This window comes from Paenibacillus sp. 7541 (assembly GCF_002276395.1).
Classification (GTDB): Bacteria; Bacillota; Bacilli; order Paenibacillales; family Paenibacillaceae; genus Paenibacillus_AQ; species Paenibacillus_AQ campinasensis.
This window is the reverse complement of sequence record NZ_NQLZ01000001.1, coordinates 115343-230685: the sequence shown is the minus strand read 5'-3', so window position 1 is coordinate 230685 and position 115343 is coordinate 115343. Positions and strand designations below refer to the sequence as shown.

The following is a 115343-nucleotide window of genomic DNA, read 5'->3' as shown; positions in this document are numbered from 1 at the left end:
AGAACGAGCATCTGATCTTATATGTTCATCCACAGTCACTGGCCATCAAGGTGAAGAATAAACACACCGGCTATGTGTGGAGCTCCACGATTGATCAGATGGAGAATTACAGGTTGAACCAGAGCTGGAAGGACTTCGTCGATTCGGCGATAACGATCGATTATTTGAATCGTCAAGGAAAGCAAATGAGAGAAAGCCTGATCTCCAATGGTTCCGATGTGAAGATCGAACCGCAGCCGAACGGATTTATCGCCGATATCGAATTCATGCAGGCGAATATCAAGATGCGGCTATCGGTTGAACTGACCGAGTCAGATGTTGTAGTCAAAATTCCGGCAGCGCATATCCAGGAGTCCAAGCATACGAAACTGGTATCGTTGCAAATTTACCCTTTTCTAGGAGCGACCTTTGAAGATGCGGTGCCGGGCTACATGTTCATTCCGGACGGCTCCGGCGCATTGATCCGTTACGACTATGAAGTGGCTATGGAATCTCCATATACGGCCTCCGTATACGGACATGATGCCGGCTATGTCGCACCGCCGAACGAAACAGATTTGAATCCGGAATTCTCCGCTTCGATGCCTGTTTATGGTGTTGTTCATGGCGTGAAACAGGACGCATTTCTAGCCATCATTGAATCAGGGGATATGTATAGCCAAATTATGGCCTATAAAGCCGGACTTTCCACTGACTTCAACTGGATCACGACCAAATTCAATTACCGGTATGCATACAAGCAGCCGACCAGCCGCAGCAATCAGAGCGGAACCGCGATTGATGCCTATCAGGCGGAAGCCAACCGGTTCGATATCGGGCTGCAATTTAAAGTGGTTCACGGGGATGATGCCGATTATGTCGGACTTGCTCACTCTTATCAAGCCTATTTGAAAGATCGTGGGGTGCTGACGGAGAAGCAGGGAACGAATCCACTTCTGCGGCTGGAGTTTCTGGGCGCGGAGATGAAGGAAGGGCTGCTCTGGAATTCCGTCGTTAGCATGACGCCGTTTGATGCGCTGCCGGGTTTTGCCGATGAGCTGAAGCAGGAAGGCGTCGAGGATTTCTTCTTTATTTATAAAGGATGGTACAAGAATGGCCTAAATGGCTCCTTGCTCAAGAAGTTTCCGTTCGAGAAAAAGCTGGGGGGCAAGTCCGAGATCCGGGATATGACCGAAGACTTGGAACAGCAAGCGGTGCAGGTATATTTTCATACGGATTATTTGAAATCCTTGCAGGGGTCGGCCGGGTTATTCAACAGCATTGAATACGCAAAACAAATCAATTCGAGAACGATTCAAGCGATGCGGAATGAACTGGGCTACTACTATGTCCCGCCGAAAGATGCCTTGGAGCTTGCCAAGCAGCACGCCGATAAATACAAGGATTACGGGATGGAACGATTGGCGGTGGATTCGATCAGCAGTCAGGTGTTCTCCGTATTCAACAAAGGCAAGCAAGCCACCCGCGAGCAAAATAAAGACTTGAGTTTGGAAACGATCAACGTGCTTGGCGGCGGCCATGCAGATAAAGTGGCGCTGTATCAACCCAATGCCTACGCCTGGGGAACAACGGATAAATACCTTGATGCGCCTTTATCCTCGTCAGGCTATCTGTATGTTTCGGACACCGTTCCTTTTTTACAGATCGTTTTGAAGGGGTATGTGGATTTATACTCGCCGTTTATGAACTTCTCGTCCAATCAGAAGGAAGAATTGTTAAAGCTGATCGATTACGGGACCTACCCGTCCTTCTATTTAACTAAGGAATCTTCCCATCTTCTTGCGAAAACGCCATCCCGCCATATTTATACGTCGGAGTTTTCGACTTGGAAGAACGAGATCGTTCATCAATACGGCGTCATTCAGGACAGCCTGGGGCAGGTGAGGGATGCCTCCATCGTCAGCCGGGACGTGCTGAGTCCGGGCGTCGTTGCGATTACGTATTCGAATCAGACGACCTTCATCGTCAATTATACGGATTATCCTTTTACGCATCACAACATCACGGTAGAAGCGAAAGATTTTGCAATCTTGAAAGGAGATCAATATCGTGATCCGGTCAATCAGTAAGTTTTTTAATAAAAAGGGTCGCGTCGGATATGTATTTATCTTGCCTTGGCTGATCGGATTTGTCGTTTTTACGGCGTATCCCATTCTGTATTCCTTATATTTAAGTTTTTTCAGCGTCAAGATTACGTCGGAAGGCATTGTGACATCTTTCGTTAAATTCGAAAATTTCCAACGCGCGTTTTCGGTAGATGTGACCTTCCTGAAAAAACTGGGCGATTATTTTGTACAAACGGTCGTTTCTGTTCCTTTGATCGTGATTCTGGCGCTGATTATCGCATTGCTCTTAAATCATCCGATCCGGTTTCGAGGATTCTTTCGAACGATATTTTTCCTGCCGGTCATTATTAGCAGCGGGCCCGTGCTTGTCAAATTAATGGATCAAGGCGTTACCGCGATTCCGTCCATTCAGGAGAATATTTTCTATAAGCTCGCAGGTGATTATTCCGGATTGATTGTCACGGACTTGTTCCTGTTCATCATGGATAACATGGTCGTGCTGTTATGGTTCTCGGGCGTACAGATTCTGATCTTTATCGCGGCGCTGCAGAAGGTGGATAAACTTATCTATGAAGCAGCTAAAATCGACGGGGCATCGACATGGGAGATGTTCTGGAAGGTGACGCTGCCCAGTCTGCTGCCGATGATTCTGATCAACATCATATATACGACCGTCATGTATTCCGTATCGACGATGAACCCGATTATTGAGCATATCAAGAGCAACATGTTCAGGATTGAAACGGGATTTGGTTATGCCTCTGCCATGTCCTGGATCTATTTCGTAGCCATTGCGGTCCTGCTGCTCATCATGGCCGGTACGATAGCTGCGTTCCAAAAGAGACAATAATTGAAGATAAGGGAGGTGAACGCATCGTGGAGAAGCATGCGTATGATTCGAGTAAAATGAAGCGTTTCTTCTTGGGCATGAACGGTACGGATGGGCTGCTGCTTAAAATTGTGATCTACGCCTTGTTGATCAGCATCGGCTTTGTCTTCTTGTATCCGCTTCTCTATATGATCGCTACAAGCTTTAAAAGTCTCGACGATCTGTTGAACTCCATGGTCAACTGGATCCCGAGCCAGCTGTATACGGAGAACTATACTCGAGCTTTAGAGGTGCTTCATTACGGCCCGGTTTTGCTTCAGACGCTGCTGGTAACCGTGTTGCCATCCATCATTCAGACGATGATGGCGGCAGTCGTCGGTTATGGATTTGCCAGATTCAAGTTCTGGGGGCGAAACGTGTTGCTGTTACTGGTGCTTGCGACATTCGTTATCCCGCCGCAGGTTATGGTGATTCCCCGGTATATCCTGTTTAACAATCTGAATATTCTGGACAGCATCTCAGCTTACTTGTATCCCGCCTTTTTTGGACAAGGGATCAATAGTGCGATCTTCATTCTGATCTTTTACCAGACGTTCAGACAAATTCCGGATGCGCTCGAGGAAGCGGCTCAGCTTGACGGTGCAGGTCATCTGAAAATATTTTATAAAATTGCGATTCCTATGGCGTCGGCAGCCTTTATCATCTCATTTCTTTTCTCGCTGGTATGGTACTGGAACGAGACATATCTGGCCTCCATTTATTTTGGCGAGAGCTTGACGACCTTGCCGCTGCAGCTGCAGAAATTTACGGCGACTTACCAGACGATGTTCCCTGCCCAGGCAGGCGGCGAATCGGGAACCAACATTAATGAAGGCATCGAGCTTGCGGGAACGTTGTTGACCATTTTACCCTTGCTGCTCATCTATTTTATCGCCCAGCGCTGGTTCGTCGAGAGCATCGATCGTTCCGGCATAACGGGAGAATAGGCAAGTACATCCTAACTATATCAAAAGAGGTGTATCCAATGATGGAACAAAATAAAGAAGCGATTTTGGATCTGGAATTGAAGGGTTGCTTTGATTTCTTCTGGAAAGAAGCGAACACGGACAAGAATAGCCCGGGCTATGGGCTGATCCGCGACAATACAGCTCCAGCCAACAAAAATATGGCGAGCATCGCCTCGGTCGGATTCGGGCTCAGCACGATTATTATCGGTATTGAACGCGGATGGATCAGCAAGGAAGAAGGCTATGAGCGCACAAGAGGGACACTGCATACGTTCTTGCATCATGTCGAGCATAGCGAAGGGTTCTTTTTTCACTTTCTCGATATGAACACGGCTAAGAAATACGAGGCAAGCTATGACTGCGCCTCTATTATCGACACCTCCATCTTCCTGAACGGGGCGATCACCTCAGCTGAATATTTCGGAGGCGAAGTGAAGGAGCTGTTCGAGCAAATTTACGCGCGCGTCGATTGGCAAAAATATTATGATGAATCCCGCAATGTGTTCTATATGGGGTACACGCCAGAGAAGGGCGGATTCGGGCAATGGGATATGTATGCGGAGCAGCTGATGCAGTATATTCTGGGCGTGGCCTCACCGTCCTATCCCGTGCCGGTCAAAATCTATAAAGGCTTTGCCCGCGACCTGGTCCAATACGGTGAGTATGAGTTCTACCATTCTCCAGGAGGCTCCTTGTTTACACACCAATTTTCCCATGCCTGGTTTAATTTCAAAGATATCGTTGATGAGGACGGTATTAACTGGTTCGACAATTCCGTGAAGGCAACCCTGGCTGCACGGCAATACTGCATCGATAATCCACAAGGCTTCCGCACATTCGGCGAACATTCCTGGGGATTGACAGCCTGCGAAGGCCCTAACGGTTATCGCGGTTACGGGGCAGCGCCATTTCATCCCAATTGTGATGCTCTGATCAATGACGGCACGGTTGCGCCGACAGCTGCCTCGGGGTCGATCGTATTTGCCCCGGACGAAGTCATCGACGCGATGAATTATTTCTATAAGGAAGTGCCGCAGCTATGGTCGGAGTACGGATTCCTGGACGCCTACAATCTGGATGTGACGCCTCCTTGGGTTGCCGATCGCGTCATCGGCATCGATAAAGGCATTACTGCGCTGATGATTGAGAACTACAAGACAGGATTAATTTGGGATTTATATATGAGCAATGAGCATGTGAAAAAGGCGCAGAAAATGCTGAACTGGAACCAACAATGAGATGGCTTTCGATGAGGTGGGATCCATGATCGAGATCAAAAATAAACAGATTATCATTAACGGTAAGCCGGAGCTGATCATGTGCGGCGAAATTCACTATTTCCGGCTGGATCGCAAGGACTGGCAGGACCGCATCGACAAGCTGAAGCTGTCGGGCTGCAATGCAGTGGCCTCCTATGTCCCATGGCTGTGCCATGAACCCGTAGAAGGCGAGATGGATCTGACCGGGGCTGACCGTCCCGAATTGGATTTGGGAGGATTTATTGATTTGTGCCGTGATAACGGGCTCTATTTCTTCGTCCGACCAGGTCCGTTCATTATGGCCGAGATGAAAAACGAGGGCATTCCCTATTGGGTGTACGATAAACATCCGGAAATCGTGCCTGTTGGCTGGGATGGCCGTCCGGCGCCAACGCCGACAATCGATTATTTAGCGCCGAACTTTTTGCGAGAAGTAAAAAAATGGTATACTTCGGTTATGAAGGTGATTCAGCCGCGCCTGCATCAACACGGCGGGAATATCATTGCTGTTCAGCTGGATAATGAAATCGGCATGCTGTCATGGGTATCCAACACCCCCGACCTGACAGATTTAGTCCTGGCTGATTTCTCTGACTGGTTAGCTCGCAAGTACGAAAGAAGCGTGCTTGAGCAGCGCTATCCATTCAATCTGGCGGAGGTCTCTGCCCGAAGCGCCTATATTCGCTCTCCTGACGAGTCGTATTCTGCTGAGCTGCACACGGACCTAGGGTATTACATGAGAGATCGATTCGCCAGATATATTCATGAGCTGCGCGCCTATGCGGAAGAGTGCGGCGTCAGGGATATCCCCTTTGTCGTAAATATTCACGGAACGGGTGGCGGGCGCGGGTTTACATTTCCGATCGGAATCAGCCAATTATATGAATCGTATACTCAAGCACCAGGTTACATATCCGGCTCCGATATTTATTTCGGCGATCTGAACATGGAGAGTTTTCAAGATTTGTATATCATTAATGGCTTTATGGATGCTGTTCACGATAAGGATCAGCCGATCACTTCCGTGGAGTTCAACTGTGGGGACGGCAATTTCGGGGAGACCTTCGGCGGGCGTATGGATGTGTCAGCAGCCGACTTGAAGACCAGAATGTGCATTGCCCAAGGAAGCCGGCTATTGAATTATTATCTGATGGCAGGCGGACGAAACTATCGATTCGATGAGCTTGGCAGGGATGGCAACGATCGGATCGCGGCAACGGGAGAACGGCACGGATTCGCGGCTCCCATCGGTCCGGAAGTCGATCTGAACTATACTTTCCCGCGCATGGCCCAGGCGATTCAGGCGATGACGGCTGTGTCAGGAAAAGTTGCGGCTATGGACGAAGAGCGTGACGCGGTCTCCTTTGCTTTCGTTCCGGATTATTACATGACCGAATACGGTTATCCCGCTAGCGAGAGGCAGCAAGCAATACGGCGCAACCTCGAAGCCAACCGCGCCCACGGGGGCTGGGAGATCATGGGCAGGGCCATGCTTCTGGCCGGATATCGCTTCGGTTCGATAGATATTCAGAACCGACCGCTTGACCCTGAGCGCACACCTGTTATCGCTTTGCCTTCCGCTAAATATTTGCACCGTCATGTACAAACGAAGCTTGTGCAATATATCGATGATGGCGGATCAATGCTCATCTATGGGGAGATGCCATTGTTTGATATGGAAGGGCATCCGTGCACAATATTAGCTGACGCATTAGGCGTAAAGGCCCTGGGGAATCTCTCTGATCAAACAAGACGAAGCTTATCGCTCTATGCGGATGGCTGGGCGGCGCCTCGGCCGGAAGTGCGCACGCATCATGCCCAGTTGTTCGGACTTTCCCAAGGGGAGGCTTTGTTCCGCGCGTATGGCTCCGACGAAGCCTGTGCCTTTGAAGTTTCGCTCGGCAGAGGCAAAGTGATTGCATTTACCATGGCATATCGCTGTGACATTCCGCTGTTTCAAACGGCATTGGAGCGACTGGGTGCGAACGCGGCCTTAACCCACGATCATCCGTCTCATGGCATCTTTATGACTTCTGTCCGCAATTCGGAGGAAGAGCGATTTATTCATATCATAAACCTAGATGGCTTCGATAAAGCATTCAACGTTTATGATACGGGCAACCCTCTATTCGACGGGCATCAAATCACGCTCGGAAGCCGGGACGGTGTCATGCTGCCGATCCAGGTTTCACTGGGGAACGGAGTTCGGATTCTGTATTCGACGGCCGAGCTGATGAGGGTAGAGGAGAGCCGGGCAGTGTTCAGATTAACGCAAGCCGAGGATGTGATCAGGCTGGAGACGGATAGAGAGCTGTTGGAGAGTGAGCATTATGCTGTGATAAAGGAAGGACGTACTTATACCCTGTTGTCGCGAAAGCATGCAAAAGTCGACCCTTATCTGGAGATCGGTTTCAAATGACGCTGAAAGGATCGCGGCAGGTCCGTGACGAATTATAAAGCGATTGAACTGGGGAGATGTCAGGCGATCTTTAACTTAACAGGTCGTCTATCCATATACTGCCTGCAGGAAACAGGCTGATCAAGCTAAGGGGGAGGAATAACGAATGAAAGAGCGCGGAAAAGCGGTCAGCATTAAGGATATCGCCAAAAAGGCCGGAGTTTCCATTTCAACCGTATCCTATGCTCTGAACGGCAACGGGAAAGTAACGGATGAAACGAGCGCGAGAATATTGGCCATTGCTAGAGAATTGAATTACACGCCGAATGCTGCGGCAAGAACATTAAAGAAGAAAGAGTCCAAGATTCTCGGCGTGTTTCTGACGGATTTTCAGGGGGATGTATACGGCGAGCTTTTGGACGGCATGAAGGAGGTATGCTCCTCCCAAGGGTATGATCTGGTCGTGTGCAGCGGAAAGCAGTCGCATCGATTGTTGCCGGAGCGTATGATCGACGGTGCCGTCATTCTGGATCAGACGTTTACAAGCGACGAGTTGCTAGGCTATGCCGTGCAGAATCACAAAATCGTTGTGCTCGACCGCGAGCTGGAGCATCCCAACATTAATCAGGTGCTTCTGGACAACAAGGCCGGGGCAACGCTGGCGACGGAGTATTTGGTTGAGCAAGGCCATAAGAAGATTTATATCGTGACAGGCCCGGAGGGCTCCTTCGACTCCATGCAGCGGATGAAGGCCGTTCGAATGGTAGCAGAGCGCACCGAGGACGTAGAATGGATCGAAATTCCCGGGGATTTCAAAAAAAGCGGGGGCGAGCATGCGGCTGAACGGATTATGAAGGAATATACGGAGCCGGTGGCCGTTTTCTGTCTGAATGATGAAATGGCGATCGGATTTTGCAACCGAATGGCGGAAACAAATCTGCTCATCGGGGAGCATATCCATCTGATCGGATTTGATAATATTGAGCTTGCCCGTTACATGCAGCCAAGGCTCGCTACGATCGATTATTCCAAACGCAAATGGGGGGCGCTGGCCGCCGAGCAGCTCATCAAGCTGATTCATGGCAAGAAGGTGGAGCATGAGCGAATCTATGTCACTTTGGTAGAAGGCGATTCGGTGGGAAAAGCTGAAAGTCATACATTGCAATTGCCGTAACGTCTTGGCAATGAATATAATTTGGCGGGAAAAACGCAGCCTTTTTAAGGGCTGCGTTTTATCGTTTGGGATGGTGATTCACATGTTGTGGACCGGCTTCTATTGCCGGAAAAATTCCACCTGATCAATGTCCGCCCATTGGGAAGGGGAGGAATTGGACACATAGAATCCGATGGTCGCCTGCCCATTCGTCACTTGAACGTTGGAAATAGTGACCGGCGTCCACGAAGTGGTAACCGGACAGCCAGCCTGGCGCATGCTGCCGCCATAATCCTTAACCTCCATGACACAGCTGTTCTGACCGCCGCTGCTGCGCATTCGGGCACGCATCGTATAGGTGCCGTTATCCAGTCCGGTAATCGTTTGACCGATATAGGCAGTGGCCGGCCCGCTGGTTCCGGCGAGGCCGACAAAGTACAAGCCTTCTGCGGCCGGCAAGCCGACACCGTCATTCGCACCGTGGATCAGAATGCGCTGCGGGTAGTCATCCCCGTATGTGGTCCAGCCTGCTACGTTTGCTGTCTCAAACCCGGGATTGTTCACGAGATTCGTCTGAAACGGTGTTACCGTGTAACCAAACCGCAGATAGATGCCGTTTGCGGGATAAGTCGCGCTGGTCACCGCTGCAACTTTCGTAGCGTCAACGGTCATAAGCGCATTCCAATTCGAGGAGCGCGTATCGGATACCGGGAACACATTATACTTGTGCTGCCAGGTGGCCCCGTTATCGGCGCTGATCATCGTATGCATGGAGGTGTACGGGTCCCCTGTGTTGGCGCTGCTATCATCCGTCTGAAATGCGGTCATCAGGCGACCGTCCTCAAGCCTGACGACAAAAGGAGCGCCGGCTTTCTTGCCGTTTCCGTTGGGCACATAGAGCGTCTGACGCGGCACAGACCAGTTAAAGCCGTCCGGCGAGATTTTGTATTTGATGACAAAAGGATGTCCGGGCACGTCAGACGCTTCAAATACGGTGATATACCGACCATCGCTCATTCGCGTAATGACCGGCATGCCTTCGCGGGAGCCGACCGCGACACCGTCGCTGATCGTGATTCGGTTGCCCCAGCTGTTTCCGTTCCAAGTCTTCATATACAGATTCTGCTGACCTGTCGTTCCGACCGCTGCCGGGCTATCATCTGCATAGAGCACTGCAATGGTGTTGCCGATCATTTCCAGATGCGGCTCCCAGAGCCCCTTGAAGGAGGAGGCGGTTGAACTGCCGATAAGTCCGCCCGGCAAGTCGCTCCATGTATAACCGCCATCGAAGCTTCGCCGGACATTCAGCTGGATGTCGTACGTAGAGCCATTCTGGACGACATGCCGATACGCCAGCCAGATTTCCCCGTTCGGCAACCTCATCATCTGTCCGTTGCCTACGTTGCCGGTAGGGCTGGAGACAGCCGTAACCGGAGCACTCCAGGAATAGCCGCCATTCTGTGTTCTGGACACCACGATTCTTGTATTTCCTCCGCCGGCATTCGTGTCGAACGAGACGAGCCACTCCTGCGGGGTCAGCTTGAGCAGCCTCGGATACCACACTCCGCCTGAAGGCGGGGTATAGATCGGAATCTGCTGTGTAGCCCAAGCCATGCCGGTTGAAGCGGCATAAGCCGGGGTCATCGGCATGGATGCAGCTGCCAGCACCAGCATTAAGATGAAGGCCAGTGGACGCTTCCAGCGGCCTTGTTGTTTCCGTATCATGATCATCATCAGCCTCCCAACATTGTCATTAGATGGTAGAAAGCGCTTTCTAAAAAGGATTGTATCGCAGTTGATATCCATATAGATATACTAAATTGATATTAAAATTAACTGGCGGGCCGGCCACGGTACCCCTTGCCGTCAGTCTTGCATGGTTATCCCTTTCATTCAGGGGGCAGAGGTTAGAGGCTTGGAGCGGAAGGGATGAAAAGGGATAAAAAAGGAGTGGATGAGAAACCGTGGGAAGTATGTGGATCTTCACGGTCTTTTGTTCTTCATCCTGACCTGGCGGGATAATTTTGCTAAGTGTGCGGAACATGAGTGAGAATAGGAATTATTTCCTTTAAATCTTCCTGTTTTCGCTTTATTATTAATTATGTAGTAATAAGCATTTTTGTATGTTTCTGGTTTATATAAGCTATATTCGCATATTCACGATTTCAATATCGAAGTACAGGAGGAACCAAATGAAACTAGGAAAGATAATAGGTATCACATTATCCATCATTATTGGGCTTTTAGTGATGATGTACCTCTTTGTAATACTCATAACTCCGTCCTCCAAGGGATTGAGATTATCCAAAGAGATGATACAATATATGAATATGAATGCTTTGCTGCGGATGTATCTTTAATATACTAACTATATACTATTTTTCAAATCTGCAACGATAGGAATGGATAAATAAAGAGAGGTATGACATGGAACATCCGTTGTATAAACAGATTCAGAACGATATAAGGAGCCGCATTCAGAGCGGCGAGCTACCGTCGGGGGCGCTGGTACCGTCGGAGAAGGAGCTGGCCCAGCAATATGGCGTCAGCCAGATCACATCGAAAAATGCGCTGAACGGTCTGGTGGAAGAAGGACTGCTCGTTCGTTACCGGGGGAGGGGGACCTTCGTGCGGGAGCTCCTCAGCTCCGAGCGCGGGCATCCGCACCAGCATCAGCCCCAACCAAGCGCCAAAAATCGATTGCCATGATCCTGCCGACGATGAAAACGAGAATTGACCAGCAGTTGCTCGATGGCCTGGAGCGGTATTGCTCAGAGAGGGATTATGATCTGTTAATACGCATTACCCGCGAATCGCCGGAGGAGGAAGCCTTCGCGATCGAGCATTTCAGGGAACGGGGCGTGGACGGCTACATTATTTTTCCGGTGGAGCAGGAAAGCTACAACAATGCGATTCTTCGCTTGACGCTGGATCGGGTGCCGCTGGTGCTGGTCGATCGTTTCCTGAAGGAGATCAAAACGTATAGCGTGAGCGCTGACAATTATGGCGGCGTGCGGACAGCCGTCTCCGATATGCTTGCTGCGGGGCATGAGCATGTGGCCCTTCTGTCGCCGGAAATCACCAATACGGTCACGGATGAAAGAGCGAAAGGGTTCGAGGCGGCCTTTATGGAGCGAGGCCTGCCGATTGACAAGACGCTGTGGTGCCTGCTTGATCTGGACACCTTAGGCAAGGGACTTGGCCAGCAGGAGATCAGCCGCTTCTTACGTGAAAAGAGCGAGGTTACCGCGTTGTTTGCCGTGAATGCGGAGCTGGCTCGCTATGCGTTTTATGCCCTTCGGGACATCTGGCCACAGGCGGAGAACAGACCGCTGCTGGCGGCTTTTGACGATCCGGATCTCGAAGGTGTTCCTTATGTTCGTCAGCATCTGGATGAGATGTGCCGCAGCGCGGTGGAACTGTTGGCTGAGCAGCTGGAGGGCAAGTATGACCCGCGCAGAGAGGTCGTGCCGGTAGCGTGGGTGCAGACTGGATAATGCTGGGAAAACGATAGGTTTCAATTCGATAGTGATAGTGCGGCTATAGCGGGGATCGGCCCGGGCAGAGGAAGGAATCCTCATTGTCCGGGCCGATTTTTATTTGCACAAAAAAGCGTTTTCATATTTACAAGTATCGAGAAATATTATATTAATATACTTAATATAATATTCGAAACGCGAAGGTTGTGATATACATTGAAATCGTTGCCGCTGTACAAACAGATCCAGGAGGACATCAAGCGACTGATTGCGATCGGCAAGCTAAGGGAAGGGGATCGCGTCCCTTCCGAGAAGGAGCTGTCCGAGCGTTACCGCGTCAGCCAGATTACAAGCAAGAATGCGCTGGTCGGGCTGATGGAGGAAGGTTTGCTTGTGCGGATTCAGGGCAAAGGCACCTTTGTGATGAGCAGGCCGGAGGAGGCCTCCGCGCTCGAGACGCTCGGCGAATGGACGGCTGGGCCGAGCCGGAGCGGGCGCATCGGACTCGTGCTGCCGGCGATGAAGACAAAAGTCGATCAGCGATTTCTGGACGGTCTGGAGAGGTATGCCACAGAGGCGGGTTATGAGGTTATGGTCAGAATTACGCGTGAATCCCAGGTGGAGGAGTCGCGGGTGATCGCGTCATTTTTGAAGCAGGGTGTAGATGGGATGATCATATTCCCAGTGGAGAACGAGACCTATAACGATTCGATCCTTCGATTGTCGCTGGACCGGTTTCCGTTTGTGCTGATCGATCGTTTTCTGAAGGAGGTCAAAACATACAGCGTCAGCTCGGACAACGTGAACGGCACCAAGGAAGCGGTCAACTATTTGCTGGACCAGGCACATAGCTCCATCGCCTTCATATCGCCTGAGATTACGAACACGGTGACGGACGAGCGGGCGCACGGGTTTGAGCAGGCGTTCCTGGAGCACGGCTTGTCCATCGACAAAAATTTATGGTGCCTCCTGCCGCTGGATGCGATTGCTTCCGGGCAATCGGTTGAAATCATCCGCATGTTTTTGACCGCCAATCGCGGAATAACCGGTGCGGTGACCGTCAATACCGAGCTGTGCAGAAATACGTACAAAGCCGCATTGTCCGCCTCGTTACGGGTGCCCGAAGATTTGGAACTCGTGACATTCGACCCTCCGGAGCTGCCGCATATTCCATACATTCGCCAAAACGAGGAGGAGATGTGCCGCCTGACCGTAGAGCTCCTGATTGAGCAGATCAAGGGGGGTTATGATGCGCGGCGGATTGTCGTTCCTGTCCGTCTTGTACACGATAATTGAATGGAATGATTCATCCTGATTTTATATTGAATTTAGTATATAAATTTATATTGTTATAATATATCATCACATTGTAAAGCGCTTACAAATAAATATTTTGAAAAGAAGAGGGGAATCGCATGAAATCGAAGAGCAAATTTGCAGGCATGTTGGTTTTGCTGTTGATGTTCGCGTTATCCGCTTGCAGCGGGGGCGGTCCAAGCGGTGATTCTTCGACAGGCAGCCCGAGCTCGCCACAGCCAGGTCAAGAGGGGAGTGGGGAAACGGGGGAGAAGGCGCCGGTCACCATCGAGTTTATGGGCCATGGCAACCCGAATGAGAAGAAAATATTCGAGAAGCTGATCGCGTCCTTTGAGGACAAATACCCGCATGTGACCGTGAAATATACATCGGTTCCGCCTGGCGAGTATTCGCAGAAGATGACAACGCTCATCAGCTCAGGCAAGGTGCCGGACGTCTTCTACGTCGGCGGCCCTGAATTTTACCGGTTCGCAGAAGCCGGGACTCTGCTGAATATTCAGTCTTACCTTGATCAGACAACGCTGTTCAATCCAGACAATGTATGGAAAGAGGCGCTGGACCGCTACCGCTTTGATGGCAGCAAGGTAGGAGCAGGCGACTTGTACGGCTTGCCGAAGGATGTCGGCCCGTGGGCGTTTGTGTACAACAAGGATTTGTTTGATGAAGCAGGTGTGCCGTATCCTTCCGCCACAGCCGGGGAATGGACTTGGGAGGACATGCTGGAAGCGGCCCAGAAGCTGACCGTGGACCGCAACGGAGATGGGAAGCCGGAACAGTATGGTGTGGGCGCTTACGCTTTGGAGTCGGCGGTATGGGCCAACGGTGGCGAGTATATCGATTACGAAACCGGCACCGTGAAGGTGAATGAGCCGGAGTTCTATGAAGCGATGCAGTTCGTAGCCGATCTGAGCCTGAAGCATAAGGTGAGCCCGAATCAGGAAGCCGAGCAGGCGATGAATGCCTATACACGCTTTGTTGACGGTTCGCTGGCGATGTTCGCGATGGGGCCTTGGGATCAGCCGGCTTTCTGGGAGCTGCCTTTTGAATGGGATATCGCGGCATGGCCGGCCAGCCCGAATACGGGGCAGACGGCGACCTGGCTTGGCTCGATGGGATTTGCCGTCTCGGCGAAATCCAAGCATCCGCAGGAGGCGTTTGATCTGGCGGCCTTCCTGTCGCTGGATGAACAAGGCCAACGTGAGAACTATCAGCTCGGCCAGGCGGTGCCGAATCTGATCGATATGGCTGAAGGGGAGTTTTTGCAGATGGAGCAAGGACCGAAGACACGCCAAGTGTTCCTGGACATCATTGAGGATTACGGACGCCCCGATGTGATCGCCTTCTCGAAGGACACCCAGTGGATGGATCTGTTCAATCAGAATGCAAGCAAGGTATGGAACGGCGATATGTCTGCCAAGGATTTCACCGCCGAGATCCATCAGCAGATGCAGGATCTGTACGATAAAGGCAACAAGTAAGGCTATCGGGAGCGGGTGACCGCCCTCAGAGAGAGGGCGCCTCGTGAACAGCTCTCATGCAAGATGCACATAGACCCAGGGGAAGAGCCGCTTGATCTGGCTGCTTCATAGCCGGACGGCGGTGCTTCCCACCGGGTCACGTCCTGTCATGATGAATACAGGCTAAGGTGGAATGAATATGGGAATGAAGCTTAGCGGTTATCGCAGAAAGGAACGGGTGTGGCTGTACTTATTCGTCGCCCCGCCCGTTCTCGGTTTTCTATTGTTCGGTCTGGTGCCGATCTTGTTCTCAATCTATATCAGCTTTCATAAATGGGATATGCTGTCTGATCCACAGTGGGTGGGGTTCGCGAACTTCAAGGAGCTTCTGGGCGATGAAAAAGTGTACAAATCCATGTACAACACCATTTACCTGATGATCGGCATTCCGATCGGCATGGTCTTGTCGCTGCTGCTGGCCATCTTGATGAACCGCAAATTTGCAGGCATCTCGTTCATGCGCACCATCTACTATTTGCCGGTCATCTCGCCCATTATTGCCGTATCCTTGCTGTGGCAGTGGATTCTGAATCAGGATTACGGCCTGCTGAACAACTTCTTATGGGAAACGTTCGGCATTACGGGTCCGAACTGGCTGGGCAAGCCGGAGTGGGTGAAGCCTTCGCTTATTCTAATCGGGCTGTGGGGCGGTATCGGAGGCAACATGGTGCTGTATCTTGCAGGTCTCCAATCGATCTCGTCGACGTACTATGAAGCTGCGGAAATCGATGGCGCCGGAGCCTGGCACAAGCTGACGCGGATTACGATCCCGCTGCTGACGCCGATTCATTTTTTTGTAATTGTGATGGGGATCATCGGAGCGTTCCAGTCGTTCAGCCAAATTTACGTATTGGCGGTGGACGGCGGACCGGAGTACAGCGGCGCGACCGTTGTGTATTACATTTTCCAGCACGCCTTTAAATACTTCAACATGGGCTATGCCAGCTCGGTGGCCTGGGTGCTCGGCCTGCTGATCTTTGTCGTGACACTGATTCAATTCAAGCTTTCGAACCGATGGGTTTACCAGGACTAGGGGGGTGATCTTGTGAAACGGGAACAATGGAAGGACCTCTGGTCGCTGCTGCTGCTTTTGTTCGGTTCAATTTTTATGATTGCGCCGTTTATTTGGACCATCTCGACTTCATTGAAGGATCGGCGAAATGTATTTGAAATTCCTCCGCAGTGGATTCCTGATCCGATCACGTTCAGCAACTATGAGCGCGTCTGGTTGGAATCGCCGCTGCTATACGGCTTCATGAACAGTCTGATCATCGTTGTCATTGTCCTGACCGTCGGCATGCTCGTCTCGGCCATGGCTGCCTATGCGTTCGGAAAATTCGAATTTCCTTACAAAGGCGTGCTGTTTCTGGGGCTGCTCGGAACGATGATGATTCCGTATTCGGTAGTCATGATTCCGCAATATATCGGCTTCTCCAGGCTCGATTGGGTGGATACGCTGCTGCCGCTGATCGTGCCGGGGCTGTTCGGCAATATCGTTGTTATCTTCTTCATCCGGCAGTATTTACAGAGCGCGCTGCCTACGGAATTGATCGAGGCGGCCAAGATCGACGGCTGCAGCTTCCCGGGCATCTTCTTCAAAATCGCGCTGCCGACGATGAAGCCGGCGCTTGCCGCTCAGGCAGCCCTTGGATTTATGGGCATCTGGAACGATTTTCTCGGTCCGCTCATCTACTTGCATACGCCGGAGAAGCAGACGATACAGGTATTGATCGCCTCCATGCAGGCGATGTACATCGGCCAGTCGGATTATCCGATGATTATGGCTGCGGCCGTCATCGCGATGCTGCCGGTGATCGTGGTGTTCTTCTTCTGCCAAAGATACTTTATTGAATCGATGGCGATCAGCGGAATCAAGGGGTGAGGCGGATGCAGATCAGCAAGGCGAGACGGAGGCCGTTTATCCGCAGTCTCGGAACATTGGGATTAGCAGCAGCGCTCGCATTGTCAGGATGTGATTCAAGCGCGAAACCGGAGGCGGTGAATATGGACAAATATCGTGAAATGTATGCCAATCCTTTTCCATCCTTAGAGGAAGAATGGGAGGATTATGGCAACGGCGACCCGTATGTGCTGCGGCATGACGGCCGCTACTATCTGTATGTCAGCACGAAGGATCACCGGACTGGCATCAAGGCGTGGGTGTCCGATAATCTGATCGACTGGACTTATGCCGGGATGGTAACGGAGGATCCGGTGTCCACCGGGGCCTATGCGCCGGAGGTCAACTATTGGAATGGATGGTTCTATCTGTACACCTCCCCAGCCGGGCAGGGACATTATGTATTTCGGAGCGAATCGCCGACGGGACCGTTTGAGCGAATCACGGACAATGTCGGTATGAGCATTGACGGCTCGGTCTTCATTGACGATTACGGCAGCTGGTTGTTCACGCATGCTGGATCCTCCGGTATTGTCGGTGTACCGATGAATGGCCCGGCAGATTTTGGCGTCGGTGTTACACTTCCTGGGGTCTATCTGGGCCACTGGACGGAAGGCTCGATGATCATCAAGCGCGGCGGCACGTATTTCTTAACCTATACGGGCAATCATGTGTTCAGCAAAGGCTATCGCATTCACTACGCGATCGCCCATGATTCGCCGCTCGGACCCTACACAGCCCCGTCCAACAACCCGCTCGTGATCAGCACGACGGACGATTTCTACGGACTCGGACACAGCTCTACTGTGATGGGACCGGATCTGGACTCTTATTATCTTGTGTACCATAACTTGATCGGAAGATCTCAGGAAGGCCCGCCGGTGCGCCGCATGAACATAGATAGGCTTGTATTCAATGGCGACAAGATGGAGGTTCTTGGCCCAACCAACTATGCACATCCTGTACCAAAGGGGCCTGACTTTGCCGGCAGGCTGAATGAGGGCGCTCCCGATTCGAGCGTGTGGGAACAGGTGGCGTCAAGCGACAAAACGATGATCGTAAGCAAGGTGAGCACGGAGCAGATCTACACAGCGGAATATAATCTGACGCCATTCACGGCGTCAGTAGACATGCTATTCGCCTATGAGGATGAGCTGCATTACGGATTCGTTGCGCTTGATCCGCAGCACAATCTTGTGTCCATAGGCCGAGTGGAGGCCGGCCATCGCAGCTCGCTGGCTACGTCAGAGCTTCCCGAGGACATGGACTGGACGAAGCTGCATACGATTCGCGTGGAACGAGGAGAAGAACAGCTGCGGATCTATGTGGACGGGCTGCTGAAGCTGGATGAATCGGCGGAGGCCTCAGGTTTTGGCCCAGGCAAAATCGGGTATCAGTACGCGCAAGGCGAGCCGGGCTTGTCCTATACGGCTTTCTCCAATGTCGCCTCCGGCAGCAGCGACTTCGAAACAGTGAAGCCTCTTCCGGGCAGCATTGAAGCGGTTCATTACTTAAGCGGAGAGAACAGAGGGTTCTCGGTCCGTGAACCATCAACGACCAGCCAGTGGCGCCGTTCGGATGGCACAACGATTACCCTTGCGGAGGATGGCAGCTATGCAGCCACGCTGTCGCATAAAGGCGACTGGCTGCGATATGCCGTGAATGTGTCAGAGACCGGCAAGTATGCGCTGGATCTGACAGTTAGGGCAGCGGAGCAGCCTTCATCCATCCAGGTGCAGGTTGATGACCGGAAAGCCGGAACCTATACGGTGGACAGCCGTCATTTCTCTGAGGGCGAATCCTGGGCGAAGATCCGGGCCGGAACACTGGAGCTGGAACAAGGCTTGCACACCATTACAGTGCAGCTGAATAGCGGCCAGCTGGAGTGGAAGACGATGGATGTTGAGCGCATCGATGATCAACCGTTCAAGCATGAACGGCTGCTGGAGCAAGCTGGCGCAGAGGATGTCCATGGCACATGGCTTGAGACAGGTGACGGCTATATCGGCGCCCAGGATGGCGATGTGAAAATGTACGGAGGAAGCCATCTGTGGACTGATTATCGCATCCGGACCACGGTGACGCTGGGTGATGATCCTGCCGGGCAGGCAGGGGTTCTGTTCCGGGTGAGCCATGAATCGGAGTTCCGGGATCAGGTCAGCGATTCCCTAATGGGATACTTCCTAGCCGTGAGCGCAACGAAGCTGGAGCTGTACAAACATCAGTACGATTCCGAGCTGCTGCACAGCGTCAAGACTTCCTTTCCTGCCGGAGAGCCTGTCCGCTTGCAGATTGAGGCTATCGGGGATTCAATCCGGGTTTATGTCCAAGATGAATCGGAGCCGGTGATGATCTTCCGGGATGCCGCATCATTCTTGCAAGGACGGGTTGGCATCCGTTCGGTTCATGCCGAGCAGATCAAGCTTGGAGATATCGATGTGGAGTCCGTAAAAACGAAGTAACTGCGCGAATGGTGAATACATGCAGAAGCGCATGCAGTACATCAATCGTTCAACAAATAAAAAAGATGGAGAGTGGAAGACGATGACGACAAATTCGCACAAGTATATAAAAGATTATCCCAGACCTCAACTGGTGCGTGAGCAATGGGAGAACCTGAACGGCCAATGGGATTTCCGGTTTGATGACAGCCAGGAGGGAGAGCTCGGCAGATGGTACGAAGGACTGCAGGCAGACCGGAAAATTACGGTTCCGTTCACCTACGAGACCAAGGCGAGCGGCATCGGCGATGAATCATTCCATCCATGCGTATGGTATGAACGGTCCGTGTCCGTCCCTGCAGAGGCGGCGGGCAAGCGGGTCATCCTTCACTTTCAGGCGGTTGATTACGAGACAACGCTGTGGGTAAACGGCCGCCATATCGGAAATCATGAGGGCGGATATGCAGCCTTTTCGTTTGATATTACAGAAGCGGTCAAGCTTGGCGGGGAGAACCGGATTACGGTTCGTGCCACAGACAGCAGCAGCTGTACGCAGCCGCGGGGCAAGCAGCGGTGGACGCCGAACAGCTTCGGCTGCTGGTATGTGCAGACGACCGGGATCTGGCAGACGGTGTGGATGGAGTTCGTGCATCCGGTTCATATCAGCCGCGTGAAAATTACACCCGAACTGGAACGCGGATCCGCCAATTTCATTTACGAATTGGGTGGCTTTGGGACTGCGGATGTTGACGGTTTGTCGCTTCTGACAACGGTCCGCTTTGACGGCAAGCTGATCCGTTCCATCGAGACGAATGTGGAGCGCGGAACCGTAGCCGTTGATGTGAGTGTCGTGAATGAAGCCGTGGGCGAGTGGAAGATCAGACCATGGCATCCGAACCACCCGGCTCTGTATGACGTCGAGATGATCCTGAAGAAGGATGGACAGCCGATCGACACGGTGTATTCCTATTTTGGCATGCGGAACATCCGCATTGCCGGGAATCAGGTGATCCTGAATCATTCCCCAATCTATCAGCGGCTGCTGCTTGACCAAGGGTACTGGGAAGACACGCATCTGACACCTCCATCTGAGGAAGCGATTCTGGAGGATATCGACAAGACGCTGGCGCTCGGATTTAACGGAGTGCGCAAGCATCAGAAGCTGGAGGATCCCCGTTACTTATATTGGTGCGACCGTAAAGGGCTGCTCGTATGGTCGGAGATGCCATCGACCTTTGAATTCGGTGACGATGCCGTCGAGCGCTTCACCAAAGAGTGGATGGAGGTGGTCCGCCAGCATTACAATCACCCTTCCATCATCACATGGGTGCCTTTCAATGAGTCGTGGGGGGTGTCGGATATTGCCACCAACCGCAAGCAGCAGCAGTTTACAGAGTCGATCTATCATCTGACGAAAGCATTTGACCAGATGCGCCCGGTTATCGTCAATGACGGGTGGGAGCATACGATCTCGGATATTATTACGCTTCATGATTATGAAGAGCTTGGCGCCGATCTGGCCGAACGCTATCAGGACAAAGAGGCGCTCTTAAGCAACGACTTTGCTCATAATAAGAATCGTTATCCTTTCGCGCAAGGATATGGCTATCGTGGTCAGCCGGTTATCATCAGCGAATATGGCGGCATCGCCTTTACGAGCGAAGAGGGCTGGGGTTATGGCAATCAGGTGCGAACCGAAGAGGAATTCCTGAAGCGGTATGAAGGGGTGACGCAAGCGATTAAAGATTTGCCTTACGTATGCGGGTTCTGCTATACCCAAATTACCGATGTGCAGCAGGAAGTGAACGGCTTGCTGACGATTGATCGCCAGCCGAAGGTGAATATGGAAGCGATTCGCAGCATCAACCTGAAAAAATAGCTCAAGTCCAGCGTGTCTGCGCCGCAAAGGGCCAGATGATCAGCTGCAGCAGCGAACCGGGAAGCGGGGAATGATCCCCCGCTTCTTTTGTCGTTTATGATGGCGTAACCAGGTTCGCCTCCGGCTCGTATTTGTATTGGAAACACAATTATGTAAATATAAAAGTTAAAATATGCCGCAGAGGGGGAGACACATGAAGTCCATTACCGTTCAGAACATAAAGGATACTTTTCAACTGGAGGTGCTCACTGGCGCCGATCGTCTGGACCGGATCATTACCCGTCCTAGGTCGCACAGGCCGGGCCTGGAGTTTGTCGGATACTTTGATTTTTTTCCCATGGAGCGAGTGCAGGTGCTTGGACGGAAGGAAATCAACTATTTGCTGACCAGAAGCGTGGAGGAGCGCAAGCTGCATATCGGCAATATTGTGAAATATCATCCGCCCTGCTTCATTGTTACGACAGGCCAGGAGGAGATTCACTATCTGACGCTGTTCTGTGAACAGGAAGGCATTCCGCTGCTGCGGACAGCCGAGACAACGACAGAGTTTATCGCCAAGCTGGACGGTTATTTAGTGAAGGCGCTCGCCCCGGAGATGTCGATTCACGGCGTGTGCGTGAACGTAGCGGGAATCGGAATTTTGCTTCGGGGGAAGTCCGGCATTGGCAAAAGTGAAACCGCGCATACGCTGATTCGAAAAGGGCATCGCTTCGTAGCGGACGATATTGTTGTGCTTAAAAAGCTGGGGCCGACGACGCTGCTTGGCACCCATAATCAGACGTCCCGTGAGTTCCTGGCGCTGCGAAGCGTCGGTCTGATTAATGTGGTGCGTCAATACGGGCGCACCGCGTTCCAGGACGAGACTCGCATCGTGCTCGATATCGAGCTGTCTCCATGGCGGGAGAATGCGCTGAACAACGAGCTGGAGGTCGTGCCTCAGTTCACCGAATATTTAGGCATTCAGATACCGCATCTTGAAGTCCAGCTTCAGCCTGGGCGGGATGTAGCCGGTCTGATCGAGGCGGCCGCCAACAATTGGTACCTGAAACAGCTCGGCTACAGTGCGGCGGAAGACTTCATGAGCCGCATCCAGAATGAAATGCAGTCATAGGTAGCGTTATGTTTCTCAGCTCTTGCGCTGATAGGCCGAGGATTCCCGGATGAGCAGGGTGGAGTCGATCCTGAATACTCGCTGGTGAGCGAACTCATTGTGATTCATCATATCAATCAGCTTCTCAGCCAAAATAGCACCCATCGTATATTTCGGCTGATCCACTGAGCTTAAAGTTGGCTGAATGTAGCGGCTGATCCGATTATTATCCACCCCGACAACGGCCAGCTGATCCGGAATGCGCATGCCGTATTCGGCACAAGCCTGGTATACACCCAGCGCCATCTCGTCATTGGCCGCATAGACAGCCGTAAAAGACAGCCGCTTCTCGAACAGCCGCTTCATCGCTTCATACCCGCCTTGTTCGTTAAAGTTTCCGTTCTCGACCAGCTCCGGCCGGAACGGAATGTGATGGCTGCGCAGCGCCTTCAGATAACCTTCCAGGCGCTCGTAGCTGTCCACTGCATCGGCATAACCGCTCAAGAACACAATATCCCGGTGGCCCTGATCAACCAGGTGCTGCACTACTTCCTGCGAAAATTTCACATTATCCGTATAAATGCAAGGAACCTGATCATGCTTGACATATTTGCCCACGACGCCAAGGCGGTATCCTTTATCGGCGAGCTCGATCAGCTCTTGATCCTCGACCAGCGGGGTGAGGATGATAGCGCCGTCGATTGTCCGGTCCAGCAGCAGGTTCAGATATTCCGCCTCACGTTCCTTCTGGTTTTGCGTATCACAGATAATGATTTTGTAATGCTGAGCGTAGGCGATATTCTCTATGCCCTTGATAATCTCGGCGAAATAGGAATTATTGATATCCGGAACAATGACGCCAATGGTCATCGTTCTCTGGGAACGCAAATTTTTGGCTGCGGCATTCGGGTGATAGCCCAGCTCTTCAATGGCCCGCATCACTTTATCCCGGGTGCGGGCACTGACCTTGCTGGTATGATTCAGCACACGCGAGACGGTAGCAGGGGAGACACCGGCGATCATGGCCACATCCACGATTTTGACATCCATCGTTCACATCTCCAAACCCATGATTGACAATTATTGTAATTCTATTATAATGTGAATTGAAAACGATTACAACAAGAGAAATAAGCAGAAGCGCAATCTTGCATAACGTCGATGTATGAATCGATGGAAGAAAGGAGGGGATCACGGGAGGATGTAAGTGTGATGATTCGCAAGGCTTCTGATTTATGAAATCGATTTCACGTTTGGGTTAGCGTCAATTCTTTCCCGATCAGGAGAAATCCGGTTTCCAACATTGCTTTGAATTGAAATCGATTTCATAATCAGTATACGAAAACCGTCTTTGGGGTTTTCAGGAGGGCGGGAAGCGTTGTCCTGTAACGTCCTGGTTTTCCGGGTGTTATCATTCATCAAGCTGCAGGGTCAGTCTTCAAGCGAATTCGATCTTTCATATTGGGGAGGCGTTATTGTGTTCAAGAAAAGCAAAATCATTCTGTTATGTACCAGCCTGCTGCTAGGTCTGTTTGCCTCAGTTATCGGTGCGCCGACAGCCGATGCTGCTTTTGGGCCCGGCGATTTTCTGAAGGCAAACGGGACCGTTGTGCGAAACAATTCAGGCAATGGCAGCATTGTCAATCTGCGCGGCACGAACCTTGGGGGATGGCTGCTGCAGGAGGAATGGATGACGCCGTCCGGAGCGGTGGACGAATACACGCTGCGGAGAACGCTGATCCATCGTTTTGGCGAAGCCGGCGCACAGTCGCTGATTAATGTATATCAGGATCACTGGATTCAGGCGAGTGACCTCGACAATATCCGGAATTGGGGCATGAACGTGGTTCGGGTTCCTCTCTACTGGGAGGATTTCATGAATACAAACGGCGTGATGAAACCCGATTCGGTATCTTTCCGCAAGCTGGATTGGCTGATTGCGGAAGCTGGCCAGCGCAATCTGTATGTCATTTTGGATCTTCACGGAGCCCCTGGCGCAGCCTGTCCATGGCATTCCTGCGGACGGGAAAATGCCAATGAGCTGTGGACCAATTCCACCTACCAGAACTGGACCATCCAGATTTGGGAGCGTATCGCCACCCGCTACAAAGGCAATCCGACCGTAGCAGCCTACGATCTTCTGAATGAACCGCTCGTCTCGTTGGGAGCAGGGGAGAACTCAACGCAGATCCGGCAGAAGATGGAGTTCTATGACCGGATGTACCGGGCTGTTCGCGCCAAGGACCCTGATCACATAATCATTATCGCAGCCTTCCACGACTGGTTTGCCGCTTATCCGCCGAGCACATACGGCTGGCAAAATGTGATGTACCAGACGCATCACTACCAGTTCACCGACTATAACAACTGGGAGATGACAAACCAGGAGATTGATCGTTGGCTGAGAGACCTGGCGACACATCAGAAAAATTGGAACGTGCCTGTATTTGCCGGCGAATTCTCTTTCGGTCAGCATGATTTGACGGAGAAATGGTTGTCCGGCCTGAATAACCTGAACGCCTCCTGGACGAACTGGAGTTACAAGGTTAAAGGCGGCGGCAACTGGGGCTATTTCAATAATAACAATAATCCGGCTCCGAACCTGGATACCGACAGCGCCGATACAATCGCAGCCAAATGGACGCGCTTCACCACAAACCATTTTGCCAGCAACACGGCGTTTCTGAATGTGGTGAGAAGACATACCGGCACCGCTCCGGTTACGGTAGGCTGGTCCAGCCTGAAAGCCAATGCCAATGGCAAGTTTGTCAGCGCCGAGAATGCCGGGGCTGCGCCGCTTGTGGCCAACCGCGACACGGACGGGGATTGGGAACGGTTCAAGATCATCGAGCATGCGGATGGAACGGTATCGCTTCTGTCGATGAGCAACAACAAGTTTGTGCAGGCTGATCTGAACAATGGCGGACGACTCATTGCCTCGGCCACCTATGCCTCGACCTGGGAGAAGTTTACCCGCGAGCAGATCAGCAGCGGGCTCTATGCGCTGAAGTCTGTAGCGAACGGAAAATATGTCACCGCAGACCTTGACAGAGACGGCGTGCTGTATGCGAACCGCGACTCGGTAGGCGGCGCATGGGAGACATTCTTCATCCAACCTTCGCACTAATCGGAATGGAACCTACTGAAGCGTAAGCTTGTAAGCTCTGAGCGTAAGTCCTGAACGTAGCCCTGAATTCAGAGTCTGAATAAGAGCGGTGACAAGAAGCCCCGGTCATTCCTGCCCGTCAGGATTGACCGGGGCGTTGTTCTGCGGGACGCTGCAAGACGGCGGTCGATCGCCCATAGGGTAACCACATGTGGCCCTTCGCCAGCTCCAGACGTTCCTTAACGATTAACGATGTTGTGAAAGAACCGGCGAATGGTGGATCCCCTGCGCGTGTTAAACCGATGAACGGTCGGTCTTCAACACCACAGTGCCGCTCATGCGAGCGACATGCCCTGGAAAATAAAGGACCAGCGGTAGTTATTGCCCTCCCAGATTTCCTGATTCGGCATATGCAGCCAGCATACTTCATTCATGCCGCTCTCCACCCATGTCAGTTCAGGGACGGGCATATGATTCACGAGCAGCACCCGGAACTCGCCGGCCACAAGACCGCGCAGCACCTCCACCAGTTCCCTGACATGCAGAATGTCCGAGTCGGTCCGGATAAACAAATACCGGCCGGGCTGCTGCAGGGTCAGAAGAAAGCGGTCGACGCGGCGGTCATACTTCATTTTCACGGCAGGATAGCTGAGCTTGTATGGAGGGTAATCGGCATTGACATGGAAGTCGTGATTCATGAACAGATCGTATTCCTGATCCCGAACGTTGTACAGCTCCGAGCTTACCTGATCGACGACTTGCAGTTTCGTATAGTCAAGATACCCGACAAACCGATTTTGCAGCAGTCTAATCACCTGAGGCAGAAATGGCGTGCCCATCCAGTCCAGCGGGCCCGCGAACCTGCGCAGTCCGTTCTTGCGAAGCTGAATAGCGGGAATACAGTTGTTCCCTAGGCTGAAAATGGCGTTGTAAGGAACCTTAAGATCCGCAAGGTTCATCGCACTCTCACCTGATCCTTTCTTGGCAGTGAAGTTATATTCTATTGAATGCCGAAAGGCGCGAAGAGGCGTGGACTAACATGCCAGCGCTACCGCACAAATGGATATTGGCCGGGTTGATATGCCCTTACACATGCCATATGCGGTACATACCCTGATAGTAATCATTAAGTGATGACCAGGGGGGAATTCAATGTCCATATTTCGATTGGACGCGGTTGAACATGGAGTCATCGATTCCAGATACATTCAATCTGTTGATATCACGATTACGAATGCGGGGCCAGACCCCTTTGACGTTCTGATTCACGGTTATAATCCTTACGGTGTCTATTATGTCAGCTTGACTCATGTCGGTGTCGGAGCAACCGTTGTTATTCCGGAGGTGGCCAATCACAATCTGAGCTTCAGTCTGCTGCTGGTCACCAACATTAACTACTCGCACTCCACGGTCATTACGGTCCATGCCAAAAACCAGGGGCAGCTGGTCGCAGTCTTCTCCAATCCGAATTTCAGCATTATCGAATAAAGGGGGGAACATCATGAAAGTGCTGTTTGTGTACTATGTGCCAAGCGGTGGTGTCGAAACCCTGAACAGGCAACGCTGCCGCGCGCTTCGTCTGGCTGGCATCGAAGGGCATTGCCTCTATTACGGATGGGGAGCGGGAATCCAGAATTCCGTTGATTTTCCGGTCTATATCAGCCGCAATGACATTGAGATCAAGCATATTCTCGATTCAAACCAGTATGATGCCATCGTGGTGACGACAGACCATGCGAGCTTCGCCCGTTTCAGCATGCTCGGATTCAAGGGGAAGTTTGTGCTGGAGATCCAGGGTTACGGGCCGAAGGAGGTGGCCCGGGCGCAGCTGACGGCAGCCATGCCGTACATCAACCAGTATGCCTCGGCCTTGCTGAATCCGAATACGCCGCATATTGCTGCTTTGTTTCAGGAACTGTATCCGCATAAGCCCCAATTCAATTTCAACAACTGTTTTGATACGACGTACTTCACGTATAACTCGTACATCCATCCGGAATATCCGGTCATCGCCTGGCTGGGCAGAATCGAGGACAACAAAAATTGGCGCGAGTTTCTGCACATCGGCCACCAATTAAGTCAACATGTGCCTAACCTGCGAATGTGGATGTTTGAGGACAACCATCTGAGCGTTCCGGCCGAACGTGAACAGTTCCAGCAATTGATTGCCGAGCTCGGTCTTCAGGACCGGCTGACGGTAAGAGCGAATGTGCCTAATGGCGAAATGCCGTATTATTTTTCCGTCATCGGTGATTCCGGCGGTTTTCTATGCTCCACCTCCAAGGTGGAGGGAGCCCCGTACGCGGTGCTGGAGGCGATGAGCTGCCGCTGTCCGGTGCTCACTACCGATTCGGACGGCGTATCGACCTCTGTTTATCATAATGCCACCGGCAAGTTCTATACGCTCGGGAATATACAGCATGCGGTGCAGGAAGGGCTTGAGCTGATGCATAACGCTGCGCTGCGCGAGCAGATCCGTGCCGGTGCGATGCAGCATGTGCAGCAAGCCTTCAATCCGCACGTGTATGCTGCTAATTTCGCCAACATGATCCATTCGGTGTAACGGAAAATATCCGCATCCATGAGGCTGACTCCATGAGCAACAGGGTCAGCCTTGCACCGTTTGGCAGAGCTTCCGCTCTGGCTTCCTGGACAAGCCGCCATGCGCAGCTGATCACCAGCTGCCCTAATAAGGCGATAAGTGTCGCGGCTCTGTTATGGCGGAGTCGGGGTTCGTTCGTCCGGATTTTTGGAAACACTACTAGAACACCAGGACGCCCAAGAAGATTGTACAGATTGACAAAGCTCACGAAACCAAGGAAATCCGGCAACTCGAAAAATTGGCCACACGTTGCTATATTTCTCGAAGAGAGCAGCTGTGCGCAGGTGTTACCGGGCTTGTTTACGCGTTGCTGCAAACAACGACGGGGCTGTCCCGTAAGGAACAGCCCCGTCGCTGGAATCAGCTAGGCTTGAAACCAGCTGCGATACGTCTTTGCAATTCCTTCGGCAAGCGAAGTTTCCGCGTCCCAGCCCAGCACCGCCTTCGTTCTGTCGTTATTCAAACAGCTGTGCAGGATGTCGCCTTGCTTGGGCGGTAAGTACCGGACGTCAACCGGCTCCGGATGCAGGGCGGTTAGCTGCGATACCAGTTCGTTGATGCTGCTTCTGCGGCCCGTGCTGACATGAAGCGTCTGTCCGTTTCCTTGGTCAATCGACGCGAGATTGGCTTCTACCACATCTTTGACAAAAATAAAGTCCCGGGTCTGATTACCGTCCCCATATACCGTGAACGGTTCCGAGCGTTTCAGCCGATCCCCGAATACCGCAACGACCCCGCCTTCGCCCTTGGCCGTTTGCCCGGGGCCGTATACGTTGCCATATCGCAATATCGTATACTCTAGCCCGAAATAGCGGCTGTAGAGACGTATATACTGCTCGCCAACCATTTTGGACAAGGCGTAATACGAAATCGGGGAGAGCGGGTCATCCTCGGTCAGCTGCTCTTTTTCCAAATCTCCGTATACGCCTGAAGTAGACGCGAACACGATCTTGCGAATCTTGGATTTCCGGCAGGCCTCCAATATGTTGATGGTCCCCAAAACGTTGGTATCGGCGTCCTCGTAAGGATCTGCAATCGAGCGCTGCACGTCCGCCTGGGCTGCCAGATGAAACACGACATCGGGCTTTAAGAGCGCCAAATAATCTGTCGTCTGTTGGGAGTTTACGTCCGCTACATGCAGAATCGCCTCGGAATGGAGGCGACCTGGATCACCGGTTGTAAGGTTGTCGATGACATGGACCTCGCAGCCTCGGTCCACGAGGCCGTCCACCAGGTGAGAGCCGATAAATCCGGCACCACCGGTAACTACCATTTTCATGCCTATAACCCTCCAGCCTTAAGATAGGATGCTCTATCTTACGTGAGGGACAAGGGGATTGCATGAGCGGCTGTCCCTCCGGGCCGAAGGAATGGGCTGCGATATACCGTACATTTCGATGCGATTAGATCGCCCTATACAAAACTGCTATAATAGAGGTTGCGTTTTTACATTGAGTTTACAAAAAAGAGGGAGTCATGGATGGAATTAATTCGGAAAGATCATATACGGTGGTTTATCGGCGTGTTCATCCTGCTGCTGGTGAAGCTTATCCTGTTACGGAGCTTTCTGTTCGGCGGGATGATGTGGGGGCGGGTGCTGCCGGATGCTCTGTCCATTCTGGCGGTGTTGAGCCTGCTGGAGCTGGTGCTGCCGAATAAAGGGAAGCGGACGATCTATTGGTGCTTTAATCTTCTGTTTTCATTGATGCTGTTCGCCGCTGCTGTGTACAACGTGTACTTTGGCTCGATTCCGACCTACACGGCGTTATCCGGGATAGGGCAGGTCAATCAGGTGAAAGGCAGTGTCCAGGCTTTGATCAGGCCGGCGCATTTTCTGTTTTTTGCCGATGTGATTGTTATTGCAGCGGTATGGACGGTTCGAAAGCTCCGAGCCCGATTCCGCAGGGGCCTAATGTTCCGTTTGTCGCCCGGCTATTCGGGCCTGAGAACATCCAGTCTCGTATGGAAAACGGGGATGGCCGGGATGCTCGTAGTGACCGTTCTGCTGTCGGGCTGGATCATGCGGGGCGCCTGGGGGATCGAGAATGAGATTGCCCGTGCGGAGCAAATGGGCTTCATGAATTATCAGGTGGAGGCTGCAATCCGGAACCAACGAGAGAACCGCATGCTCGCCAAGGCTAATCGCGAGGAGGTGATCGCCCAAGTGAAGCAGCTCCAGGATCAGTATCCTTACCGGGACGAGAAGGGGGCGGCACCGGCCTATTATGGCATAGCTGAAGGGAAAAATGTGCTCGTCGTGCAGATGGAATCCTTGCAGACATTTCCGATCGGTCTTACGCTTGACGGTCAAGAGCTGACCCCTGTCATGAACCATCTAGTTGAGGAGGGGCTGTACTTCCCTCACATATTCCAGCAGATCGGTCAGGGCAATACTTCCGATGCGGAGTTCGCGGTGAATACGTCCATCTACCCGACCGGCACGATTGCGATGTCCACAGGCTATGGCAACAAGGAGCTGCCCAGTCTGCCCCGCATGCTCAATCGCCTTGGCTATGTAACCAATACGTTTCATGTCAACGATATCAACTTCTGGAACCGGAGCAAGCTGTATCCGGCACTGCAATTCCAGCAATACTACGACAAGCCGTATTTTCAGGATGATCACTTTAATGACTTCGGTCCATCGGATGAGGAGCTGTTCCGCGTCGGCATGCGAAAGATAAAAGAGCTGCATGCGCAGAATACGCCTTTTTATACGAATCTGATCACGGTCTCCAACCATTCACCCTACACCTTGAAGGATGAATTTGTGAAGATTGCGCTCCCTGAAGAGCTGGAAGGCACACATCTCGGCAAATACCTGAAATCGGTCAACTATTCGGATTATGCGCTGGGTGTTCTCGTTGAGGACTTGAAGAAGAACGGACTCTGGGACAACACGGTGCTTGTTGTATATGGCGACCACTTCGGCATCAATCAGAAAGAAGCGAGCCCCGAGCAGATTTCATCCGTGCTTGGCATCCGTTATCATGAGCGGATCAGCCGCTTCAATATTCCGCTGATCATGCATGTGCCGGGCATCGAGGGCGGCCAGGTCATTGATCAGGTTGGCGGTCAGGTCGATCTGCTGCCAACGATCGCTAATCTGCTGGGCATACGGCTGGAGGATGAGCAATTGACCGCCTTTGGTCAGGACTTGCTGAATATCGACCGGAATGTGGTTGGCATGCGTTACTACCTTCCGACAGGATCGTTCTTTAATAACGAGATTATGTTCGTTCCGGGGGACGGGTTTGAGGATGGCACAGCCGTGAGGCTGGACACGCTGGAGCCAGTGGAAGACGTTGGCCCTTATCGCAGCGACTATGACTATATTATGCAGCTGATGAAGCTGTCGGATGATTATGTAAAGCTGCTGCCAGACCGCGCCTCCAAGTCCTGAAATACAATTAAGTTCACGAAACCGCTTTGATCGGCAAATAGCCGGGTCAGAGCGGTTTTTTATGACTTTATATATCGTTGCAGTCTCTCGGCAACGATTGCTGTCGCTGTGGACGTGTGCTATATTAAATCTATTGTCAACCTAAATAATCTAATTTGAGGTTAACAAATATAGTTTGCACGGGAGGATGGCGATACATATGACAATAATCAAAGGGAACGCAGTGGATTGGCTATCTCTGGCTGAGCGGGTTACTCAAGGTTATGAGGTGGGCAAAGAGGAGGCGCAGCGCATTATGCGAGCATCGAATGATGAATTGTTACAGGTGATGCAGGCCGCTTTTCACATTCGCAAAACGTATTTTGGCACCAGGGTCAAGCTTAATATGATTGTTAATGCCAAGTCCGGGCTCTGTCCAGAGGATTGCGGATACTGCTCACAGTCGATCATATCCGAGGCGCCTATCGATAAATATGCTTGGCTTACCAAGGACAAGATATTGGAGGGCGCAAGGGAATCCATTCGCCGCAAGGCAGGCACGTATTGCATTGTAGCTTCCGGCCGCCGGCCGACGCATCGTGAAATCGCGCATGTGGTTGAGGCAGTCAAGGAGATCCGGGCGACAACCGACTTGAAGGTATGCTGCTGCCTCGGATTCCTGAGCGAAGAGCATGCCAGACAGCTGGCTGAGGCTGGGGTTCACCGGTACAATCATAATCTGAATACGTCAAAAGATAACTACGGGCGAATTACGACGACGCACACATATGACGACCGCGTCGAGACGGTGAAAGAAGCTGCAGCTTCCGGCATGTCGCCTTGCTCCGGTGCGATATTCGGCATGGGGGAGACGGAGGAGGAGCAGGTGGAGATTGCCTTTGAGCTGAAACGGCTCGGGGCGGATTCCATTCCGTGCAATTTTTTGAATCCGATTGACGGGACGCCGCTTGAAGGGCGGCGTGAATTGACGCCGGTCAAGGCGTTGAAGATTTTGGCGATGATGCGGTTTGTGAATCCTGATAAGGAAATCCGCATCGCCGGGGGACGCGAGGTGAACCTCCGATCGTTGCAGCCGCTCGGATTGTATGCCGCCAATTCTATTTTTATCGGGGATTACTTAACGACAGCCGGTCAGGATCAGCATGCGGATTGGCAAATGATCGAAGATCTTGGATTCGAAATCGAGGAATGTGCGCTATAATCGATATTGACATTTCGAGAGGATGACCCTAGTATATAGCCGGGAGGGACTTTCACCCATCTTGATAATAAGCGTAGTATAGACTATATACAGATTATTGGGGGAATCCGTGATGCTGATTACTTTGGCGGTTCTGGCTGTGGCAGCCGTCTATGTGTATCGCCGCTATGTGCCGGTACCTGGCTTGCGTATGATGAATTGCAGTGAACTGCATGCGGCGAGAGTCGAGCGTCCGGATTTAAAGCTGGTTGACGTCAGGGATGTCTCCGAATTCATGGCCAATCCCAAGTGCGACATGATCAATATTTCATTGGGGCGACTGCCTTATGTTTGGGATACGGTGCTGAAACCGGGGGATGACATCGTCATTGTTACACCGAAGCGGTCAGACGGCTTCATCGCAGCCCGCAAACTGCGGAAAGCAGGCTTCACCTCGCTGGCATTTCTGGTGGAGGAGTGCACATCCTGTTCATCCTTCAAGACACCGACACTGGGCTGAAGGCGTGTTTCAGGCATGCCGTTAACACGGACCTGATGCAGGCGCAACAAGAATAAGCAACAGGCAAAAAGGGAAGTTCCGGGTGAAAGGTCACCAGGGCTTCCCTTTTTATATCGGCCATGAGCTGTATGAACACAGCACAGACCGTCAGACTGACAGGGCAGGTCTACTTGACCTTCGGCAAACCGTAAGCTTGCCGGATCAGGGAGAAATAATGGTCAGCGCGGACGACCTCGAACTCATCGCCCAAGGCATCGGTCAGTTCGACCACATCCGAAGGCATCATGCTCCAGGCAAGCAAACCGAGTGATATAAACATCGGCTCACTGCCGTCCCATTGCGCCTTGGCTTCTTCCAGCACCCGGATGCCGTCCTGGGCGGTGCTGATTCCACGGACGGTCGAGGCCGGAAGGCTGTTGCCGATAATTTCCACACCATACCGGTCTTCGTAGCTGATGAAGATGCCCGGCGCCTTGTACTGTTGCTCATAGGCGGCGGCTTTCTGCGGGCTGAGCGGCACATTCTCACTGTCAATCCGGTTCAGCACGTACGGGATTGTCATGTCGGTGCGCTTCATATACTTCTCGGTATCCCGCAGGAAGGTCGCAAAGCTTTCGTCCGGCCAAGGGTTCGGATAGAAATACCCTGCGCCCGACGGTCCGGCGATGAGGTAATCATTCTCCGTTGCCGTGCTGCGGTAGTAATTGAGCAGCGCCGGCGCGCCTTCATGGAGCAGCGGGCTGGATGTCCAGTTTATCGGCACCTGGCCACGTGCTGGATCATCCCACATGACGCGCATGCGGTGCTGATTGTATTGGAAATTGTCGCCTTCCGTGACGACGTAGGTGACATATATTTTGTTCTCCAGCTTCGGCTCGGCAGCGGGCTTCAGCGGCGCGTACTTCGGCTTCGTTCCGGAGAAGACGGTCAAATTGCTGAACCAGTCAGCGGCCAGCACATATACGCCGTACCTGGACGCAATTTCAACCGAGCTGAACTCGCCTTCCACATCATTGCTGAACCATCCGAGATAAGGCGTTCCCGGCTCGACATCGGCCATGATTTGCTCGAAGAGCGCCTGCTGCTCCGGCACGTTCGAATCCAGCCAGAAGACCATCGCCTTGTTGGCAACGGCGTAGTCGCGCAAATAGGCATACGGTTCTTTGTTCTCCGAGGAAAGCGGACGGATGTGGCCTGCAGAAACTTTATACTGATTCCACATGTCCACCTCGGCAATCAGCTGTGTCGTTCCCGCAGGAGGGGTGAATTCGTATACAAAATAGCTGCCGTTATCCGCAAACCGGTGTCCGCCATGCCCCTCCAGAAACTTGGAGTTATGCCGATCGTACAAATACAATTCTTCATCCGAGGTACCCACAACGAATTGGGCGATCTCCTGTCCGTCCGCCTTGACGGTTACTTGATGCACGGCCGGACCCCAGCCGTCCTGAGGGAAGGCGTCATCAAAGCGGAGATAAACATGCTCCCCGCCAAGCTGACCGGAAAGATCCAGATTGTAGACAGCGCGGTTGCTGGCGTCGCGAATCTGCTCCTTCTCCTCCGCAATCGTCACAAAGGACGCCGGCATTCCCGGCGGTATCCGGATGGAGGTGTCTGGCGACAGGCCGATCAGCATCCGGTGAGTCGTCTGGTTCCACAGATGCTCAAACTGCCATGTATACGCTTCCATTCGGCTGTTGAATTTTCCGCGCAAATCCTCAAGCACTTTCAGGTTGTAGGGGGCGGAGGACAGCTTGAGGGCTAGCTCGGGACTCGCAACGACCGCATCCTTCAGCCCGGCCAGCGTAGTGGCGACATTGATGGTATCCGGCACTTGCGGATCATACACAATGATGCCCTTGACCTCCTGTTTGTAGGCGGCAAATATATTCCAGTAATCGTCATGCACCTTATAAGGGACGTCCAGATCGTTCAGCCAGGCAAACCGTCCTTCCTCCTGGTTCTCGATCAGATAGATGCGCGGCTCGCTCCGGTTCACAATGCCTTGAAGCGTTCCGAACAGCAGTTTGATATCGCCTGGCGCATCGTATACATCCGCGACATCCAATTTTTTGGGAGATTTAAATGTCGGAAGCTCCTGATTCGGCGGCCAATTCGGTTTTGCGGCCGGCTCGGGGGTTGAGGATGATGCTGAGCCTACAGCCGCTCCGGCAGTTAACGAGAACGTGCACAGGAAAGTCAGACATAGTGCTGTAAATTTGCGAACCATGACGCTATCACTCCTCGCGTGAGTTCATAATAGGAACGGGCAAACGCGCCTCTGCTTACGAAAGCCTCCTTTCTTGGCATGCCTGTTCGTGATCGCCAATAGACACATCTCCGTTCAAGACATATTAAATATATTTAAATATATCTTTTCAAGCACTTTGACAAAACTTCCTATAAGCTGGCACAATGGGCGTTCATTCCGCATCGTTTGACATGAATGAGACGGGGAGCGGCTCCCGTTTCGGGTTTGTCCTTGCCCCAATCCGCTTAGCAAGATGATCCCTTTGGTTCCGGATGCAGCCTGATCAAAAGGGATGATTGTGCTAAGCCGCAGGATAACGAGTCCGCGCTTTATATTGCGATCAGCGAATGAAGGATATATTATATATTACAAATATTAAGAATAATTTGGTGATTTTAATGAGTGCTAATGATCGAATTCCGTTATATCAGCAAATCCAGGAATATATTCGTCACATTATCGAGACGGAAAATTTAAAGCCTGGCGACCGCATCCCGACGGAAAAAGAATTGATGGAGCAGTTCCAGGTCAGCAAAATCACGGTGGCCAATGCCTTGACCGGCCTGGCCAATGAGAAGCTGATCGCCCGGGTCCCTGGCAAGGGCAGCTTCGTGACCGAAGACGCCGATATGCTCGCGGCAGGCCGCTCGAACGGCCAGGTGGCTTCAGCAACCGCGACGGCTGTGAAGGTCGGAGAGGAACGAAGCTCACTGGTGCGAACGAAGCTCATCGGCATCATTATGCCGAACATCCAGGACTATTTTGCCATCCGGCTGATTAACGGTATTGAAATGGCTCTCGCTGCCGCGGGATACCGGAGCATGATTATGCTGACCTACAGCAGTCTGGCGAGGGAGAAGGAAGCCATCAAGGAGCTGAAGGCGCTCGGTGCCGAAGGCCTGCTGATCTTCCCCGTGGACGAGGAGAACTACAACGAGGAAATTCTTGGCATGAAGCTGTCCGGATTTCCGTTTGTGCTGATTGACCGGCACTTGCCCGGCGTGGAGACCCATTATATCGCATCTGACGGAAGGCGGGGCGCGAAGCTGGCGGTTGACCATTTATGGGAGCTCGGGCACCGGGAGATCGCCATCTGCTCGGATTCGCCGCTGCAGACCGTTACTGTCCAGGAACGGATCGAAGGCTATATCGAAGCGCTCAAGGATAAAGGCGCGCTGATCAATCCTGCGCATATGATCACCGACTTCAAGCCGCTGTCGGAGCTGAAGGATGCCGAAGCGCATCCGCTGTATCGCTACATCCGCAATCGAATGGTGACCGCTTATATTTCCCTGAACGGCAGGCTCGGAGTCCAGATATACCAGATGGCCAAACAGGCCGGACTTGAGGTGCCGAGGGATGTGTCGATTGTCAGCTTTGACGATCCGACCTCCATTGTGGAGGAATTCAGCATGTTCACTCATGTGAATCAGTATGAGAAGGATATGGGATTCCGGGCAGCAAGCAAGCTGCTGGAAGTTCTGTCCGGCCACGGCGATATGAAGGGTTACAGCAAAATGCTCAGCGAACCGAAGCTCGTGATCCGGCTGACGAGCGGGCCACGTCCGGAGCAGCCGGAATAACCACGATTTACATCCCTTCCCGATCCAGATCGGGAGGGCTTTTTTATTTGTAAAAATATATTGAATATATTCATTCGGTATATTATATTTTATAGCAGATGGAGCATTTGACATGTCGTTGAATATGTGTTGGAAACGGATGGTTAACGTCAACACCTAGTTATGAGACGTTTACTGCATAGGCAAAGACACGGGAGAGAATACAAAAGAGAAACCGGAGAGGAGAGCCATCATGCCATACGAACCGATTAAAATTTCGTCATTGAAACACATGATTACCGAGCTCCGCGAAGCCATTTACAAGCCGATTGCCGATCTTGAGGTAACAGCCTGGGTCACGCCGGAGCCCGTACCATATGAAGAGCGCATGAGCGGAACACCGCTCAGCCTGACACAAGGGGAGCGTTGGGGCGACCTGTGGGATTGCGCCTGGTTCCGCTTCCAGGGGACAATTCCGGAGCTTGAGAAGGAGGCTCCGACCGTCTTGCTGCTGGATGTGAACGGTGAGCTGTGCCTCGTTGACCGCGAGGGCACGCCGATCCAGGGGCTTACGACCGTCAATTCGGAATTTGATTTCTCGCTTGGACTTCCAGGCAAACGGGTGGTGGATACCCGCAGCTTGGAACTTTCCGGCGGCACACTCGAATTGTGGGCCGATGGCGGCAATAACGATCTGTTTGGGAGGTATCGCGGCGGAACGCTGAAGGAAGCGGTCATCGCCACCTGCCGCGAAGATATACGCAGCCTGTACTATGACGCTGAGGTGCTGCTGGAGACGGCGGAGCATCTGCCGGAGGGAAGCGCGCGGCGGGCGAAAATATTGCAGGCACTATACGATGCCTCCTTGCTGTTGACCGACATGAGCGAAGACAAGGTCGGGCAGGCGAAGGAGCTGCTGCAGGGGCCGCTTTCCCTGCAGGGCGGAGATCCTGTACTGCGCGTCAGCGCTGTCGGACATGCGCATATTGATCTGGCCTGGCTGTGGCCGATTCGGGAGACGATCCGCAAGGGCGCACGAACCTTCTCGACGGTGCTCCATATGATGGAACGATATCCGGACTACATATTTGGTGCCAGTCAGCCGCAGCTGTATGCGTGGATGAAGGAGCATCACCCGAAGCTGTACGCGCGCATCAAGGAGCGGATTGAGGAAGGCCGCTGGGAGCCGCAGGGCGCGATGTGGGTCGAATCCGACACCAATGTGCCGGGCGGTGAGGCGCTGGTGCGCCAGATTTTGTACGGCAAGCGGTATTTCATGCAGGAATTCGGCATGGAGGTCAAGTCGCTGTGGATGCCGGACGTGTTCGGATATACCGCCAGTCTGCCGCAAATCCTTCGCAAAGCCGGCGTGGACTATATGATGACCCAGAAGCTGTCCTGGAGCGAGTACAATCGACATCCGCATCATTCCTTCCATTGGGAAGGCATCGACGGCTCCAAGGTGCTGACGCATATGCCGCCGGAGGACACATACAACAGTCCGGCTGCGCCTCGGTCTCTGGCGAAAGCGGAGAAGGATTACCTCGATAAAAATATATCCGAGCACTGCCTGCTGCTGTTCGGCATCGGCGATGGCGGCGGCGGCCCGGGCGAGGAGCATCTGGAGCGGCTTGCGCGGGAGAAGAATCTGCTGGGCCTGCCCCCGGTCAAGCAGGAGCCGTCCTGGCGGTTCTTCGAACGACTGGAGAAGGAGAGCAGCCGTTTCGAGACGTGGCGCGGGGAGCTGTACCTGGAGAAGCATCAGGGGACGTTGACGAGCCAGGGGCGGAATAAATGGTACAACCGCAAGCTGGAAAAGGCGCTGCGCGAGCTGGAATTCGCTTCCGTGCTGGCCGCGTCCGCACTCGGGCATTCCTATCCGGCGAAGACGCTGGAGAGAATCTGGAAGGAGGTTTTGCTGTACCAGTTCCATGATATTTTGCCGGGATCCTCGATCAAGCGCGTGTATGACGAGTCACTGGAGCGGTATGAGCAGCTGCTGGGGGAGACCGAGCATTTGATAGAGGAGACTTATCGCAAGCTTTCGGCGCATATCGCCAGGGAGGTGCAGGGCGAGCATGGACAGCAGCAGATTGCCGTGTTCAACTCCCTGCCTTGGGAGCGCGAAGAATGGGTTCAGACGAGTGAAGGGCAATGGACCAAGGTGCGCGTGCCATCGATGGGCTACGCACTTCTTGCAGAAGAGGCACAAGCGCATGATCCGTCGGAGCGCTTCGGCACGGTGCATACGTCTGCAAGCGAACGGACGCTTCAGAATGAGCTCGTGAAGATCATCTTCGATGAGGAGGGAGCGATCGTCTCCATCCGGGATTTGGCTGAAGACCGGGAGCTGATTGCCCCGGGGCTGAGAGGCAATGAACTGAAGGTCTACCATGATCGTGGCGACGCCTGGGATTTCCGGCATGACTATGCCGTCACCGGCGGAACACGGCTCACGCTGCAGCATATTCGCGAGCATCGCGAAGGGCCTGCCGCTGGTCTGGCATTCGAGTTCCGTATCGGGGAATCGGTGCTCACCCAGACGGTGACGTTGACAGAGGGCAGCCGGCGCATTGATTTCCGGACGAAGGTCGACTGGAAGGAGCGCGGCAAGATGCTGCGGACGTCGTTCCCGCTCGATATTCGTACGGACAGCGTCACATGCGAAATCCAGTTTGGCAGCATCAGCAGGCCAACCCATCGCAATACGATGTGGGATTTTGCCAAAGACGAGATATGTGCGCATCAATGGATCGACATGTCCGAACCGGATTACGGTGTAGCGCTGCTCAATGACAGCAAGTACGGCCATCGGGCCTTGAATGGTGTGCTGGATCTCAATCTGCTGCGCAGCAGCTCGTATCCGGATCCCGAAGCAGACCTGGCGGAGCATACGTTCACCTATTCCCTGTATCCGCATGCTGGCAACCATGTCGAGGCCGGCGTGTACAAGAAAGGCTGGGAGCTTAACGTGCCGCTTCGGACGATGGACTGCGCTAAAGCTGGACATCCAGCGGAAGCCCAGAATCCGAAGACAGATGCTGTGTTAGCGCCTTCGTTCCTTCAGACCGGCCATCCGCTGGTGATGGTGGAATCGGTCAAGCAAGCGGAGGATAGCGAGGACATCATCCTGCGTCTGTATGAAACATCCGGTACGCGGGTACAGACCGTGCTTCGGGTCGCAATGGCGCTGGAGGAAGCGTGGAGTGCCGATCTGCTGGAAAGAGAGCAGGCGCGTCTGGATGTGGAAGAGGATGGGGAACAAGGAGCTTCGTTTGTTCATCTGACCTTCAAGCCGTTCGAAATTCATACGCTCCGGCTGAAGCGGAAGCGTTAAAGTTAACCATGATTCACCGCCCTGCCTGAAAGGAGGTGGGAAACATGATCAAGAGTCGTATGGAAAGCAGGCGGTGGATCAAACGGGTCTGGCAGCATAAGATGTTCTATTTTTTTATGCTGCCGGGTCTGATCTGGTTTTTTATCTTTTCGTATGTGCCCCTGTACGGGATTCAGGTTGCCTTTAGGGACTATACCTTTAGCGGCGGCTTTACCGGAAGCCCGTGGGCGGGCCTCAAGTATTTCCAGCAATTCTTTAACTACTATCAGTCCGGGGACATCATCCGGAACACGGTCGTTATCAGTTTGCTGAAGCTGCTTATCGGCTTTCCGATGCCGATTATTCTCGCGCTCCTGCTGAATGAGGTGCGGAAGATCCGATTCAAGAAAACGATTCAGACCTTATCGTACTTGCCTTACTTCGTATCTTGGATCGTCGTCGTTACGCTGATGCAACGATTGCTGACACCTTATGGCGGGCCGGTCAATGAACTGCTGGGCGCCTTCGGGGCGGACCCGATTCAATTTTTGAACAATCCAACCTGGTTCTATCAGATAATTGTAGGTTCTGAAATCTGGAAGAATATCGGCTGGAACTCCATTATTTTTATGGCGGCGATTGCGGGAATCGATCAGCAGCTGTATGAAGCTGCCAAAATCGACGGCGCAGGCCGTTACCGCCAAATGTGGCATGTCACGCTTCCGGGCATCCGGAATGTGGCCATCATTCTGTTCATTCTTGCTGTCGGCAATCTGATGAGCGCCGGTTATGAGCAGCTTCTGCTCCTGAACGGTCCTGCTACAGCCAGCATCGGCAGTGTGCTCGACGTTCATGCGATCAACTCCGGCATAAGAGAAGGACGATTAAGCTACGCAGCCGCAGTGGGCTTATTCCAAAGTGTCATCGGTCTCATCTTGATCCTGACGGTAAACCGCATAGCCCGGAAAATCAGCGACGTATCCCTGTTCTAAGGAGGTGGCTGACGTTATGAACCGCCGCTGGTCCGTGTTCTCTGTGGTCAACTATACTTTGCTGACGCTTGTCGGCTTTGCCATGATCTATCCTTTCATCTACATCCTGGCTTACTCGCTTAATGACGGGAAGGATTCCATGCAGGGCGCTATTTATTTTTTGCCCCGGAAGTTTACGCTGGAAAACTATGCCCAAGTATTTGACAATGCCCGCATCTGGAAAGCTTATCAAATCACGCTGATGCGAACGGTGCTTGGCACATTCCTGCACGTAACGCTCTGCACTCTGATGGCCTATGCCTTATCCAAACGAACGCTGCCGGGACGTTCCTTTTTTACCTTCTATATTTTTCTGCCGACCATTTTTAGCGCAGGCTTCATTCCATTCTTCATCACACTTCAAAAGCTGCAACTGATTAACACGTTCTGGGTGTACATCTTTCCGTTGCTCTACAACTTCATGCATATCATCATCATCCGAACGTTTCTGCAAGGCATTCCGGAAGAGCTCGAAGAGTCTGCCCGGATCGACGGATATGGCGATTTTCAAATTTTCCTCAAAATCATTCTGCCTTTGTCCGGTCCGGTATTGGCCACAATCTCCTTGTTTATCGGCGTTGCTCACTGGAATGACTGGTTCGCCGGCGCTTACTATGTATCCAATAAAGATCTGATCCCTGTACAGACATTGCTGCAAGAAATGTTGAGTGAAGCGGAAGCGCTCTCAAACTCGATGCAGCGGGCTGCTCAGCAGGGAGGACAGACGGTGGGAAGCGTGAGCGGAGCCGGAGCGACACCGGAATCCTTACGCATGGCCCTGCTCGTTATTACGGTATTTCCTATTCTGTGTATCTACCCGTTCCTGCAGCGATACTTTGTGAAAGGCGTTATGATCGGCTCGGTGAAAGGGTAATATGAAGACTTCAAATCGATATTCAGCGGGGACAGCCCGCTTGGATTACATATTCACTTCCGGGAGGGGATTGAATTGACGAAGATTTGGCATAAAGGGGCAGCGGCGCTGATCGCGACCGTATTGCTCGGCGGACTGCTTGCCGGCTGTACAGGTTCGGGCAGTGACAATCGGCAGGACGGAGATTCCTACAAACTGAAAGTATTGCACAACTGGAACGGATCAACCGGCTCTGACCAAGGGATTACACCGATTGAAGAGGTAATCCGGGAGAAAACGGGCATCACCATTGAATGGGAGTACACGAAAGGCAGCGAAGCAGAGAAGGTGAACACGATCTTCGCCACGCAGGATCTGCCGGATATCTACACCGGTCCCGCTTGGGGCGGTGAACTGGATGGCATCATTAAAGCTGCGAATGAGGGACAGCTCGTTGATATCTCCGATAAGCTTGCCAACTATCCGAATTTGCAGAAATCGATTGCGAAGGAGAACGTGCCGCCAGCGTTGTATGAGAAAGCGTTTGACGCTTTTGACGGCAAGCAGTATTTGCTGCTGCAAAACCAGCCGGCGACGAACGAGGACGGCATGGATTGGCTGTACGGCTTTTACGTCCGCAAAGACATTGCCGAGGCCGTTGGTGTCGATCCGCAATCGGTAGTCACGAAGGATGATTTCTATCAATTTTTAAGAAAGATCAAGGATGCCAACCTGCAGGAGAACGGTCAGCCTGTGTTTCCGCTAGGCGGGTTCAGCAATGGCTGGGCGGTGGGCATCGGCAACACGATGTTTTTTGGCAGCAACTATGTAGACCGGGGCGACGGCAACCTGGAACATGTTTTCTTCAGACAAGAGTATGAGGAATATACGCTGTTCTATCGCAAGCTGATTGAAGAAGGTCTGCTTGATCCTGAGGTATTCACACAGACAGATCCGATTGCGAAGGAAAAGATCAACCAGGGCCGGATCGCGGTGCTTGCCGCTCATTATCCGGCGATCTTGGACGCTTCCAAAGAGTATGTCACGGCCAATCCTGGTAGCGATTACATTCCGCTTGGACCGCTGGAGCGTGCGGGAGCCGCACCGGATCGTCCGGTCGACCTGGCGATTCAAGGCAACAACGTGACCGCCATTACGAAGAGCTGTCAGGGCGAATGCGTGGATAAAGCACTTGAGCTGCTTGACTTCCTGGCTTCGGATGAAGGATTCCTGCTGACGAGATACGGGGTTGAAGGGGTTCACTGGGAAATGGTCGATGGGACACCGAAGCCGGTTCAGGAGTGGTTTGACAAGTTTGCGGAAGACGCAAGCGGCAAGGAGCGCAAAAATGTCGGGATCGGCATTGGATTGGAATCGCTTACAGGTCTCGACCGAATCAATTCTGCCGCAGGCGGCGATATATGGGCAGACCAGAAACGGACCGAGGCGATGGAGAACGCTCGCGCCATTCTCCGTCCGAACGGAATACAGGTGATCAGCGCTTATAATCCGGGTGATGTCATTACCAAATCTCCGGATTGGGAGATGCTCAAGCCTTCGCTAGACCGGACCGGTGATGCCTGGACGGAGGCGGTGTTTGCCAAATCCGACGAAGCCGCACTGCGCATCCTGAACGATCTGCGGGATCAGATGAAGAAGACGGGCTATGACAATGCGATGGAATATGTGAATGAAAATCTGAAAGGCAAGGAGGTAGTAACGCTGCAGATGCCGAACTGATGGGCAGAAGCAGCAGTCCCATTCAGCATTACACCTGAAACGCCGGGCTTAAACACCGCGCGCTGGGAGCAGCGCGCGGTGTTTCGCTGCATAACAGCGGTCGGTCGACCACATGCGCCCAGCCCGTATCAACCCATTTGGCTTAGCGCCACGCTCTATCCAAAATGTGACATATGACAGGCTCTAGCTCGGGAAAGGTATGATACAATACGAGCAATAATCGGTTAAAGCGAGGGATAATGATGACCAACACACTGCCGGCTTCAGATGACATCATTCGGCAGTTTAATAACCCGGCTGCTACCTATCGGCCGCAGCCTTTCTGGTTTCTGAACCATAAGCTGGAGCGGCAGGAGCTTGAGCAACAGATTTCAGCGATGCATGAGCAAGGGGTTGGGGGTGTGGTGTTGCACGCCCGTCACGGCATGCAGGCGGAATATCTGTCGTCTGAATTTATGGATGCGCTGTCTTTTTGCACCGAGGAATGCCGCAAGCGCGGGATGGACGTCTGGCTGTACGATGAAGACAACTGGCCAAGCGGAACGCTTGGCGGCAAACTGACCCGGCAGCATCCGGAGTACCGGATGCGCTACCTAAGGATCGAAGAGCGGCGTTACAGCGCTGCTGACTGGCCGAAACCGCTGACGCTTGATTTTCAGCCGTATGATCACAATGAGCTGATTGCGATCTTGGCCTACCGGGCAGAAGAGCAGGGCGGAGAGTGGCTGCTGCATCCGGAGCCGCTCCGAATTACGGAGCAGCTAGGCGATGTCTGGACCCCTGGAAGCGAAGGCGATTATGTCGTGCTGGCCTGCTGGTCATGCGAGATTGCGGAGGGGATGACTTTTGCCGGAGGGTACTACCTGGACACGCTCAATCCCGAAGCGGTGCAAACCTTCATCCGGCTCTCCTATGAGCCGCTGCTGCAGCTTCAGCAGCATTATAGCTCCACGATCAAGGGGGTGTTCACCGATGAGCCTGGTCTGATGATTCATGACGGCTTCTTCGGTGTAGAGGCCATCCGGACGGAGGTTCGCGATGTGGAGGCCACGCTGCCCGGGATCGTGTTCGCCTGGACGCGGGGAATGGAGGAACGCTATCTGGCCGATAACGGCGTCGATCTTATCCCTCTGCTGGGGGCGCTGCTTTATCATTTGACGGACGGCAGTCTGACCGCAAGACAGCAGTATTATGACACGATCACCCGCTGGTATGTCGAAGGATACCATGGTGCGATCAGAGAATGGTGCGAACGCAATGGCCTGCTGTATATCGGACATACGCTGGAAGAGCCGGTGTGGGGTCAGGCACGCTCTCAGGGAAATCAGACACGGGTGCTTCAGCAGTTCCATTATGCTGGTGTGGATTACTTGACCGCCGGTATCGGCAGTAAAGATAATCCACACCGGATCGTTTCGGTGAAAACAGCAGCCTCCGTAGCGCAGCTGGAAAACAAGGCGCGCGTTATATGCGAGTCGTTCGGGGCGAGCGGCCATGCGTACTCGATGCGACAGCGGAGACTGGACGCCAATTTCATGGCATTCTTAGGCGTGAACCTGTTCATTCCGCATGCGTTCTACTATTCATTTGCCGGTTATCGGAAGACCGATTTTCCGCCGACCGAGTTCAAGCATGCGCCGCACTGGCCGCATTATCGTGCCTTTGCCGACTACATTGGACGGCTAAGCCTGCTTGGAGCCCGGACAAGCAGAAGCCCGGAGGTGCTGCTGCTCTCTCCGATCCGGACCGTGTATCAGGATATGTTCGCCTCTGGCGTATCGGACCGAAAGCCCGATGCGGATACGCTGTTCCAGCTGCTGTCGGATCGGCTGCTGCGCAGCGCGATCGATTATGACTATGTCGATGAGTGCCAGCTGGCAGTTGCCGACATCATCGGCGGGGAGCGGCGCGGATTCCGATTCGCCGAGCGCGGGGGCACCTACCCGCTTCTGGTGCTGCCATGTATTCGCGTCATGTCCCGGCAGCTTGCCGTCAGGCTGCTCTCGTTCGTGCAATCAGGCGGGACGTTGATTGCCGTCGGAACCATTCCACAGGACAGCGAGTCGCAGCATAACGATCCGGAGCTGAAGCGCGTTATGGAGCAGCTGTTCGGGGAAGGCGGTCATGGCGATCGGCGCTTGATCGGGGATGGAAGCACGCTCTTTTACTCCCTGGAGCAAGCCAAACGCGATAACCAGGATGCGGATCCGCTCGAAAGCTTGTGCGCGCAGCTCAAACCGTTGCTGAAGCAGCAGCCGCTGTTCTCCTATACGATGCTTGAAGGCGGATTGGAGGATCTGATTGTCGTAGAACGAGGGGAGTCTGGCAGGCGGTATGTGTGGATGATGAATTGGTCGGAGCAAGAGGTTGCGATTCGGCTTGATCATCGACAGGAGAAAGGCGCGGCCGGCGAGAGGATAATCGAGGAATGGCGGCTGGAGCATGGTGATGTGCGCGCTGTGCGTAATGATGCGGTTTTGACCTTTTCGCCCGGGGAACTGCGAGTCTTCTCCATGAAGGAGCGCGAGGATACGGTTGATGACAGAGGAGAAGCTGGAAGTAAAGCCGATTCTTCAGGAACCGCTGCCCTCCGGTTCGACAGGAGCGATGTACTTGGAATGCCAAGAAGGGCAGGGGAGCGGAGCAAGGAGATCCAGCTGGAGCCATTGTGGCAATACGAGGCGGATCAACCGAATGTGCTGCTGCTCGACCGCTGGCAGGTGACCTTGAACGACCGGCAATCGAAGATGAATGCAACGATGCCCGGTCAGGTCAACACCTATCATACAACCTTCCATATGACAAAAGAGCTGATCGAATGGCTTAACGCCCGTTCCGAAGCTCCCGGCCGATCACCATCGCGCCACCGAGGGGTGGAACTGGTCCTGGATGACGTGCATCAGAACGTTCCTTCCCATATCGGCTTTCTTCAGCGGCGCCGAAATCTCGAAATTTTCGTGAACGGTGTGCGTCAGCCTGCACTGGGGCCATCTTCCTGGCAGGACCCTTACTATCACAGTGTCGAGATCACGTCTAGCCTGCAGCCGGGGTTAAATGAACTCGAGATATTGACGGTATCCCTGCTGGAGCCGATGCCGGCGATCTCCTTCCCCGCCTTCCTGATCGGTCCGTTCGCTGTTCATGGAACGGCATTGACCGTGGAGCCGAGGCAGGTCGCCGGCGAATGGTGTGCGGAAGGTTATCCTTTCTATGCCGGAACCGCCTGCTATTCGCAGCAGCTGAAACTGCCAAGGCCGGGGATAGAAGAGCAGGTATGGCTGGAGGTTAATGATATTCGCGAGACGGCGCGCCTCTTCGTGAACGATCAGGATGCCGGCATCAGGCTGTGGCCCCCGTACCGGTGGGATATTACACGGTTTATTGGCGAGGGAATGGAAGAGGGGGCATCGGAAGCGGTTACCCTCAGAATACAGGCAGCCAATACGCTGGAGAATCTATACGGTAAGCGGGCGCTGCCTTCCGGCATCACCGGCTCGTCGCGGATCGTATACATGGAAAGGGACCGGATTGAACGGTCTATGGAACGGGATTGAGCGCACAATGACTCGACGTCAAATAGAAGCGCATGGATGAACCACATGAATGAACCGCATGAATGACACATGAAAGGAACCAAGGAAGAAAACATAGCATGATGCATGCAAGATGCATGAATATATCCCCTGAGTGAACGCATAAATGAAACCAAAACGAAGCATGAATTAATCCTTGGTTATGCCATAGAGAGAGCCGATCAGTCAGGTGACGTTGACCGTCCCTGACTGATTTTTTTGGGTTCAGATTCTCGTCATTTTCCGCCTAACATGCCATTTCCAACACGGGATGTAACAAACAAGGGAATTCCTTCTATACTGCACAATTAATAACATTGACAACCCCTGAACAATCGATTAGTATTTCCATAACTTATTAAACCAACCTTATAACTTAGGTTTAAAGCAACCTGAACGGAATGCGATCAGGGGCAACATTTATTTATTATGTTAAACGCATGGCATATGATTCAGCATCGTATCTGTGCGACAACGGGGGGATTGTCATGAAGGCATCAAAGTTAGGGCTATTATCATTGATTCTTGTTCTGCTGCTTGCAGCTTGCGGCAGTAATGAAGGAACGAACGCAAACCAAGAAGGAAATGCCGACAATGAATCGGCGGAAGCGAAGGAATATAGGGAGGAGCTGAACATTGCAATCACCGCCCAGCCTCCTACGCTCGACACGCCAATGACGGTATCGGCTGTTGCACTGGATATTGCGGGCAACATCTTCGAGCAGTTGTATACGTTGAATGCGGAGTATGAGCCAGTGCCAGCTCTTGCGGAATCCGTCGAACGCAGTGAGGACGGGTTGACCTATACGTTCGCGCTGCGTCAGGGCGTCAAGTTCCATAACGGGAAAGAGATGACGTCAGAGGATGTTGTGGCCTCGATGAATCGCTGGCTGGCGACTTCATCCCGCGCGAAAGTGCTGCTGACAAATGCCAATTTTGAAGCGGTAGACACCTATACCGTCAAGCTGACGGTAGAAGCACCGACGTCCGATGTGCTGATTCTGATCGCTTCACAGGCTCAGTTCCCGGCCATTATGCCGAAGGAAATCGTGGATGCTGCTCCGGCAGACGGAATCAAGGAATACATCGGTACTGGTCCTTACAAGTTCCAGGAGTGGAAGCAGGACCAGTACATTCACCTGGTAAAGAATGAGGAATATCAATCGGTGGACGGCGAACCGAACGGCTTTGACGGACGCAAGGAAGCACCGACCCCGAATCTGTATTTTCATTTCGTAACCGACCATTCGACACGGATTGCAGGCATCAAGACAGGACAATATGATGTCGCTGACAGCATTCCGATTGAAAACTATGATGAGCTTGATATGGATAACAATGTGACGCTGCACGCGCTTCCGGGCGGCGCACTGACGGCATTTTTCAATACCAACGAAGGGCCGCTTGCAGACGAGAAGATTCGTCAGGCTGTTCTCGCCGCCTTTGACAACGAAGAGATCATGCTGGCGAGCTTCGCCAAACCGGAACTGTATTCTCTTGCACCTGGCTATCTGAACACGAACCAGGTTCAATGGTCCACGGATGCGGGGGCCGAGTATTACAACCAGGCGAATCCGGAAAAGGCGAAACAACTGCTTGAAGAGGCGGGATACAACGGCCAAGAGATCACGCTGCTGACGACCAAGGATTACAACGAAATGTACACGGCGACGCTGGTCATCCAGGAGCAGCTTCGCAAAATCGGCATGAATGTCAAAGTGGATAACTTTGATTTCCCTACATTCCTGGAAACGAAGAATGACCGCAGCAAATGGGACATCTTCGTGGCGAGCACTGGGTATCAGCTTACGCCGCCGCAGCTGCTTGCCGTAACGCCGGACTGGGCTGGTCTGGATCATGAGACGGTCAAGCAAGGCCTGGCCGCCATTCGCGGGGCAGCAACGCCAGAAGAAGCGAAGCAGGAGTGGGAGAAGCTGCAGCTCTTCCTGTACGAATATGCTTCCTCTACGGTAATCGGGCATTACAACGGGGTTGTGGCGACATCCAAATCACTTGAAGGCTTTGAACTGTTTGAAGCACCTGTTGTCTGGAATGCCAAAATACCGAAGTAAATGGAATAGAGGGTGTTCCAAGTTACTCTGTTAACTGGCAGCACCCTCTTTCTTTTGCCATTATAGTTTCATAGACCATCTATAAAATGAGGGATTGCCCGTGCTGGCTTATATAACCAAAAGACTGTTGTCGCTTATTCCTGTACTGGCTGTTGTGAGCATTGCCATCTTTCTGATCATCCATCTGACGCCGGGTGACCCGGCAGCGGCCATATTGGGAATGGAAGCTTCACAAGAAGATATTGAGCGGCTGAATGAGGAGCTGGGACTGAACCGTCCGATTGTGGAGCAGTACACCAGCTGGATCGCCAATGTGCTAAGAGGGGATCTGGGGGATTCGATATTCATGCATCAACCTGTCAGCGAGGCGATTGCCGAGCATATGCTCCCGACACTGTCGCTGGCCATACTGGCCCAGATTATCGCTGTTGTGCTGGCGATACCGTTCGGCATTATCGCGGCTTACAAAAGGGGCTCACTTGCGGACTATTCCCTGACCGGACTGTCGCTGCTCGGGATGGCCTTGCCGAGCTTCCTGCTCGGGCTGTTCCTGATGCTGTTTGTCGGCGTCAAGCTCCAGTGGCTGCCGGTGGCCGGCTATGCGCCCTTAAGCAGCGGCTTCTGGGAGCATCTGAAGTATTTGATCCTTCCAGGCATTTCGCTTGGAACGATCCAGGCGGCACTCATTACGAGAATGACCCGCTCCTCCATGCTGGAGGTGCTAAACCTTAATTTCATCAAGACAGCCAGATCCAAAGGTCTGCATGAGATGAAGGTATTGTTCAAATACGCGTTCCGGAGCGCTTTCCTGCCGATCTTGACCGTCATCGGGCAGACGTTCGGAACACTTGTGACCGGGGCCGTCGTCGTGGAATCGATCTTTAATATTCCGGGCCTGGGGCAACTGATTCTGAATTCGATTGCCCGGCGGGATTTTGCCGTCATTCAAGGCGTCGTGCTGGTGGTCACGCTGATGTATGTTACGATCAATCTGTTGGTCGATCTGTTATATGGCGCTGTCGATCCTCGCGTTCGCCTGGATCGCAAGAAGTGAGGTGAAGAGGATGGCAACGATACAGAATAAAGAGCAAATCGCAGAAGTAAGCAAAAAGCTGAAAAAAGAGCAGCGCACACTCGCTTTCCGTCGTATTCGCTCTAATTACGGATTGTTGATCGGCGCTTCGGTGCTGGCGATTCTTATTATATTGGCCGTGTTCGGTCCGATGCTCAGCCCCTATGATCCGTATGAGATGAAGGTCGTGGAGCGCTTATCCGAACCGGGTGGCGCCCATGTGCTGGGAACGGACGAATTCGGACGAGACCTCATGACCAGGCTGTTATACGGAGCCCGGGTATCGCTGGGCGTCGGGCTGGCGGTGGCGCTCATCTCCTCGTCACTGGGACTGATCATCGGGGTGTATGCTGCGTATTATCGGACACTTGATCACATTCTGATGCGTATCTGTGACGGACTGATCGCGATACCCGGGATTCTGCTGGCCATCGCGCTGATGGCAGCGCTCGGCGCATCTGCGCTCAATGTCATTATTGCGCTGACAATTGTGTTCACCCCGAATATTGCCAGAGTGGTTCGTTCTTCGGCGCTGGTCGTCCGGGAGCAGACGTTCATTGAAGCGATGCAGGCGCAAGGAGCAAGCGCCACCCGGATTATCTGGCTGCATATCGTGCCGAACACGCTGTCTCCGCTGCTTGTACAGGCCACCTTCGTGTTCGCGGAGGCGATTATATCCGAAGCGGCGCTCAGCTTTCTCGGCGCAGGCATTCCGGCACCGGAACCAAGCTGGGGCAATATTTTGCAGGCAAGCAAGCTGGTTATTTTCAAGGCCTGGTGGATGGTTGTGTTCCCTGGCGCAGCGGTAGTATTATCCGTCCTCAGTCTCAATCTGCTGGGCGATGGCTTGCGTGACCTGCTCGATCCTCGCGTCAAGCAGAAACAGAGTAAATGATGATTTATAGAGCTTGGAGGTATTGATATGAGCGAAGCGCCTCTATTGGAAGTCAAAGATCTGAAAACCCATTTTCATACCGAACGCGGGAAAGTAACGGCGGTCAACGGCGTCAGCTTCTCGATGCACAAGGGCGAAATTATCGGCATTGTCGGTGAATCCGGCTGCGGAAAAAGCGTGATGTCCCAGTCGATTCTGCGTTTGCTTGATCATACGGATAGCATTGCCTACGAAGGGGAGGTTCTGTTCGAGAACGAGAATTTGCTGGAGCTGCCGCTGTCCAAGCTGAGAGCGATCCGCGGTGACGATATCTCGATGATCTTCCAGGACCCGCTCACCTCTCTGAGTCCGGTGTATACAATCGGGAATCAGATTATGGAAGTGATACGTCTCCACCAGAAAAAATCCAAACAGGAAGCTTACCAGCAGGCGATCGACATTTTGCGGTTAACCGGGATCCCGTCACCGGAGATTCGGGTGAACGAGTATCCGCATCAGCTGTCCGGTGGCATGCAGCAGCGCGTCATGATTGCGATGGCGCTGGCTTGTGAGCCGAAGCTGCTTATTGCCGACGAGCCGACTACGGCGCTCGATGTAACGATTCAGGCACAGATTCTGGAGCTTATTACCGATCTGAACGAACGGCTCGGCATGGGCGTGCTGTTCATTACGCATGATCTGGGTGTCGTATCCGAGCTGTGCACGGGCGTTAAGGTTATGTACCTGGGACAAATTGTGGAGGAAGCGGACACGAAAAGCCTGTTCGACAAGCCGCTCCATCCCTATACACAAGGACTGATCCAATCGATTCCCAAACTGGACGGAGACCGCAATGACAAGCTGCATGTGATTGAAGGAACGGTGCCTTCTCTGACGGATGTTCCGAAGGGCTGCGGTTTCTCAACCAGATGTCCGTTTGCAGATGAGAAATGCCGGTCTGAAGAGCCGCCGATGAGGCACGCCGATGAACAACACAAGGTCAAATGCTGGCATTATGCCTCCATAAACCGGCTGGAGGGGAGTGAAACCACCCGTGACTCAATCAACTGATCAAGCCATTCTGCGCGTCCAATCTCTGCATAAGCGATTCCCGGTCTATGGATCCTTTGGCAAGCTGTTCGGCACCAAAGCCCATGTCAATGCCGTCACCGATGTCTCCTTCGAGCTGTCTGAAGGTGAAACCTATGGGCTGGTCGGCGAGTCCGGCTCTGGCAAGAGCACGACCGGGCGTACAATATTGGGGCTGACACCTGCAACTGAAGGCCAGGTGCTGTACGGCGACCGGGAGCTCAATGCGATGACCAAGGACGAGCTGAAGAAATTCCGCAAGGAAGTACAGCTTGTGTTCCAGGACCCGTATTCGTCCTTGAATCCTAGAAAGCGGATCGGCAGCATTCTGGAGGAGCCGCTGATCATTCATAAACTGGGGAACAAGGAAGAACGCCAGGAAAAGGTGTTCCAAATTCTGGAGACGGTAGGGCTGCGGCCGGAGCATGCTTTTCGGTTTCCGCATGAATTCTCGGGAGGACAGCGCCAGAGACTCGGCCTCGCCAGAGCGCTGATCATGAATCCTAAAATTATCGTTTGTGATGAGCCGGTCTCCGCACTGGACGTCTCGATCCAATCGCAAATCTTGAATCTGCTGAAGAAGCTTCAGCAGGATATGAAGCTAACCCTGCTGTTCATCACACATGACATCAGCGTGGTACGCTATATATCAGATCGCATCGGCATTATGTATCTAGGCAAAATTGTGGAGGAGGCACCTACAGATGATTTGTTCCGTGAACCGCTGCACCCGTACACCCGGGCTTTGTTCTCGGCGGTGCCGGATTTCGGACGCAGCAGGCTAAAGGAGCGAATCATTCTCAAGGGAGAGATTCCATCTCCGCTGGCGCTGCCTAGCGGCTGTGTATTCCACACCCGCTGTCCTTGGGCAACCGAGCTGTGCCGGTCAGAGACACCGCCGCTGCGGGAAATCATGCCGCACCACAAAGCGGCCTGCCATTATGCCGCACCCGGTTATTTCAACACGGAACAACCTATTGAAAAGGAGATAGAAGGATGACAACATTAAAAATCGTAAACGGTCAGGACCATATTTATAACGGAGCAGGCATGCAGCTTGTCGGCACACACAGCCCGGATCTGGATGGCGGATTGAATCCAAGGGAACTGCTGGAGGCTTCCCTGGCCCTCTGCATCTCCATCTCTCTTCAGAAGATGATGGCGTTCGACGGGGTGAAGTATGATAAAGACTCGATTCATATTGAAGTGACGTCCACGAAGGATGAGGACCGGAGAAAGAACCGTTTCGCTCATTTTCACGTGACGGTTGCGTTGCCGCCTACTTTGGAGCCGGACTACAAGGAAAAGCTCAAGACCGTCGTCGAGCGGGCATGCACCATCAGCAATACGTTGAAAGGCGAAGCTGTCGTTGAATTGGTAGAGCGGGGATAGGAGAAGTGGCCTAGGTCGTGACCTGGAGCTGAATAGCACCTAAGATTCACCGTCATCTTGCTTGAATATGCGTATTTACACTCGCATGCTGCCGTTTGTGGATCAATCGTCCTGTTTTCAGCGGCAATGACCATATTTTTTGTGAGGCATTAGGAGGAATTACACCACTTTTTGTCGAATGAGTAGCCTTATGATGAAGAGAAGAAAAATTGCGGCCCTGATTGGCTTGTTTTTGCTTATGCTGACGGTGGTTCGCCTTACCTGGATTAATATACAGACCACTTCAACACAGGTGCATGCAGAAAGCGGTGTCCTGGATTTGCGGGATTGGGCCCCCGCTGACAGGCCGATTCTGACCCTTGTCGGAGAATGGGAATTTTATCCGATGCAGCTGATCACACCAACGCCGGACGGCTCGTTTGCAGTGGGCGATCACAGCGTAGCCCTCGCTACAATTCCAGGCAGCTGGCAGCGTGAGATGCCTTCAGGATCTGTCTTCGGGCATGGGACGTATCGGCTGCGTGTGGTGATGCCTTCCGAAGGCTTGCCTGAATTGAAAATACGCGTGCCGGGGATCTCCGCATCCTCGGCTTTGTATGTGAACGGACAGTTGATGGAGCAGTCCGGTCAGCCGGCGGAGCATTCTGACTCCTATACAGCGAGCAATGTGCCGTACTCCATCATGCTTCCGGAACAGGAAGGGACGCTCGACATTGTTCTGCAAACCGCGAACTACAACGACCGTGTAATGGGAGGACTGACAGAGCCGATCAAGCTCGGAACGAACGATGCGATGAACAGGGCTTACTGGTTCTCGGCGGGTGCCCAGGCGACGGTGTTCCTATTGGTCTTGATGCACGCGATATATGCGCTGGTTCTTTATTTTATCGGAGCCCGGGAGAAACCGCTGCTGATCTTTTCCTTGCTGTCGATTAGCGGTGCGGCCACGGTTGCAGTTGACATTGACCGTCTGCTGCCCGCGTGGTTCGGGGTCGATTATGTAACGTCTCATAAAATCTACTATTTGTCCTATTTGGGAGTAGCGGCGCTGGTGCTTCCTTTTATAAGAGGACTGCTGCCAGAATCTCCAATTATGCGCCACTCGCGCTGGCATCTGATAGTATGTATTGTCTTCGGGGTGCTTGTATTGGCACTGCCGGTGGAGCTGTACACCTATGCCGACGTGCTGCATACGCTCCTCATGGTGATCTCGTTTGTGATCACGCCGTTCATCTTGTATTTGGCGGTGCGACGAGGCCTGCCCGATACGATTTATTTGCTGCTTGGATCGGTGGCGCTGGTCTCGAATCTGGTCTGGGGGATTCTGAATTATTCACTGCTGCTTGATATAGGCTACTATCCTTTTGATATGTTGGCCGTGTTCATATCCTTCGCGCTGTTCTGGTTCAAGCGCTATTTCCGCAATGCTTCCGAGATGGCCAGACTTGCAGAGAAACTGCAGCGAGCAGACAAGCTCAAGGACGAATTCCTCGTCCATACTTCACACGAGCTGAGAAATCCGCTGCATGCCATTATGAATATGGCGCAGACCGTCATGGACAGCGGCGGAAGAGCCGAGGACCGGAAGAATCATTTCCGGCTCAAGCTGCTTGTGTCGGTTGGCAAACGGATGAATATTCTGCTCAGTGACCTGATCGACCTCACAAGACTGCGGGAGAATCGAATCCGGATTGAACCGGCCCCGGTTCTTCTTCAAGCAGAGGCAGCAGGCGTGCTGGACATGGTTCGTTTCCTGACGGAGGGCAAGCCTATTCGGTTTGAGAACCGGATACCGGAATCGTTGCCCCCGGTGCTGGCGGACGAGAACCGGCTGCTTCAGATTATGTTTAACCTTCTGCACAATGCGGTGAAATTCACGCGTGAAGGTGTCGTCGCGATCGAAGCAGAAGTGCAGGGCAGCGATGTCGTTGTTCGCGTAACAGATACCGGGGTCGGCATGGACGAAGAGACGCTGAGCCGGATTTTCGAGCCTTATGAACAGGCTGAGGAGCATGGAAGAAGCGCCTCTGGCTTCGGGCTCGGCCTGACGATCAGCAAGCAGCTGGTTGAGCTTCATGGCGGCGAGCTGACCGCGACTTCCACTCCGAACGCGGGCTCGGTGTTCAGCTTTACCTTGCCTGTAGCGCCTGCGGAGGCAGAAGTCGCAGAAGCCCCAGGAGCTGATACTCCGGTGTCGGCAGTCCGAATGGATGAGGGAGATCTGCTTAGCCAGGTTCAGACGGAGGGAACGCCTGAGAAAGCCGGAGCAGAGGCGCCGGAAAGGCCGCGCATACTTGCGGTTGACGATGACCCTGTCAATCTGTATGTGCTGCGCAGTGCGCTCGCACCAGATGCCTATGAAATCGTGACCGCGACAAGCGGTGCCAAGGCGCTGTCTCTCCTCAATCAGGAGACGTGGGATTTGATCATCACGGATGTGATGATGCCGGAAATGTCCGGCTATGAAGTTACCCGGTCCGTTCGCACACTGTTCTCTCATTCAGAGCTGCCGATTCTGCTGCTCACAGCACGACACCGGCCGGAAGACATTGAGGCGGGGTTCCGCGCAGGAGCGAATGATTACATCGTCAAGCCGGTGGACGCTCAGGAGCTGCGGGTTAGAGTGCAAGCACTCACAGCGGTAGCCCGTGCCGCTCGCGAGCAAACCCGGTTGGAAGCGGCATGGCTCCAGGCTCAGATTCAGCCGCATTTTCTGTTCAATACGCTGAATTCGGTAGCTGCACTTGCCGAGGTGGATACCGAGCGGATGCAGAGGCTGCTGCTCGCCTTCGGAGATTACTTGCGGTCCAGCTTTGACTTTACCAATCTGAATCGGCTCGTTCCGCTGCGAAAAGAGCTGGGACTGGTTCAGTCCTACCTGTACATCGAGAAGGAGCGGTTTGGCGACCGTATTCAGATCGAGTGGGAGGTAAACCAGCATCTGGAGCTGAACGTCCCGCCGCTGTCCGTCCAGCCATTGGTTGAGAATGCGCTGAGGCACGGGCTTCTGCAGCGCTCCCGGGGAGGCACGGTGCGAATACGGGTGATTGATCGCGGGGACCGGGCGGAGATTTCGGTTGAAGATAACGGTGTCGGCATCGATCCCAATACGCTGCGGAAGGCGCTGAATCCGGAAGATGGAATCGGTAGTTCTTCAGGCGTTGGTCTGGCGAATACCGATCGAAGATTGAAGCAGCTGTACGGGACGGGCTTGAAGGTGAAGGGAGCTGTGGGACTGGGCACGATTGTATCTTTTACCGTACCGAAAGAAGGTCGATCCGGCTCACTGTCCAATGATCATGAACGATCTGAGATGATGGTGTAGCATGTGCTGGGCCTGCCATTTGGCGAGGCGTTTCAGGAAAGCGGGGGAATGGGATCCCTCGCTTTTTTGCGTTGAAGAGCGGTTGGGGCTACGGAAGAGGGGAACTTAAGATGAAAAAGAGAAATTAAGATATGGAAAATAATCTGACATACGAAATGGACTGGAATGAAATATACCTTGACAGAATATAGCATATTAACATTATAATGATAAAAAATGTTCTATGACTTAGAAATATGTAATAGAATATGACACGTAATGGGGATGGAGTGAGATTGGCACAAAGGCGGTGATTCATGACGAAACAAAGTAGTGTAATACCAAATGACTTCTAAGTTGATTCCAAATGAATTTGAATTTTAAACCTTAGGGGGCAGAATATGGAGAAAGCTGTTGAATGGTTAAATAATCTGATTTGGAGCAATGCACTGATTTATCTGTGTCTTGGTGCCGGCTTGTTTTTTACGCTTGCTACACGGTTCCTGCAAGTCCGATACATTAAAGAGATGGTCAAGTTGATGTTCCAGGGCAAAAGCTCGGAGGCAGGCATCTCCTCATTCCAGGCTTTGTCGATGGCGCTTGCAGGGAGAGTAGGGACGGGGAATATCGCCGGTGTGGCAACGGCCATCGCCTCCGGCGGGCCGGGAGCCGTATTCTGGATGTGGCTGATTGCGTTTCTCGGTGCCGGCTCAGCCTTTGTCGAAGCGTCGCTTGGTCAGGTGTTCAAGACAAAGCAGAATGGACAGTTTCGGGGCGGACCTGCTTACTATATTGAAAAAGGGCTGAATATGAAGTGGTACGCCATCCTGTTTGCGATCGTAACTGTCATTGCAACGGGTATGCTGCTTCCGGGAGTTCAGGCCAATACCATCGCTTCGAGTATGAATTCCGCTTTTAGCATTCACCCAGCCGTCATTGGCTCGCTGCTTGTATTGGTTCTTGGGATTATTATTTTCGGAGGCGTGAAGCGGATTGCTAATGTTGCCCAAGTGATCGTGCCGTTCATGGCCATTGCTTACATAATTATGGCGCTCATTATTGTCATTGCCAACTTGTCCGAAGTTCCAGCTATTATGAGCCTTATTTTCTCCAGTGCATTTGGCGCGGATGCTGCGTTTGGAGGAATATTGGGGGCAGCGATTAGCTGGGGTGTCAAACGGGGAGTTTATTCCAACGAAGCAGGACAGGGTACGGCCCCGCATGCGGCTGCTGCGAGCGAGGTGTCACATCCGGCCAAGCAAGGGCTTGTACAGTCGTTCTCGATTTATATCGATACGTTGTTCGTGTGTTCTGCAACCGCCTTTATGATTCTCATAACAGGCATGTACAACGTAGCGCCTAACGGAATGGATCCGATCGTTACCAATCTTCCCGGTGTGGAATCCGGGCCGGACTTTACCATTAAAGCCATTGAGACGATCTTCCCTGGATTCGGGGCACCGTTCATTGCGATCGCTTTGTTCTTCTTCGCTTTCACTACGATCATGGCCTATTATTATATGGCTGAAACGAATCTGGCTTATATCAATCAGAAGACCAGACGAATCTGGATGGAGTATGTGCTGAAATTTGCCGTCCTGGGCGTAACCTTCTTCGGCTGTATCCGAACTGCCGATCTGGCTTGGGGCCTTGGCGATATCGGGGTAGGCAGCATGGCTTGGCTGAACATTATCGCGATCCTGCTGCTCACCCGACCGGCGCTCAAGATTTTGCGCGATTATGAACGGCAGAAGAAAGAGGGCAAGGACCCGGTATTCGATCCTGTGAAGGTGGGCATTGCTAATGCCGACTTCTGGGAGAAGGAGTACGTGCCAGAAGCTGCGGCTCAGACACCGCCGAAGAACAGCAATACACTGAATCTGTAGAGAAGCATGCTCTAGGGCCTATGATGTGCCGTATGAATTTGCTTGTGATGAAAGCCGCTTGGTTTAAGCGGCTTTTTCTGTTGTGGTGTAGCAGGTGATATTTATTTATGGACACGGATCGCTGCGTTTTAGCCGTTTCACAACATTGGCAGACTGAAATCATCTACCGTTCGGATGACCTAAATTCAGCTTTGCACGATTATCCCCTTCATTCAGGGAGGGAGCGGGGGGAGTGCTGCCTGAGCGAAAGGGATAACGGTGCAATGGGTCCTGAAGGTAAATATGGATTTGCCCGAGTCTATGATCATGGCAGCAGAATCGTGTATACTTAATAGAAAGCACAGCGATTACGAATAAAGCATACAACAAGCTCAAGCCTAAGGCTTTACATGCCTGTGCTTGAGCTTGTTTGCTTTCAAAAAGGAGCCAGATTTTATCCAAGAAAACGTGTGCGATTGGGGGTTTAGACAAGCCCCTTGTCCATCGCCATTTTGATCAACGATGCAAAGAGGCTGTTGGACCAGGCGAACCATTCGCGAGAAAAATCGGTCGGGTCGTCAGGGTGGAATCCTTCGTGCATATAGCCAGTGTCTGCATCGGTTGCGATGAGCATGTCGATCAGCATCTTGATCTCTTCGTCGTTGTCAGCTGTGAGCGCCTGCATGGACAGCGCCATATGCCATACGTAACCGCCGGGTGTGTGCGGACTGCCGATTCCTTTGGCATATTGGCCTTCGAAGTAGAACGGATTATCGAAGCTGAGCGCAAATCTGCGGGTGTTCTGATAGATCGGGTCGCTGTTATCGGTATAGCCGATATACGGAATGGATAACAGTCCAGGCGTTCCCGCGTCATCCATCAGACTGTAGTTGCCGTAGCCATCGGTTTCATAGGCGTAAATCTTGCCGTACTTCGGATGATCCACGATACCGTACGTACGAATGCCGAAGTCGATTTCTTTACGGAGTTTGGCGGCAGAAGCAGCGAGCCGTTCGTCCCGGTATACTTCGCTCATGATGTCTTGGATATGCCCCAGGATGACCACCGCAAACATATTGGAAGGGATGTTATATCCGAATTCACAGCTGTCGTCGCTCGGACGGAAGCCGGACCAGCTCATTCCGGTGTAGTTGACCGGCATGCCGCGGCCGTTATTTTGCAGCGTTTCCGTATCCTTGTCGGTTTGGCGGATGAAATGATAAGGCGATTGCTCCGCATGCCGCTGTTCTGTCCGAATAACATGCACGATGGAGGTCAGTGCCTGGTAGCAAGCATCATCGAAAATGCTCGCATCCTCCGTTTCCTTCCAATACATATAGGCGAGCAGCACGACAAAGCAGAGGGAGTCGAGTTCATACTTCCGCTCCCACATCCACGGACTCAGATTGCAATCATCGGTGGCCATGTAATGTCTGTCGTTTGCTGTTTCATTGAATGCATTCGTGTAAGGATCGATATTGACATAGAACATCTGTCTGGCGATCAATCCGCGCAATATGCGGCGCAGCTCCGGGTCGTCTTTGGCAAATGGAATGTAGTGCCGGACCTGCTCTGTGGAATCGCGGAGCCACATTGCCGGAATATCTCCCGTGAAGACAAAGGTCGTACCGTCATCAAGCAGCTTCGTGGTGGTCTCCAGTGTGTTCGGAAAGCAGTTTCTGTACAGTTGTTGCAGCTTGGGGTGATGCTCCAGCCGTTTATCGGCTTCGTTCAAATGCTGGGTGATGGATGCTGGCAGATTCATTAGCGATCTCCTCCTGAAATGGTAGCTTCACACGTTGCACAAGCGTGAGTGCAGACTTGTTTGATTGGTTCGACTTCTTGGATGTTCGTACGACATGTTCGCACAATCCTTCATGGAGCACAATATGTAGCTTATGCATCTCTTTACAGGGTTCATAACTCACACATTCCGGACAATGACACGGGGGAACGGTACGGGAAGTTTCGATGCAAAAAAGCAGGATAACAGCGCATCACCGCGCACGGTGAGGTGACAATGCACAACTTACACATTTACGATGTCAGCATGTATTCACTAGACTTTGACTTGTAAGCGTTACCTGTGAGTCACCCTGACGTGGAGGTTCGTGAGTGACCAGATAACCTGACATCAATAGATCATTACGAAAGGAGGGGGAGCATGAAGGGGAAAAGACTACTAGCTGCAATCTCTGGAAGCGGTTTAATCCGTCGTGGAAACAAACCATCCAATAAAGATAAGAATCAGACGTCACTCGGAAAAAGAATCTGGGTGAACTGGGAGCTCTATTTATTCTTGGCGCCATGCTTGCTGTACTTTCTTATCTTCCACTACGGGCCGATGTACGGCATTCAGATTGCCTTCAAAAATTTTATCCCCAGCAGAGGAATCATGGACAGTCCATGGGTGGGCTTCGCCCACTTTGAGCGTTTCTTCAATTCTTATTACTTCTGGGATCTGCTCTGGAATACGTTCAGCCTCAGTTTCTACGAGTTGATCATCGGGTTTCCGCTCCCGATTATTCTGGCGCTTGCTTTTAACGAAATCCGCAATGGTCCCTTCAAAAAAACTGTCCAGACCGTTACGTATGCGCCTCATTTTATATCCGTTGTCGTTATGGCCGGGATGATTATTGCTTTCCTGTCGCCATCCACGGGTATTCTGATCAAATTTATGGAATGGTTCGGTATCGATGCGCCGAACTTCTTATCGGATCCGGCCTGGTTCAAGACGGTCTATGTACTGTCTGGCGTATGGCAGAGCACGGGCTGGGGCACCATCATTTACTTGGCGGCGCTCTCGGGAGTCGATCCTCAGCAGCATGAGGCTGCAATTGTGGATGGAGCCAGTCGGTTCAAGCGACTTTTGCACATCAACCTGCCGGCCATCCTTCCGACAATCACTATTTTGTTAATCTTGAACATGGGCAACATTCTGACCATTGGCTTTGAGAAAATACTGTTGCTGCAAAACTCGCTTAATATGGAGTCATCGGATGTCATTTCGACTTATGTATACAGAGCCGGTCTGGTCGACGCACAGTATAGCTTCTCGACAGCCGTAGGCCTGTTCAACTCCGTCATCAATGTCATTCTGCTGGTCACCGTCAACCGAATTGCCAGACGCACCAGCGAGAACAGCCTGTGGTAGAAGGGAGGAAGTATCATTGGTTACCTCGATTAAGGAATCGAAGGGAGACAAGCTCTTTCTTGTCAGTGTCTATCTCTATTTGATCGTTGCGCTGATTGTGGTCCTGTATCCGCTTATTTATATTCTCAGTGCGTCCATCAGCAGCCCGCAGCAGGTGAATACAGGGGAAATGTGGCTGTTTCCGAAAGAGATCACCTGGGCTGGATATCAGCTGGTCTTCGCCAACCCGAAGATCTGGAACGGATATCTGAACACCATCATTTATACCGGAATCGGCACGCTGCTGAATCTGGCGGTGACGTTGCCCGCAGCTTATGCGCTCAGCAGATCGGATCTGGTCGGCCGCCAAGCGTTCCTCGGATTTATTCTGTTTACCATGTTCTTTAGCGGCGGGCTCGTGCCAACGTATCTTGTGGTCAGGGATTTGGGGCTGATCAACTCGATGGGCGCACTTATTCTTCCTGTCGCTGCCTCGGTGTGGAACATCATCGTTGCCCGCACCTTCTTTCAGACAACGATTCCGAAAGAGCTTCAGGAGGCGGCCTATATGGACGGCTGTACTAACCTCAAGCTGTTCATCCGGATCGTTCTGCCGCTGTCTGCGCCGATTATCGCTGTCATGGCCTTGTTTTATGGGGTCAGCCATTGGAACAGTTATTTTCCGGCTCTGATTTATCTCAATGATGAAGCCAAGTATCCTCTCCAGATGGTGCTGCGGCAGATTCTCGTTCTTCAGGAGATGACAGCGGAAACGACCGGTGCCGCGCTCAGCGGAGATGCAGCTCGGGCGATGAATTCAAAGGCCGAGACAGCATCACTGATCAAATATGGTGTCATTGTTGTGTCTACTTTGCCAATTGTTGCTCTCTACCCGTTTTTGCAGCGCTATTTTGTCCAAGGGGTCATGATCGGCTCTGTAAAAGGCTAGGGAGAGCATTCATATAATTGGAGCTTAATTATCGAAAGGGAGGATTCATCGATGAAGATTACTAGTAAACCGTGGAAGCTGGTCGTAACGGGACTGACTGTCCTGTCGCTGCTCGCCGGATGCAGTTCGGGCGGCAGTACGGACTCGGCCGAGAAGAATTCAACGGAGGCTGCAGCTGTAAATAAGGAAGGCTTTCCGATTGTCAATGAACCGATTACACTCACGATGATGGCGCCGGATGTCGGCGTTCAGAACTGGCAGGAGATGGTCGTTCTGCAACAGATGGCTGAAAAGACAGGCATCACCTTCCGATATCAAAATGCGCCGAAGGACAGTTTTGATACGAAGAAGAATCTCGTATTTGCCAGCGGCGATTACCCGGATGTGTTCTATGCTGCAGGTTTGACGCCTGCCGAGCAGATGAACTATGGCGAGCAGGGAATTCTCGTTCCACTGGAGGACCTGATTGAAGAATACGCACCAAACTTCAAGGCGCTCATGGACGAGAATCCGGAAATCCGCAAATCGATTACAGCACCGGACGGCCATATTTACTCTTTGCCTGTCATTGAGTTGAGCCAGCATTGGTACCGTAACCCGCTGTGGTACAACGGCGACTTCCTAGAAGCGCTGAACATCGACAAGTTGCCTGAGACCACCGAGGAGCTGTATACGTTCCTGAAACGCGTGAAAGAAGAGGATCCGAACGGCAATGGCGTTGCCGATGAAATTCCGATTTCTTCGGTATCTACAGCGACGACTAATGTTCGGGATATCCGCACCTGGCTGCTCGGAGCATTCGGTGTTTATGAGGACGAAATCTACGTTGATGATGAGGATGTTGTACGTTATACCCCGATTGAAGAAGGGTTCAGAGAATATCTTGTGTATATGAACCGTCTGTGGGAAGAGGATCTGCTTGATCATGAAAGCTTCTCCCAGACCGCCGAGCAGAAAAAAGCCAAAGCACAGAACAATCAAGTTGCTCTGTTCTCCGACTGGCATGCCTACATGACGAAAGGCGGAGAGCCTTCGACCAAAGACCCGATGTTCATTCCGGTGAAGAGTGATATGGTAGATAAACCGGCCATTGCCAAGAACAGAGGCATTACAACAGGCGCTTTTGCCATCTCGGTCACTAACCCTGCACCAGAGGCATCGATGCGTTGGGTGGACTATCTGTATTCCTATGAAGGCGCACTCTTCTTCAATAAAGGGCCGGAGGGCATGCTGTGGGAGTACACAGATGAAGCGAACCGTGTCAAACGCTATCTGCCAGTTCCAGACGGCATGGAGATGGAAGATTACCGTGCAACGTTAACGCCAAACTACGGCATCCCGGCTCCAACCGTCAATACGGATGATATCAATAAAGGGTTGAAAACTGACTTTGACCTGTGGGTAGAGCAAGAGACGCAGGAGAACCTGCTTAATCGTGGAGCCAGACCACCGTTCCCAGCGTTGTTCCTTACCGTCGAAGAGCAGACGGAGATCAACAGCCTGAATTCGGATCTGAGCACCTATGTGAAACAGATGGAAGCGAAATTCGTTACCGGAGCAGAGCCGCTCTCCAGTTGGGATAACTATATCAGCACGATGAAGAAGATGGGTGCCGATCGGGTGGTTGAAATTTACCAAGGTGCTTATGACCGCTGGAAGTCGAACTAAATTTAAATGAGGTTCTATACAAGTTGAACCTGACTTATTCCCTTTGGTTCATGCAAACGTTCAACAGACAATAGAAAGGTGCTTCTACATGAAATACAGAGATCAAACCTTGCCTACAGCAGAGCGTGTTCGCGACTTGCTGGGGCGCATGACGCTGGCAGAGAAAGCCGGACAGCTTATCCAGCCATTCGGCTGGACGTGCTATGAGCGTAAGGCGGATGGCAGCGTCGAGATGACGGAGGCATTTAAGACAAGGGTCGCCCAAGGAGGGATAGGCTCTCTGTACGGTACGCTTCGTGCTGATCCCTGGACCGGGGTAACTCTGGAGACAGGCTTGTCTCCGGAAGAAGGGGCGAAGCTAATTAATCAGATGCAGGCTTATGCCATACAGGAGAGCAGGCTTGGCATACCGATCCTATTCTGTGAAGAATGCTCGCATGGACATATGGCGATCGGCTCAACTGTGTTCCCGGTTCCTCTTGCCATCGGGAGCACCTGGAACCCGGAACTATATCATGAAATGTGCCGGGCGGTAGCATTGGAAACTCGCAGTCAAGGAGGAGCCGCAACGTGCTCACCGGTCCTGGATGTGGTCCGGGACCCCCGGTGGGGCAGGACGGAGGAGTGCTTCGCTGAAGATCCTTATCTCGTGGCCGAGATGGGCGTTCAGGCGATTAGAGGGCTTCAAGGACATGGGCTGGACAGGGATGACGCTATTCTGGCGACGGTGAAGCATTTTGCCGCTTACGGCAGTTCAGAAGGCGGACGAAACTCCGCCGCCGTACACATGGGGCCGCGCGAGCTGCATGAGGTGGACCTGCTCCCATTCCGCAAAGCGGTCGAGGCGGGAGCCCGCTCTGTCATGACCGCTTACAATGAAATTGACGGTGTGCCTTGCACCACCAACCGATATTTACTGCAGGACGTGCTGCGCGACCAGTGGGGATTTGACGGATTTGTCATTACGGACTGCGGTGCGCTCGGCATGCTGGTATCCGGTCATAACACAGCCGATCGTGCAGACAAAGCGGTCGCACAAGCGCTGATTGCGGGCATTGACATGGAGATGTCTGGAGAAATGTTCGAGGAGCATCTCCTCTCCGCAATTGACCGCGGGCTGATTTACGAATCCGATCTGGACCGTGCAGCGGCACGGGTGCTGGAGATGAAGTTCACGTTAGGATTATTTGATCGTCCGTTTGTCGATCCGGACCGGGCTCGCCAGGTGATCGGATGCAGCGAACACCGGGATTTGGCGAAGAAGGTGGCGGATGAGAGCATCATTCTGCTTAAAAATGATGCGCATACGCTTCCGCTGAGCAAAGAGATCGGCAGTATCGCGGTCATTGGGCCGAATGCCGATGCTCCTTACAATCAGCTTGGCGATTATACCTCACCGCAGCCTAAAGGAGCCATCGTCACCGTGCTGGAAGGCATTCGCGCTAAGCTTGGAGGCGAGGCCGAGCGCGTCCTGTACGCACCGGGCTGCCGCATCAAAGGCGATTCGCGGGAAGGCTTCCCGCTCGCCCTGGAGTGCGCAGCCAAAGCGGACGCCGTGGTCATGGTCATCGGCGGCTCCAGCGCGCGGGATTTTGGCGAAGGAACCATTGATCTGAAGACAGGGGCATCTGTCGTCACTGATGACCCGTGGAACGACATGGAATGTGGAGAAGGCATAGACCGCTCGACGTTGAATCTGCTTGGTGTTCAGCTGGAACTCGTCCAGGAGGTGCACAAGCTGGGCAAACCGCTGATCGTGGTTTATATCAACGGCCGGCCGATTGCCGAACCGTGGATCGTGGAGCATGCAGATGCAATTGTGGAGGCATGGTACCCGGGACAGGAGGGCGGACATGCGGTTGCCGACATGTTGTTCGGCGATGTGAACCCTTCCGGGAGGCTTACCATCAGCATACCAAAGCATGTTGGTCAGCTTCCGGTGTACTATTACAAGCGCCGCACACGGGGCAAGCGATACCTGGAGACGGACTTCAACGCTCAATATCCGTTCGGCTATGGACTGAGTTACAGTGAATTCGAGTACAGCAATCTTCAGGTGGAACCTGCCGTGATCTCGGCCGATGAAGAAGCCGTGGTTACGGTTGATGTAACCAATATCAGCGATGTCGCAGGTGCGGAGGTTGTCCAGCTGTACATCACGGATATGGCAGCCTCGCTAACCCGGCCCGAGAAGTCATTGAAGGGATTTCACAAGATCAGCTTACAGCCAGGCGAGGCGAAGAAGGTGTCCTTCAGCGTGGGCAGGGAGCAGCTCGAATTCGTATCTGCAGATTTGACACGCATCGTCGAGGAGGGCGATTTCAGTCTTCTGGTCGGTCCTCATTCCGAATCATATATGACAGCAACACTGAAAGTAACTACATCCTAGGAAAAGGCGAGCGAGCATAGCGTTTTCCTGCCACGCTCCTCCTAGATTATCTCTCATATTTAAGCTTTAAGCATTGGGCTTATTCGTACCAGATGAATACGTAATGTGGAGGCATACATCGTCTATGAAAATAACAAGACACCCCAACAACCCGATTGTGGTCCCCGGCAAGTACGAGTGGCGCAAAGTTACGGTCTTCAATCCGGCCGTCATTATCGACAACGGGAAGTTCTACATGATTGAACGAACCGCTGGCTCGCTGACACCTTGCAAAAATTTTCTCGGACTGCTTGAAAGTGAAGACGGCGTGAACTTCACGCATGTAAAGGACGAGCCGATCGTAACGCCGGACATGCTGGGATTTCCATACGGTAGCGTCCAGGACCCGAGAATTGTAAAAATCGACGGCACCTTTTATATGAATTACGCTCTCAGGCCGTGCGCCATGAGCTATTATCCAACCGGAGCAGGCATACCGGAGCGCTCAATTCCAAAATATCCGGACGGATGGGGAGAAGAGGAGGGGCACTGGCTCACTCGTTCCTCCATTCTGAAATCGGATAACCTGATCGACTGGGAATTTGTTGCCGATACGACACCGCTGGATATTAATGATCGTGACAATATTTTATTTCCTGAGAAGATCAATGGAAAATATGTGCTGCTGCGCCGTCCGGAGGAATACGTAGGGGAAGCCTACGGAACCGACAGTGCAGCGATGTGGATCACGTATTCGGAGGATCTTATTCACTGGGAAGAGCCAAAGCTTCTGGCCAAGGCGGAAAACCCGGTATGGGAATCGAGAAAAATCGGTGGAGCAACGCCTCCTGTACGCACAGACAAAGGCTGGCTCGTTCTATACCACGGGGTCGATGACCAGATTGTCTACCGCGTGGGGGCGATGCTGCTGGACCTGGACAATCCTGAGAAAGTCATTGCGAGGACGCACAATTTCATTATGGAGCCGGAAACGTATTACGAGAAATTCGGCTATCAAATTCCGAATGTGGTATTTCCGACTGGCAATGTGGTGAAGGACGGACTGCTCTACATCTATTACGGTGTAACGGACACGGCCATCGCGCTGGCTACAGTGCCGCTTGATGAGCTCGTGGACTATATTTTGAACGAACCACAATAAGCGAGGTACATCACAAATAAGCAGGGCCCTTTGGAGAATGCGTCTCCAAGGGCCCTGTCTTTACATATTTGCACTGCGCGCCTGGGAGCTGCACGGTGCTTCGGCTGCATGACTGCGGCCGGGTTGGCCATATGTGTATCCTATAGACCCTATACGTACCCTATAGAGCCCATATGCGGACTATACGCTAGCTGTTTGAGCGATGCTGATGCTGTTTGCGGTACTGACCGGGCGTCAACCCAGTTTCTTTCTTGAATTTCCGGATGAAATTTGGTGCATCCAAATAACCGACCTGTTCGATAATTTCCTTGAGCGGAGCGCTCGTAGTTACAAGCAGGCGAATCACTTCTTCCATGCGGCGTTTCCAGATATACTGCGAGAAGCTGATTCCGGTCTTATCTTTAAAACTGCGGCTCAAGTAAGAAGTTGAAACGGAAAATTTTAAAGCAACATGCTCCAGGCTAAGCGTATAATCGGCAAACTGCTGATCTACATAATCCACAATATCGTCAATCAGCGCCGGGGCGGCTTGCTCATGATTCCGCTCAACCGTCTGACAAATATCCGCTGTCAATGACAACAGCTTGTCCTCGAATTCCTCGAGCGTCTCAAACGAGGTATAATCCGAGATATGGTTGAACACCTTGTTCATGCCGATCTCGGAGGCGGTTCGAAGCAGGGCGTTCAAGAGATCAAAGCAGATACAGCGCATCAGTTGAATCTGCAACGGTTCGCTCCGGATCGTGTCCATCATCTCGGTGATCATCTGTACAGCCACCGATTCATTGCCCTGTTTAAGGCTCTGCTCCAATTTGAGCAACGACTTTCTGGGGAGCCATAATCCTTCGGCGACCGGATAATTCTGCTCTGCCAACTGGTCGAAATAAGTAATTCGGCTGCTGCCGACCATCCGATGCTCCAGCGCTGTAGCCGCTTCAATGAATGATTGGTTGAGCTGCGCGAGATCCTGGTAGGCTGTCCCTACCCCGATGCTTGGGTCAAGTCGGGTGTTTTCAGAGATGAGAGCCTGAATCGCACGAATGATTTGCTCTATCCGGAATTTAAGCGAGGATTCACCAGGGTCCGGAATCGAAATGATCAGCGCCAATTGATTGTCTGTGGAAAATTCCACCCCATAAATATGTGCACTCAGCCCGGGCAGTTCAACATGGCCTAGAATCTCCTGCAGTTGCTGGCGGTCATCCAGCGCTTCCCCGGCTTCATCATCTTCCCACGACAGAATGACAGAGAAATAAATGCCCTGTTCTTTCGGATATTCCAGTCCAGCCCCCGTAATCATACGCTCGATTTCAGGATCATCCGGCTTGCCGTGCTTGAGCAGTAATAGCATGCACTGGTTTCGCACAAAAGGCTCCTGCATATCAATGCGGGCGCTATAGTCGTGAATGGTCTGACGAATCCATTCCCATTCATTGCGCGTTTTCGGTTCTGAAGCATCGCCAACCTTCAGCTTGGCGAACTCCATCAGATCCTTGATTGGATGATATTGTCGTCTAGCCAGTACAAAGGCCGCAAGCACACCAGTCACGACAGCGATTCCGAACACCAGCAGTATCAGAGTCTGAACGTGCGCGACACGGCTGAAGAACTGGTAGCTTGGCATAATGGTCATGTAAGTCCAACCATTATCACGGGATTTCACCGATACAACCGAGTACATTTCATGGTCCAAGGAGAGGTTGTGAATGCCGGCATCAAGCGCAGCAAGTGTTCCGAGATGCTCTTGAGACAGAGTGACGCCGTGGTTGTTGGCGGTCAGCACTTCACTATTTTGATTGAAAATAAAGCTGCTTCCAGTAAAATCGCTAAGGATGGAGTCCATCACACCGGTAAGGTTGGATTCTTTCACAAGATATATGACGCTACCATAAGGATATGGATCATTCGGTTTAATCGGTGCAATAACCGTCAGCATCGTCTCGTGGAGCGAGTTGTTGATCGTCACTTTTTCCGCTGGTCGTATGAGCATCTGATTCGTGTTATTCAGCGCAAGCACGATATCATTCAATCTCCAGTTCTCGTATCGATAGAAAGAATCGAACGCAATGTCAACATTCGTCAGACCGCGATGGGAGTAAATGACCGGATCGTCATGAAAGTACAGAAAAATGTCCTCGATAATGCTGCTATTGGCCTTGTAATTGTTTAATGTTTGAATCGCTTCAACTCTGTGATAAGAATCGCGGACCATATAAGGGGTTAGCCGCCGATCATATGCGATTCTGCCAGCTATCTCCTGAAGCTCTTCCATACGGGAGTCAATCGTGGTCTTGACCTGATTTAATTGGTTGATGTTGGATTGTTCGATTTCGGAACGCAAGTCTTTGACAGCGCTATCATAAACAAAAATCGTTACCCCCGTCAGAGGAATCAGGAAGATCAGAATATAAGAGAGCGCGTACCTTAGGAGCAGTTTCGACTTGAAGTGATTCCAGTTCATTCGGAAACCGGATAGGATGAATGATTTGAGCTTCTGAATTGTCATTTGGATGAACCCCCCATTGCCATTCTTTCTTGTCTTGTGTTCATCAAATGTCAACAACCAACATTTGCTGTTCCAAAGATTATATCATTATAATGATTGGATTTGGTGAAAATCTAGGGAAGAAACTGAGAATTTTTATTGTGCCGCCTCTACCAAAACCGAGTGAATCTCATTGTAGTAAATTAACAGCGTTCACCGATCCTGTCTGCTGTACTTATTGCCATCTGTTACCTTTGCACCATTATCCCTCTCGATCAGGGGTGAGGTTGGTGACGAAGGATAGGCGTATTGAAGAGTCGCTGACTGTGATTGTTAAGAGGGAAGGGGAACGAGAGAGAACAAGCTTGCTTCGAATAAAACAACTAATAAATTGGTTTTTTCTACAAATATGAATTGAAACAAGAACATTCGTTTGGTATAATAGAAACAAAAGAAGAACGTATGTTCTTGATTTTTCTAGAATTCGATATGTTTATAAAGGAATAATGTGCGAAAATTTATAATTTTTGGGGGAATCGGATATGACCATCCATACCGGGACGGGACTTCAACCATTCTATAGCCGTTATCAGAGCGAGCAAGACTGCATGGAGGCGTTGATTGCCATGAAGTGGCCAAGCGGGTTTGTCTGCCCGCGCTGTGATCACACCGGGTGCAGCCGTCTGAACTCCCGGCGTGTTCCCTTGTTCGAGTGTGGACGCTGCAAACATCAGACATCGGCTTTGGTGGGCACGATTTTTGAAGGTACTCGGGTGCCCTTACTCAAGTGGTTCATGGCTCTGGATTTGTTTCTGCTCCCGGACGGCATCTCCGCAATGCGGCTTAGTCAAGTGATCGAGGTCACTTACAAGACAGCGTGGTTAATGCTGCACAAGATTCGCTATGCTGTTGGGGAGTTCGATGCCCGGGAGCTGCTTTATGGTGACGTTAAGGTGAACAGCGATCAGTATGGGCGTAATCCCTCCCGAGTCACGGTTTCGCACCCGCATGCCTCAGCGGTCGTAGCTGGCTGCACGGTCACAGAGTCCGGTGAACCGCAGCAGGTTAGATTCCGCTTAGTGCCGCAGAAGCGAGGAAGCGATACAAGAGCTGCGCGTCGCGATCTAACCGCGTTCATTAGCGAGCACGTGGATAGCCATTCATCAGACGTGGAGCTGTTCTCTCAAGCTTTTCGGTTGTATGCGCCTTTGCGGAACATAGTGAGAGAGACATGGAAATCACTAAAAAGCACTTATGGCGCGCTGGGGCAGAAACATCTGCAGGCGTATTTGAATGAGTTCACGGCCCGTCGACAGCTGCACTTGTCCAAACTGGAGAAAACGATGGGGCAGATATTGCTGCAGAAGTGTATGGTGATTCCTAGGATTTCGTACCACCAACTGATTGGACATCGTCCGATTCAACCCCTTGCAGCTGTTGCCTGATATGAGTGTGGGAACGGTAAGAGTCATAGAGATGATACGGATCACCTGGATGGTGAGCGTGCATCTGAATAGTGCGAGTGCAGGCTTTGCTGGAGATGGAAGGGGGGAGTGCTGCGAATTTCCTTTCTTTTGATCTGATTTGGATTGCGCCGGCGTTGGCCTTTGATCTGCTGTGCTTGATTCTCGTGCATCGATTTCTTGTTCTAAGATCTCGTAGGCCGATTTTATTCTAAGACCTCTTGTGCTTTGATAACTCGTTCGCTGATCTGTTGTGCTTTGATTACTCGTGCATCGATTTCTTGTTCTAAGATCTCGTAAAAGCTTCCCCTGATGCTCGTATTTCTGTTTCTGTATTACCTGATCCAAAGGGATAATGATGCAAAGCAACTGCGAGACGAATGTGAATCTCCCCCCTCCAAAAAATGCTCAGTCTTCCTGGTCGAGAAGTTCGGCCTTAAGCTGATTACATCGGCTGAGGAAGACATGAATACGATGTTGGCATTGTCATAATTATTTACGTTTAGTCATATTGTGATCACACATCTCCATCTTTTAATGGTAAAATTAAGGTACGGGTTTGTCAGAATACAGTTCAAGGCAGCCAATCGAATTGATTGCGGCTGTTTTTTTGTTGCTCGGAGGTAAATAAAATGAGGATTCAAGAGCGCTTGAGGGCGGATTGTGAACAATGTATCGGCTTTTGTTGTGTAGCTTTACGTTTTACTACCTCAGACGGTTTTCCGATGGATAAGAATGCAGGACAGCCCTGTGTGCATAGGCCTCGGATTTGTCCAGCAGCATCTTTCTGACGCAGAATCAGATTAATGCCGCCAAGGGGGATAACCACCACCAAGTTACCTTCGTCGCTTGAGCGGCCAAAACACTGGAACCAAATGAATGATCCTACGTAAAATTTCATAACAATGGAAAAAGCAGTGAACCGTTGCAAATAGGTTAGTCGGGAGGTGGCGGTACATATCTCTGTAACAAGTGACTGTGGTACGTGACATGACATGAACGGTGACCACTGACTGTGCTGCGTGACATGATGATATGACATCAACAGTGACCAGTGACTTGATACTTTGCACCGACATGTGACGGTTACTAGTGACAAATGACATGTCAGTGTGGATCATGAGCATCGTTTCAATCAAAACCTATCTTTTTGAGCAAAAGTAGGCATTTAATCCCATTTTTCGAGTAAAATGCAAAGAAAATTATGGATAGTCATGTTATAATTTGCTAACAAACTGAACATGAAAGCGTGGTTGAAACGATGGGTGAAGATGGTGATGAGTGTTGGTTGAGCCGAAGTTCAAAAATTTTATTCTTCTGATCGCGGTGGTAATTGTAGCAAACATCCTGGTGTGGTCCAGAGGGTTCCTCGGGGTGTCCTTCTCGTCGGAAAGTCCATTAGTTGTTGCTTTCGGGGCCGCATTTCTGGCAGGGAGTTTCATAGCGTTGATCTATGGAAGTTATACATACCTTTTCAAGCCCAAGCCTGTTGTGAAAACCAAAAAAGAGGTAGTGACCCACGAAGATTACGTTGATGCCATGAAAAGCTACGGTTCGATCCAGGTTCTGAGAAATGATGTGGATCTGGCTTTAAACCAGCTGGAGCGGATGAAGAACCGCAAAATGAAGCTGCTTGAGGTGCTGGAGCAGAGATTCGATGCCTCCGAATTGAGCTACAAAAAGTTCTATTCTGTGGTACACGCAGTGGAGGATCTGTTCTACAAAAATATCAAAAGCATACTCAACAAACTTGGCGTATTCAGCGTATCGGATTTTGCCGCTATTGCCGATCTGAAAAAGAATAAAAAACTGTCCGCCAAAATTATCGAGGAAAAGATGCAGGTGTACAACGAGTATCTTCAGTTTGTCAACGACTCGCTCAACACCAATGAGGAGATCTTGTTGAAGCTCGACAAGCTTCTGCTCGAGATTGCACGTCTGGGGAGCCTTGATTTGGAAAGCATCGAGAATATGTCGTGCATGAAAGAAATCGATGCGCTCATTAAGCAAACGAAACTGTATAAAGACTGAGAGGGGTCATGAAATGTCTGGTAAGGGGAGAGCAGTCGGCGGACTTGCCGCCATTGTTGTTGTCGTATTCATCGCTGTCTATTTCGGGATTAGCGCAACCTCCAATCTCGGAAGCGGTCAGCCCCTCACACCTGAGGAAGCAGCCAAACGGCTGGATAAGCTGTACAGTAAAATTAACGTTAGAACGGCCCAGCCTGTCATGGGGCAGATTGATCTAAATCCGGTAGATGTAGCCGAATCGCTGCCAGACATCGAGAAGTTCCCGGTTTCGGTTAGGAACAGCACTCCGCAATTTGTGGAGATCTTCTCTTCAACAGAGAAATCCGGCTCAGGCGTGGACGGGTGGTTGAATGAGGTGGCGACTGATTTCAACAAAGCAAATATATCCGTGAATGGAAAGCCTGCATCGGTCATGATTCGCAGCATCGCGTCCGGAACGGCGACGGATTACATCAAGTCCGGTAAATATGTACCGGATGCCTTTACACCTTCCAATGAACTGTGGATGGAGATGATTAAAGCAGGCGGCATCAAGACCGAACGCATCTCCGAAAGCCTGAACGGCAACGTGCCCGGCATCGTCATCGAGAAGGGCAAACACGATGAGCTGAAAAGCAAATACGGCGAAATGAACATAAACACTGTGCTGGAAGCTATTTCAGCGAATGAGCTGGCCATGGGCTATACCGATCCATTTGCAAGTTCGACAGGACTGAATTTCCTGATTACGGCGCTTAGCGTATTTGACAGTGATAATCTGCTGAGCAATCAAGCTGTGGAAGGGTTCGAGCAATTCCAGGCGAATGTGCCTTTCATCGCGTCGACGACGCTGCAAATGAGGGAAGCTGCTGAATCCGGACGTTTGAACGCTTTTGTTCTTGAGTATCAAACCTATTTCAATGAAGCGGGCATTCGTTCGGCTTATGAGTTCGTTCCGTTTGGTGTCAGACATGACAGTCCGTTGTACGCCCTTGGCGATGTATCCGCCGACAAGAAAGAGATTATGAAGAAATTCGCCGAATTCGCAGCGCAAGACAAGTATCAAAACAGCGCAAGTAAATACGGTTTTAACCAACTGGCAGATTACAAGTCAGAAGCGAACGCAGTGGATGGCGGCGTCATTACGAGAGCGCAGAAGCTGTGGAAAGACAAGAAAAATGCGGGCATGCCAATCGCGGCGGTGTTCGTGACCGATGTGTCGGGCAGTATGCACGGCGAGCCTATGACACGCCTGAAAGAATCGCTGATTCAGGGCCAGAAATATTTGGGCGCCCAGAACAGCATCGGTCTGGTGTCTTATTCGGATGATGTCACAATCAACCTTCCGATCGCCAAATACGATACGAACCAGCAGTCACTCTTCGTCGGTGCGGCTGAAAGCCTGACTCCGGAAGGGAATACGGCGACGTTCGACGGCATTGTCGTGGCGATCAAGATGCTGGAAGAGGAAATGGCTGTGAATCCCAATACGAAACCGCTCATATTTGTACTGAGTGACGGCGAGACAAATCGGGGCAACTCCCTCAAGCAGGTGCAAGGGTTGATTGAGGCCTATCGCATTCCAATCTATACGATCGGCTACAATGCGAATATTGATGCGCTCCAGAAAATTTCAAGCATTAATGAAGCTGCCAACATCAATGCGGACACCGATGATGTTGTTTATAAAATTGGACAGTTGCTGAACGTGCAAATGTAACGCATGTCAAACCAAAAGCTAAGGGAGGCGTAATTATGGCATTTACAATGAGTGTTCCTAATGAGAATGAGATCAAGACGGTTCTGGAAGAACAGGTCGCTCCGGTTAATGAAGAAGTACAGCAGCTGATGACGCAGGCTGAGACAAACGTAAAGTCCTTGATGAACATTGACCTGGATTCGCTTGAACAGCGCCGCGGCATTCTAACGAGCATTGACGCTTTCGGGATGGAGACGATGCGCCAATCATCGGATAAAAACTCCCTGCTCAAAGTAACGGTCGGCAAGCTGTCCAAGAGCGGTGATGAAGGCGGGCCGGTTGCGAAAGGACTCACCGAGCTTCATCTCCATCTGAAGGATCTGGACCCGAGCGGCATCGATTTTCTCAAGACCGGTTTCCTGGGCAAGCTCTTCAATCCGGTTCGTGCTTACTTTGTGAAGTTCAAGAAAGCCGATGAAGTGATCTCCGAGATTGTTGAAACGCTGGATAAAGGCAAGGTAACGCTGAGAAACGATAATACGACGCTGGAAATTGAACAACAATTCCTGCGTGATCTGACCAAGCAGCTGCAGAAGGAAATTCAGCTAGGCATGTTCATGGATGAGCATATTGAGCGGGAATTAACGCTGGAGGAAGAACGCGGCGGGGATGCTGAGAAAATTCGTTTTGTAAGAGAAGAGATTCTGTTCCCGCTCCGCCAGCGTCTAATGGATATGCAGCAAATGCTGGCAGTCAATCAACAGGGATATCTGGCGTTTGAAGTGTTAATCCGAAACAACAAGGAATTGATTCGCGGTGTCGATCGGGCCAAGACGGTTACGGTATCCGCACTGCGCGTGGCAGTAACGGTGGCCAGTGCGCTGTACAATCAGAAGATTGTGCTGGATAAAATTGAAGCACTGAACAAAACGACGAACACTTTCATTGAAGGCACGGCGAAGATGCTGAAGTCGCAAGGGGTTGCCATTCAGAAACAAGCGATTGAGAGCAGCGTGTCGGTCGACGTGCTGAAAAAGGCCTTTGATGATACGTTCGAGGCCATGGAAGCAATCAGCACCTTCAAGCAGCAAGCATTGCCGAAGATGCGCGAGACAATTGAGCAGTTCAGAAACCTGGCGGACAGCGGCGAAGAACAAATTATTCGTCTTGAAAAAGGAAAGAAGATCGCAGGCTAACATTTAGTTGGGGATAACCCGATTAAGCCTTACGCAGACTGATCATGAAGCAGCGTATAGTATAACCTGATAGTATAACCTGATAGTATAACCTGATGAAAAGTGCCGAGCCGATTTGCTCGCGAATTTCATCAGGTTTTTTTGTTGTGTATTGCCGACTCCGATAGCTTACTTTTGTAATTCCGGCTATTCCGGGCACAGAGAATATGTGCTTTAAAAGGAATAATTTAGAGGACAACTTCTCATAATACGGTGTAAGCATATGGAGGGACTGTCATGATGAGCCGACTACTGAAAAAAATGAGGAAGCATAGCAATTCAAGCAGCAGCACAGTGCAGGCGAAGGACAATATGCCGGTTGAGATAAGTGCATCACTTCAGGAGTGCGTAGAGGCACTAAGTCAGAGAATGGGGAACAGTTCGGATTTTGTGATCAGAACCATATCGGGAAACGATGTTTTGCCGGAATTGGCTGTATGTTATATCGAAGGGTTTATTGATGTTAATCAGCTGAATCAGATTAGCGAGTCATGGCTGACTGTATCCATGGAAGCCGACGGATTGCCCGATATTCCAGCTCTGATGAAAAAGGTGGTGCCAGGAGGCGAACTCAAGCAATTACATACCGTCGATGCTGTGATTTCAACCGTATTGGATGGGAAAGCCGTCCTATTAATTGACGGTTTAACAAGTTCGTTCTCAGCTTCCATAACAAGTTTAGAAAAGCGATCTATCGAGGAGCCAAGCTCACAAACCGTCATTCGGGGACCAAAGGACGGGTTCACTGAAGATATTTCCACGAATCTGTCACTCGTCCGAAGAAGACTTCGTACACCTGACTTACGGGTACAAACACTGGTTATCGGCAAGTATACCAATACGAAAGTGATATTGACCTATATTGAAGGAATCGCGGATCAGAAAATTGTCGAGGAGATCACCTCCCGGCTGCAATCGATTACAACAGATAGTGTACTAGAAAGCGGCTATATCGAGGAGTTTATTCAAGATAAAACGGGCTCTCCATTTCCTACGTTGCTCAACACCGAACGACCCGATGCTGTAGCAGGCAGCTTGCTGGAAGGGCAAGTTGCCATTCTCGTGGACGGCACTCCGTTTGTGTTGCTCGCTCCGGTCACTTTTTTCAGATTTCTCCACTCGAGTGAGGACTATTATCAACGATATGACCTCACTACTTTTTTACGTGTTATCCGGCTGTTCTCTTTCATTGTATCTCTGCTGTTACCGTCACTCTATATCGCCATTTCAACCTTTCATCAGGAGATGATTCCGACCACGTTATTAATCAGCCTCGCGGCACAAAGGGAAGGCGCTCCGATGCCTGCGCTGGTTGAAGCGATCATGATGGAGCTGACCTTCGAAATTATCCGCGAAGCCGGCGTCCGAATGCCGAGGGTCATTGGGCCCGCAATCTCCATTGTGGGCGCATTGGTCATCGGGCAGGCAGCCGTGCAGGCGGGACTTGTCTCAGGCGCGATGGTTATTGTGGTATCTTTTACAGCGATTGCGAACTTTGCAATCCCGGCATTCAGCATGGCGGCAGCGATCCGCATCATTCGTTTTGTGTTGATGCTGTTTGCTGGAACTCTTGGGTTATACGGCATTTTGGCGGGCATCATTCCGATTTATGTTCACCTGATTTCCTTGACTTCGTTCGGCGTCCCTTATCTTTCACCCTTCGTTCCGCTGCGCTTCACGGATATGAGAGACGTGTTTATTCGTGTACCCTGGCCGTTTCTGAAGACAAGACCGGATGATATCAAACCGCGCAATCAGGCAAGACAGAAGTAAAGGTTAGAAAAGCTGCCTATATGAAAAAAGGGGTGGTCTATATGCGTAGACTGGCTGTGCTGTATCTCTTCCTTCTCCTGATGGTCATCCTGACAGGCTGCTGGAATCGAACAGAACTGAATGAAATTGGTCTTATTTCAGCGCTCGGGATTGACCGGGGCGAAAATGGCTGGATCGTCAGCTATCAGTTAATCAATCCGTCAACGATATCATCCAACGCAGCTGGTGGGGGGATGTCAGGGGGGGCAGGCGCTCCGGTGCATGTGTTTTCATCAGAAGGCCCAACCCTCCGGGAAGCGATTGATGTTAGTTATACAGAGACGCCTAGACGATTGTATTTTCCTCATGCCGATGTGCTTATCCTTGGCAAGGAGGCAGCCAGTAAAGGAATAAGGGACATTATCGACTTCTACTGGAGAAATCCGAACTTGCGGGAGAATGTCAATGTGTTGGTAACGAATGGACTGGCGAGTGAAATGTTAAAGCAGCTTATTCCACCGGAACGATTGCCGGGCTCAGCGATTGCCAACATTTCCAGGCAGACGGCTAAGTTCAACAACAACTACCCTTCCATCAAGATGTTTGAGTTAACGCGAAGTCTTGTTTCTGAGTCCCATGCAGCAGGTGTTCCTCAGATTGAATTAGTGGAGGAGTTCTCATCAAATAAAGTGGAATCTATGGATCAATTAAATAAAACCTCTACGCCTACAAAGCTTAGAATAACAGGATTGGCGGCGTTTCAAAAGGACCGCTGGATCGGATTATTAACACAGGATGAGAGCTTTGGTATATCGTGGCTGACGGACAAAGTCCAATTCAGCACCTTATCCTTTCCTTGTCCAGGTGAAAAGGAACCCGGGCTGCTATCCTATCAGACGAATGCGGCCAAAACGAGGGTAAAGCTTATGAAGGAAGGCGATGAATATACGTTTAAAGTCTCGGTTGACGTAAAGGGAAGGGTTACGGAGACTTCCTGTCCGACTGATCTGTCCAATTTGTCCAACCTCCATGCTGCAGAGAAAGAAATTCAAGAGGTGATTAAACAACATATGCTGCAAGGCTGGGAAGCCTGCAAAAGATTGCATGTCGACCTGCCTCACTTTGCCGATTATATTCATCGCAAATATCCGGAGGAATGGAGTCAAATGAAGGAACGCTGGGAAACAGAAGGAATACCGTCCACGAGGCTTGTGCTGCAGGTAACGGCTTCCATCAGTCAGACGGGGATGTCTCAGAAAGCTTTTGAACCGGACGAAAACTAGCCATGCTCTTTGTTGAAATGGATGTTTGAACAAGAAAGGAATCCGGACATGAAACAATCCATAAGAATTACCGAGCTGGTATGTTACCTTGCCGTATTTGAAGTCGGAAGCACAACGTTGTTCTTTCTAGGGGCGGATGCCGGGCGAGATGCATGGTTGGCTATGAGTGTGGCCGCCTTGATCGGTTTGTTTCTGTTAATGATGTATCTTCTCATTCACCGCACCCATCCGGAGCTCGATTTATATGGCGTCTGCAGAAAACAATTCGGCAAAGTTATCGGGACGGTGGTTAACTTAGCCTTTGTAGGTTATTTTACATACGAGGCCTCCCGTAATCTAAGAGATCTAGGGGAGCTTACGATATTGACCCTGTTGGATCGTACGCCGCTGATGGCGATCATCTTGATCACGTTAATTGTAGTAGCAAATACGGTAAGGTATGGACCGTATGTCGTTATTTTGACGTGCGCAGGTTTTTTGCCCATCATGATTTTGAGTTATTTGACCATCTATACTCTCCTTGTCTCATCCGGGCTAATACGTTACGAGATTATGCTGCCGGTCCTGGAACATGGATTCCAGCCTGTCTGGTCAGCAGCCGTACCCGAAATTGTGTCTTTTCCGTTTGGCCAAACCTTATTATTTATGCTCTTCTTTCCTTTAGTTAAGAAAAAGAGGAAATTAGGAAGAAGTGTGATCATCACCTACCTGATTACAGCAATTTGCCTGATCCTGATAAACCAGATCAATGTCCTTGTCCTAGGTCCGACACGGGCAATCAATAGTACTCTACCGCTGCTGCAGGTGGTTCAGCTTATCGAAATTGCAGAAACCTTCGAACGTTTTGACGTGTTATTTGTCTTCGTATTAGTGCTCGGCCTGGGCTCGAAAATGGCTGCGTTTTTTATGGGGGCTGTGATGGGGCTCCATAAAATAACAGGGTGGTCCTATAAAATGTGGACGGTGGTCGTAAGCGTATGCTTATATGCGATCGCTTTTATATCCCCCAACTACCCTCACCATATATGGCTTGGGATAAAGGTCGTTGTAACTTATGTAACGCCTTTTTTTCAAGTCGTACTTCCACTGATCCTGCTGGTTGTTATCGGAATCCGGCGCAAGTGGGGAAAGCAGCAATCTTGAAATAATGCAACCTTGCAACGGTTCATTCGTACATAACAAGAAATCGGAAGGAAATCGCTAGGCTTCCTTATCATGATGAATTTATGATCGAAGCTTAAAGCGGTTATGGACAGAAGGGATGGATGACGATGACAAGGAAAACGATATCTTTATTTGCACTGGCTTGTCTGACTGTAATCATTACGGGGCCTTTTGGTGCATTTATGGCCTATCAGAAAGCGCAACCTCCAGGCACATTTATTCATAAAGTGATAGAGCCCGGCGATTCGTTCTCGCCAACCAGTGCTTCCCGAACGGTAGCTGTGTGGGCGATCCCTTCGGATGTACAAGTGGATGCGGTAAACTGCACGTTAGATGGGGAGCAGATCCAGCTGGATCAAGAGCGGTCGGTCACTGACATTAACGGAACGGAGGCCGTTCTTCTATTTACGAATCGTGGGGATTATTCCGTATTTGATCGCGTCGTGTGCGCCGGGGGAGGGATAGAGGAAATCCGGATGTCGGCCAGACTTTCTGAGTCCAACTCGCGAATAATGATGGGGATGTCCCTAGGTGCGATTCCGATTGTGGCTGCGCTTGGATACTTCTTGTTTAAACGGGGATACCGCTGGCCGCTGGATAAATCCGAATAACATATAACAGCATCGCTCCCCGCAATCCAGGATTCAAAACAGCAATACCTGAATTTTTCAAGGTATGACCTTAATTTTTAGAATGGAATAATAAGGTAAATTTTGATAAATTACTTATTGTAATCGTTTACAATAAAGAAGTAGAAAGGAGGTATGACCGTTCGCAGCAGCCTTGCTGAATGCTGAACAGCATCCTAGTCAGACGGGTGACAATCGATTTAAAGAGGAGGAAGGAATTCATGAAGACGAGAAAGAAAACGAGATGGTATATTGCCGTACTGCTTTGTTTTGTGCTGTTGTTGCCCGCAGGAGGTGCGCATGCCGCAACCACGATCACTTCTAACGAGATTGGGACGCATGACGGTTATGATTATGAATTTTGGAAGGACAGCGGCGGTTCCGGCAGCATGACACTGAACAGCGGCGGTACGTTCAGCGCCCAGTGGAGCAACATCAACAACATCCTGTTCCGCAAGGGCAAAAAGTTCAACGAGACACAAACCCATCAGCAAATCGGGAACATGTCGATCACCTATGGCGCGAACTTCCAGCCGAACGGTAATGCGTACTTGACCGTATACGGCTGGACGGTGGATCCGCTCGTTGAATTTTACATTGTCGACAGCTGGGGAACATACCGTCCGACAGGCACCCATAAAGGAACCATTAACGTGGATGGCGGCACGTACGATATTTATGAGACGACCCGGGTGAACCAGCCATCCATTAAAGGAACGGCGACGTTCAAGCAGTATTGGAGTGTCCGGACGTCGAAGCGAACGAGCGGCACGATCTCGGTCAGCGAGCATTTCAGAGCCTGGGAAAGCCGCGGCATGCCGATGGGGAAAATGTATGAAGTTGCCATGACGGTAGAGGGCTATCAGAGCAGCGGAAGCGCGAATGTGTACAGCAATACATTGACCATCGGCGGGGGCAACCCGGGCGGTGGTAATCCGGGAGGAGGCACGAACCCGGGAACGGTGACGAGAGTCGAAGCTGAGAGCATGACCAAAAGCGGGCAGTACACAGGTAATATCAGCTCGCCGTTCAATGGTGTGGCCCTGTACGCCAACAACGATTCGGTCAAGTATACGCAGTATTTTGCCACAAGCACGCATAGTTTCTCGCTGCGAGGAGCGTCAAACAATGCTAACATGGCCCGAGTCGATCTGAAGATCGGCGGTCAGACGAAAGGCACCTTCTACTTTGGCGGAAGTTATCCCGCGGTCTATACACTTAACAATGTGAGTCATGGCACCGGCAATCAGGAGATTGAGCTGATTGTTACGGCGGATGACGGGACTTGGGACGCTTTCATTGACTATTTGGAGATCCGCTGACCTATCGGTCTATCGCACATGACAACATCAAGCGGTAGCTCTCGATCATACGGGGTGCTGTAGGGGGAGGGCTGTCTCCACAAGGGCGGCCAACTCTGGTTAAGTGGAAGCTGAATATGAACAATAATGATTTCATCCCGGCGGGGGATTCTCTGCCGGGATTTTTTTGATATGATCAACCTGGAGCATGGAACTATTCATGAACTGCCAACGTTTAACCGTAAGAACCTACAATCAGGATGAGATGAAGGGAGAGAGAAGAACTATTGAGGAAGCCACGATGGAGCCAGCTTCTGACTGCAGTCACGACCGTGGTCTTGGCCACCTTACTGATCGCCGGTTGCACAGGAAAGAGCGATCCGGAAGAAACGGCAGTCCAGCCGACGCCAGGAGCAGCAGGGACAGCGCAACAGCAGGAAGAGGAGCCTCCCGTGCCTACAGGCATCGTTAATCAGGCGAATGAAACGATGAAGAATGAAGGCGCGGAAGAGACCGAGCCGGTCCATCAGACGCCTGATGACACCGTTCGACCTGTTCTGGTCAAGGGCGATATTGTCCAACTGGAAACTTCTGTGGAACACGAGACGGTCTCCTTTGAGGGAAGGGAATATGAGTTAGAGCCGTACGGGCTGAGTTTCGCCATTCGCACCACGATGGGAGAGCCTTCGGTTGAGGGTGGAACCGTCACGTTTACAACCGACCTGTCCGGAGAAGCCACCGTCACGTATGAGGTGCTGGAGCATACGACGTTGGACGAAGCAGCGGCCAAGGAGCTGCAGCAGCATGAGCGTGCGTTTAACGATGAGTTTATTGATATTGCATCGGAAAATGGTCTTAAGGGGAAACAGAATCAATATGCAGACAGTGACGTATTTTCCGGGGTGATCTTCTACGCATTTGATCAGCATATTGTTCGGATCGGCTACCGATCCGATATGGCTGCTGTGGACGCGATGGCACGCATCATCAACGAAACGATGGCGTCGGTGAAGACAAGGGACTAGCCATCGGCGCAGTCTGCCTCTTCCTTCGGCGTGCATGAACTGCTGTCAAGATTGACAACATAAGGGAGTGGTATACATCTCAATTCCAGAGGAGGAAGCACGTATGGCTCACCAGAAGAGAAGAAGAGAGGCGGCCTGGAAGTCACGCAAGCAAGAGCAGCATCCCCATGGAAAAATCAAATCGTTAGAGGAATTATCGAACGAATAGGTTGAGAAGTATACTGCTTGGATCGACGGGTAACACGAAGAACAAGCTCCTGCGGCGACTATGCCGTCAGGAGCTTGTTTGCGCTGTCTAGCGAATCTTATCCTTCACTTGTTTCAGCGTTGCCACGATAAGGAAGCTGACAATGACAAGCAGGAGCCACGAGCTGACTTTGCCCAGGTGGACGAGACTCCAGGCTTCGGTCTGGTTAGGGTACTCCCAGGCTCCGAAGAAGGTGGCAATATTCTCGGCAATCCAAATGAAGAATCCGATGAGTACAAAAGAAAGCGCTAGCGGCATCCGGTAACGCGTGCCGTTCACCTCATAAGCGACCCAGGATCGCCAGAACACGATAAGGACCAGCGCCGACAGCCACCAGCGAATATCCACCCAGAAATGATGGGTGAAGAAGTTTAAATATATGGCAGCCGCCAGGGTCACCACGATCCAAAACGGCGGCCAGCAGATCAGCTCCACCTGCAAGCGCCGCCAGGCCTGGCACAGATAGCTGGCTACGCTGGCATACATAAACCCGCTGTATAGAGGCACCCCGAATATTTTTACATATCCTTCTTCCGGATACGACCAAGAGCCCATATGCACCTTGAACACCTCAAGCACAAGACCGATCAGGTGAAACAGTGTAATCACCTTGAGTTCATCCCGGGTCTCTAGCCCGGAGCGCAGCATCCACCATTGCATCAGAAGGCAGATGACAAGCAGCCAGTCATAGCGAGGCAGCAAGGGGAGGGAGATGAGCTGGGTGAGAGCCAGTGAGGCAAAGATGACGACCGGGAACACGCAGGATAACGCCTGCTCCCAGCCGAATCGAACCAGTTGCCGGATCGCTCTCATGACTTATTCGTCCGGCCCGGCGGCATCAGAATTTGCATCGCTTCGGTATTCCATAATATCACCAGGCTGACAATCCAGCGCTTCACATATCGCCTCCAAGGTGGAGAAGCGGATCGCCTTGGCTTTCCCGTTCTTCAATATGGAAAGATTCGCCATTGTGATTCCGACGCGCTCAGACAGCTCGGTCACGCTCATTTTCCTTTTGGCCAGCATGACATCAATGTTAATAATAATCGCCATCTCGATTCACCTCATACTGTTAAATCGTTCTCGGATTTTATATCGATGGCATTTTGGAGCAGCTTTTGGAGCAGTGCAGCAAAGGCAGCAATGACAAAAGAAGCAAAAACGATAATTATGCCAATCGCCAAAAGCCCTGGGGCGTCATCCATGTCCGCCATGAAAAATAAAAACGGCAAAATCACGGCATACAATCCGCTGATGGATAACCCGCAATATTTGATCGTTCTCAATGCCCGCACCGACAAGTCGGAAAACGCTTCGTTCCTGTCGATATAATTAAGCAGCTTATAGGCCTGGACTAGCGCCACGAAGAACGGGATCGCGGAGATATACATCCCGGCCAACACCGGATACAGCCAGTATGCCGGAAAATAGGCCGCTGCGTCTTTCATGATGGAAGGCAATCCCCACACACATAGCAACGCAATCGGGGTTCCAATAAGAAACACAGTCAGTTTCAAAAAAAGCGTTTCTCGCTTCATTACAAGCACCTCACTCGGTCGTTTTCGCTTCTTACTGTAGCATGATATTTATCGTTTATCAATAAATATATATTGATTGTTATGATATTATTGTTGTTTTGTTGACATAGGAGGATACCAGATTATTGAGGGGATATTCGTCGATTGCGAATGGATTGCTGGTGGAGGGGGGATCATCCCATAAGAAGCCGACCATGAAAAAGCCGTCACGATGACGGCTTTTCATGGCGATGGAGGAGGGCAGAAGAGTGGAACCTTACCGCGCTGGCTGGTTTCGAGCGCCCCATTCACATAACTGTTCCAGCACGGGCAGCAACGTCTCGGCCTTCTCGGTGAGCCGATACTCCACCTTGGGCGGCACTTGCGGATATTCGGTCCGCTTCACCAGACCGTCCGCTTCGAGCTCCTTCAGTTGGGAACTCAGCGTTCTATAGGTGATCGTTCCCAGACGTCTTTTCATTTCATTAAATCGAACGGGCTGCTGTTCTGCCAGGAGATAAAGAATCAGCATTTTCCATTTACCCCCAATCAGAGACAACGTATAGCCAAACGGCGTTTCTTGAATATTGCCGTCACCTTTATAGTCCGCCAAACTCATCTTTACACTATCCTTTCGGGTAGTACCTATCATTAATGTGCGTACTACTTTTTTAGTTGTGCTCAGTTTATACTAGCCTTACTTTGAAGTAAAGGAGAGAATCTGATGGCTAATGTTAAAACTTATAACCATGATCTATGGGATCATGGCATCTCGCAAGGGTACAGTGTGAACGGCAACATCTACATTTCGGGGCAATTTTCTCACGATCAGGAAGGTGCGTTTGTTGGCGAGGGAGATATCGAGCTGCAAACCCGGCAGACGCTGGATAATTTGGATCGCGTGCTGGCGGAGTTTGGTGTCACGAAATCCAATCTCGCTTATGTGGAAATTTATTTGACCCATGCCGAGGAGCATTTCGACCCTGTGATCCGGCTCTTTAAAGAGTACGTAGGAGAGCACCGTCCGGCTGGAAGCCTCATCGGCGTGACGTACCTCGCGTCCCCAGAGCAATGGGTCGAAATCCGTGCGGTCGCCCATACAGACTGATCCAAGGGTCGAAGGAGTAGCCGGAGAACGAGGCACTGATCGTATGTTAGTGATCATTAGAAAGAGTGTTCCTATGACCAACGGAAGTGGCCATAGGAACACTCTTTGTTTCGCTATAGATGTTGTAGGGGACAATCTGGCGAGGTCTATGAGTGAAGCATCCGCAGGAAGCCGGTGGCGGGCGGGTGTTTAATTGGCTTTCATGCCTACGCGGCGGACCTTCGACGTGATGTTGTAATCGAACGTAACCGTTTTGTAGATCTCTCGCCATTGCTCGGCTGTCTTGACATGGGTATTCCAGTAAGACGGTTTGTGAGCCCGGAGCAACTCGCCAAAACCAAATATATCGGATTCTTGCTGCTGTGTTTTCTCCACCAGTCCCTCTACAAGTTCTGTGATCGCTCTCTCGTTCTCTCGGCCGATCTCTTCCAGAATGGCCGAAGAATCGATCGGGACGATATCTTCGTTCTTCTCTTCCAAATTCACTTCTGTCATGGCTGTGATAATAAAATGGGGCCTGCCGTCCCGAATCTCCACCCTCGTGGTGGATTCACGGTTTGTGGCATGGATGGTGACGACCTGCGAATCCCGGATTTGAAGAATCCCGAGGTATCCAGCAGGGCTGATGCCTTTAATAACCAAATATCCGGCGATTTCAAACGGCTTGGTTACCCCGACCATTTGCGCCCCTTTAAAAAAGGCCATCCCGCTGATCTGGACGTTTTCTCCTTCCATGATCTGAATATAGGGAAGGAAGCCCTCCTGGCCCTTCTTCGATGAGTTGTTCCAAAAGGTTCCGATATAGTTCACCGGGAATTTGCCGTGTCTGACCGCATCGTCAAGTGTAGAAGCGAGATAAAGGGTAGGCACACGCTCTAGCTTGGGCGCAGCTTCCATCAGATCCTTGGCACTGCCCTTGGACACCATCAGCCAGGCCATTCTCCGAACCTCGGGGTTACGATGCAAATAATCATTCAAGTTCTCAAGGCCTCTTCTGGCGAACTGCTCAGAGACGACAATGACACGCAGATGCCCGAAAAAAAGTCTTCCCGATATTTGCTGCTGCAGACTCATCAAGGCATCGTCGAGCGTATGGCCCACAACGTCGAGAACCCAGACGGTATCCTCCGACTTCCCGCCTGTGCCGCCTCCGCCTTCCCCGGGGCCAAGCGGAATTTGCCCGGGCAGGGCGATCTGTACAGACACCCGGATCATATCCTGGGGCGGCACGGGATATTTACCGCGCAGATGGGAGATTTCATCTTCTTGCTGCGCTGCTTCAGGCCCGGCCGTGTCCACGGAAATTCCGAGTACGACCGCGCGTTCTTCCAGCTCCATCCGGTCCCAGCATCCGGTCAGCAAGGAAAGAATGAGCAGAGCGGCGCAGCATCTTCTCATATTGGCGCGAGTGTAAGCATGGTTACTCATGAATTTCCTCCAGTCTCGGTTTGAACCGTGTTGCTCCAGCTAGACAAGCAGTTTGATGATCATCGCACCCGTGAAGGTCAGAATGCCAAGGGAGAGGTTGATCCAGCCCAGGACGGTTGAGGCTTTCTGTTCCTTCTTCATCTCGAACTGACCATAGTTTGTCCTGTCAACTCCGAGATTGAACAACCCTGAAAATATCCAAATGGCGATAGCCATATACAAGTAGCCGCTGTACATTTCTCCGATCATCGTTTCTGGTTCCCCCTTTTTTTGCGCAGCAGTGATACGAGCAACAGCAGGCCCGGGTAAGCGATCGTGAGCGCGACCCCGAACTGGGTAATCAGCGCATTGATCTCATTCAACTGGACCAGGCTTTGCGGCAGCATCGCCAACAAGAACAGGAAAGGCAAAATGAAAAAGGACAGCATCCCGTGATCCTGCAGACGGAACAGCTTGCCGATGGAATAAATCGTGAAATAGTAGCAGGAAAACAAGGAGGTGTACACCGCCGTCACCCAGACTGCGAGAAATACCGCATCCAGGCGTTCGAGGATATTCGCAGGCAGCGAGGTATCCTTTGCTAGCTCGAGGGTTGGCCACAGCAGCTTCTTGGTCTCTTCGGCACCAAAAACGCTAACCGTCGCGCTTACAACCAATACATACAAAATGCTAGTAATCAGCATCGCCAACCAGATGGAACGCATCGCCTTCTTCGGACTGCGCATAGAGGGAATGACCATCATCATGATGAAATATCCCTGGAACATGGTGGAGAGCATGAAGAAGCCTTTGACAATCCCGCTCGGCTCATTTCCCCATAACGGAAGCACGTTGACGACGTCTGCGTTTTTAAGGGACAGAGCGACGATCAGCAAGACGGGAACCAGAATGAACGGAATATAGAACGTGTGAATATAGGCAAAGGTCATTATATTTTTACGCGATGTGAAGGCAGCCAGCAGCAGCATAACGATCACGGTCACTTCCAGCGGCGTATTCCTCAGGACCGCGGTGATGACCACCTCGCCGAACTCTCTAGCGATAAGCGAACTCAGGATGGCAAAGTAGAGAATCCAGATGATGATAATCGTTCTGGCCAGCCCTTTTCCAATCAGCTTCTCGCTGTATTCGATATACGATTCATTGGGAAAACGCATGCCCAGCCATACGATCAGCATGGAGGCCAGGATAGATAGCGCCGCACCCAGCAAAGTGACGAGCGGCGCCCCCGCATCGGCTGCACGAACCGCAGCGAGCGGAAGGGAGAGCACACCGACGCCGACGATGGTGCTGATTGTAATGGCCGAAGCTTGCAAGACGGTAATTTGACGTTGTTGGTCCATACTTATTGCCCCTTTTCTCCATCAGGCTGCACGGGACTTATAATGTCTTCGCTTGCGTGGTTGACTTGGTCTTTCTTTGTATCCCCCAGTCTGGATTGATCGAGCGTGTATAGAAACGATGGCCGGTTTCTCATCTTCCACAGCGGCGCACGTGTCAGCAAGTCCCGCATGCCCTGAAAGTTGCCAGGGACGAAGGGGCTCAGATACGGCACACCGAACGAGCGGAGGGACAGCAGATGGTTCGTAACCAGAATGAGGCCGACCATCACTCCATACAAACCAAATGTGCCGGCCAGTATAATGAGCGGGAAGCGGAGGATGCGAAGCGCAAGGGCCGCATTATAGGCGGGTGTCGCAAACGAACCGATTGTGGTCAGCGCGATGATGACGACCGTAATCGGGCTTGCAAAACCGGCCGCGACCGCCGCTTGTCCAATGACGAGCACACCGACGATGGACAATGCGCCGCCGACCTGCTGCGGCAAGCGAATGGTCGCTTCCCGCAACACTTCCATCGATATTTCGATCACAAGCACTTCGACGACTGCAGGGAAGGGGACGCCTGCGCGTCCGCCCGCTACGGCAACCGCAAATTCGGTAGGAATCAGCTCCGGATTGAACGATATAATAGCTACGTACAGCGAAGGAAATACAAGGGAGAACACAAGCGCCACAAGACGGGAGAGCCGGATGCCGCTCATGAGCAGAAACCGCTCCGTGTAATCCTCGGCCGTCTGGTAGAACTGGCTGAATACGGTCGGAACGATCAGTGCGAGTGGAGAACCGTCTACCAGAATCGCCACCCTGCCCTCCAGAATGTTGGCCACAACTTTGTCAGGACGCTCCGTATATTGAATTTGCGGAAACGGCGACCAGTGGTTGTCTTCGATAAACTGTTCCAAATAACCTGAGTCGAGGATGGCGTCAATCTCAATGGCGGACAGCCGTTTCTTCACTTCTTCGACTATGCCGGGGTTGGTAACGCCTTCCATGAAGCAGATGGCTACCTTGGATTTGGTTCTCGCTCCGATCTCCATCGACTTCACTCGGAAATCGGTCGTTTGCATACGATAACGGAGCAAAGAGATGTTTGTACTAAGCGATTCGATGAATCCCTCGCGTGATCCGCGGATCACTTGCTCCGTAGCCGGCTGTTCGATCGAGCGATGGGATATTTTCCGCGTGTCGAAGATAAAAGCCTCCGGCAGCCCTTCAATGGCAATCACCGTTTGGCCGCGCAGGATGCTGTCCGTGATGATGGAAAGACTGGATTCCGCATACCCCTCACTGTGGTAAAGGGTATCATTGATAAGCGTATCTTTTAGTTGAGAAATCGGAATGTTCTCCACATCGATATGGCGAGGCCCATACTTGAGCGGCTTCAATATCGTATTGTTAATGATAGTATGGTCCGTCATATCGGTGAAGTAATACATCATCGCTTGGAACTGGCCAAATACATGGAATTCATGCGTATTGAAATCGTCATTATCCCCCAGCAGCTTCCGGATGCTGTCGGTCGTTTCCCTGAGGCTGGAGGAGATTGGGCGCTCTTGTTCCTGATTTTTGTTCGCATCCGTGGCGGCATGGTTGTTGTCAGACTTCTGGGAGCCCATCCACTTGGAATATGACATTTGATGATCACTCCCTGGCATCAGAGTATGTTCATCCTAAGTATTTCCACAGTGTGATATTTTTATCAATGATCGCTCGTTAAACCGAGGATTCCTCATGAAAGTCACTGCACATCGCGGGAAAAAGAGAGGTATTTGAGCTATAAGTTATTCGATTCTATGAACCAAGGAAGAAGGGGAGGGGGGCTGTTATTTCTTAAGCAAAAATACCATTCGTATGCTTAGCGAGTTAGCGGGGTTACTTATTTCGAATTGGACTAGAGAGCACGCTTGGTGCAAGGATGCACCTATAGCGATCGCTTCCAATAATAGATGGCGAGCTGGGTCCGGTCTCGAAGCTCCAGCTTATCAAGGATAAAGGATAATGTGTTGCGGACGGTTCCCTCGCTGAGGAACAGCTGCTGCGCAATTTCACGGTTTGAGCAGCCTAAAGCGACCAGCTCGAGAATGGTGGACTCGCGGGGAGTAAGTTCGGTAATCTCTTCCTTGCTTGGTCCCGTCAACGTTTTAAGAACATTAGCATCCAGTATGGATACACCCGATGCCAGTGCGCGCAGCTGTTGGGCCATATTCGAAACATGCGTCGATTTCAGCATATATCCTTCCGCTCCGGCCAGAATGGCCAGGCGAATATTATGCTCATCCTGGAAGGTGGTGAGCATCATGATCTGTACCTGTGGCCAGCGGTTCTTGATTGTTCGCGTTGCTTGAATTCCGTCCATGCCCGGCATGCGTATATCCATTAGGACCATATCGGGCATTAGACGCTCGCAGCATTGAATGGCTTCGGCCCCGTCATTGGCCGTTCCGATAATTTCCATATCGTTCTCCCGGCTCAAAAGCAGCTCCAGGCTTTGACAAACGAGTGGATCATCGTCAACTATAAGCACCTTCACGTCAATCGCTCCTTTCTGATTGGCAATACGCATATGAGCTGAAATCCATTCCTATGATTCATCGAAATGCTTCCCCCTACAGCCTGCGCCCGTTGTCTGAGGTTGCGTAGTCCGATGCCTGGCTCGACCGTGATTTCCGGCGTCACCCCGTCATTATGCACGCTCAAGCGAATGAGATGTTCACTGCTGTCCAAGGAAACTTCGACATGCTTAGCCTTCGAGTGGCGTACGATGTTTGTCAGCGCCTCCTTCAAGCACGAGGCGAGAATGATCCAGAGGTAGGCTGGTACTTCGGAAGTATCCCCATAAACGTGCAGTTTGACCGGAAACGCTTGGAAATTTCGACAAATTTCCTCTAAATGGGCGACTCCGATAGCTCGTGCCGGTTTCAAATCATGCACGGTTTCCCGCAGTTGCCATGAACTGGCTCTCAGACGGTTCATCGCCTGTTCCAGCATGCTGCCAGCTTGAAGGTCCCCTTCCTTTCGTAATTGTTCGTACGCCTGAAGCGCCAAGAGGGCGGCGGTCAATTCGTGACCGACATCATCATGCAGCTTGAGCGAGATCCGGTTGCGTTCCGTCAGCTCTGCGAAATGCGCGGTCTGCATGTTTGCCAGCAGCAGCTCTTCCTTGAGGCTCTCGAGCTCATACCGGTCACGTCGTTCACTGTCTGCCTCACGCCGGTAAGATGCAAGCTGCTTGGATCCGTAATGGAGGATGCCTCCAGCGAACATTGCCTGGATCAGGACAACCAATAACAAGAGCTCCACCTTAGCAAAAGCGACCACAACGACCGCAATCGGCAGAACGAACAACGGTTTATAGGCTCGCATGGCTTCAAACAAGGGGAGTGCCAAGCCGTAAGAGGCCTCTGGCCACAGCGGCATAACGGCGGTGCATACAGCCAGGTCGATCAGCGTTGTCCAAGTCGGCCATGAGAAGCGCCATCTAGCCAATGTCATATTGACCAGAACGAGCAGCAGGATCAACCCTTCATGCCCGTTGTCGCCGATAAACCAGAGCAAGCCCAGCAGCAGCAATGCCAGGCTTCTCCATATCATATCGGCCATGCTCATCGGTTCCCAACGGTCCCTATAGCTGTGCATAAGCACCTCCTGGAAAGCATTCTTATTTCCTACATCGTATCATATCTTCCTAAGCGAGCCTTCTACGGCTTCCGATCAACAGGAAGGCAGCCGTAAACAGGATCAGAATAAGCAGCGGTGTCAGCTGATGCTTCCAAGGCCTGTTCTCTGCCGCAAGATCGATTCCATAGTGCAGCCAGTATGTGGGGACGATCTTGCTTATGCGCTGCAGCGGTTCCGGCGAGACCTCGAGAGGGATCAGAGTCCCGCCAAGCACCGCCATGATGGAAATGATGCCGAGCATGACGGCAGCAGAAGCATCGGGATGACGGAACCAGGAACACCAAGCAAGCGAGAAGCTGATGGCGGTGAAGGCGAAGAAACAGAAGATCATCCATAATTGAAGCAGATTTCCGAGATCCGGGCCATGGTAGAGCCATCCGCCTCCAACGATCAGGATGGACTGGACGATGAGCAGCAGGGAGAAGGCCAGCAGATTTTGAGCAGTGTAGGCAGCGTGTGTAATCGGTGCAACGCCGATCCGATTCAGTATTTTGTTCTTTCGGTCCTCCATAATCATATGGACCAGCTTAGAGGCGAAGAAGAGCTGCAGTATTCCGTAAAATTGAAACCCCAAAGGATAGCCGTCATAACCCCGGGGAAGCAGGATGACCACCATCGGCAGGCCGAGCAGCAAGAGCAAGTTTCCCCAGCTGCGAATGCTCCGCTTTAGTGCAAAGGCGAAAATCGTCACCCGAGCCTCCTCCTTCCTAGAATGAAGCTGATGATCATAAAGAACGCAGTGATTCCTGCGAGCAAGGCTAAGGATACGCCTGCCCTCGCTGCATCGCCCTCTGGCAGCATCCCGGTTACAGCCCGCTGTCCAAGCATTACCGGATTGCCGTAGGAGGACATCCAGTTAAAAAATGCATGGTCCGGCAGCGGAAACATTAACCCCGTTAAGACAAGCAGGCCGAGCCCGATGATTTCGGACACACGTTCAGACAGCTTAAAGCTTTTGATCGACAGTACCAAAGCCAGATGGATAAACTGCGCGAATAAGGAAAAGACGGCCAGTACGAGCATCACCCACCCGAGAGAACCCCATTGCACCCCGAACACCCATTTCGTGAACAACACCATAACGAAGCCCTGAAGCGTGCTGAATAAGGCGCAGGCCAGGATAAGCGAAGAGGAGTAGAACGCAACATGGATCGGGAGCGAGTACGTACGCCATTTTCGCGTCTGCAGCAAATCATCGTTCAATAAACTCATAAGATAGGTGCCGCCGAAGAACTGAACCGTAAAGATCGTAATCGTTGTCATCCAATCGATGCTGGGCACCCCGTCCATCCCTTCAATCGGACCGGTGATCACCGTGCCGATGACGCTGATGATAATCAGCGGAAGGACCAAGAGCAGCAGCTGGCCGATTGGCTCGCGAATTAAACGGAGCAGGGAGAAGTAGGTCATTCTGAATAACAGCATCCTCAATCCTCCTTGGTGTCGCGCAATTGTTTTCCTGTCAGCGTGAGAAATACGTCTTCAAGTGAAGGCTGATCCGCATGAATCGATATAACGCCGCCCGCGCGTTTGGCTAAGGAGAGGATGCGATCCAGATTTCCAGCCCCAGCCTGTGAAATAATCTGCAGCTTCGATCCGCTTCTGTTGACCCGCTTGACTCCGCCGAGCTGCTCAATGGCACGGATAAGGTCGTCCGTAACCTCCATAACCTCCAGCTTGATTTTCTCTTCGTGATGCAGGTTTCTCACAAGTTCCTCAATGCTTCCCTGGGCGATAACATGACCTTGATCCATAATGAGCACCCGGGACGCGATCGCCTGTACCTCTTCCATGTAGTGGGTCGTATAGAGGATGGTCGTGCCCCGGCTTTGCAGGGTTTGCACGGATTCAAGAATGTGGTTCCGTGACTGTGGGTCGATGCCAACGGTGGGCTCATCCATAATCAGAAGCTTCGGATCATGAATGATAGAACAAGCGATGTTCAGTCTTCGCTTCATTCCTCCGGAAAACTTCTTGGGGCTCTTATTCGCCTGCTTCTCTAGTCCGACGAATTCAAGCGTCTCCGCAATCCGCCGCTTCAGCTCGGCTCCCTTCAATCCATAGATACCTCCGAAGAAAGCAAGATTCTCGCGGGCCGTTAAGTCTTCGAACACGGTAATCTCCTGTGTTACCAATCCAATCTTCCGTTTTATATCCAGCATCGTTCCGGACAGATGCTCGCCAAACAGTTTGATTGTTCCGGAATCGACTCTGATGAGCCCGCACAGGGCATGAATCAGCGTCGTTTTGCCCGCGCCATTGGGTCCGAGCAGCCCCACAATTTCACCTTCTCCAATTTCCATATCGACGTGATCCAGAACGCGATGGTCCCCGTACCGCTTCACGATATCGGACATTGCTGCAACGGCCATCAATTTCTCTCCTCTCATATGCATGATTAACAACATTATGGCAAGGGAGCAGGGACTTTCATAGTTACATTTGTAACGAAATCAAACCCGAAGTTCGGTAACGCATAGAAGCATGGCGATGGCCGATTATACCGGTCCAGAACCCCGCGGACCATGACACTGAGAAAGAACTTACGTGAACAGAATGGATTCATCCGATAGATCCATTTGGTGTATGTAGCTGGAAGGCGACAAGCCTGTCTGTTTTTTGAACATGCGATAAAAATAAGATGTATCATAATAACCCAAATACTGGGCAATGTGGGCAATGCTCATATCCGAATGAAGCAGCAGGCGACACGCTTCCTGCACGCGCAGCTGGTGCATATAGCGAATGGGAGAAAGGCCGTATACCTCCTTAAAAAGGGCAGCCGTATAGCCTTGCGAACGCTGGATTAATCTGGATAACGACTCGATTTCGACAGGTTCGCGGTAATGCTCCAGCAGATACGATTTGATGGAGTCCGCGTAGTATCGCTTGTTCGGTGCTACCTCCGTCTTGTCAAGCTCGCGGGCCAGCATGCCGATCAGCTCCTGCATAATGCCCTGGCAGATCAACGTGCGGTAGCTTTTTCCACCCCGCATTTCCTCGTACAAGCGCTCACATCGGCGGTAAGCATATTGGATATGGGACAGGTTCATTCTCATAAATCGGCCCTCATCCAGAAAAGGGATGCCTGTAGACGCTGGGTGATCCAGCGTAAATAACACGGTAAACTTCTGATGTACGGTAACGTTCCAATTACCGCCGCTTCGTCTGGTTGACTGCGGGATAAAAAGCACGTCTTCTTGTTCCGCAATCACTTCTTCTTCATTGATTTCGTACCTCACCTTGCCACTCTTCACCACAACAAGGACATTGTACGCAATCGTCTCCAGCTGCGTCCGCCAATTCGGGATGTTATCGTCAAAATTTACGCTCATCAATTGGAACACATTTGAGCACCTCGCAGTGATTTTATACCTTAAGACTAGCATAACCTTGCAAGCTCTGAGTAGGTAATCGTTCGTTTCAGTCATCTTTCGGAATGAAATCGTATGGGAATCGTACAACAAAAAGATGAAATGTACATCGACGCTGCCTGCTTCGCGATCTATAATTTCAAGCAACGATAACAGGAAGGAACGATGTGCCTATGAGAGTATTATTATTGGATTTGGATTCGACCAGACCGGATCATCTTGGCTGCTACGGTTATCATCGCAATACGTCCCCGAACATTGACCGAATTGCTGCGGAAGGGGTGCGCTTTGACAATTACTATACCTCTGACGCACCTTGTTTTCCTTCACGAACCGCGTTAATGACCGGCAGATTCGGTATTCATAACGGCGTTGTTGGCCATGGAGGCACAGCAGCCGATGTGCGGCACGAGGGCAAGACCCGGGATTTCCGCGACAAGCTGGCTTCGGATAGTTTTCCAGCGTTGTTCCGCCGAGCCGGCATGAAGACCGCATTGATCAGCCCGTTCGGAGAACGCCATTCAGCATGGACCTTCTACGCGGGATTCAATGAAATGTATAATACAGGTAAAGGCGGCATGGAATCTGCGGAGGAAGTATCACCGGTTGCCCTGGACTGGCTGGAGCGGCATGCGGATGAGGACAATTGGATGCTGTACTTGAATTTCTGGGATCCACATACACCGTACCGTGCACCCGAATCGCTAGGGAATCCTTTTGAACACGATCCACTGCCCGCCTGGATAACAGAGGAGGTGCTTGAGGAGCACCGGAAGAAAGTCGGGCCGCATGGAGCCAACGAAATTAATATGTATAATAATGATATATCCTCTGATTATCCGCGGCATCCTGGCGAGATTCAGTCGATGGATGATCTTCGCAGGATGATTGACGGATACGATTGCGGCATTCGCCACATGGACGAGCATATCGGTGCCATCTTCGAATTGCTGGAACATAAAGGGGTCATGGATGACCTGGTTGTCATCATTACTGCAGATCACGGCGAGAACATGGGGGAGCTTGGGATTTATGGCGAACACGGAACAGCGGATCAGGGCACTTGCCGCATTCCAATGATCATTCGTGGCCCGGGTATTGTGAAGGGACATACAGATCGCGGTTTGCATTATCATCTCGACCAACTGCCTACGATGGCTGAATACATGAATATGGCACCTGCGCCAAGCTGGGATGGAAGGAGCTATGCCGAAAGCTTGCGAAGCGGCGGGTGCAGCGGTAGAGAGTATCTCGTGGTGTCCCAGTGTGCCCATGTCTGTCAGCGGAGCGTTCGTTTTGGGGATTGGCTATACATTCGGACGTATCACGACGGCTTTCACCTGTTCGACAAAGAGATGCTGTTCCATATCACCGAAGATGCTCATGAACAGCACAATCTGGCTTCTCAAAGACCGGATCTCTGCAGGGAGGCCGTCTACCTGCTGAACGAATGGCATGATCAGATGATGTCCACGATGCCGTTTGACGTGGATCCGTTGTGGACGGTCATGAAAGAGGGAGGACCTTATCATGCGAAGGGACATCTCCCGAACTATATCGAGCGCTTGAAGAATACGGGCCGGGGCGAAGTGGTGCCGGAGCTGATGCGACGTCACCCTCAGGAGTTTGTATAGAGGGTATGATAGATTATCGATCATCGAAGCGGGAACATTCGCACCAGCATCGTTGTCCATCGTCTGTACCAAGGGTTGAAGGAGACAAACATGAGAGAAGAACATTCATGCTGCGCCGGTTCGAGATCCGCGGGGCAGCGGACAGAAGTCGATACGAAGGATCAATCCGTCATATGGCAAGAAGGACATCGTGATCGTAAGGTGTCCTCGGATCTTCATACCAACATGATCGCCATTCCTGGGGGCACGTTTATGATGGGCACAGATTCGCAAGAAGGGTTTGCAAGCGATGGCGAAGGCCCAGCACGTCGGGTGACGGTGGACGGGTTCGAAATTTCGCCTTATGCTGTAACGAACGCAGAGTTCCAACGATTTGTTGAGGCAACCGGATATGTGACAGAGGCCGAGACGTTCGGGTGGTCGTTTGTCTTTGAAATGTTTGTATCAGAGCAGACCAAAGCGAAGGTAGTACAGGTGCCGCAAGATACGCCATGGTGGCTGGTCGTGGAAGGGGCATACTGGGCGGCGCCAGAGGGTGTGGACTCCAATATCGAAGCGAGGATGGATCATCCGGTCGTGCACATCTCCTGGAATGACGCGATGGCGTATTGCCGATGGGCCGGCGTGCGGCTTCCGACGGAAGCGGAGTGGGAGTATGCAGCACGTGGCGGGCTGGAAGGAAGAACCTATCCTTGGGGGGATCTGCTCAAGCAGGATGGAAAGTTTCAGTGTAACATATGGCAGGGGAAATTCCCGGTCAAAAACAACGCCAGCGACGGATATGTCGGTACTGCGCCGGTGGATGCCTATTCACCAAATGGCTACGGACTATACAACCTGTCCGGCAACGTCTGGGAATGGTGCAGCGATTGGTTCAGTCCGACCTATCATCGACAGACATCTGCCGTAAATCCGCATTTCTCAGAGGCCACCGGCAGAAGGTCCATGCGCGGCGGATCGTATCTGTGCCACCGATCCTATTGTAATCGGTACCGGGTTGCGGCTCGAAGCGGGAATACGCCAGACAGCTCAACAGGGAACTGCGGCTTCCGCGTTGTGAGGGATATGGGGATAAAAGGCTAATTGAATTGAATTGATACGCAAGCTTAGGCTCTCGTCCCCTAGGGGAGGGGAGTCTTTTTTGATGGCATGCAGGTCAAATCTGCTAGTTTATCGAACATATAATTAAGAGAATTCAAGGTTATGGGTGGGTAACGATTACGGTGAGTTCCTTTCGCAAGCAGGGCTCTATAACGATTGGAGGACAATGATGAATCTGAAACTGGAAATGACGGCCGAAGATTTAAAGCAGACGGCAAAGCGTGTTGCAGATTATACGTTCGGGATGGATTTAACTTGGGACTGGCCAGGCGGTGTTGCGTTCTATGGTGTCAGCAGGCTGTTCGATGTAACGGGCGATCAGTCCTGCCTGGAGCGGATGGCGGAGTGGGTTCAGGAATATGTAGAAGCAGGCATACCGGAGAAGTGGACGGTGAACACATGCGCAATGGGTCATATGCTGCTCACCCTGTATGAACATACGAAAGAACAACAATATCTGGATATCCTGCTGAGCAAGATGGACTATCTGCAGTCTCATGCTTTGCGTTTCGGGGATCGGGTTCTCCAGCATACGGTGTCGTCTAACAATGATTTTCCGCAGCAGTGCTGGGCCGATACGCTGTTCATGGCGGCATACCTGGAACTGCGTGTCGGTGTGCACCTCGGGGAGAAAGAGCTTATCCATGACGCGCTGCATCAATATGAACGTCATATCCATTACCTGCAAGACGAGCATTCCGGCCTATGGTACCATGGCTACAATCATGTCACGCAGGATCATATGTCCGGGATCCATTGGGCGCGCGCTAACGCCTGGGCAGCCTATACGATGTCGCGCGCAGCAGGGGGCCTTCCGGAAGGCTATCTGTACCCTCCCATGATGCATATATGGAGCTCATTGCGCGATCAGCTCGCAGCGATCAAACGACTTCAGCATGAGGACGGCCTGTGGGGCACTGTGCTCGATTACCCGGGAGCATACGGAGAAGTATCCGCCACAGCAGGGATCGCGGCTGCAATGGTCATGCAGGGCAACCCGCTGCACGCGAAATACGTACGCCAAGCATTGGACGGTGTACTCGCCAATATTGCAGACAATGGACGGGTCTTGAACGTGTCCGGGGGAACAGCGGTCATGAACGATATTGAGGGATATCTCAGCATTGACCGAAAATGGGCGCAAGGATGGGGGCAGGGGCTTGTGCTTGCCTTCCTGGCAGCGGTGATCGAGCTTGTCGAATCGAAGGTGGATCGGGAGCACAACCATAGCAGCGATCAAGTGAATTAATCCATACAGATTCAGTTCTTGGATACCTTCTCCGGCTGCCTTAGCTTCATTATCCCTTTGGTTCAGGGGACGGGGATTTCGGGGGCGAGGCACAGGGTTCCTTTAGATTCATTAGAATGTCGAAGCTGATCTCGAGTAGTTCATGGAATTTAAATGTATTAGAAAGTATCAGAATTCATCGGGAGCTGTTCGTTTTAGTTCAGGACTGATCAGGATCCATCAAAAAGTTTGAAGAGGGATCGAGAGTTAAAGCGCGGATGAATTGAGCGTAGATGAATTGAGCGAGAAAAAATCGGCGCGATTCAAGCAGCTTTCTGTGTTACCTGATCAGACGGGATAATGATACAAAGCTTACAGAGGCACAAATGCGGGGAGAACCTTGGAAAGAGCCCTAACCCTTAACGGGTTGGGGCTCTGCCGTTTCATCGTTTCATCCTACGAGGAGCGAATTCCGGTGAGAAAATGGGAGATTGGCTGTAAGCGAAGCCTAAGATATGGGCATCTGCACAGCCCGGGCAGCATTGACCCGGCCATGTCTCCACAACGTCCCCGTCCCCGGGATCGGATCGGCCGTTTCCACTATCGCATTGTGAATCTGCAGATGGGTTCTCTGCTGCGCAGCGAGCAGCCCGGCGACTCCGGCGACATGTGGGGCTGCCATGGAAGTTCCGCTCAGGTAAGCATAATTCCCCCGCAAGTGCGTGGACAGTATTTGATCTCCCGGCGCAGCGACATCAACCCAGTTACCATAATTGGAGAAGCTGGAACGGGCATCACGCTGATTCGTCGAAGCAACGGCGATGACGTTCGGGTAATAAGCCGGGTAGGCCGGCGCATTGGTATTTTCGTTCCCTGCAGCAGCTATGACAACGACACCGCGATCCCAGGCATACTGAATCGCATGTTGAAGCGTTTGCGCCGCGGAGCGTGAGCCAAGGCTAAGGTTGATCACACGTGCGCCCTGATTCACCGCATAGATGATGCCGCTGGCCACGCTGCTCAGATTGCCGCTTCCGCTGTTATCCAGCACTCGCACAGGCATGATCGAAGCAAGAGGCGCGACACCCGCAATGCCCCTGGCATTGTTTGTGGCCGCTGCTACTATACCTGCCACATGGGTGCCATGGCCATTGCCATCATAAGGCGCCGCATCTCCATCGACAAAATCATATCCGCTAACCAGCTTGGGTGCGAGCTCAGGATGATCCAGCTGGACGCCGGTGTCCAAAACCGCGATGACGACATCCGGGGAGCTTTGGGTGACATCCCATGCCGCCGGGGCTTCGATCTTCTGGGGACCGTACTGATAAAAAGCGAAGTAAGGATCATTAGGCGTGTAAAAGGCGTTAAACAAAATGTTGGGCTCTGCATATTCGATTTCTTTCAACTTGCTGTAATGCTTCAATATCCTGCGCATGCTGCGCTTGGACTTAATTCGGGTGTAACCGAGGTCTTCGCTGGTTTCTACAACCTCACATCGGGCTTTCTTATGAATGGCATCGATCTGCTCCTGCGTGATGCCTTCGGCAAACCGGACGACAAGCTCATGAGCGACGTGAGGAGGGAACTGGCGGTCAGCGTGTTGACTGTACAGCCGATAGAGCAAGAACCCCAGCACAATCAATGCTGCGGCTGATACCCCAATCCATAACCACATACGAAATTCCTCCCTAAGTTTTGATAGAAACTAGAGTACGGAATATTCATATGTTGCTTGGTCAGATGAGGTTTGGACGATCCGTATAATTGGCCTGACAACCAGCCGTGTCATCCGGCATAATTCCAGCGACTTGACTATGGATAAAATGATCCTTTATGATCGTTGCATGAGACTTGGAAAGGGGAGCGATCGCCTTTCAGGTCGGCAGCTGTTTATTTTTCGTATAAAATAAACGAACATTCATTCACTTATAAGATACGGAGGGGTATCCACGGCATGATCATTCTACTGATATGCGCAGCGTTTATCGTATTCATCGCACTTTTTTTACAATACTATCCGCCTTTCGGGCAACAAGTCCCCAAAGCGCAGCGAATGCAGTTTCAGCAGCTTCCGAATTTCAAGCAGCGCCGGTTCGTCAACCAAATTCCCACCTCCATGAGCATGGGGGCATCGGAGTTTATGTCCATTCTGAAGGATTATCTTTACAGCAATCCGAACCGGAAACCGGCTTCCCCGCTGCCGATGAAACCGGTGGATCCCGCAAGCATCCCGCAGAAGGAAGGAATCCGTGTCACCTGGTTTGGTCACTCGGCGCTTATGCTTGAAATGGAGGGAAGCACGATTCTGCTGGACCCGATGTTCGGAAAATCGCCGTCGCCGCTGCCTGTTCTGGGCAACCAGCGATACAGCAAGGCGCTTCCGATCAATCTGGAAGAGCTGCCGGTTATCGATGCCGTTATTTTCTCGCATGATCATTATGATCATCTCGATTACGACTCGGTCCGGAAGCTGAAGGGGAAGGTGCGGCACTTCTATGTTCCGCTTGGCTTAGGGAGCCATTTGCAGCGGTGGGGGATACCGAAGGAGAACATAACCGAACACAACTGGTGGGATTCATCGGAACTCGATGGACTTCAGCTTGTGTGTACGCCGGCGAGACATTTCTCCGGGCGCAGCCTGTTTGACCGGGATTCAACTTTGTGGTCGTCTTGGGTCATCATCGGTAAGGAGAGCCGGGTATATTTTAGCGGAGACAGCGGGTATGGCCCACATTTTCAAGAGATTGGCGAGAAGTACGGTCCCTTTGATACTACCTTGATGGAGTGCGGCCAGTACGATAATCGGTGGGCTCATATTCATATGATGCCGGAAGAGACCGTGCAGGCACATCTGGATGTGAAAGGCAAGCGCCTGCTTCCGATTCATTGGGGCGGGTTCACACTCGCTTTTCATGACTGGAATGAACCGATTGAACGAGTGACCCGGGCGGCTCGGCAGAAACAAGTGGACATTGTCACTCCCCAAATCGGGGAGCCCGTTACGCTGTCTTCTAATGCATCAGTGATCGACACGGATGTCTCATCCGTATGGTGGCGAGGCACGGGCAGCAGAGCGAATGGATCTGCGCTGGAAACCGAATAGGCATACGAAAGGCCGCGGAAATCCGCGGCCTTTTTGAGGGACGGTCAACAGCAGGATTAAGGAGATTACCAGCCAACGCGAATGATCAAGCCTTTCGGGTCGCCGACTTCGAGATAAGCGGCTTGGCCGTTGACATCATCATAGGCAAATCCGTAGGCCAGGCCGTTAATGCTGTGGTCATGCCAGAATTTGGCGTAATAGTTAGCCGGTGTACCTTTATAGTAATTGGACACGTTGTTCCAGTCATTGCTCGTATACACATGACGATTGATCGCTGCACAGGTCGCTGCATCTGTTAAAGCGCCATCACAGCGGAAGATATCCTGCGTACTGTAAGGGGAGTATCCGGCAAAATAATTGGCATTCGCTCCGCCCTGGGCAAAGGAACCGTGAATCGGCGCAACGATGCGGTATGGAGCTTGAACCGTAGCGAGCGATTTGAATTCTGCAGGAACCTCGGCCTGGAACTTGGCGAAAATGCCGCTGCGGGTTTCAGATTCATATTCACCCACAGTCTGATCGAAGGAACCGGATATGTTCACCAGGCGATGCTGGATCGGGAAACCGAACCCATCGACACGGGTCGTATTACCATGGTATCCCGCATGATCAATTGTAAATTCAACGAAATCAAAAATAATATCGCGATTCGGGTCTGTCGGATTGTTCAGGTCCGGACCGGCAAAGCCATCGTCAAACGTTTTCAGGTACATCGGGGTGTTCACGCTCAGGAACATTCGGCCTGATGTTATCTGAGGCAAAGTGACCCAGTTGGCATCACTTACCTTGTGATAAATGTTTGCATAGTTGATTCCGTTCTTCGTTAAATGGCCCGGCGCATCATTCAGTGCACTGGAGATCGGGATCAGATTTCCGCTCAGGTCCAGGTAGCTCCAGCGGCCGTTGGCCGGATTGATGCCAAGCACGCCCCAATAGATTTGTGAGTCGGCATACGCGCCGTTGGTTCCGTTCATGATCTTCATCGATACAGCGCCGCTTGGCGGCATCGGAATCGAGGACGGATGAATGTCATAGATCGAGCCGGAAGACGGGACAGGCGGCGGTGTTGTACCTACGGTGTAAGTAAAGGTGCCGGTGTCGTAAGCAGGGATTCCGTTATTATAAGTGAACGAATACCGAATGACGTTGCCGGCAGCGATGCCGGGGACGGCTTGTTCGTAACGGGCTTGACCGCCGTTATACGTCATTCTGAGGTTTTGCTGCACGCCGTTGTTTACAGTGTAATGCACATCCACCCAGCTTGTGTTGACCGTGGATTTGAACCAGATCGTAGCGGTGCTTCCGGACACATCAACACCCTGAGTGTAGTCAGCAGCTTCGACCTTTGGAATGAAGAGCGTAGAACAGACGAGCAGCAATGACAGAAGCAGCAGGGACGACATTTTTGCGCGGATCATTAGATTTCCTCCTTGTCATTCATTTTGATAAAACAGGGTTCAACAGAACAGGTACGCGGAATAACATCACTCCTTAGCTGGAAGAGAAGTTTATAAAGCGCTTACAACAAAGATTGTAATCATATTTTACAATATTTTGTATTACTGGTATTTCGGTATAGGGTTCAAAATTTCGGGTACGGTGGGGACAAGCCTCATCATAAAGGCCGGCTAACCCTGTGATTAGCCAGCCGCACCTTGAGCCGTTCAAAGTCCCGATTGTTCCTGCAGCCAGCGAAGACGGTAAGCATTCATGGCGTATTCGCGCAGTTCCTCCAGTATCGTATAATTCGCCCACGCACCAGCGAAGGCACCGATCCCTGGCAGCATCTGAAGCATTTTCCGAAAATCCATGCTGTCCCGGTATTCGATCTGGAACGTCTCCCAGTCCATGTTCTTATAATATTCGCTATCGGATTTCCATTGGTCCTTCTCAAGATGCCAATGTTTGATGGCTTCCAGCTGCTCGGCACGGCTGTTCGGTCCTGCAAATGTCATTTGAAATACCTTGAGGATGAACACCCGCTCGGCAAAATGTTTGGTATCATAACCATAGACATGCGCAAGCTCAAACAAAAACTTCATTTTAATGGCAATGAGTGCCGGAAAGTCCACCATGCTCAGCATGATGCCGCCAGCGCCTGTACCGGCACCTTCAGCGACGGCGATCTTCTGAAACTGGGCAAACCGTTCTCTTGCCTCCTGATCAGCCTGTTCCAGATCCAGCGCGCGCGCCACCGGACGGCCAGGCGTATATTCCGCACCGAACAGCGCCGTACGTACAATGGAACGGATGGTCGTGGTGATCATGTTGTGCACCTTGGAAGGAATGAACAGATTGATGCGGTTGCTGATGTTTTTGGACGTTTTCTCCAGCCATCCCGGCGATTTAAACATCTGTTGTTCCCAGGTGTCAATTTCCTTCTGCACTTTATGTTCGTAATTCATGTTCATCGCTCCTACAACCGTCATAATGATTACATTGGTTTATATTGTAACGGATCGGGTGCATGCAGCGAAACAGACCATAGGAGGACGGTGACCTCGACTAAAGTCCAGCATCGATCTTCCTTGTACCAATACAAGCCATTTCTCTGGCTTTTGGAAACAGTGCTGTTGTCCAACTTGTTTGTATGCTAGAATGAGAGAATTGGTAATATAATTGAAGGAGTAAAGGAAATGTCCGAATTGCCTCTGGTTGAAGTCGCATATCGCACGATTCGGGAGAAGCTTCTGAATGCAGAATTTTTGCCCGGAAGTTTGTTCTCTGAGAACGAGCTGGCACAGCAGCTGAATATGAGCCGCACACCGATTCGCGATGCGATCAGGCTGCTTGAACAGGAAGGTTTTGTCGAAACCTTGACCAAGAAAGGAATCCGGGTCAACAGCATCGATATCAATGAATTGTTCGATATGTTTGATCTGCTTACCGCGCTGTATCTCTTTGCGCTGCAAGTGGTGGAGCAATATGATGAGCCGGTCGATCTGCAAACGATGGAGCGCTATTTGAATCAGATGATAGCGGCCAGCGAGCGCAAGCAATTCCGTGAATATTACGAAAGCGGACTATCCATGATGAGAACGTTTCTGGAATCCATTCATAATGAAGTGATTTTAAAAACATTTGATCTTTATCGGGACAAAATCATTTTCTACATTGTATCCCACCGGTCATACAATAACCCATCCCGTCCCTATACCGGTAAGAAAAGCCACAATGACATTTATATGCATCTGCGAGAAAGAGACTACACCGCGGCCAAAAAAGCGTTATTGGATGCAAAATGGTACGTGCGGGACGAAATCGTGCGCACCGGCCGAATCCAGAATCCATAGTATCGTTCACCATGAAACGACTTGTTCCCAAGTATTGGGGGAGCAAGTCGTTTTTTATTTACACAATCATAATTTCACGATAACACCTGTCTTACATTCAAGTTATACCATTCTTGTATGCAAGATAAACATAAGTGGAGAGGATGAGGAATGTGGAAAGAGGGATCGCACATCGCGGTGATTTGAGAAATTATCCGGAAAATACGTTATCGGCGTTTGAGTCAGCATATCGCATCGGCTTCAAACGAATCGAGTTTGATGTCAACATGACAAAAGATGGCGTGCCAGTCGTGATCCATGATCCTACGCTTGATCGGACGACCAATGCGACCGGACTGGTGAAACAGTACACCTGGGAGCAATTAAAGCAATTCAAGATTGAAGAGGATGAACGCATACCATCTCTTGAAGAAGTGCTGCTTGCACTGAAAGGAAAGGTGACGATGCATATCGAGCTGAAGCAGATTGGCCATCTGTATCCGGGTCTCGAAGAGAAAGTGATCGAACTGCTGCGCAAGACAGATACGTATGATCAGGCGACCCTGTCATCGATTGACCATTACAGTCTTGTCAAATGCCGCTCGGTGGACGAGCACATCCCGCTAACGCCGCTCATATTCGGAAGAACACCTAGCATTTTCGAGTTTGCCAAGGAATTGAAATCCAAGAGCATCGGGCTCTATTTCCGGTATATCACTCCGGATTATGTGGATGAATGCGAGAAGCACGGGATTTCGCCAGGCGCAGCAACCGTCAACCGGGAAGAAGACCTTCGCCATTTCATCGCGGATCCACGGGTGCTGATCTGCACAGAAGAGCTGGAGTTATACAAATCGCTTGTGAACGCGTGAAACGGGGGAAGAAGGTCATGACCAGATTCAAGACGGTCTTTCCATATGTATTACTGCTGCCAACGATGGTATGGCTCGCGGTCTTTGCCTTGTATCCGTTAGGCTATATGGTCTACCTCAGCCTTACATCATGGGATTTGATCAATCCCAATATTGAATTTGTCGGTCTCCAGAATTACATGAATATTGTGAATAATGCCCGATTCTATACGATGCTAGAGAATACCTTTATATTCTTCCTTCTGACCGTACCGGGCACGATTCTGGTGTCAACGCTGCTGGCTCTATGGCTATTCAAAAAGCGTTTCATTCATCAGCTGGCCACCAGTGCAATCTTCACGCCGCACATCATTTCACTCGTATCTGTGTCGATGGTGTGGTTATGGTTAATGGACCCGTCGATCGGACTGCTCAACTATATACTTGGGTGGTTGAATCTGCCCCAGAGCGATTGGATCGCCAGCTCGAAGACCTCCATGCTCTCGGTGGCCATCGTCTCGATCTGGAAGTCAGTAGGGTTCTTCACCTTGATTATATTGAGCGGGCTCGGGCGCATTTCGAATGAAATTCAGGAAGCCGTCAAGCTGGATTCGCGTCCCAACGTATATACCTTCTTCAAAATTACGCTTCCGCTGCTGTCACCGACGTTATTATTCCTGTTCTTCATCGCTTCGATAGCATCGTTCCAGGTATTCGATACGATCCAGATCATGACTAACGGCGGTCCGGCAGGATCGACGACAACGATTGTGTTTTTCATTTACGATTATGCGTTCCGTCATTTTCAGATTGGCTTTGCCAGCGCCGTGTCCATCGTCTTGATGCTGATCCTGGCATTGATGATGACACTGTATTTCCGGTTCATATCTAACAAGGTGCACTATCAATAAAGCCGGACAGGAGGGAGGAAAACGATGGATCGTGTAGGAAGAACGTCCGTCCAGCAACCTGAAATATCACGCAATCTTGTGTTCAAGCTAAGAAAGCATGCCGGCTTAGCCATCGAAAGCATCCTCTTGTCGGTGCTGGCCATCCTGTTCGTGTTTCCCTTTCTGTGGATGGTACTCACCGCTCTGAAAAGCCCGGAAGAGGCGCTCATCTTTCCGCCGACGCTTATGCCGCAGACCTGGAACTTTCAGAGCTTCGCGGAAGTGTGGCAATCAGGGCCGTTTGGGACCTACCTGACCAACAGCGTAGTCATCGTGGCGGCTATTTTGGCGGCACAGCTCATCACGGCAGTACCCTCTGCTTATGTGTTTGCCAAATACCGTTTCACGGGAAAGGAATTTCTGTTTCTGCTCGTGCTGCTGACGATGATTATTCCGTCCCAGCTTACCTTCGTGCCGCTTTACCTCATGATGAGCGAGTGGCAATTGCTTGACTCTCTCGTTCCGTTGATCCTGCCGTTTGTTGTGACGCCATTTGGCATCTTTCTGCTCCGTCAACAGATACTGCAAATTCCGGACGAGCTGTTTGAAGCGGCCAAGATCGATGGAGCTGGAGAGGGACGGACGATGTATCATGTATTGCTGCCGATGATCAAACCGGCTGTCGTCACCGTGATGCTGCTGAGCTTCATTACGCATTGGAATGATTATTTCTGGCCTTTGGTCATGACCAATACGATGGAACTGAGAACCTTGCCGCTTGGCGTTGCGAACCTGAAAGGGCTGGAAGGTAATTCGAAATGGAATGTGGTCATGGCAGGAAACTGTATATTGGCGCTGCCGCTTCTGATCTTGTTTATGTTGAACAGTAAACGCCTCAAGGAATCGATAGCATTTACAGGTGTGAAATAAGTTCGTCATTGATCTAAGTCAAATGGAGGCTACAGTACACATGAAAAAGTTAATGACAGGATTATGTTTAACGTTACTTAGCATGACCGTGTTAACCGCATGCGGCGGCGGTCAGCAGACGTCCACCGGTTCCAATCCGGCACCGGAAACCAGCACCGAAGCCCCGAAACAGGAGAAGGTGCAAGTGAACCTGTGGCATGCCTGGGGCGGCTCCAGTCAAGAAATTATGGATCAATTAATTGAAAACTACAACGCATCTCAAGATCAGGTCGAGGTGACCGCCACGTTCCAGGGAAGTTATGGCGACTTATCAAGCAAGCTGCAGACCGCTATAGCAGCGGGAAATCAACCAGAGGCGGCCATACTGGAACGATCGACGATCATTAATTTTGCCAGAGCCGGAGCTCTGGAGGATTTGAATCAATACGACGTCGATATGAGCGATTTTATTCCAGGGTTATTATCGAGCACGACCTATGATGGCGCGCTTGTCTCGATTCCTGCGGGAAGAAGCATGCCGATTCTGTACTACAACAAAGAGCATTTTAAAGAAGTCGGCCTTGATCCTGAATCGCCGCCAGCAACACTGGAAGAGCTGAAGGAATACGCTGAACGGTTGACCATCCCCGGGGAGCGGGTAGGGTATGAGTCACCGACCGGCATATGGAATTTCTCGCATCTGGTTATGACTTACGGCGGTCGTTTGGTCAATGAAGAGGCGACAGATATCGGATTTGCCGACGGGGCGGGTGTACAAGCTTTATCGCTGTGGAACAGCATGCTGAAAGCCGGAACGATGAAAGCACCGCCGCCAGCGGAAGCGGATGTAACCACCCTCCGGGATTTTGTGTCCGGCCGGGTATCCATGGTTTCATTAAGCACGGGTGGATTAACGATTGTTATGAATAATGTGGGGGATGCCTTCGAGTTCGGGACAGCCTTCATGCCATCGGATAACGGGCATCTGGTCGTTCCTACAGGAGGCGCGGACATCGCCATGATGGCCAACAGCAGCCAGGATAAGAAAGATGCGATGATGGACTTCGTTCAGTGGGTCACGTCAACAGAACAAAATGTGTTCATCAGTAAATCCTCCGGATATGTTCCGACGCGTTTCTCGGCGGTTGAAAGCGAGGAAATGCAGGCGCTCTATCTGGAAAATCCGCTATACAAAGTAGCGGTCGATCAATTGCCGTATGCGAATGACACCGATATTTATGTCAATTGGTCGCAAGTCTCGCGGGAGATTACACAACAAGTGGAATTAAACGTTCTGGATGGAAGCATTGACGAAGAGACTGCGATTCGCCAAATCCAGGAGGCTGTATCACCGCTGTTCAACCCATAACGACGAGCCCCTATACTTCTACCAAAGACAACACAGACGGAGGTCAATAGTGATTAACCCGAATTCTAGTCATAACAGCAATCCTTATCAATCGATGCCGCTGAAAAATGCGCTTCCTTTTGAAGGTGTGCATAATTTTCGAGATCTGGGCGGATACCCGACTACTGACGGAAGGAAAGTCAAAAAAGGCCTCATCTATCGCTCAGGCGAGCTGTTTGGATTGACGGATCAAGACCGGACCTTATTCCGATCGCTGCAGATTCATACGATTTTGGATTATAGAGACGATTGGGAGGCTGAGCTTCGCCCGAATCCCCCATTCGAGGGGATCAAGTATGAGCGATTGCCTGCCGATTCCAGGGCAGCCAAAAAGGTGGCCTTCCAAACGAACGGGGAAGCCTCGCTTCAGCTGCCTGACCCGTTTGACGAATGTATCTTCGCCGGCTTCTACGGCCTGCTGCCAGTCAATAATCCGTCTTACAGACGATTGTTTGAGCTTTTGCAGGATGAAGAGCGTCCGGGACTGCTCCAGCACTGCAAGGTGGGCAAAGACCGGGCAGGCATCGGTGCAGCCTTGATCCTCCTGGCATTGGAAGTTCCTCGGGAGCTGATCGTAGCTGACTATATCGCTTCGGAAACGCTGCTGCTCGATATGAAGATGGATTTACTGAGTCAGCTAAGAGAAAACGGCGCAGCGGATAAGGAGCTCCGGAATATAGAGGTGCTTATGGGAGCCAAGGCCTCTTATATCGATGCCGTATTTCAGACGATCGACAGCTATGAAGGCGGAGAGGCCGGATTTTTTCTGCAAGAGTTAGGAATTACACCAGAGCAGCGAGACATCATTCAGCAAATCTATTTGGAAGCTTAACGAATAATGCGAGCCAAGGCTTCTCTTCCATGCGAAGGGGAGCCTTGATGGCGTTGTGATGTTGTGATCCTGAACTACGTACGGCTATGGCTTGCTTCTGATGGTCACCAGAAGAAACACCAGCTCATGAGCAGATGAAAAAACCAGGAGCCACTTCGCAGTGACTCCTGGCCTTCGAACGGCGTTTTCGCTTAAGGCTTCAATATGACTTTGATGCAGTTCTCTTTTTTGTTATCAAAAATATCATATCCGTGCTCGGCCTGTTCAAGCGGAAGACGATGCGTAATGATGTCAGTGGGATCAAACTTGCCTTCCTTCATCATCTGGTAGAGCTCCGGCATGTAATGGATGACAGGCGCCTGGCCCATCTTCAGCGTGATGTTCCGTTCAAACAGATGTCCCAGCGGAAACATGTTGTACCTTAAACCGTACACGCCCACGAGCTGAATGGTGCCAAACTTTCTGACCACCTTGGATGCAATTTCAAAGGCGCCCAAGGATCCGCCCTGCAGCATCAATGCGGTCCCTACCTTTTCCAGCAGGTTCTTCTTGGCATCAAGCCCCACACAGTCGATCACCACATCCGCACCGCCGCGGGTGATCTCTTTCATATAGCCTTCGAAGTTGTCCCTTTCCTCAAAGTTGAACACCTCAACCTTGTTCGTCCGCTCGGCGTGCTGCAGGCGGTAGGGGATGTGATCCACTGCAATGACCCGGGATGCGCCTTTCATCCAGGCGAATTTCTGGGTGAGCAGGCCGACCGGGCCGCAGCCGAGCACAATGACGGTATCTCCTTTTTGGACGCCGGCACTCTCCACGCCCCACCACGCGGTCGGGACGATATCCGACAGGAACAGTAGTTTCTCGTCTTCCATTTCCGCATCCTCCGGCACCTTAAACGGCATGAAGTTGCCGTATGGCACACGCAGCAGCTCGGCCTGGCCGCCTGCAAACCCGCCGTAGGAATCCGAATAACCGAGATACCCGCCTGTATCCTTCGTTTCGTTGGCATGGTCACACTGGCTCTCCATGTGGTTTTGACAGAAGAAGCACTGACCGCACGCAACATTGAACGGGATGATGACCCGGTCTCCTTTCTTGACTTTGGTGACAGCTGGACCTACATCCTCAACTATCCCCATCGGTTCGTGGCCAATAATGTAATCGTCGCGCATCCTCGGAATTTCCCCGTTAAACAGATGCAAATCCGAGCCGCAAATCGCGGTAGAGGTGACTCGGACCAGAATATCATCCTTCGTCTCCAGTCTTGCATCCGGCACGTCCTTGACCTTGACGTTACGCTTCCCTTGATACGTTAGTGCTTTCATGGTGTGATCACTCCTCGCTTCGAATGTTAGGTCTGTAATGAATGAGACGATCAAACAGCTGCGAGCATGTTGCCTGTACTATGGTATAAACCAGAATCCAGAACAATCTATCGGTTTCAACTGTATTTCTTCGATATTTCTATACCGGATGACCGGGATCGTCTATGAAAAAGAGGCGAGAGGCCGCCCCATCACGTTCTCCGCGAGGAACAATCAGCTTAATCGCTTCCGTATGCAGGTTGCGACTTCTTCCGGCATCTGCCGTATCTGTACATCATCACCCAAAAATAACAGCCAGTTGGTGATCTCGGTCAATGCTTCGGAATCATCGACATGAATGTACGCGCTCAAGCTGGCCGAGGTCTGATATGGATTCGTATACGAAATTGAAAACTTGAAAGGGTGGTATTTTTTGAACTGGGCAATCGCTTTAGGCCCAAGATCCAGAACCAGGTTGCTCGTTTCTGCCTGCCGGCTTAATTGCTCCGCTATCTTTTTCTTGCTTATTCTCCTTCTGCCCTGGTACGGTGAGACCTCCGTGAGATGATCGACAGGAAGAATCCGCTGCTGTTCTTCCTCCAGGTCAAAGGCTTCGATGAGCCAGACGCTCTTCTCACGATATAAGTGCAGCACATAGATCGGGTAGGACCTGATTTCGCGCTCGACTTCAACCGATACGAAGAGATGCCGGTCTGTCAACAGCATTTTGATGAGCTTCTCCAGCATGGGATGGGGCAGATCTGACAGGTCGAGCAAGTCGGGATGATGTGGATTGGTTCCTTCAAACATCAGAATCTGATTTAATAGAACCAGGTCGTCCTGCTGGTTTTGCGAAATCAGTCCGAGTAATTTCTCAGCCAAAGAATGACGGCTCTTTAAATAAGGAAGCTGCAGGTTTCTTGTAGCCATGAAGGCGATAAACAGCGCCTTGAGCTCATTGTCGGTGAAACGGACGGTCGGGAGGACCGAGTTGTTCATGACAAAATAGCCGCCATCCCTCCCAACTTCCGCGACCAGCGGCATGCCCATTGCTTCAATTTCTCGGATGTCCCGGATTGCGGTGGAGCGCGAAATGTTGAATTCCCACATGATTTCGGAAACCGTAAAACGGGCACGATTATTGATATAGCGCATGATGGTGTTAATGCGTTCAACTTTTTTCATGAGAGGCTCCTAAACAGTATCATTTTCTGACATGATTTAACGGTATTATAAACCTATCAGATGCACACTCCAAGCATTTGATCAATAAACGAAGAGAGAAGGGTTCATAATGGCTACTTATACAATCGAGGAAAAAGACAGCTTTATCGTACTGGGCATCGGAACGGAGCTGAAAAGCGATTACACTGATTATGCCGGCATTAACAAGGAGAAGTCCGACTTCTGGCAAACGATTAAGGAGGATGGAAGGCTGGATAAGCTCAAGAGTGTCGCTGCCAACGACTACATTTTTGCCGTGAACGAGGCCGTCAATCACAAGATGATGTATTATGCCGGTGTCATGACTGATGCATCCTTGCCGGAAGCAACCCGGGTGATTCAATTCCCTAAGGGAGAATATCTGATCGTTAAAGGGGAAGCTCAGACAGGGGAAGAACTTAGCAACAAGCTTACAGGCATT

89 protein-coding genes and 1 pseudogene (2 of these 90 running past the window's edge) are annotated in these 115343 nt (G+C 51.5%); 64 read left to right on the top strand and 26 right to left on the bottom strand.

Translation table 11 applies throughout. The features are described 5' to 3' along the window. The 6 genes from CHH75_RS01030 to CHH75_RS01005 form a co-directional block, all read left to right on the top strand. Positions 1-2069, top strand: partial view of a DUF5696 domain-containing protein gene (locus CHH75_RS01030; RefSeq protein ID WP_095397221.1) — the 3' portion only. The gene continues 199 nt to the left of window position 1, outside the view; 2069 of the gene's 2268 nt are visible here — the last part of the coding sequence; its start codon lies beyond the left edge, outside the window; its stop codon occupies positions 2067-2069. After that, a complete protein-coding gene (locus tag CHH75_RS01025) occupies positions 2050-2916 on the top strand; it encodes a carbohydrate ABC transporter permease (RefSeq protein ID WP_255222927.1) in 867 nt (288 codons plus the stop codon). Before CHH75_RS01030 ends, CHH75_RS01025 begins: the two co-directional genes overlap by 20 nt. Positions 2917-2942: 26 nt before the next feature. Continuing rightward, a complete protein-coding gene (locus CHH75_RS01020) occupies positions 2943-3881 on the top strand; it encodes a carbohydrate ABC transporter permease (RefSeq protein WP_255222926.1) in 939 nt (312 codons plus the stop codon). A 38-nt stretch (positions 3882-3919) separates the two neighbouring features. Further along, a complete protein-coding gene (locus tag CHH75_RS01015) occupies positions 3920-5140 on the top strand; it encodes a glucoamylase family protein (protein ID WP_217989064.1) in 1221 nt (406 codons plus the stop codon). A 25-nt stretch (positions 5141-5165) separates the two neighbouring features. Next, positions 5166-7580: a beta-galactosidase gene (locus CHH75_RS01010; RefSeq protein WP_095397289.1), complete on the top strand. Its 2415-nt coding sequence runs from the start codon at positions 5166-5168 to the stop codon at positions 7578-7580. A gap of 145 nt (positions 7581-7725) precedes the next feature. Beyond that, entirely contained in the window at positions 7726-8733 is a 1008-nt protein-coding gene (locus CHH75_RS01005) for a LacI family DNA-binding transcriptional regulator (protein ID WP_095397220.1), read from the top strand. Between the two features lie 99 nt (positions 8734-8832). Here the strand turns inward: CHH75_RS01005 and CHH75_RS01000 are convergent, their stop codons facing one another. Then, positions 8833-10437: a sialidase family protein gene (locus CHH75_RS01000; protein WP_095397288.1), complete on the bottom strand. Its 1605-nt coding sequence runs from the start codon at positions 10435-10437 to the stop codon at positions 8833-8835. 714 nt (positions 10438-11151) lie between these two features. On the opposite strand from CHH75_RS01000, the gene CHH75_RS25095 reads away from it, so the two are divergent. From CHH75_RS25095 to hprK, 9 genes are all read left to right on the top strand, one after another. Then, complete coding sequence (locus tag CHH75_RS25095; protein ID WP_255222925.1) at positions 11152-11421, top strand: GntR family transcriptional regulator; 270 nt, start codon at positions 11152-11154, stop codon at positions 11419-11421. 11 nt (positions 11422-11432) lie between these two features. Next, complete coding sequence (locus CHH75_RS00995; RefSeq protein WP_255222924.1) at positions 11433-12209, top strand: substrate-binding domain-containing protein; 777 nt, start codon at positions 11433-11435, stop codon at positions 12207-12209. Between the two features lie 198 nt (positions 12210-12407). Then, a complete protein-coding gene (locus tag CHH75_RS00990; protein ID WP_095266064.1) occupies positions 12408-13487 on the top strand; it encodes a GntR family transcriptional regulator in 1080 nt (359 codons plus the stop codon). Positions 13488-13606: 119 nt separating this feature from the next. Continuing rightward, the gene (locus CHH75_RS00985; RefSeq protein ID WP_095397219.1) at positions 13607-14986 is read left to right on the top strand and encodes an ABC transporter substrate-binding protein; all 1380 of its coding nucleotides are present in this window, start codon (positions 13607-13609) and stop codon (positions 14984-14986) included. Positions 14987-15164: 178 nt separating this feature from the next. Next, complete coding sequence (locus tag CHH75_RS00980) at positions 15165-16058, top strand: carbohydrate ABC transporter permease (protein ID WP_095266066.1); 894 nt, start codon at positions 15165-15167, stop codon at positions 16056-16058. A 12-nt stretch (positions 16059-16070) separates the two neighbouring features. Beyond that, positions 16071-16907 carry a carbohydrate ABC transporter permease gene (locus CHH75_RS00975; RefSeq protein ID WP_095266067.1) on the top strand — a complete coding sequence of 279 codons (837 nt, stop codon included), beginning with the start codon at positions 16071-16073 and terminating at the stop codon, positions 16905-16907. A 5-nt stretch (positions 16908-16912) separates the two neighbouring features. Then, positions 16913-19387, top strand: coding sequence for a family 43 glycosylhydrolase (locus CHH75_RS00970; protein ID WP_255222923.1), 2475 nt, complete (start codon positions 16913-16915; stop codon positions 19385-19387). 82 nt (positions 19388-19469) lie between these two features. Continuing rightward, complete coding sequence (locus CHH75_RS00965) at positions 19470-21245, top strand: glycoside hydrolase family 2 protein (protein ID WP_095397218.1); 1776 nt, start codon at positions 19470-19472, stop codon at positions 21243-21245. Positions 21246-21438: 193 nt separating this feature from the next. Then, on the top strand, positions 21439-22356 hold the full coding sequence (hprK, locus tag CHH75_RS00960; RefSeq protein ID WP_095266069.1) for an HPr(Ser) kinase/phosphatase: 918 nt from the start codon (positions 21439-21441) through the stop codon (positions 22354-22356). 15 nt (positions 22357-22371) lie between these two features. Here the strand turns inward: hprK and CHH75_RS00955 are convergent, their stop codons facing one another. After that, on the bottom strand, positions 22372-23385 hold the full coding sequence (locus CHH75_RS00955; RefSeq protein WP_095266070.1) for a LacI family DNA-binding transcriptional regulator: 1014 nt from the start codon (positions 23383-23385) through the stop codon (positions 22372-22374). Positions 23386-23812: 427 nt separating this feature from the next. On the opposite strand from CHH75_RS00955, the gene CHH75_RS00950 reads away from it, so the two are divergent. Continuing rightward, entirely contained in the window at positions 23813-25462 is a 1650-nt protein-coding gene (locus CHH75_RS00950; RefSeq protein WP_217989063.1) for a cellulase family glycosylhydrolase, read from the top strand. A gap of 314 nt (positions 25463-25776) precedes the next feature. On the opposite strand, the gene CHH75_RS00945 is transcribed toward CHH75_RS00950, so the two are convergent. After that, entirely contained in the window at positions 25777-26400 is a 624-nt protein-coding gene (locus CHH75_RS00945; RefSeq protein WP_095397217.1) for a DUF1796 family putative cysteine peptidase, read from the bottom strand. 193 nt (positions 26401-26593) lie between these two features. Here CHH75_RS00945 and CHH75_RS00940 point away from each other — a divergent pair, with 193 nt between their 5' ends. Together CHH75_RS00940 and CHH75_RS00935 are read left to right on the top strand one after the other, a co-directional pair. Then, on the top strand, positions 26594-26929 hold the full coding sequence (locus CHH75_RS00940) for a hypothetical protein (protein WP_095397216.1): 336 nt from the start codon (positions 26594-26596) through the stop codon (positions 26927-26929). A 13-nt stretch (positions 26930-26942) separates the two neighbouring features. Then, complete coding sequence (locus CHH75_RS00935) at positions 26943-28004, top strand: glycosyltransferase family 4 protein (RefSeq protein WP_095266073.1); 1062 nt, start codon at positions 26943-26945, stop codon at positions 28002-28004. Positions 28005-28407: 403 nt separating this feature from the next. Here CHH75_RS00935 and CHH75_RS00930 read toward each other — a convergent pair whose 3' ends face one another. Then, positions 28408-29322 carry an NAD-dependent epimerase/dehydratase family protein gene (locus CHH75_RS00930; protein ID WP_095397215.1) on the bottom strand — a complete coding sequence of 305 codons (915 nt, stop codon included), beginning with the start codon at positions 29320-29322 and terminating at the stop codon, positions 28408-28410. A 201-nt stretch (positions 29323-29523) separates the two neighbouring features. Here CHH75_RS00930 and CHH75_RS00925 point away from each other — a divergent pair, with 201 nt between their 5' ends. From CHH75_RS00925 to CHH75_RS00915, 3 genes are all read left to right on the top strand, one after another. Then, positions 29524-31446, top strand: coding sequence for an LTA synthase family protein (locus CHH75_RS00925; protein ID WP_095397214.1), 1923 nt, complete (start codon positions 29524-29526; stop codon positions 31444-31446). Between the two features lie 199 nt (positions 31447-31645). Further along, on the top strand, positions 31646-32647 hold the full coding sequence (bioB, locus tag CHH75_RS00920; RefSeq protein WP_095397213.1) for a biotin synthase BioB: 1002 nt from the start codon (positions 31646-31648) through the stop codon (positions 32645-32647). A 112-nt stretch (positions 32648-32759) separates the two neighbouring features. Beyond that, the gene (locus tag CHH75_RS00915) at positions 32760-33146 is read left to right on the top strand and encodes a rhodanese-like domain-containing protein (RefSeq protein ID WP_095266077.1); all 387 of its coding nucleotides are present in this window, start codon (positions 32760-32762) and stop codon (positions 33144-33146) included. Positions 33147-33312: 166 nt separating this feature from the next. Here CHH75_RS00915 and CHH75_RS00910 read toward each other — a convergent pair whose 3' ends face one another. Further along, positions 33313-35376 (bottom strand): GxGYxYP domain-containing protein, encoded by a 2064-nt coding sequence (locus tag CHH75_RS00910; protein ID WP_095397212.1) that lies wholly within the window; start codon positions 35374-35376, stop codon positions 33313-33315. Between the two features lie 419 nt (positions 35377-35795). On the opposite strand from CHH75_RS00910, the gene CHH75_RS00905 reads away from it, so the two are divergent. From CHH75_RS00905 to CHH75_RS00840, 14 genes are all read left to right on the top strand, one after another. Then, positions 35796-36980 (top strand): GntR family transcriptional regulator, encoded by a 1185-nt coding sequence (locus tag CHH75_RS00905; RefSeq protein ID WP_095397285.1) that lies wholly within the window; start codon positions 35796-35798, stop codon positions 36978-36980. Between the two features lie 232 nt (positions 36981-37212). Next, entirely contained in the window at positions 37213-40296 is a 3084-nt protein-coding gene (locus CHH75_RS00900) for an alpha-mannosidase (protein ID WP_095397211.1), read from the top strand. Positions 40297-40340: 44 nt separating this feature from the next. Further along, positions 40341-41267: an ABC transporter permease gene (locus CHH75_RS00895; protein WP_095397210.1), complete on the top strand. Its 927-nt coding sequence runs from the start codon at positions 40341-40343 to the stop codon at positions 41265-41267. Positions 41268-41283: 16 nt separating this feature from the next. Then, on the top strand, positions 41284-42180 hold the full coding sequence (locus CHH75_RS00890; protein ID WP_095266082.1) for a carbohydrate ABC transporter permease: 897 nt from the start codon (positions 41284-41286) through the stop codon (positions 42178-42180). Between the two features lie 75 nt (positions 42181-42255). Beyond that, positions 42256-43899 carry a type 2 periplasmic-binding domain-containing protein gene (locus CHH75_RS00885; RefSeq protein WP_095397209.1) on the top strand — a complete coding sequence of 548 codons (1644 nt, stop codon included), beginning with the start codon at positions 42256-42258 and terminating at the stop codon, positions 43897-43899. 239 nt (positions 43900-44138) lie between these two features. Then, positions 44139-47453, top strand: a complete 3315-nt coding sequence (locus tag CHH75_RS00880) for a glycosyl hydrolase (protein ID WP_095397208.1) — start codon at positions 44139-44141, stop codon at positions 47451-47453. Positions 47454-47959: 506 nt separating this feature from the next. Further along, entirely contained in the window at positions 47960-49543 is a 1584-nt protein-coding gene (locus CHH75_RS00875; protein ID WP_095397207.1) for an ABC transporter substrate-binding protein, read from the top strand. 100 nt (positions 49544-49643) lie between these two features. Next, the gene (locus tag CHH75_RS00870; protein WP_095397206.1) at positions 49644-50597 is read left to right on the top strand and encodes an ABC transporter permease; all 954 of its coding nucleotides are present in this window, start codon (positions 49644-49646) and stop codon (positions 50595-50597) included. A 10-nt stretch (positions 50598-50607) separates the two neighbouring features. Next, positions 50608-51510 (top strand): ABC transporter permease, encoded by a 903-nt coding sequence (locus CHH75_RS00865; protein WP_095266087.1) that lies wholly within the window; start codon positions 50608-50610, stop codon positions 51508-51510. A 27-nt stretch (positions 51511-51537) separates the two neighbouring features. Next, complete coding sequence (locus tag CHH75_RS00860) at positions 51538-52560, top strand: ABC transporter ATP-binding protein (protein WP_095266088.1); 1023 nt, start codon at positions 51538-51540, stop codon at positions 52558-52560. Then, complete coding sequence (locus tag CHH75_RS00855) at positions 52544-53578, top strand: ABC transporter ATP-binding protein (protein WP_095397205.1); 1035 nt, start codon at positions 52544-52546, stop codon at positions 53576-53578. The genes CHH75_RS00860 and CHH75_RS00855 overlap by 17 nt, the downstream gene beginning before the upstream one ends. Then, positions 53575-53970 (top strand): OsmC family protein, encoded by a 396-nt coding sequence (locus CHH75_RS00850; RefSeq protein ID WP_095266090.1) that lies wholly within the window; start codon positions 53575-53577, stop codon positions 53968-53970. The genes CHH75_RS00855 and CHH75_RS00850 overlap by 4 nt, the downstream gene beginning before the upstream one ends. Before the next feature lie 190 nt (positions 53971-54160). Continuing rightward, positions 54161-57295 carry a hybrid sensor histidine kinase/response regulator gene (locus tag CHH75_RS00845; RefSeq protein ID WP_176475416.1) on the top strand — a complete coding sequence of 1045 codons (3135 nt, stop codon included), beginning with the start codon at positions 54161-54163 and terminating at the stop codon, positions 57293-57295. Between the two features lie 380 nt (positions 57296-57675). Further along, complete coding sequence (locus CHH75_RS00840) at positions 57676-59160, top strand: alanine/glycine:cation symporter family protein (RefSeq protein WP_095397203.1); 1485 nt, start codon at positions 57676-57678, stop codon at positions 59158-59160. Between the two features lie 463 nt (positions 59161-59623). Here the strand turns inward: CHH75_RS00840 and CHH75_RS00835 are convergent, their stop codons facing one another. Then, positions 59624-60904 (bottom strand): glycoside hydrolase family 125 protein, encoded by a 1281-nt coding sequence (locus CHH75_RS00835; protein WP_095397202.1) that lies wholly within the window; start codon positions 60902-60904, stop codon positions 59624-59626. A 399-nt stretch (positions 60905-61303) separates the two neighbouring features. Between CHH75_RS00835 and CHH75_RS00830 the strand changes: the two genes are divergently transcribed. The 5 genes from CHH75_RS00830 (at position 61304) to CHH75_RS00810 (ending at position 68419) form a co-directional block, all read left to right on the top strand. After that, a complete protein-coding gene (locus CHH75_RS00830; RefSeq protein ID WP_095397201.1) occupies positions 61304-62293 on the top strand; it encodes an ABC transporter permease in 990 nt (329 codons plus the stop codon). Between the two features lie 16 nt (positions 62294-62309). Further along, entirely contained in the window at positions 62310-63221 is a 912-nt protein-coding gene (locus tag CHH75_RS00825) for a carbohydrate ABC transporter permease (protein ID WP_095397200.1), read from the top strand. A 51-nt stretch (positions 63222-63272) separates the two neighbouring features. After that, on the top strand, positions 63273-64889 hold the full coding sequence (locus tag CHH75_RS00820) for an extracellular solute-binding protein (RefSeq protein WP_095266096.1): 1617 nt from the start codon (positions 63273-63275) through the stop codon (positions 64887-64889). Positions 64890-64977: 88 nt separating this feature from the next. Further along, positions 64978-67278 carry a glycoside hydrolase family 3 N-terminal domain-containing protein gene (locus CHH75_RS00815; protein WP_095397199.1) on the top strand — a complete coding sequence of 767 codons (2301 nt, stop codon included), beginning with the start codon at positions 64978-64980 and terminating at the stop codon, positions 67276-67278. 124 nt (positions 67279-67402) lie between these two features. Further along, positions 67403-68419, top strand: a complete 1017-nt coding sequence (locus CHH75_RS00810) for a glycoside hydrolase family 130 protein (RefSeq protein WP_095397198.1) — start codon at positions 67403-67405, stop codon at positions 68417-68419. Positions 68420-68606: 187 nt separating this feature from the next. Here the strand turns inward: CHH75_RS00810 and CHH75_RS00805 are convergent, their stop codons facing one another. After that, positions 68607-70925 (bottom strand): helix-turn-helix domain-containing protein, encoded by a 2319-nt coding sequence (locus tag CHH75_RS00805; RefSeq protein WP_095397197.1) that lies wholly within the window; start codon positions 70923-70925, stop codon positions 68607-68609. 521 nt (positions 70926-71446) lie between these two features. Here CHH75_RS00805 and CHH75_RS00800 point away from each other — a divergent pair. The 12 genes and pseudogenes from CHH75_RS00800 (at position 71447) to CHH75_RS25085 (ending at position 84673) form a co-directional block, all read left to right on the top strand. Beyond that, positions 71447-72349, top strand: coding sequence for a transposase (locus tag CHH75_RS00800; protein ID WP_095397196.1), 903 nt, complete (start codon positions 71447-71449; stop codon positions 72347-72349). Between the two features lie 781 nt (positions 72350-73130). Continuing rightward, positions 73131-73260 (top strand): annotated as a pseudogene (locus CHH75_RS25585) (pentapeptide repeat-containing protein); the annotation flags it as partial. Between the two features lie 391 nt (positions 73261-73651). Next, a complete protein-coding gene (locus CHH75_RS00785) occupies positions 73652-74398 on the top strand; it encodes a hypothetical protein (protein WP_095266101.1) in 747 nt (248 codons plus the stop codon). 13 nt (positions 74399-74411) lie between these two features. Further along, the gene (locus CHH75_RS00780; protein WP_095397194.1) at positions 74412-76097 is read left to right on the top strand and encodes a vWA domain-containing protein; all 1686 of its coding nucleotides are present in this window, start codon (positions 74412-74414) and stop codon (positions 76095-76097) included. A 35-nt stretch (positions 76098-76132) separates the two neighbouring features. Further along, positions 76133-77272 carry a toxic anion resistance protein gene (locus CHH75_RS00775; protein ID WP_095266103.1) on the top strand — a complete coding sequence of 380 codons (1140 nt, stop codon included), beginning with the start codon at positions 76133-76135 and terminating at the stop codon, positions 77270-77272. A gap of 276 nt (positions 77273-77548) precedes the next feature. Further along, positions 77549-79084: a spore germination protein gene (locus tag CHH75_RS00770; RefSeq protein WP_095397193.1), complete on the top strand. Its 1536-nt coding sequence runs from the start codon at positions 77549-77551 to the stop codon at positions 79082-79084. Between the two features lie 41 nt (positions 79085-79125). Further along, positions 79126-80346 carry a Ger(x)C family spore germination protein gene (locus CHH75_RS00765; RefSeq protein WP_176475415.1) on the top strand — a complete coding sequence of 407 codons (1221 nt, stop codon included), beginning with the start codon at positions 79126-79128 and terminating at the stop codon, positions 80344-80346. Positions 80347-80367: 21 nt separating this feature from the next. After that, positions 80368-81489, top strand: a complete 1122-nt coding sequence (locus CHH75_RS00760) for a GerAB/ArcD/ProY family transporter (RefSeq protein WP_255222922.1) — start codon at positions 80368-80370, stop codon at positions 81487-81489. A 128-nt stretch (positions 81490-81617) separates the two neighbouring features. Next, the gene (locus CHH75_RS00755) at positions 81618-82121 is read left to right on the top strand and encodes a hypothetical protein (RefSeq protein ID WP_141235796.1); all 504 of its coding nucleotides are present in this window, start codon (positions 81618-81620) and stop codon (positions 82119-82121) included. Positions 82122-82360: 239 nt separating this feature from the next. Continuing rightward, positions 82361-83461 (top strand): glycoside hydrolase family 11 protein, encoded by a 1101-nt coding sequence (locus CHH75_RS00750; protein WP_095397190.1) that lies wholly within the window; start codon positions 82361-82363, stop codon positions 83459-83461. A 266-nt stretch (positions 83462-83727) separates the two neighbouring features. After that, on the top strand, positions 83728-84465 hold the full coding sequence (locus CHH75_RS00745; protein ID WP_095397189.1) for a hypothetical protein: 738 nt from the start codon (positions 83728-83730) through the stop codon (positions 84463-84465). A gap of 103 nt (positions 84466-84568) precedes the next feature. Beyond that, positions 84569-84673: a DUF6254 family protein gene (locus CHH75_RS25085; RefSeq protein ID WP_230875711.1), complete on the top strand. Its 105-nt coding sequence runs from the start codon at positions 84569-84571 to the stop codon at positions 84671-84673. An 87-nt stretch (positions 84674-84760) separates the two neighbouring features. Here CHH75_RS25085 and CHH75_RS00740 read toward each other — a convergent pair whose 3' ends face one another. The 4 genes from CHH75_RS00740 to CHH75_RS00725 all read right to left on the bottom strand — a co-directional run bounded on the left by CHH75_RS00740 (position 84761) and on the right by CHH75_RS00725 (position 86848). Further along, positions 84761-85525: a DUF817 domain-containing protein gene (locus CHH75_RS00740; protein WP_095397188.1), complete on the bottom strand. Its 765-nt coding sequence runs from the start codon at positions 85523-85525 to the stop codon at positions 84761-84763. Between the two features lie 3 nt (positions 85526-85528). After that, entirely contained in the window at positions 85529-85765 is a 237-nt protein-coding gene (locus CHH75_RS00735; protein WP_095397187.1) for a helix-turn-helix domain-containing protein, read from the bottom strand. An 11-nt stretch (positions 85766-85776) separates the two neighbouring features. Next, positions 85777-86250: a DUF2975 domain-containing protein gene (locus tag CHH75_RS00730; RefSeq protein WP_095397186.1), complete on the bottom strand. Its 474-nt coding sequence runs from the start codon at positions 86248-86250 to the stop codon at positions 85777-85779. 256 nt (positions 86251-86506) lie between these two features. Then, positions 86507-86848, bottom strand: a complete 342-nt coding sequence (locus tag CHH75_RS00725; protein WP_095266111.1) for a winged helix-turn-helix transcriptional regulator — start codon at positions 86846-86848, stop codon at positions 86507-86509. Between the two features lie 105 nt (positions 86849-86953). Between CHH75_RS00725 and CHH75_RS00720 the strand changes: the two genes are divergently transcribed. Further along, positions 86954-87337 carry a RidA family protein gene (locus tag CHH75_RS00720; RefSeq protein WP_095266112.1) on the top strand — a complete coding sequence of 128 codons (384 nt, stop codon included), beginning with the start codon at positions 86954-86956 and terminating at the stop codon, positions 87335-87337. A gap of 189 nt (positions 87338-87526) precedes the next feature. Here CHH75_RS00720 and CHH75_RS00715 read toward each other — a convergent pair whose 3' ends face one another. The 10 genes from CHH75_RS00715 to CHH75_RS00670 all read right to left on the bottom strand — a co-directional run bounded on the left by CHH75_RS00715 (position 87527) and on the right by CHH75_RS00670 (position 97121). Then, a complete protein-coding gene (locus CHH75_RS00715; RefSeq protein ID WP_095397185.1) occupies positions 87527-88765 on the bottom strand; it encodes a Ger(x)C family spore germination protein in 1239 nt (412 codons plus the stop codon). Between the two features lie 39 nt (positions 88766-88804). Next, entirely contained in the window at positions 88805-89014 is a 210-nt protein-coding gene (locus tag CHH75_RS00710) for a CLC_0170 family protein (protein ID WP_095397184.1), read from the bottom strand. Next, positions 89011-90108, bottom strand: a complete 1098-nt coding sequence (locus CHH75_RS00705) for a GerAB/ArcD/ProY family transporter (protein ID WP_095397183.1) — start codon at positions 90106-90108, stop codon at positions 89011-89013. Before CHH75_RS00705 ends, CHH75_RS00710 begins: the two co-directional genes overlap by 4 nt. 2 nt (positions 90109-90110) lie before the next feature. Beyond that, complete coding sequence (locus CHH75_RS00700; protein ID WP_095397182.1) at positions 90111-91742, bottom strand: spore germination protein; 1632 nt, start codon at positions 91740-91742, stop codon at positions 90111-90113. Between the two features lie 287 nt (positions 91743-92029). Beyond that, a complete protein-coding gene (locus CHH75_RS00695; protein ID WP_095397181.1) occupies positions 92030-92638 on the bottom strand; it encodes a response regulator transcription factor in 609 nt (202 codons plus the stop codon). After that, complete coding sequence (locus CHH75_RS00690) at positions 92635-93744, bottom strand: sensor histidine kinase (RefSeq protein WP_095266118.1); 1110 nt, start codon at positions 93742-93744, stop codon at positions 92635-92637. The genes CHH75_RS00695 and CHH75_RS00690 overlap by 4 nt, the downstream gene beginning before the upstream one ends. Positions 93745-93793: 49 nt before the next feature. Then, a complete protein-coding gene (locus tag CHH75_RS00685; protein WP_095397180.1) occupies positions 93794-94477 on the bottom strand; it encodes an ABC transporter permease in 684 nt (227 codons plus the stop codon). Further along, complete coding sequence (locus CHH75_RS00680; RefSeq protein WP_095397179.1) at positions 94474-95211, bottom strand: ABC transporter permease; 738 nt, start codon at positions 95209-95211, stop codon at positions 94474-94476. Before CHH75_RS00680 ends, CHH75_RS00685 begins: the two co-directional genes overlap by 4 nt. A gap of 2 nt (positions 95212-95213) precedes the next feature. Further along, on the bottom strand, positions 95214-96158 hold the full coding sequence (locus CHH75_RS00675) for an ABC transporter ATP-binding protein (protein WP_095266121.1): 945 nt from the start codon (positions 96156-96158) through the stop codon (positions 95214-95216). A gap of 171 nt (positions 96159-96329) precedes the next feature. After that, on the bottom strand, positions 96330-97121 hold the full coding sequence (locus CHH75_RS00670) for a helix-turn-helix domain-containing protein (RefSeq protein ID WP_255222921.1): 792 nt from the start codon (positions 97119-97121) through the stop codon (positions 96330-96332). A 212-nt stretch (positions 97122-97333) separates the two neighbouring features. Between CHH75_RS00670 and CHH75_RS00665 the strand changes: the two genes are divergently transcribed. From CHH75_RS00665 to CHH75_RS00655, 3 genes are all read left to right on the top strand, one after another. After that, positions 97334-98794, top strand: a complete 1461-nt coding sequence (locus CHH75_RS00665; protein ID WP_095397177.1) for a sulfatase family protein — start codon at positions 97334-97336, stop codon at positions 98792-98794. Between the two features lie 225 nt (positions 98795-99019). Further along, entirely contained in the window at positions 99020-99877 is an 858-nt protein-coding gene (locus CHH75_RS00660) for a formylglycine-generating enzyme family protein (protein WP_483310900.1), read from the top strand. A 187-nt stretch (positions 99878-100064) separates the two neighbouring features. Beyond that, the gene (locus tag CHH75_RS00655; RefSeq protein WP_095266125.1) at positions 100065-101144 is read left to right on the top strand and encodes a glycoside hydrolase family 88/105 protein; all 1080 of its coding nucleotides are present in this window, start codon (positions 100065-100067) and stop codon (positions 101142-101144) included. Positions 101145-101631: 487 nt separating this feature from the next. Here CHH75_RS00655 and CHH75_RS00650 read toward each other — a convergent pair whose 3' ends face one another. Beyond that, positions 101632-102801 carry a S8 family peptidase gene (locus tag CHH75_RS00650; protein WP_095266126.1) on the bottom strand — a complete coding sequence of 390 codons (1170 nt, stop codon included), beginning with the start codon at positions 102799-102801 and terminating at the stop codon, positions 101632-101634. A 279-nt stretch (positions 102802-103080) separates the two neighbouring features. On the opposite strand from CHH75_RS00650, the gene CHH75_RS00645 reads away from it, so the two are divergent. Continuing rightward, complete coding sequence (locus tag CHH75_RS00645) at positions 103081-104229, top strand: MBL fold metallo-hydrolase (protein ID WP_095266127.1); 1149 nt, start codon at positions 103081-103083, stop codon at positions 104227-104229. Positions 104230-104294: 65 nt separating this feature from the next. Here the strand turns inward: CHH75_RS00645 and CHH75_RS00640 are convergent, their stop codons facing one another. After that, positions 104295-105647 (bottom strand): glycoside hydrolase family 64 protein, encoded by a 1353-nt coding sequence (locus CHH75_RS00640; protein ID WP_176475414.1) that lies wholly within the window; start codon positions 105645-105647, stop codon positions 104295-104297. 246 nt (positions 105648-105893) lie between these two features. Next, a complete protein-coding gene (locus CHH75_RS00635) occupies positions 105894-106634 on the bottom strand; it encodes an EcsC family protein (RefSeq protein ID WP_095397175.1) in 741 nt (246 codons plus the stop codon). 231 nt (positions 106635-106865) lie between these two features. On the opposite strand from CHH75_RS00635, the gene CHH75_RS00630 reads away from it, so the two are divergent. The 6 genes from CHH75_RS00630 (at position 106866) to CHH75_RS00605 (ending at position 112391) form a co-directional block, all read left to right on the top strand. Then, positions 106866-107522, top strand: coding sequence for a GntR family transcriptional regulator (locus CHH75_RS00630; RefSeq protein WP_095397174.1), 657 nt, complete (start codon positions 106866-106868; stop codon positions 107520-107522). A gap of 152 nt (positions 107523-107674) precedes the next feature. Beyond that, positions 107675-108373: a glycerophosphodiester phosphodiesterase gene (locus CHH75_RS00625; protein ID WP_176475413.1), complete on the top strand. Its 699-nt coding sequence runs from the start codon at positions 107675-107677 to the stop codon at positions 108371-108373. A gap of 17 nt (positions 108374-108390) precedes the next feature. Continuing rightward, on the top strand, positions 108391-109263 hold the full coding sequence (locus CHH75_RS00620) for a carbohydrate ABC transporter permease (protein ID WP_176475412.1): 873 nt from the start codon (positions 108391-108393) through the stop codon (positions 109261-109263). Positions 109264-109287: 24 nt separating this feature from the next. Beyond that, positions 109288-110172 (top strand): carbohydrate ABC transporter permease, encoded by an 885-nt coding sequence (locus tag CHH75_RS00615; RefSeq protein ID WP_095397171.1) that lies wholly within the window; start codon positions 109288-109290, stop codon positions 110170-110172. An 82-nt stretch (positions 110173-110254) separates the two neighbouring features. Beyond that, positions 110255-111520 carry an ABC transporter substrate-binding protein gene (locus CHH75_RS00610; RefSeq protein ID WP_176475411.1) on the top strand — a complete coding sequence of 422 codons (1266 nt, stop codon included), beginning with the start codon at positions 110255-110257 and terminating at the stop codon, positions 111518-111520. A gap of 49 nt (positions 111521-111569) precedes the next feature. Then, entirely contained in the window at positions 111570-112391 is an 822-nt protein-coding gene (locus tag CHH75_RS00605) for a tyrosine-protein phosphatase (RefSeq protein WP_176475410.1), read from the top strand. A gap of 191 nt (positions 112392-112582) precedes the next feature. Here CHH75_RS00605 and CHH75_RS00600 read toward each other — a convergent pair whose 3' ends face one another. Together CHH75_RS00600 and CHH75_RS00595 are read right to left on the bottom strand one after the other, a co-directional pair. Next, entirely contained in the window at positions 112583-113719 is a 1137-nt protein-coding gene (locus CHH75_RS00600; protein WP_095397170.1) for a zinc-dependent alcohol dehydrogenase, read from the bottom strand. A gap of 213 nt (positions 113720-113932) precedes the next feature. After that, on the bottom strand, positions 113933-114883 hold the full coding sequence (locus CHH75_RS00595) for a helix-turn-helix transcriptional regulator (protein ID WP_095397169.1): 951 nt from the start codon (positions 114881-114883) through the stop codon (positions 113933-113935). 109 nt (positions 114884-114992) lie between these two features. Here CHH75_RS00595 and CHH75_RS00590 point away from each other — a divergent pair, with 109 nt between their 5' ends. Next, on the top strand, positions 114993-115343 hold the 5' portion of the coding sequence (locus CHH75_RS00590) for a GyrI-like domain-containing protein (RefSeq protein WP_095397168.1). The gene runs 129 nt beyond the window's last position; 351 of the gene's 480 nt are visible here — the first part of the coding sequence; its start codon is at positions 114993-114995; its stop codon lies beyond the right edge, outside the window.

What these genes read in the sequence shown, in the direction of transcription:
- CHH75_RS01015 (WP_217989064.1), top strand. Translation starts at nt 3,920, where the DNA reads ATGATGGAACAAAATAAAGAAGCGATTTTGGATCTGGAATTGAAGGGT.
- CHH75_RS01010 (WP_095397289.1), top strand. Translation starts at nt 5,166, where the DNA reads ATGATCGAGATCAAAAATAAACAGATTATCATTAACGGTAAGCCGGAG.
- CHH75_RS01005 (WP_095397220.1), top strand. Translation starts at nt 7,726, where the DNA reads ATGAAAGAGCGCGGAAAAGCGGTCAGCATTAAGGATATCGCCAAAAAG.
- CHH75_RS01000 (WP_095397288.1), bottom strand. Translation starts at nt 10,437, where the DNA reads ATGATACGGAAACAACAAGGCCGCTGGAAGCGTCCACTGGCCTTCATC.
- CHH75_RS00995 (WP_255222924.1), top strand. Translation starts at nt 11,433, where the DNA reads ATGAAAACGAGAATTGACCAGCAGTTGCTCGATGGCCTGGAGCGGTAT.
- CHH75_RS00985 (WP_095397219.1), top strand. Translation starts at nt 13,607, where the DNA reads ATGAAATCGAAGAGCAAATTTGCAGGCATGTTGGTTTTGCTGTTGATG.
- CHH75_RS00980 (WP_095266066.1), top strand. Translation starts at nt 15,165, where the DNA reads ATGGGAATGAAGCTTAGCGGTTATCGCAGAAAGGAACGGGTGTGGCTG.
- CHH75_RS00970 (WP_255222923.1), top strand. Translation starts at nt 16,913, where the DNA reads ATGCAGATCAGCAAGGCGAGACGGAGGCCGTTTATCCGCAGTCTCGGA.
- CHH75_RS00965 (WP_095397218.1), top strand. Translation starts at nt 19,470, where the DNA reads ATGACGACAAATTCGCACAAGTATATAAAAGATTATCCCAGACCTCAA.
- hprK (WP_095266069.1), top strand. Translation starts at nt 21,439, where the DNA reads ATGAAGTCCATTACCGTTCAGAACATAAAGGATACTTTTCAACTGGAG.
- CHH75_RS00955 (WP_095266070.1), bottom strand. Translation starts at nt 23,385, where the DNA reads ATGGATGTCAAAATCGTGGATGTGGCCATGATCGCCGGTGTCTCCCCT.
- CHH75_RS00945 (WP_095397217.1), bottom strand. Translation starts at nt 26,400, where the DNA reads ATGAACCTTGCGGATCTTAAGGTTCCTTACAACGCCATTTTCAGCCTA.
- CHH75_RS00940 (WP_095397216.1), top strand. Translation starts at nt 26,594, where the DNA reads ATGTCCATATTTCGATTGGACGCGGTTGAACATGGAGTCATCGATTCC.
- CHH75_RS00935 (WP_095266073.1), top strand. Translation starts at nt 26,943, where the DNA reads ATGAAAGTGCTGTTTGTGTACTATGTGCCAAGCGGTGGTGTCGAAACC.
- CHH75_RS00930 (WP_095397215.1), bottom strand. Translation starts at nt 29,322, where the DNA reads ATGAAAATGGTAGTTACCGGTGGTGCCGGATTTATCGGCTCTCACCTG.
- CHH75_RS00925 (WP_095397214.1), top strand. Translation starts at nt 29,524, where the DNA reads ATGGAATTAATTCGGAAAGATCATATACGGTGGTTTATCGGCGTGTTC.
- bioB (WP_095397213.1), top strand. Translation starts at nt 31,646, where the DNA reads ATGACAATAATCAAAGGGAACGCAGTGGATTGGCTATCTCTGGCTGAG.
- CHH75_RS00915 (WP_095266077.1), top strand. Translation starts at nt 32,760, where the DNA reads ATGCTGATTACTTTGGCGGTTCTGGCTGTGGCAGCCGTCTATGTGTAT.
- CHH75_RS00910 (WP_095397212.1), bottom strand. Translation starts at nt 35,376, where the DNA reads ATGGTTCGCAAATTTACAGCACTATGTCTGACTTTCCTGTGCACGTTC.
- CHH75_RS00905 (WP_095397285.1), top strand. Translation starts at nt 35,796, where the DNA reads ATGAGTGCTAATGATCGAATTCCGTTATATCAGCAAATCCAGGAATAT.
- CHH75_RS00900 (WP_095397211.1), top strand. Translation starts at nt 37,213, where the DNA reads ATGCCATACGAACCGATTAAAATTTCGTCATTGAAACACATGATTACC.
- CHH75_RS00895 (WP_095397210.1), top strand. Translation starts at nt 40,341, where the DNA reads ATGATCAAGAGTCGTATGGAAAGCAGGCGGTGGATCAAACGGGTCTGG.
- CHH75_RS00890 (WP_095266082.1), top strand. Translation starts at nt 41,284, where the DNA reads ATGAACCGCCGCTGGTCCGTGTTCTCTGTGGTCAACTATACTTTGCTG.
- CHH75_RS00880 (WP_095397208.1), top strand. Translation starts at nt 44,139, where the DNA reads ATGATGACCAACACACTGCCGGCTTCAGATGACATCATTCGGCAGTTT.
- CHH75_RS00875 (WP_095397207.1), top strand. Translation starts at nt 47,960, where the DNA reads ATGAAGGCATCAAAGTTAGGGCTATTATCATTGATTCTTGTTCTGCTG.
- CHH75_RS00865 (WP_095266087.1), top strand. Translation starts at nt 50,608, where the DNA reads ATGGCAACGATACAGAATAAAGAGCAAATCGCAGAAGTAAGCAAAAAG.
- CHH75_RS00860 (WP_095266088.1), top strand. Translation starts at nt 51,538, where the DNA reads ATGAGCGAAGCGCCTCTATTGGAAGTCAAAGATCTGAAAACCCATTTT.
- CHH75_RS00850 (WP_095266090.1), top strand. Translation starts at nt 53,575, where the DNA reads ATGACAACATTAAAAATCGTAAACGGTCAGGACCATATTTATAACGGA.
- CHH75_RS00845 (WP_176475416.1), top strand. Translation starts at nt 54,161, where the DNA reads ATGATGAAGAGAAGAAAAATTGCGGCCCTGATTGGCTTGTTTTTGCTT.
- CHH75_RS00840 (WP_095397203.1), top strand. Translation starts at nt 57,676, where the DNA reads ATGGAGAAAGCTGTTGAATGGTTAAATAATCTGATTTGGAGCAATGCA.
- CHH75_RS00835 (WP_095397202.1), bottom strand. Translation starts at nt 60,904, where the DNA reads ATGAATCTGCCAGCATCCATCACCCAGCATTTGAACGAAGCCGATAAA.
- CHH75_RS00830 (WP_095397201.1), top strand. Translation starts at nt 61,304, where the DNA reads ATGAAGGGGAAAAGACTACTAGCTGCAATCTCTGGAAGCGGTTTAATC.
- CHH75_RS00820 (WP_095266096.1), top strand. Translation starts at nt 63,273, where the DNA reads ATGAAGATTACTAGTAAACCGTGGAAGCTGGTCGTAACGGGACTGACT.
- CHH75_RS00815 (WP_095397199.1), top strand. Translation starts at nt 64,978, where the DNA reads ATGAAATACAGAGATCAAACCTTGCCTACAGCAGAGCGTGTTCGCGAC.
- CHH75_RS00810 (WP_095397198.1), top strand. Translation starts at nt 67,403, where the DNA reads ATGAAAATAACAAGACACCCCAACAACCCGATTGTGGTCCCCGGCAAG.
- CHH75_RS00805 (WP_095397197.1), bottom strand. Translation starts at nt 70,925, where the DNA reads ATGACAATTCAGAAGCTCAAATCATTCATCCTATCCGGTTTCCGAATG.
- CHH75_RS00800 (WP_095397196.1), top strand. Translation starts at nt 71,447, where the DNA reads ATGACCATCCATACCGGGACGGGACTTCAACCATTCTATAGCCGTTAT.
- CHH75_RS00780 (WP_095397194.1), top strand. Translation starts at nt 74,412, where the DNA reads ATGTCTGGTAAGGGGAGAGCAGTCGGCGGACTTGCCGCCATTGTTGTT.
- CHH75_RS00775 (WP_095266103.1), top strand. Translation starts at nt 76,133, where the DNA reads ATGGCATTTACAATGAGTGTTCCTAATGAGAATGAGATCAAGACGGTT.
- CHH75_RS00770 (WP_095397193.1), top strand. Translation starts at nt 77,549, where the DNA reads ATGATGAGCCGACTACTGAAAAAAATGAGGAAGCATAGCAATTCAAGC.
- CHH75_RS00765 (WP_176475415.1), top strand. Translation starts at nt 79,126, where the DNA reads ATGCGTAGACTGGCTGTGCTGTATCTCTTCCTTCTCCTGATGGTCATC.
- CHH75_RS00760 (WP_255222922.1), top strand. Translation starts at nt 80,368, where the DNA reads ATGTTTGAACAAGAAAGGAATCCGGACATGAAACAATCCATAAGAATT.
- CHH75_RS00755 (WP_141235796.1), top strand. Translation starts at nt 81,618, where the DNA reads ATGACAAGGAAAACGATATCTTTATTTGCACTGGCTTGTCTGACTGTA.
- CHH75_RS00750 (WP_095397190.1), top strand. Translation starts at nt 82,361, where the DNA reads ATGAAGACGAGAAAGAAAACGAGATGGTATATTGCCGTACTGCTTTGT.
- CHH75_RS25085 (WP_230875711.1), top strand. Translation starts at nt 84,569, where the DNA reads ATGGCTCACCAGAAGAGAAGAAGAGAGGCGGCCTGGAAGTCACGCAAG.
- CHH75_RS00740 (WP_095397188.1), bottom strand. Translation starts at nt 85,525, where the DNA reads ATGAGAGCGATCCGGCAACTGGTTCGATTCGGCTGGGAGCAGGCGTTA.
- CHH75_RS00735 (WP_095397187.1), bottom strand. Translation starts at nt 85,765, where the DNA reads ATGGCGATTATTATTAACATTGATGTCATGCTGGCCAAAAGGAAAATG.
- CHH75_RS00730 (WP_095397186.1), bottom strand. Translation starts at nt 86,250, where the DNA reads ATGAAGCGAGAAACGCTTTTTTTGAAACTGACTGTGTTTCTTATTGGA.
- CHH75_RS00725 (WP_095266111.1), bottom strand. Translation starts at nt 86,848, where the DNA reads ATGAGTTTGGCGGACTATAAAGGTGACGGCAATATTCAAGAAACGCCG.
- CHH75_RS00720 (WP_095266112.1), top strand. Translation starts at nt 86,954, where the DNA reads ATGGCTAATGTTAAAACTTATAACCATGATCTATGGGATCATGGCATC.
- CHH75_RS00715 (WP_095397185.1), bottom strand. Translation starts at nt 88,765, where the DNA reads ATGAGTAACCATGCTTACACTCGCGCCAATATGAGAAGATGCTGCGCC.
- CHH75_RS00710 (WP_095397184.1), bottom strand. Translation starts at nt 89,014, where the DNA reads ATGATCGGAGAAATGTACAGCGGCTACTTGTATATGGCTATCGCCATT.
- CHH75_RS00705 (WP_095397183.1), bottom strand. Translation starts at nt 90,108, where the DNA reads ATGGACCAACAACGTCAAATTACCGTCTTGCAAGCTTCGGCCATTACA.
- CHH75_RS00700 (WP_095397182.1), bottom strand. Translation starts at nt 91,742, where the DNA reads ATGTCATATTCCAAGTGGATGGGCTCCCAGAAGTCTGACAACAACCAT.
- CHH75_RS00690 (WP_095266118.1), bottom strand. Translation starts at nt 93,744, where the DNA reads ATGCACAGCTATAGGGACCGTTGGGAACCGATGAGCATGGCCGATATG.
- CHH75_RS00680 (WP_095397179.1), bottom strand. Translation starts at nt 95,211, where the DNA reads ATGCTGTTATTCAGAATGACCTACTTCTCCCTGCTCCGTTTAATTCGC.
- CHH75_RS00675 (WP_095266121.1), bottom strand. Translation starts at nt 96,158, where the DNA reads ATGGCCGTTGCAGCAATGTCCGATATCGTGAAGCGGTACGGGGACCAT.
- CHH75_RS00670 (WP_255222921.1), bottom strand. Translation starts at nt 97,121, where the DNA reads ATGAGCGTAAATTTTGACGATAACATCCCGAATTGGCGGACGCAGCTG.
- CHH75_RS00665 (WP_095397177.1), top strand. Translation starts at nt 97,334, where the DNA reads ATGAGAGTATTATTATTGGATTTGGATTCGACCAGACCGGATCATCTT.
- CHH75_RS00660 (WP_483310900.1), top strand. Translation starts at nt 99,020, where the DNA reads ATGATCGCCATTCCTGGGGGCACGTTTATGATGGGCACAGATTCGCAA.
- CHH75_RS00655 (WP_095266125.1), top strand. Translation starts at nt 100,065, where the DNA reads ATGAATCTGAAACTGGAAATGACGGCCGAAGATTTAAAGCAGACGGCA.
- CHH75_RS00650 (WP_095266126.1), bottom strand. Translation starts at nt 102,801, where the DNA reads ATGTGGTTATGGATTGGGGTATCAGCCGCAGCATTGATTGTGCTGGGG.
- CHH75_RS00645 (WP_095266127.1), top strand. Translation starts at nt 103,081, where the DNA reads ATGATCATTCTACTGATATGCGCAGCGTTTATCGTATTCATCGCACTT.
- CHH75_RS00640 (WP_176475414.1), bottom strand. Translation starts at nt 105,647, where the DNA reads ATGATCCGCGCAAAAATGTCGTCCCTGCTGCTTCTGTCATTGCTGCTC.
- CHH75_RS00635 (WP_095397175.1), bottom strand. Translation starts at nt 106,634, where the DNA reads ATGAATTACGAACATAAAGTGCAGAAGGAAATTGACACCTGGGAACAA.
- CHH75_RS00630 (WP_095397174.1), top strand. Translation starts at nt 106,866, where the DNA reads ATGTCCGAATTGCCTCTGGTTGAAGTCGCATATCGCACGATTCGGGAG.
- CHH75_RS00620 (WP_176475412.1), top strand. Translation starts at nt 108,391, where the DNA reads ATGACCAGATTCAAGACGGTCTTTCCATATGTATTACTGCTGCCAACG.
- CHH75_RS00615 (WP_095397171.1), top strand. Translation starts at nt 109,288, where the DNA reads ATGGATCGTGTAGGAAGAACGTCCGTCCAGCAACCTGAAATATCACGC.
- CHH75_RS00610 (WP_176475411.1), top strand. Translation starts at nt 110,255, where the DNA reads ATGACCGTGTTAACCGCATGCGGCGGCGGTCAGCAGACGTCCACCGGT.
- CHH75_RS00600 (WP_095397170.1), bottom strand. Translation starts at nt 113,719, where the DNA reads ATGAAAGCACTAACGTATCAAGGGAAGCGTAACGTCAAGGTCAAGGAC.
- CHH75_RS00595 (WP_095397169.1), bottom strand. Translation starts at nt 114,883, where the DNA reads ATGAAAAAAGTTGAACGCATTAACACCATCATGCGCTATATCAATAAT.